We start from the raw sequence: 103,230 nt of genomic DNA on the forward strand, positions 1-103,230 counted from the left end.
TGACATAGACATGGTAAAGGGCCTCCTGCGGGATAGCCTTGGGCTATCCCGGTTGGTGATAATAAATATAGAGGGAGCGGCGGATTACTGTGCTTTGGCACCAGCCGATTCAGCCTGACGTTTTTTAGCGGCGTCAGCGGCTTCTTTTTCAGCTAACTGTTGCAGGCCGTTTTTGCTATAGGCAGTGCCGGTAGCAAAGGCGATATCACGTACTACCTGCCAGTCATCTTTATAGTTAATTGGGTAGAAGCGGTCAGCGCCGCCAAAGGTTTCTTGCATTTCTGGTGGGAAGCGATACGAAGCAAATGCGGCTTTAATTTTGGCTACCAGTTCAGGATCCAGATCGTAAGCATAACCAAAGGCAGATGTTGGGAAGCGTGCGCTGGTATAGATAGTGCGGAAGTCTTTGGCTTTTACGCGGCCAGCCTCAACCATACGTTCGTAAACGTCAGATGCAACAGGGGCTGCGTCATAGTCACCACTGAGTACTCCCATGACTGACTGGTCGTGCTTGCCGGAGTAAACCACTTTGTAGTCTTCATCCGGTGTGATACCAATTTTCGGGAACAGTGCCCGAGGCGCCAGATTGCCTGAGTTGGAGGAAACAGAGGTGTGAGCGACCACCTTACCTTTTAAATCGTCCATGGTTTTGTATGGGCTATCGGCTTTTACCAGCACAATCAGGTTGTAGCCCTGAAACTCTTTTTCTGTGCCTTTAACCGCGATAGGGACATAACCAGCTAAGTTGACAGCATAACCGGTTGGGCCGGTGGAGAACCCGGCAATATGCAGACGACCGGAGCGCATAGCTTCAACCTGAGCAGAGTTAGAGTGAACAGAGTAATAAATCACTTTCTTACCGGTTTTATCGGACAGATATTTCTGGAAGTCAGCGAAGGCATCTTTATATACCGCCGGATCTTCTACCGGCGTATAGCTGAATACTAAGGTTCCGGGATTTTTAAGCTCTTTCGGATCGGTGGGCGTATCTGCCACCATATCGCGGTTTTCATCGCAGTAGCGGTCGTCCAGATCGCCTCTGTAACTACAGTCGGCAGCCATGGCGGATGAGAACAGCAATCCGGCTGCCAGAATCATTTGTACGGTCAGCCAGTAGAATAAGATTCTGGTTGTAATTTTGGTCATTGTTACATCCTCATTCATGCGGGTTAGGGTAGTCGTTTTTTTTATTAAGACGTCCTGTCGCGATCGTCACATCATGCATTTTTGGGGAATTCATATTTAACTTTGCAATAACAATGCCAACATTAAATTAACAAAATTCTATGGGTATTCGGGGGTTCTCCGGAACAGAAACAGAATTAATGGACACTTTTGTCCTTTTTGAGCAAATCAGGAAGACAATATTGTCCCATCCAGATCCTGAAAATAGCGTTTATCCAATCCGTGTTTCTTCATTTTTCGATACAACGTTTTGCGGGTAAGATTGAGGCGCATTGCTACTTCACCCAATTCGCCTGCGCAGGTTTCCAGCGTAGAAATCAGAATGCTCTTTTCATAACTATCAAGATGATACTCAAGATCGTTCAGCTCAGACTCTGTGGCGATATTGAGGTTTTCTTCATTCAGATTAATACCATCACCGGAAATGCCTAATACATAGCGGTTAGCCACATTAATCAGTTCACGCACATTGCCAGGCCACAAATAGTTAAGTAGCTTGTTTTGCTGGCTGGGCTTAATCGAGGGAATTTCTCTCTGATATTGTCGGGCGGCCTGTTGGCAGAAGAACTCAAACAGTAGCAGGATGTCATTTTCTCGCTCTCTTAGCGGAGGAATATGTAAATTGGCTACATTTAATCGATAAAGCAGATCGCTACGAAACAACCCCTGACGACTGAGGTGGGTGAGATCCATCTTGCTGGCAGCCAGTACGTGGATATCCACCGGAATAAGCTGGTGACTACCTACCCGCTCAATAGTACGGATTTGTAAGACGCGTAATAATCGAATCTGGGCAGCCAGCGGCATGCTCTCGATTTCATCGAGAAACAGTGTTCCTCCGTTGGCCGCTTCTACTTTACCAATATGTCGTTTTTGAGCGCCGGTAAAAGAGCCGGCCTCATGACCAAATAGCTCGCTTTCCAGAAGATTCTCCGGCATAGCACCAGAGTTAATGGCAATAAATGGTTTATGAATCCGGGGGCCGCTGTGATGAATAGCTTCCGCCACCACATCTTTTCCGCTGCCGGTTTCACCATAAATCAGGGTATCGACCTGAGCCTGAGCCAGTATCAGTGTTTGTTGTCTCAAATGCTGAATGGCCGGGGAACGACCAATGATTTTCTGAGCCAGATATTCATTATCCGCAACCTTATGATGCATTTGCAAATAAGCCTGACGACGGTTTAACGCCAGATGTAACTGTTGAAATAACTGCTCGGTTTTGATGGGTTTCTCCAGAAAATCCTGAGCCCCTTGCTTCATCGCCTGGATAGCCAGAGGAATATCCGCATGTCCACTCATCAGAATCACCGGTAGCTGGCTGTCGAGTTGTTGAATAGCAGACAACAAGGCTAGCCCATCCATTTCTGGCATACGAATATCGCTGAGCACAATGCATTCCCGGTTGACTGCCAGATATTCCAGTGCCTGACGGGAGCGACCAAAAGTTCTGGGGAGAAATCCTGCAATAGTTAACATCTCCGCCAGACTCTCAGTCATACAGGGTTCGTCATCAATAATGATTACTTCAATATTCATACTTACTCCTGATTACAGGTGGTAACTGGCGCTATTGAGTGCAATAACTTGAGTGAAAAACAGGTATAACCCGTATAACTGTTGAGCAGTTTTAACTGACCACACAGATCCTGAACGATGTTATAGCTAATGGATAATCCCAGCCCAAGTCCATTGGTGGTCGATTTCAGCGAGAAGAAAGGGTCAAAAATACGCTCGGTATGTTCTGGCTCAATGCCACAACCGTTATCAATGACCAGCAATTCAACCCAATGATCCAGAGTACGCCAGGTCAGAACGATTTCCGGTTCGGAAACCGTATGTAATGCATCAACCGCATTTGACAGTAAGTTAATCAATACTTGTTCCAGCCGTATGGCCTCTGCGGCAACCCAGACGGTCTCGAGCTGCTGTCCGGATTGATTCTGGCACAGCGGTTGTATCTGTAATTTAATGCCTTTGCTATCAACCTGTAACAGCTCGGTTGCGGCATTAATGACGGTGTGCAGATGCACCGGTGACAAATCGTTATCTGCTCGACGGGCAAAGCTTTTCAGATTGCGGGTAATATTGTTCACTTTATCCAACAGTTCGCTCACCTGATCGATCTTTCGTCGAATTTGTGGCAGGTTATTCTGTTGTAAATAGTGTTCGAGGCTAAAGATATAATTACGCATGGCTGACAGCGGCTGATTGATCTCATGAGTGATAGATACGCTAAGTTGACCAAGCGCTGCCAGTTTGCCGGCCTGTACCAACTCCCGCTGAGTTTGCATTAACTGCTGTTCCGCTTGACGGCGCTCATCCATCTCTAATTGAAGCTGACGATGAGTTTGTTCTGCCAACAAGGCAGACTGTTGGAAAAATGCCAAATCCCGAGCCATGCCGCTGATTTCATCATTTCCGCTAATCACAATAGGGGTATTAAGACGCCCATTGGCGATGGCCTGCATATTGGACTGTAGGGTGCGAATGCGCGTCAGAATATTGCGGCGAACATACACCCATGAAAGGGTAATGACCATTATCAGGCTCAACAGGGATAACCCCAGAGTGAGGCGGCTTGCCTGAGCGACGGATTGTGTAGCCGCTGACAGTTCATTATCTATTACCTGATTAATCTGATGGCTGTAATAGGAGATTTGTCGTGCCAGTTGCTGAACATGACGCTGGTTATTGAGAACCAGAAACGATTGCTGGTAAGAGAGATCCAGCTCCTGATTTTTGTCATGAAACATTGAGCCCTTACGCGAAATTTTGGCTAACAGGCTGAGTAACTGCTGGTATTTATCCTGTAATAAGGTCTTATCTTTTGCTGCGGATTCGGCAATATGTTTACTTATCTCTTCAATGCGTAGAAACGTATAATCCAGCTCATTAAAACTTTGTGCCGCAGAAACTTTCTCTACATAACCCGCCAGAAACGCTAACTCAAGATACCAGAGTTGGCTGGTTACGTTTGAAGGGGTTAATGTCTGCCGCCACTCGTCAAAGGTTTCGTTCAATTTTTGACTGTGCTGATATGCGCTGGCCGCAAAAGCGGCCCGCTGAGTGGTGACTTGATATAACACCATTATGGTCTGTCGGATCTGGGTATTCAGTTCCAGAAAATAGCGTTGCTTATCGGGCAACTGCCTCATCCAATCTTCCATTTGATTGAGTGTATCGAGCAGGTCGTTTTTTACCTGCTCCCGTTCACTCTGGCGTTCCGCCATTGACAGTGCTGAAGCCTGACTAACAATTTGCCGACTCTGGTCATTAAGCTGAGTGGCGGCAAATAAAGCACCGATATGTTTCTGATGTAGATCCGACAGGCGAGATTCGAGTTCCGCATGACTACGAAAACTTAAACCGGTAGCAATCAGGGTCATGGTCGCTAACAGGGAGAAAGCAAACAATAGCCGGCCACCGATACCTATCCGCCAGTTCATAAAACCTCACAGGTATAGATATGCCAAATGTTATAATTTTTATATCGATGTTTCTTTATTGTAAAATTCGGATGTTCAATAGTGATAAATGAATCGTGTCACTAAGGGGAATTATTGAGATGAAAGTATAGTTTTGTGCTTAAACAGCATTTTGGCTCGGCGTTCTTACTTGAACGTCAACGTTCTTCTTTGGTATGCCAGAGATCCACAATGAAAATGTCATTATCTTTAACTTCATAATGAACCTCATAGTGGTCGAACAAAACCTTTCTCACTTCGCGAGGTTCATAACGCGTTTGTGGTACACCAATAGCAGGGCAGGTTATAAGATGTCTGCTTGCCGTCATCAGTCGCTCTAAAATATCATCAGCATGTTGTTACTATGTTGAAGAGCAAAATGATAAAGGCGTTCCGGATCGGCCTGTGCTTTAAGCGCCCAGTAAATTTCCATTTATCACTCTTGCTTTAGGCGATTGGCAAAATCCACCATGTCCGAATGACTAACCACACGACCCGCATCTACGTCAGCAAGGCCTGCCAGCACGCTTTGATGCCGCCGCTCTCTTTCTGCCAGCATCGAGAGCAATGCCTCTTTTATAATCCAGCTTTTTGAACGATCCAGTTCTATCGCCAGATTTTCAACGGCGAGAGCCAGTTCAATAGGAATTTGAGCGCTGATGGTCTGTTTAGTATGAGAACCCATAAGAATTACCTCGTTTAATAACATTTAATAACTCCTATTAATTTTGACATGGTAATACTCATAAAAACATCACACTCTGTTTTGCCGACACTATTTTTGGTCAGAAGTCAGCTTTGTCTTGCCCCTATAAGCAAACATACTTATTGGAACAGAGCGATATTATGTGATGAATAAAATAAGAGGAAAGTACAGGAATAAAAATCAGGAAGGCGGATCGAAATCTTTAGCTATGCGGCTAATCATTGGATGGTTTGAGTAGGCTTGAAAAGAGTAGTAAAAAGGCTGATCTGTCAGTTTTGACACCGCTCAATCTCAGATAATCGCTAATCAGAATCCGGGGACTTTTATCAGGTAAAACAACTAACTTTCTTAAAACTCCCTTTTACCGTAATGGTTACAATAACTGTGCTACCGAATGCCTTTTCACCAAGGTAGGGTGGAATAAATTGGTGACATCTGCCAGGGTTTTCCCTTGTGACAACGCCAGTGCCAATTCCGCTGCCTGTTTTGCCATAGAAACTACCGGATAACGAATGGTGGTTAGCCCGGGTCGCAGATAGCGGGCAATAAGTACATCATCAAAACCAATCAGCGATATTTGTTCAGGTACTTGAATATTGTTATCGCTGAGCACCGAGAGGGCGCCAGCGGCCATGGTATCGTTATAGCAGACGACGGCGGTGAGCTGTTGGTTTCTTTCCAGTAGCTCTATCAGCGCTTTCTCGCCGCCGCTTTCGTCCGGCGAGGCGTAGGCAATGCGCTTGGTATTAATCGTAATTTGGTGTTCAGTCAGGGCATCCAGATAGCCCTGAAGGCGATCTTCCGCATCGGAGATCTTATGGTCAGAGCAGATAATGCCAATATTACGGTGCCCCTGTTGAATCAGATATCGCGTAGCAAGGTGAGAGCCGTAGCGATCGTCCAGAGCAATGCATCGGGACTCGAGCCCGGGGAGAATACGATTAATAAGTACCATACCAGGAATATGGTTCATTAATCCCCGTAACTCTTCGTCATGCATAGCTTTGGCATGAACCACTAATGCGGCGCACTGATGGCGGATAAGCTGTTCAATAGCCTGACGCTCTTTATGCTCATCATGATAGCCATTACCAATCAACAAAAAGTTGCCGTTATCGCTGGCAATTTGTTCTGTGGCTTTTACCATGGTGCCGAAAAAGGGATCTGAAACGTCAGAAACGATCAGGCCAATAGTGCCAGTAGTTTGGCGAGCCAGCGCTCTGGCATTGGCATTGGGATGATACTGCAACTGCTCCATGGCGCTAAGTACCGATTCTCGGGTGGCGCCGCGGGCTTTTGGCGAGTTGTTAATGACGCGAGAGACGGTGGCAACAGAAACGCCGGCCAGTTTTGCTACGTCTTTAATTGTCGCCATAATGTGCCCTGCCATTCTGAGTAAAAGAAAACGTTTACATCGTGAAGTCTCACGGAAAACAGGGGTATTAGCAATATATAAAGTCACAAAATTGACGAAAATACAAAAATTACATGCTTCGTTACACTTTGTGCATCTATGTAGTCTTTTCAGGCTGGCTGTCTGCGGTACCATGGACTAGATTTGAGATCCCAGAGGTATTTATTGGTGAATATCTGGCGGTAACGCCAGAACCATTTACTGGATTACACCGACCTACGCGGATGCGTAGGTTTTTTTTTACTTCAGGAAATTATTGCTGGTTTTTTATTCGATTAAACCATTAATCGCGAACAGCAATAAAAATAGATTGTCTTAAGCTGGAAATGGAGGTATCAACGCATATCGCGTTGTCCGATAGGGAGATAGTAATGGTTTTACGGATTTTACGAGCATTATGCCGCTTATGTTTTCGCGTACGTGTTTATGGCGATACAGATTGCTTTAAACAGGAACGTATACTGATAACCCCAAACCATCTCTCCTTTATTGATGGCATTCTACTGGCGTTATTTCTACCGGTTAAACCGGTTTTTGCGGTGTATAGCCTGTACACCGAGCGCTGGTTTATCCGCATCTTAATGCCTTATGTGGATATTGTTCCCCTCGACCCTTCCAAACCCATGTCAATTAAAACCCTGGTGCGACAAATTGAGCACGGGCGTCCGATTGTTATTTTCCCGGAAGGGCGTATTACGGTTACCGGTTCCTTAATGAAGATTTATGATGGTGCGGCTTTTGTTGCGGCACGTTCTCAGGCAACGGTAATACCTATTTGGCTGGAAGGTCTTGAATTTAGCTTTCTGAGCCGTTTAAAAGGCGTATTTAAACTGCGTCTGTTTCCACAGGTTAATATCCACGTTCTGCCACCAACCCGGGTTCCGATGCCGGATGCACCGAAGGCGGCTCAGCGTCGTAAATTAGCAGGCGTTTGTCTGCATCAAATTATGATGGATGCCCGTATGGCAACCCGTCAGCGTATGACATTGTATGAAGCACTGCTGGAAGCCCATACCCGTTACGGTATAGGTAAGACCTGTATTGCTGATATCTCAATGAAAAATGATTCGTATCGCACCTTGCTGAAGAAGTCGCTGGGTTTGAGTCGTATCATCAGCAAACTGAGTGAACCGGGGGAGCATGTAGGATTACTGCTGCCGAATACCGTAGTGACCGCTGCAACCATTTTTGGCTGTTCGTTGAGTGGTCGGGTTCCGGCAATGCTGAATTATACCGCCGGTGTAAATGGTCTGGAAAGCGCGCTAAAAGCCGCACAAATAAAGACCATTGTGACCTCTCGCCAGTTTCTTGAAAAAGGAAAACTAACTTATCTGGCAGAGCAGGTTACCGGTGCTAAATGGTATTTCCTTGAAGACCTGAAAGATACCGTTACCGGGGAAGATAAATTCTGGGTGTTGAAACACTTGCTGTTCCCTCGAATGGCAATGGTGAAACAGAAACCTGACGACGCAGCAATTATTCTGTTTACCTCGGGTTCAGAAGGCAACCCGAAAGGGGTGGTTCATTCTCACGACAGCCTGTTGGCGAACGTGGAACAAATTCGTACCGTGGCTGATTTTACTGCGCAGGACAAGTTTATGTCTGCCTTGCCGCTGTTTCATGCCTTTGGCCTGACGGCAGGGTTGTTGACGCCATTAATGACCGGTAGTCGAATCTTCCTTTATCCCAGTCCGCTCCATTATCGGGTAGTGCCTGAGTTGGTATATGACCAAAACTGTAATGTGATGTTTGGCACTCCAACGTTCCTGAATAACTATGCTCGCTTTGCTCATCCTTATGATTTTGCCAGACTGCGCTATGTAGTGGCTGGTGCTGAGAAGCTGTCCACCGCCACTCGTGAGCTGTGGCAGGAAAAATTTGGTATCCGTATTCTTGAGGGGTATGGGGTGACCGAGTGCGCACCAGTACTGGCAATTAACGTGCCAATGGCAGCTAAATCCCATACCGTGGGTAAGTTACTGCCGGGTATCCATTCGCGGTTGATTACCGTACCGGGTATTGAAGAGGGCGGCCGTTTACAGGTGATGGGGCCGAATATCATGAAGGGCTATCTGCGGGTTGAGAATCCGGGAGTACTGGAGACGCCAACGGCGGAAAACGCTCAGGGCGAAATGGAAGCTGGCTGGTACGACACCGGCGATATCGTCTCTTTCGATAATGATGGTTTCTGTACTATTAAAGGCCGGGTGAAGCGCTTTGCTAAGGTGGCAGGGGAGATGGTTTCACTGGAAAGCGTTGAAGCGATCGCCAAAAAAGTGGCGCCGGATGCAGAGCATGCAGCAACGGTTCGCAGCGATGCATCAAAAGGGGAATCTATCGTTCTGTTTACCACCACTGCGGATTTAGCCCGTGATGCTCTGAACCGTGCAGCTCAGGAGCTGGGTTTACCTGCGCTGGCGGTACCGCGCGATATTCGCGTACTCAAATCTCTTCCTCTGCTGGGCAGCGGTAAGCCGGATTTTGTTTCTCTGCGTAAACTGGCTGAAGAGGCCGTGGAGTCATTATGACCACAATTGATGTGACGCCAAAACCATTGCTGAATCGCGCAATGGTGGCGGTCACCAGTGCACAGTTTTTATCTGCTTTTGGCGATAGTGCGCTGTTTTTTGCTACTTTGGGCGTTCTGATTCAAAAAGCTTATCCGCTCTGGAGTCACTCCACGTTGCAAATGCTGTTTATTGTGGCTTATGTAGTGCTGGCTCCGTTTGTCGGACAGATTGCCGATAGCTTTTCCAAAGGGCGAGTGATGATGGTGGCCAACGGTATCAAACTGTTGGGCGCGGCCATCATTATTGGCGGTTTAGATCCGTTTTTCGGCTATACCCTGGTAGGAATTGGTGCAACGGCTTATTCTCCGGCGAAGTATGGCATTCTTGGCGAAATTACCCATGGCGATCAGTTAGTGAAAGCCAATGGCTTGATTGAGTCTTCAACGCTGGCAGCAATTCTGGTGGGGTCTTTAGCCGGAGGCTGGTTGGTGGATATTAGCCCTTATCTGGCACTGGCGGTGTGTTGCGGAGTTTATGCCGGTGCTGTGGTGGCAAACTGTTTTATTCCTCGTTTGCAGGCTGCCCGTCCGGGGATGCGCTGGAATTTGAAGGAGATGGTGGTACGTTTTGCCGACTCTGCGAAGATATTGTGGAACGATCAGGGTACCCGTATGTCTCTGGTTGGCACCAGCCTGTTTTGGGGGGCGGGTATTACTTTGCGCTTTCTGCTGATTCTGTGGGTACCTATTGCTTTGCATATTGAAGGGCTGCTGACGCCAACGCTACTTAACGCCATGGTGGCGGTTGGTATCGTGATTGGTGCTGCTGCCGCAGCAAAGTGGATTACGCTGGATACGGTAAATCGCTGTATTCCTGCCGGGGTTCTGTTGGGCGTTGGGGTGGTTGTTTTTGTATTGCAGGGCAGTCTGCCACTCTCTTATGCCATTTTGATGGTGATTGGTATTTTCGGCGGGTTCTTTATTGTGCCGCTGAATACGTTGTTGCAGCACCGGGGAAAACAGACGGTTGGTGCAGGCAATGCCGTCGCGGTACAAAACTTCGGTGAAAACACCGCGATGTTGCTGATGCTGGGGCTCTATACTCTGGCGGTTAAAATGGATATGCCAGTAGTCGCTATTGGTTGCGTGTTTGGTGGACTGATGGTGGTGTCTATTGGCGGGTTGTGGTTGGTACAACTGCGACGTCAGAGAGGTTAATTCCTCTAAACTTCTGCCGCGTGATTTAAACCCGCGGCAGAAGATCGTCCATTCGATAAAAATCTTTTAATTTCAATATAGCAAACGTGTTAGCGCTCTACGGTATTAACCGTTACTGTCTGAGTACCTGCCTGATTAAATCCGTTATCATCAATGAGCTGGAACTGTAAGTTCACCGTACCGGATACATTGCGCATTGCGGGGTGCTTAAATTCATATTCAGCCCGTTCAAAGGGCGGCGTCATCATATCCAGCTTTTGTTCGCTGGCATACTGCTTGCCCGAGATGTCTAACTTGAGAGAAGCAAAAGAGGCAAAGTAGGGGGTTGAGTTGGTGCAGCGAACAACCAGCATATCTCCACGGCGAAACAGTGAAAATTGCATATTCTTCGCCCAGTCTTGTGGTTTTTCTTTCAGGCTTTTAGGCCGGTAGAAAATTTTCATTTGAGTATTCATTGTCATTTTTACTTTGGATGAAGCTGACGAACGCTCAGACTTTGTTGGGGGAACTTCGTACAGATTGAGCCAAAATACAGACTCGCGATCTTTTGGCAGCGGGCGCTGGTTATAAATAATGCGCAGTCCTTGCATGGTATTTGGCTGCATGCGAAATACAGCGGGCAAAGCAATATATGGTGCATCGGCTTTTTCCGGGGTTCCGTCTATTGCACCATTATCAATCCACGTTTGTACCATCACGGGATAAGGATTGGTGTTGGCCAGCATCAGGCTTTGTTCTGTGGTGCCTTCCTGATAAATAATGCGTGTTGATGCCGGCATAATACCAGCATTAGCCGGTGCCAACCCAGAGATGAATCCCAGACAGAGTAGTAGTGTCAGGCCATATCTCTTTATTCTATTTACCATAGTATTCATCATGTTATTGCACTTTAACCAGTACATAGGCCGTGGCGTCTACTTTTCCGGCGGTTGCGGTTTTTCCCGGTAGCTTCTCCAACGTGGCCTGAAGGGTAGTTGTATAGTTATTGTAACCGCTGGCGCTGCTGCCGCTTCCGCTGGCTCCGGCTAATACCGGATACCATCCGGCACTGTCACCGCTTGGGCAGCCGGAAGATGTACAGGCGCTCCAGCCGAGAAAATTCATTCTGACGCCGGTGCTGGCATTTTGCAGTCGAATTCCCACTCCGGTAGCTATTGAATTATCAGTACCATAACCGCTGGATAGCAGATAGCTGACGCCTCCACTGTTGTTGACCAAACCTAGTTGTTGAGCCGCGTTATAACCTTCCAGGGAGGTTTGTAATCCCATGGCGGTATTACCCGTGGCAACACCGGAAACCGCAGAGTTACTGCATTCAATGGTAATATTCAGATTGCTTTGCACCGTTTCGCCATTATTGAGCTGTGCCGCAGAGATGGTTGGAAAAATGACTAATGGAGTAACGTTACGAGCAACACAGGTTGCGGTGTAGCTAATGGTTGATTGTGGTGCGGTTCCCATTCCCATAGCGTTCCAGCGTCCGGTACCCCAGGTACCGTATTCATCAGCACTGTCTGTTCCCGGGGTTTGTGCCGCAATACCCGGCCCTGAAAATAGAATATAGCCATTAGGTTGAATGCAGGTATAGGTTGAGGGGCCGGTGGTTGATGCCATACCGCTGAGTGGATTGGAAGCCGAATAACCGCAATAGTTACTTTTTCCTCTTCCCGGCAGTGTACTGATTTTAATTAACTCGGCGCGTACCGGGCTAAGGTCTCTCACTCGAATATTGATTTTGTCACCAACAACCTCGTAGTTGGTCAATGGTGCCGATTACCAGGTGCGACTGAATACAATACCTGAGTTCAGATGCGTCAGCTTAATGGCTACATAGGGAATATAGGTGGCGTAATATCCCGGATAGCCATCGTTGATGCCCTGTTCATAATATCCACCAACTCTATCATCGCCATTGGTGGCAAAAACTTCATAGATATCGTCTTTATCAGTCAGGTCGCACTGATAGAGCACTTTATTCGGGTCGGGATATTTGGTTGCTGAGGTGAAATTAACCACTGAACTCCCCAAAGGCGTACCAACGGGTTGCAGATAGTTATCGGTAATATTCACTTTACCCAACCCCAGGCCAAGGCCACAGCTATCACATCCGGAATCGATATGGGGGGTGACTCTTTTACATTGGGCTTCGGACAGATTTGACCAGAATAGAGCCATTAGCGCGACAGCAAAAAGTGGGGTGCTGGTAAATAGAGAGTGATGATTTTTCATAGTGGTTATTACTCTACTCAATTCTGTTATTGGCATTGACCGGTTAATACTATTAGCGGTTTGTCCGTATCTTGCTCCGACAGGTCATATTCTAATCTGCACTGTTGGCTGGGTTGTGTTCCCCAACGAACGATAAGATATCCATCGGTATTCTCTGAGCGGAGGTAAGCCTGATTGCCCTGACCGACCATACCAATAACCTTATCCTGTTGGTCATACACATCGGCTCCCATGGGAATAGGTTCACTTCCTTCAGGCTGCTGTATTGTGATTAGCAGGGCATACCCTGATACCGTTTTAAAATTCACTTTTACGGTGGCACCGGCATAAGGCGCAACGCGTTTTTGTGCATCTTGTAATTCGCTATGGCTGTCCATTCCTTCCGGATCCAGAGCAATAGTATTGTAGCGATAAGGGGTTAATGCCGGGACTAAAGCATAGCCAAAAGTATCAATTTTGGCGCCTTGTCCGCCCATTACTCTGGCTCCCTTAGCGCCTTTGGCTTCGACCAGAGCAAAGGTATCTCCAACATAGGGACCAAGAGTAAGACCTCCGCTATGTAATGCCATTGCCCCCTGAACAGAGCCTGAAGCTTGCCAGTAATCACTGGCGGTTGAGGCAGAAGCTCCCAGTGTGGCAACGGAACTGCGGGTCTGCAAGTTACCATTCCATACTGTCTGATGTTGGCGACTGTCAGTAGAGACATTCACACCATAGCTAATGTCTCGTTTTTCGCCCATGGTGCCGGATAACGAGGTTTGGTAAGCGGTTCCTGAATTACCGGAACGATTCAGTGTACCGGTAAGTATTGGCGTATAAGCGCTTCGCCCCAGCGGAATGGAGACAGAGAATGCGGTGTTAGTTTCAGAGGCGCTATTGTTATCATTTTGGCTGTAACCCTCGCTGTTAGCGTAGGGGTTATTATAGTAGCCACCGTTATGCGTTCGGGCGACCGACAGATTAAATGAAACACCATTCTGGAACACCTTGGAGTACCCCAGCTGTAGTTGCTTATCCCTGGCTTTTCCTCCTCGATAGTTTTGAGTTGAAGCGGAAAGATAGATATTGCCAGCCCAATCGAGAGACTGATTGATCGATCCTTCAAGGCGGGATTTCTGCATATAGGTTGATGACTGCCAGTCATCCCCCGATTTTTCGGCCTGGCGAACGCCCAGCACATCGTTTAATTCACGATAGCCATTGGTGGAGTACTGATACCCACCGATAGATAGCGTGGTGTTGGTTGGGCTGTAGGTTTTACTGTAGGAAAGATGAAGCATCCAGCCGGATTGGTCATTGCTATTTGGCAACTGAGCACGGGAATAGGTGGCATCAAAGCCAAATGCTCCTAACTGGCTGGTATAAACGCCCCCAAGCATGGTGGCCTGATAGCCATCCGCTAAACGAAATGCGCTGTTGGCGGTTATTGCGTTACTGATACCGCGGCGATAGCTGGCTTCACCAAACAGATCGCTATCCCCAACGTAACGAGTTTTTCCCACCACCAGAGAGTAGCGTGAAATATTTGGCCGCAGTGACTCGGCGACCGCAGAAAAAGGTACCCGAAATGTACTGACGCTGCCGTCGGCTTCCGTCACAGTAACGTCCAGATCTCCGGCGTAGTTGGTGGCATTTAAATCGTTAATCTCAAAAGGGCCCGGGGCCACCGTTGACTGGTAGATAATATTTTCACCCTGACGAATCACCACATTGGCATTGGTTTTAGCAATACCGTGTACCGACGGAGCATAGCCACGCTGTGATTCCGGCAGCATACGATCGTCAGAAGCCAGTTCAAGTCCACGATAACCTAAACCAGAAAAATAACGTCCGCTGGTAAAACCTTCACCAAGCATCATTTCACTACCTAATGGCTCTATCGCACGTTGTACATAGCGACGTGTTGTGGTGAAGCGACTTTCCTGACCGGTCTGATTGTTATAAAAAGATTGTTGACGGTAGCGCCATAATCCTAAGTTGGCACCGGCATTGATGTTAGCGTAGGTAGAGTCCAGATCGCTGGAGGTACTATTCTTATAGGCTACGTGATACTGATTCAGGCTATAGTTAACAAAACCGATGGTTTCTCCGCTGGAGAGAGAGTCCGGGCTAATATAGCCCCGTGGACGATGGCTCATTAATTTTTTCGGAATGCTTAAATTCAGACGTAATTCGGTAAACTGAAAATGGCTGCTGGCACCGTCAATTTGTTGCTCGGGAATAACACAGTCATTCTCATTGGTTGCATTCTGAGTATTTTCATCAATGGAGGAATCACGAACTCCGGTTTTGATTAGTAATTCTCTGGATAAACAGGGTAAAACTTTATTATTGTCCGTGCTGACAAAATTAACATTATTACTGCCGACAAATACGTTGTTGAGATAAATGTCTACCTGATACTGCCCCGGAACAATGCTTTCCACTTTATTGAAACGAGAGATGTCCGGTATTGCCAGATTACTGCCTTTAAGCAGGGATTCGTCAAAGCTGTATTCGTCATCACTAATATCGACCTGTGGCGTATTGGCACAGGATACAGGGGTATATGCCAGCCCTGTTATCATTGATAACAACAGACTATGTTGTTTGACCCGGTGAGCGTATTTGGTTAAATAATCCATCGTCTCGTCTCTACACTTCCTGTGTAGTTGGGCAATCAGAATTGATACTTGCCTTTGATTTCAACACCGTAGTCATTTACTAATTTATACTGGAGAACGGATGAGTTATTCACGTTAATGACTGATTTTATCGGCCAGGATATCTCTGATTTAGGGGCCACCATGGTGACATCAGGGACATTGACGGATTTACCGCCAGTGGTGATAGTAGCCTGAGTAAAATTAGCGTGATAGGCGGTTGGATTATTCACCACCAGATGCATTTTCCCCTGAATCTTTTTCACTGAAAAACCCAGTTCATCGCTAATTTTATCCGACGATCCGGGTAATGAATCGGGACGATAAAAAACCTTGAGTCGATTAGAGACTAAAAGGAGTAATTTGTTTTTATCTTTATCCGCTGACTTAACTGACGGAATTTGCTGAAAGTTAAAATAGAATACCGATTCGCGATCCTGTGGCAATCCTGCGCCAGTAAACATTAATCTAACGGCCTGGCCTGAGTTGGGTTCCATACGAAACACCTGTGGTGTGGCTACAAAAGGGGCATCGGCTGTGGATGGAGTTGAACGTGGGTTATTAATATCCAGCCAAATTTGTACCAGATTAGGATGAGGATCCTGATTGGTAAACTGCAACGTTTTTTCTTTAGCAGAAGCAGGATAGATGATGCGGTTACCATTCATGATAACGCTTGCATGACTATATTGGCTGATGACCAAGGCGCACAGTAATAATGCCTTGCTGCGCTTTAATAATCTGTAGAGTAACGACATTGCTTTGCTTCCTGTAAAGAAATATCACGCGATTAATTCCGGGGGAATCCTGTGAAAGTTATTCTCGTTCTTACCCCGGAATAAATATTTGACGGTTATTTATGGATAAGTAATAGCGTATTGGGCACTGGTAATCACGGAACCGGCAGAGACCGAGGTGCTCTCAGCATAGTATTGTGCCGTCAGCTCTTGAGATGTAGAGGTTGCACCACTGGCCAATGTCATTGCTGAGGTTGTAGCAAACCCGGAAGTGAAGTCCAGAGGGGTGGAACCATTGGCGTCGAGCAGATTAATGGAAACATCGGTAGCGCTACCGGTATTACCTAAGTTACCGTTAGCGGTCACGTTGTTAGCCAGAAAAACGGTTTTAATCGTTGTTGCCGTGCCTTCCGATGTACAACCTGTCAGGTTTACCGTGAATTTAGTTGCGCCAGCAGTGCCGCCCTGAACAGCTAATGCGCTGGCTGGAACCGTAGGCAATAAGATCATAGGGTTACTTGAAATACCATTGATATCAACAGTGCAGGTTTGAGTACTGACTTCACCTAAAAATTTGACCGTATTATTGGCACTGGCTGATGTTGCATAGGCGAGTGAAAGAGTCGTTAAAGCGATAAGCGTTGCTTTTTTCATATTTTAAGTCCTTTTACTTAGGTAGCTAATAGTTTGTTGATTAAATATGAGATAACTCTATTTTTAATAAATTAGAAATAAAGCTAATCTGTTTTTGAAAAAAACAAATCCTTCCCTTTAGCTGAACAGGGCATTAATCGCACAGTATATTTCAATAAACTATTGAGTTATTGGGGTATATGATGGTTTCATGGGAAATAATACACTATGGGTATGATGCTTTCTATATTTAATTTAATTATTCAAAGCGTTGTCATTGTATATTATTGTTTTTTATGTGATTAAATTTAATTTTGATATGACAAGAGTTTGTTAATCACCAGAAAGTGTTATTATCTAAGTGTTGCTCTGTCTTGTATTGATAAGGTTATTTTTATTTTAAATAATATTTAAGCTGGGTCATATATAAGTTGTTGCTTATATCTTAAAGTGTTTTGATAATAGTTTTGCAGTGAATTCTTTTTTCAAATAAAACCCGCGAGGCAGTGTACTGATAGGTTGGCCAAATTCACCAATGGCTTCTGTTAAGGCCCGGCTATTTGCGGCTTTGGGGCGTATTTGTAATATCTCCCCATGGCGAGCAGTTATTGATTCCACTTTACCTAATACAATTAAATCCATCAATTCTTCCCAGTCACGCCTCAGCTGTTGCTCTTCATGGCTATCCGGACTCCATAATAAAGCGGTACCAATACGGCGCTGAGCCAGAGGCTTGGTGCGTTCACCTTCCACCGGAACCCATAAAACGCGGCGCAGTTTCTTACGCAGATAGCTATTCTCCCAGGTAATACCAATATTACCAATAAGAGGAGCTACACAAACAAATGTCGTTTCCAACGGCTTACCTTGCGCATTAACCGGAATGGTTTTTAATTCCACGCCCAAATGCGGGAAATCTTGTTCTGCTTTGCTGCCAGCGCAGGCACCAAGATAGTGCTCCAGTAACATACCAACCCAGCCTTTGTCCCGCTTCAAGTTTTCAGGAATGGGTAATCCGGCAGCTTCTGCCAGCTCTTTCATGGTGTAACCTGCCAGAGCGAGAGCACGCTGATACAGCTGCTGTTCGCTATCAGGAGTATTCGGTGGCAGTGGATTGTTGTACATCAAAGGCCTATTTCTGTTTATTCAATTTTCTGTTCAATAATCAAACAATAATTTTCAGCAGATTTGTCAATCGTTAAATATCTGAGGATAACTATTATAATGACATGATTTATAAAATTATTTTTATTATTTGCTGACTAAGTTTATCTATCATATCGGAATTTATATGTGATAAGCCACCGACAGTGAACAGGATCTTACACTATGTTATCCACAGCTTCCTTGGATAACTATAAAAACACGGGGGAAGGGGGCTATTTTTTACCTTGACGAAACGATTTTTTTGCGCATAAGTCAGTATGTTGCTCAAGTTTTTATCATGTGCTGTGGATAAAAACAACGAAGGACATTTTTTGTTCATGAATAAACTGTTGGAAAGTATAACCGAGAAATAAATGATTTTTCCAGCTGTGTAAAACTCATTATCATATTGAAAATTAATGCATTAAATTGATTTTATTTATGTCAAAGAAAGTAGGGTTAAGAAAGTTCTACCCACATTGTTATCTGGTTCTTCACATAGATATCCACAGTAAAAGTGAATAACCTAATGACTGGCAACACATTTCTGTTCATAACTTTGTATGTTGTGTCAAGTTATTCTCAGGTTGATTATCACACCACAGACATAAAGCAGAGGTTTACCGCTTGTGCGTAGTATGAAACAATCAGACCATCTTTAAGATTTATGCTTATTTGAGGTAGTCCAGTGATCGATGATGATGGCTACCGCCCGAATGTTGGTATCGTAATTTGTAATAAACAAGGACAAGTTTTGTGGGCCAGACGTTTTGGTCAACATTCCTGGCAGTTTCCTCAGGGGGGAATAAATCCCGGAGAAACGCCAGAACAGGCAATGTACCGAGAGCTTTTCGAGGAAGTTGGACTGAGTCGGAAAGATGTGCGCATCCTGAGTTATACACGAAACTGGTTACGATATAAGTTACCTAAACGTTTGGTGCGTTGGGATACCAAGCCCGTTTGTATTGGTCAGAAGCAAAAATGGTTTTTGTTACAGCTATTAAGCAGTGAAGCAGATATCAACATGCAACGCAGTGGCACACCAGAGTTTGATGGCTGGCGCTGGGTTAGTTACTGGTATCCGGTTCGTCAGGTAGTCTCTTTTAAGCGTGATGTTTATCGTCGTGTGATGAAGGAGTTCTCACCGGTAGTGATGTTATTGCAGGAAGCAAAACCTCAGCGAACACATCCTCCCCATCGCCGTAAAAAGGGATGAGGGCAGGTGAATAAATTCGTTAGCCTCACAATTTTGTGGGGCTAATTTATTTTTAGCCTGATGGGATAAGCGTTTGTCAGTTGATATATTAAAAAGTAAATGAACGTGAATAACTTGCCTGTTCTGATGAATGTTTTCCCGGCTATGGTATGATAGCCAGATTCGAACTTATTTTAAGTCGGACAGTGTCAACTTAACCCCAATCCAATATTGAACTCGTACTAAATGGTGAGTGATGAACTCTAATTTTCTGGAATTTCCTAAATTTGACCCGGTCATTTTTTCTTTAGAACCAACATTACCCCTCTCTTTGCGCTGGTACGGCATGATGTATCTGATAGGGTTTGTTTTTGCTTTGTGGCTGGCAAATCGCCGGGCTAAGCAACCGGGTAGTGGTTGGACTAAAGATGAAGTAGAAACCATGTTGTATACCGGTTTCCTGGGGGTTTTTGTTGGTGGCCGATTAGGGTATGTCCTGTTTTATGACTTCCCCAGCTTTTTAGCAAATCCACTGTATCTGTTTAAAGTATGGGAAGGCGGCATGTCATTCCACGGCGGTTTGCTGGGAGTGATTGCAGTAATGTTCTGGTTTGCTCACCGTACTAAGCGTACTTTCTTCCAGGTTTCCGATTTTATTGCTCCGCTGATTCCATTTGGTTTAGGCGTGGGGCGCTTAGGTAACTTTATTAATGGCGAACTTTGGGGACGGGTAACGGACTTCTCCTGGGCCATGCGCTTCCCGACGTCAAGAGCAGCAGATCAATTATTTGCCGCTCAGAACCCTCAGTGGCTACCTTTTATGCAAGATGGGATGTTGCCACGTCACATGTCTCAACTGTACGAGATGTGTCTGGAGGGGATCGTGCTGTTTGTGATTCTGAACCTGTTTATACAGAAAAAACGTCCAATCGGCAGTGTGTCAGGCCTGTTCCTGATTGGTTATGGTTCATTCCGTTTCATCATTGAATTTTTCCGCCAGCCGGATGCTCAACTGGGGCTGTTTAGTAACTTCTTCAGTATGGGGCAATTACTCTCTTTACCAATGATCATTATCGGTATTCTGATGATGGTTTGGGCGTACCGCCGCCCGCAGACTTCGAAACAACAAGCATAGGATAACCATGAAACAGTATCTGGAATTAATGCAAAAAGTCCTGAATGAGGGCACAAATAAATCTGACCGCACCGGTACCGGTACGCTGTCGATCTTTGGTCATCAGATGCGTTTCAATTTGCAGGATGGTTTTCCGCTGGTGACCACTAAACGTTGCCATATTCGCTCTATTATTCATGAACTTTTATGGTTCCTGAAGGGTGAAACCAATGTTGCTTATCTGCATGAAAACAATGTCACTATTTGGGACGAGTGGGCAGATGAGAACGGCGATCTGGGGCCGGTTTATGGTAAGCAATGGCGTGCCTGGGGCGCGGCAGATGGCCGTCAGATTGATCAAATCACCAAAGTGGTTGAGCAACTGAAACAGGATCCGGACTCACGTCGTATTATTGTTTCTGCCTGGAACGTTGGCGAATTAGATCAAATGGCACTGGCACCTTGTCATGCTTTCTTCCAGTTCTATGTGGCGGACGGCAAGCTATCCTGTCAGCTGTATCAGCGTTCTTGTGATGTATTCCTGGGGTTACCATTTAATATCGCCAGCTATGCATTATTGGTTCATATGATGGCGCAGCAGTGCGATTTAGAAGTGGGTGATTTCGTCTGGACCGGTGGGGATACCCATCTGTATATGAACCATATGGAACAAACCCATTTACAGCTTAGCCGTGAGCCGCGTGCGTTGCCAAAACTGGTGATTAAGCGTAAGCCAGCCTCTATTTTTGATTATCAGTTTGATGATTTTGAGATTGAAGGTTATGACCCGCATCCAGGGATTAAGGCGCCGGTGGCGATTTAAGTAATAAATTAGTTTATCAATAATCTATCCCCGACATGGCAACTCCTGTCGGGGATTTTTTTATCCAATTTATTGCGATATGGACCGAAAATTTATTTAGCCATCATGTTGTTGCATTCATTTATCTGACGATCTCTCCCATCTTTCCTCTCTCCTTCTGTTGTCTTGTTTAAAGCCGTTTTACTGTTGCGTTATGAAACGATATTTACCTGACGGACAACGCGGAATGACGCTAATTGAAATCTTATTGGTTATCACCATTACGGCCATTCTCTCATCAACGGGAATTTCCAGCTGGCAAAACTATCGGCAACGTGCCGTATTAGAGCAAAGCAGTGCCGGGCTTTTGGCCTTTTTGACCAGAGTTCAGGCGTCAGCTAACTGGCGTAACCAAACTTATCTGTTACAGGTGGGCAAACAGGGAACCAGAGGCTGTGTTGCAGCCAATCAAACAAAACGAGAGGGGGAGTGTGATAGCGACAGTGGATTACGTTTTGTTTTACCGGAATCATTGCTCGATTTAGAGGTTAGCCATTCGGATATTGGTTTTGGTTTTTACGGCATACGGAATACCGCAGGTACCGGACATATTGTGGTATCCAATCCGGCAGGAAGAGTACGCGTTATTCTCTCCGCCAAAGGGCGATTGCGCCGCTGTAGTGAAAGCATCAATGGTCAACAACCGTATTTGCCGGGGATAGCCGCGTGTTAGCAGAAAACTCACAGGGCGGTTTTTCACTGGCAGAGATGCTGATGGCAATGTTGATTGGCAGCATGATGATAGTAAGCGTTGCCGCCATGTACCCTGCATTACAACGGCAAAGCTTGACGTTGTACCGGCTGTATCGTTTAGAGCAGTCCATGGAACAGGTGCTAATGGCGATAGCAAAGGACTTACGTCGGGCAGGATTTTTATTTAAGAATGGAAATGCACGGGTATCGGATGCGATTGTTATCAGTCAGCACGCCCAGTCAGCAACTGGCAGTTGTCTTATCATTCGTTATGACCTTAATCATAATGGCGTGATTGATTCAGTTGATTCCGCAACGGCAGAGCATTTTGCTTATCGCTGGCTGAATAACAGTATTGAGCAACACCGCAGTGCTAAAGATTGCCATGGCAACGGATGGGAGAGGTTATTCGATCCCGCTGAAATTGTTATTACCCATTTCTCTGTTCAACCAGAGGGTAATTTACGACATGGCTCCGGGGAAAATGCCGCCTATTATCTGATAATGCTGGAAGGGCACTGGAAACGTTGGCCATCAGTGAAACAGCGCTTGAGGTTAAGAGTTGGGGAAGTGCGTTAAGATGCTGAGGAACAGAAATACCCCAATGTTTAATCAACAAGGCTATAGCACCATTGTTATGGTTATGCTGCTGATGCTATTCGGTAGCTTAATGTTGAAAGGGCAGAGCGAACAATTGCTGGTTCAGGTGAAGATTTATGCGGACGAGCGGCGTTATTTTCGGGCTTATCATCAGGCTCTCTCTTCACTTTCCTGGGCGTTATCACAACGTTGGGCTGGACTAAGTAGTGAGTGGCAATGTCGTAAAATTGAAAATCATCACCTCTCATCCTGTATTCGACAGCTTAATGATGATGGTGACATTCTTGTTCGGGGTGAGGGAACGATGGGGAATAATCAGCCGCCACTGGTACTGTTTCAGTTAGCTGGCAGATTTGACACGTTGCCTTTTTCTGAGGGAATAAGGCTACAGCCATTCCCATACAGGAGAATAGACTTTTGTCCACTTAAGGCGCCAGCAGAATGCTCCCCTTAAATATGCCTCGACAGGGTGGGTTCAGCCTGTTGGAAGTACTGATTTCCATGTTGCTATTTTCGATTACCATTATGGGGCTATTGCGTTATCAGCAGGTACTATTGGCTCAATTTAATCTCTATACCGATAACCAATATGCATGGCGACTGGCCGCTCAGGCATTAGAGATTTATCCTGAACTCATTGAACAAGAATCAAAACTTAAATCAGGGCAATGGCATTTGAATGTTGTGACAACGTCCATGGGAAATGGCTGCCAGAAAATGACGGCTCAAGTGATTATGTCTGGAAAGCAAAGTGTAGAACTGGAGAAGTGGCAGTGTAATGAGCCGGTTAATCCATAGTGGCCGATTTTGTTAACCGCTTTCATCATGGGGCTAATCATGAATGATGAAAGCGGCCAGGGATGTATTAATCGTCAGTAAACAGCCCTTTCACTCGATGAGGCTGAGAGCGCCAATACTGTTTGGGTACGCTAACCTGCGCACCCAGTGCTGCAGCGGCATGCCATGGCCAGTGTGGGTTATATAAAATGCCTCGGGCCAGCGCGACCATATCGGCTTCACCGGTGGCAATAATGGCTTCTGCCTGCTCTGGTTCAGTTATCAGACCTACGGCGATGGTTGGCATTCCTACCTCAGCTTTAATTTGACGGGCAAAGGGAACCTGATAGTTAGGGCTAAGTGGAATGTGCTGTTGGGCCGAGAGTCCACCGCTGGATACGTGAATATAGTCACAGCCCAGCGCTTTCAGTTGATGACAAAGCGTCAGTGACTGTTGCAGATCCCAACCATTCTCTACCCAGTCACTGGCAGAAATTCGTACGCCAACGGCTTTATTGGCCGGCAGTACTTTACGAATCGCGGAGAAAACTTCCAGCGTCAGGCGCATACGATTTTCCAGTGAACCGCCATATTCATCCTCACGGTGATTTGAAATAGGCGATAAGAACTCATGTAGCAAATAGCCGTGGGCGGCATGGATTTCGATGACATCAAACCCTAGTTTATCGGCTCGCTTAGCCGAGTGGGCGAATGAAGCAATGATAGAAGCAATACGCTCCTGAGTCAGCGCTTTTGGTTGAGCAGACTGCTTATCAAATGGAATAGCGGAAGGAGCCACCGGCTGCCAGCCACCATTTTCTGGTGTTACTGCCGGGCCCGGTTGCCAGGGCGCTGGCATTGATGCTTTTCGACCGGCGTGAGCCAGCTGGATACCCAATGGCATAGCAGAATACTTCTTCACCGCCTGTACGGTGGTGGCTAAAGCCTGCTCTGTTTCATCGTTCCATAGTCCGAGGTCGCCGGGAGAGATACGCCCCTCTGGTTCAACCGCAGTGGCTTCAACAATCAATAATCCGGAGCCAGAAAAGGCTAACTGACCAAGATGAATGGTATGCCATTCTGTTGCTTTACCATCTACCGCAGAATATTGGCACATTGGCGCAATGATAATACGGTTAGGTAATATCACCGGGCCCAGTTTTATTGGGGTAAATAATTGGCTCATGTCTGATTCCTCCGGATACGCGAAATAATCTATGCAACAAAATGATTTTTCGATAACGCTCGAAATTTGTTAATTATCATCGTGCAGTCAATGTTCGCTGATAGCATGATTGGTAAGTACGCTAACTAATATAGCAGCACCAATCAGATGAAGGGCAATGGTTCGTGCTATGGTTTAGGGGACGGTGGCTTATATCTGTAGTAACTTACTGATTGGTTGTATAAACAGGTCGTTATCTATTGTCCGCTTTACACCATCAGCAAGAAGATTGAGAATTGTGCCCTGTAAATGATGATATCAATAATATTAACCCGATTTTTTAACCAAAACGGGGCGTTACACAACTTCAGGAGCCCGGATGTTTACGGTTTACCACTCAAACCAACTTGATCTGCTAAAAACGCTGACAACCGCGTTGATTGCGGGTAAACCGTTATCGAATCCCTTTGAACAAGAGATTATTTTGGTTCAAAGCCACGGGATGGCGCAATGGCTACAAATTGAGCTGGCAACTGAGTTAGGTATTGCGGCGAATATTGAGTTTCCTCTACCGGCATCGTTTATCTGGCAGATGTTTCAACAGGTTTTACCTGGTATTCCGAAAGAAAGCGCATTCAGTAAAGATGCCATGACCTGGAAGCTGATGTGGCTATTGCCTTCAATGTTGGAACAGCCCGAGTTTATCGCATTATCGCAATATTTAAGTGACGATGATGACCTGCGTAAGTGCCATCAGTTAGCGGGACGTATTGCAGACTTGTTTGACCAGTATTTAGTTTATCGACCTGAATGGCTGCGCAGTTGGGAGCAGCATGAGCTGGTTGACGGTTTAAATGAAGCTCAGATCTGGCAGGCACCGCTCTGGCGTGCCTTAACGGAATATACTCATGCTTTACAGCAGCCGGGCTGGCATCGGGCAAATTTGTATCAACGCTTTATTGATACCCTTAATCACCCGGATTTTTCCGCAGATAAGCTTCCTTCCCGGGTATTTATCTGCGGAATTTCTGCGCTTCCCCCGGTGTATTTACAAGCATTACAGGCGTTGGGGCAACACATTGATATTCATCTGATGTTTACCAATCCCTGTCGTTACTATTGGGGTGATATTCAGGATTATGCTTTTCTGGCTAAACTTCAGGCTCGCCAGCGAAATAGAATAAATAACACACAGAATACCGCGCTATTTCGTCATCCTGACCGGGCAGGTTCGTTGTTTGATGAACAGGGCAATCAACAGCTAAGTAATCCGCTATTGGCTAGTTGGGGCAAACTTGGGCGCGATAACCTCTATTTGTTGGCACAACTGGATAAAATGCAGGAAGTTGATGCTTTTGTTGATATCGAACAGAAACGATTACTGCATCGCATTCAGCGAGATATTCTCCAACTGGAAGATCGCGCTCTGGTGATCAACAGCCCGAACTCTCCGCTGAATAGTCAGGATAAACAGTTACTCGATCCTAACGATCGTTCCGTAAGCGTTCACGTTTGTCATAGTGCCCAGCGAGAAGTGGAGGTTCTGTACGATCAACTGTTAGCCATGCTGGATGATGATCCCGCCCTGACGCTGAGGGATATCATTGTGATGGTGGCGGATATCGATAACTATACGCCATATGTTGAGGCCGTTTTCGGTAATGCTCCAACAGAGCGTTATTTGCCTTATGCCATTTCCGATCGCAGTGCCAGCCAGACACACCCAGTTCTCAGTGCATTTTTGATGCTGCTGGACTTACCTGAAAGTCGTTTTAGTGCAGAAGATATCCTGACTTTGCTGGAAGTACCTGCATTGGCTCAACGTTTTCAGATTGATGAAGATGGGTTACGTGTATTAAGGCAATGGGTTGAAGAGGCAGGTATTCGTTGGGGGCTGGATGATGACATGGTTAGCGATTTTGACTTACCGCCAACGGGGCAACATACCTGGCGCTTTGGTCTGACTCGTATGTTATTAGGTTATGCGATGGATAGTCAGAGTGGCGACTATCAGGGCATTCTGCCTTACGATGAGCCCAGTGGTCTTATTGCTGTTTTGGCCGGACAACTGGCTGAATTTCTGATGCAGCTCTCCATCTGGCGTAAGCGACTGATGGAATCTCACACTTTAGCGGAGTGGCTGCCTTACTGTCATGAGCTGACTGAGGCATTTTTTATTACCGATTTAGAGACGGAGCCGGTATTGGCTCTGATCGAACAACAGTGGCAAAAGCAAATTGGTTTTGGTCTGGAGGCTAACTATAGCCAGGAAATTCCATTAACCGTTTTAAAAGATGATTTGGCTTCACGACTGGATAATGAACGCATTAGCCAGCGGTTTTTAGCCGGTTCGATAAACTTTTGTACTCTGATGCCTATGCGCTCCATTCCTTTTAAAGTGGTATGCCTGCTGGGAATGAATGATGGTGTTTATCCTCGAACATTGCCTCCGCTGGGTTTTGACTTAATGGCAGAGCAACCGCGTAAAGGGGATCGTAGCCGGCGTGATGATGACCGCTATCTGTTCCTTGAGGCTTTATTATCAGCTCAGCAAAAACTGTATATCAGCTACATTGGTCAATCTATTCAGGATAACAGCCCTCGCTATCCTTCGGTTCTGGTAACGGAGTTACTGGAATATATCTCCCAAAGTCATGTACTGGCAGACGATGTGGGCAGCGATCTGGAGGAGAGCGCGGAGGCAGTATATCAACACTTGCAGTGTCACCACGCTCGAGTCCCCTTTAGTGAGCAAAATTTTATCGCGGGTAGTGAACAGCAGAGTTATGCCAGCGAATGGTTACCGGCCGCAGAACGACGAGGAGTGGCTCATGGTGAGTTTGGGCAGGCGCTGGATGAGCTGGTATTGGAACAGGTTGAACTGGACGAGCTACGTCGTTTTTACCGTAACCCGGTAAGGGCATTTTTTCAGCAACGATTGAATGTGAGCTTTACGTTAGATGAACCCGAACTTCCGGATGAAGAGCCATTTTTAGTAGAAAATCTGCAACGTTACCAACTTAATACTTTATTGCTTAACAGCCTTATTGAAGAAAAAGATCCCGAATTGCTGTTTGCTCGCTTTCGTTCAGCAGGTACTTTGCCGTTTGGCGCTTTCGGTGAACTATTCTGGCAGGGGCAGATGCAGGATATGACCGAACTGGCGGAACGGATAAAACAGCAAAAATTGCCTTTTGACAATATTGAGTTTGAAAAGCAAATCGAGGGTATCACCGTCAGCGGTTGGCTAAATCAGGTGCAACAAGATGGTTTGTTACGTTGGCGACCGGCTAAATTGACGGTGGCCGATGGTATATCGCTTTGGCTGGAACATTTGATTTATTGCATGAGCGGCGGTCAGGGTGAAAGTCGAATGTATGGCCGCGATGGAAGCGAGTGGCGTTTTGCCTCATTCAATGAGGAAGAGGCAGAAAAGCATCTCTCTGAGTGGCTGAAAGGATATCGACAGGGGTTGAGTTCGCCTCTGTTATTGTTACCGAAGAGTGCGTGGGCCTGGCTGGAAAGTTGCTATGATGTATCTGCTGGTCAAATCTGTTGGGATGAACCAACACAGCAAAAAGCCAGACAAAAGCTGATTCAGACGTGGCAAGGTGGCCCGCAGGTTAGCGGAGAGGGAGAAGACCCTTATTTGATGCGGTTGTTCAGAGTACTGGACGACAAACATTATCAACGAATTATTAGCGACAGTCAGCCCTATTTACTAACGTTAATGCGTTATCGGTTAGAAAAATCTGACTAAAAAAGTGAACCCTCAGCGACCGGACTGTCCAATTCATAGTTGGACGGTAGTGGACAGAGGAGCAAGTTTTGCCTGATGCGTGGGGCAGGTGCAACGATCCGCGATGTTGTCCATTGTCTGTATTGGTTGTTATTAGGTCATTCCAGAAGGAAATTTAATGCGTAAGTTACAGGCCTGGATCGCAGGCACCATACTGATGTTGTCTTGTTGGGCTCCTCTGGCGTTTGCGGCTCAGGGGTGGCAGCCATTGCCTGAGGAAATACAAAAGAGTGCGGGAGATGCTCGTGAGTATCAGGCGATTAAATTAAATAATGGCATGACGGTACTATTGGTATCTGACAGTCTGGCCAGCAAATCGCTGGCGGCTCTGGCTTTACCGGTCGGCTCTCTGGAAGATCCTGACAGTCAGTTGGGATTGGCTCACTATTTGGAACATATGGTTTTGATGGGTTCAAAGCGTTACCCGGAACCGGACAGTATCTCTGAATTTCTTAAGAAGCACGGTGGCAGCCATAATGCCAGCACCGCTTCTTACCGCACGGCGTTTTATCTCGAAGTAGAAAATGATGCACTGGCACCGGCTGTTGATCGCCTGGCTGATGCTATTGCTGAACCTTTATTGGATCCGGTATACGCCGATCGTGAGCGTAATGCGGTGAATGCAGAGTTAACGATGGCGCGTTCGCGTGATGGTATGCGCATGGGGCAAGTAGGTTCAGAAACATTAAACCCGGCTCATCCAACATCACGTTTTTCCGGTGGTAATCTGGAAACACTCAAAGATAAGCCGGGGAGCAAGTTGCAGGATGAACTGAAAGCTTTTTATCAGCGTTACTATTCAGCCAATCTGATGGTAGGGGTTTTATATGGTAACCAGTCTTTGGCGGATTTAGCTAAACTGGCAAACGATACCTATGGCCGAATCAGTAATCACAATGCGACAGTTCCGGCGATTACCGTACCGGCGGCTACTGAGAAAGAGAAAGGGCTTATCATTCATTATGTGCCCGCTCAGCCGCGTAAACAGCTGCGTATTGAATTTCGTATTGCTAACAATGTGGCGGAGTTTCGCAGCAAAACCGATACCTATATCAGTTATTTAATTGGTAATCGCAGTGAGAATACTCTGTCAGACTGGTTGCGTAAGCAAGGGCTGGCCGACAGCATCGGTGCAGGCGTTAACCCGGTAGTTGATCGTAACGGCGGTGTATTTAGTATTGGTATTTCATTAACGGATAAAGGGCAAGCTAATCGCGATAAGGTGATTGCAGCGGTGTTTGATTATCTGAAAATGATTCGCCAGGAAGGTATTCGCAAAGACTACTTTGATGAAATCGCCCATGTACTAAAACTGGATTTCCGCTATCCATCAATTACCCGAGATATGGATTATGTCGAGTGGTTATCCGATAGCATGTTGAATATTCCAATTCAAAATATTCTGGACTCTGACTATCTGGCGGATAAATACGATCCAAAAGCCATTGCTGCTCGTCTGGATGAAATGACGCCAGAGGCCGCACGGATATGGTTTATCAGCCCGGATGAGCCTAATAATAAGACCGCCTATTTCGTTGAGGCACCCTATCAGGTCGATCGGATAAAGCCTGAGCAAATCGAACGCTGGAAAGCGCAAGAGAAGCAAATTACCTTAAGTCTCCCGGCGTTGAACCCGTATATTCCGGATAATTTTAATCTGGTGGCGGAAAATAAAGCTAAAACGCCTCAGTTAGTCTTAAATGAGGCCAATAATCGAGCCTGGTATATTCCAAGTACATACTTTGTGGACGATCCTAAAGTCAATGTCACGCTGGCGTTACGTAATGCTAAAGCGCAGGACAGTGCTCGTAATCAGGTGATGTTTGCTTTAACAGACTATTTGTCAGAGCAAGCCTTATCTCAATTGAGCTATCAGGCTTCTGTTGGCGGGATCAGCTTCTCTTCTTCAGCTAATAACGGTTTACAGTTTTCAGCATCAGGTTTCAGTCAGCATTTGCCTCGCCTGATGAGTGCCTTACTGGAACAATACCGCAATTTTACTGTAACGCCGGAAGAGCTGGAACAGGCCAAGTCGTGGTATCGCGATCAGATGGAGGCAGCAGAAAAAGGCAAAGCTTATGAGCTGGCACTGCAACCGGTCAGAGCGATTTCTCAGGTTCCTTACACTGAACGTAATGAGCGCCGTAAGCTGATGTCCGCTATTACAGTTGACGATATTATTCAATACCGCAATCAACTGCTGACAAACAGTTCTCCGGAAATGTTTGTGCTGGGTGATATGACTCAGGAGCAGGTGAAAACCATGGCATTAAACATCAGTAAACAACTGGGGTGTCAGGGTTCCGGCTGGTGGCATGGTCAGAATGTGGTGGTTGAAAAAAACCAACAGGCTAATTTGATGAAAGCGGGCAGTAGTACCGATTCGGCGCTGGCGGCGGTATATATTCCTGATGGTTATGATGAAGTGCAAAGCATGGCTCGCAGCAGCCTGTTAACCCAGATCATTCAGCCGTGGTTTTATAATCAATTAAGAACGGAAGAGCAGTTGGGCTATGCGGTGTTTGCTTTTCCAATGACCGTTGGTCGCCAATGGGGAGTAGGGTTCTTGCTGCAAAGTAATAATCAAACGCCGGCTCATTTGGAAGAGCGTTATCTGAATTTCTATCAATTGGCAGATAAGAAACTTTCAGCTCTTAGTGATAAAGATTTTAATCAATATCGTCAGGCGTTAATTAATGAGCTGGAACAGCGCCCACAAACCATGGATGAAGAGACGGCTCTGTATCTTAATGATTTCAGTCGCGGTAATGACCGTTTTGATACGCGTAAAAAAGTATTGGAACAGGTGAAAAAACTGACTAAACAAGATATCCAAACCTTCTATCAGCAGGCCGTGATGGAGCGTAAAGGGCTGGCAGTATTGTCCCAAATCATGGGGCAGGGCGATCTGAAAACGCAATACGCAGAATTAAAAGGTTGGGATGTGTATAAAGACGCTTCATCGCTACAAAAAACGTTACCGGTGAAGGTTCAGTGATAATGACGGTTACACAGCCTTTAAGGTTAGATCCACTCACGCTCCCTCTGTTTGGGGAGCGTTTAATTGAAGCATCGGCAGGAACGGGGAAAACCTATACTCTGGCGGTGCTTTATCTGCGTTTATTATTGGGATTAGGGCAAGAGGCCGCTTACCCTCGTAAACTCTCGGTGGAAGAAATATTGGTTGTAACTTTTACCGAAGCTGCAACAGAAGAGCTGCGTAACCGTATTCGGGATAATATTCATCGTTTACGTATTGCCTGTATTCGTAACGACAGCAGCGATCCGCTGCTGTCGCAATTGCTGTCCGAGTTAGCGGATAAAGAAGAAGCTGGTGACCTGTTACTGGCGGCTGAACGCCAAATGGATGAGGCGGCAATTTATACCATTCACGGTTTTTGTCAGCGTATGCTGAGCCATAATGCCTTTGAATCAGGCGTTTTGTTTGAGCAATCGCTAATTGAAGATGAACTTCCTTTAAGACGTCAGGCTGTAGCTGATTTCTGGCGTCGTCACTGTTATCCTTTACCATTGCCAGTTGCGCAGGCGATAAGCGCTGAGTGGAGTGGCCCTGAGCGTTTACTTGCTGATGTGATGCCCTATTTGCATGGGGAGGCTCCCCAACTACGCCAGCCACCCTCTCAGGATGATATTCTGTTGCGGCACCAGCAGATTATTGAGCGTATTGAGGCTTTGAAACAGCAGTGGCGAGAGGCGTTTTCCGGGCTGGAGTCGTTAATCAGTCAATCAGGGGTGGATAAACGCAGTTACAGTACCAAACACTTGCCTAACTGGTTGCAAAAAGTAAATTTGTGGGCAGAGCAGGAGACTCAGGATTATACGCTACCCAAAGAGCTGAATAATTTCCGCCAATCGGTGCTGTATGAAAAAACCAAAAAAGGGGAAGCGCCGGTTGCTCCCTTATTTACTGCCGTTGATTTGCTCTATTCTGAGCCATTAACCCTGCGTGATTTGATTTTGTCAAAAGCCATAAGCGAAGTTCGTCGTTCGGTTCAGCAAGAGAAACGCCGACGCGCTGAAATGGGGTTTGATGACCTGCTGAGTCGGTTAGACTCTGCTTTACAACGCCCTGGAGCAGAGGCCTTAGCCCACGCCATCAGGCAGCGTTATCCGGTAGCCATGATTGATGAGTTTCAGGATACCGACCCACAGCAGTATCGTATATTCCATAAGTTGTATGGTGGTCGTGAAGATACCGGATTACTACTGATAGGGGATCCTAAACAGGCGATTTATGCTTTTCGTGGCGCGGATATATTTACCTATATGCAGGCCAGAAATGAAGTAAGTAACCACTACACCATGGAGACTAACTGGCGTTCTTCTGCATCGATGGTGAGTTCGGTTAATCACCTGTTTCAACAGTTGCCTGCACCTTTTATTTTCCAACAAATTCCTTTTATGCCGGTTAATGCGGCAGAAAAAAATCAACACTTACGTTTTGAATTGGATGGCGATAGCCAGCCTGCCGTTTCTCTGTGGCTACAGCCGGGAGAAAGTTGCGGTCTTAATGAGTATCAACAGTTTATGGCTCGTTGCTGTGCGGTACAAATTAGAGACTGGTTAACGGCGGGGCAACAACAGCGAGCATGGTTAGTGAGTGCTACGCAACGTCAACCGGTAGTAGCTGCCGATATTGCAATTTTAGTTCGCACCGGTAAAGAAGCATCACTGGTGAGGGATGCTTTAAGCGCTTTAGGCATACCTTCTGTCTATTTATCCAATCGAGAGAGTGTGTTTACCACACCAGAAGCGAAAGACGTTCTGTGGCTATTACAGGCGGTTTTAGCTCCGGAAAAAGAGAGAACGCTGCGCAGTGCTTTAGCCAGCAGTTTGTTGGGGTTGGATGCTCGTCAGATTGATGATATCAATCAGAATGAACGAGAGTGGGACAGGTTGGTAGACGAGTTCAGTAGCTATCGTCAGGTTTGGCTAAAACGTGGCGTTTTACCCATGTTGCGAGAGGTGATGTCACGGCGACAGCTGGCGGAGAATCTGCTGGTGACGCTGGGTGGTGAACGTCGCTTAACTGACATTATGCATATTGGTGAACTGTTACAGGAAGCCTCATTAAAGCTGGAGAGTGAACACTCATTGGTTCGTTGGTTAGCGCAGCAGATTACTCAACCAAACGATCGTTCAGACAGTCAACAGCTGAGGCTGGAAAGCGATCGTAACCTGGTGCGGGTGGTCACTATTCATAAATCCAAGGGATTAGAGTATCCATTGGTCTGGCTGCCTTTTATTTGTGGTTTTCGCCAGCAGAATCAGGCGCTTTATCACGATCGTGAGACGTTTTCAGCTATGCTGGACTTGCAACAAAGTGAGGATTCGCTAACGCTGGCAGACGAGGAGCGTCTGGCTGAGGATCTGCGTTTACTTTATGTCGCCATCACTCGTTCTGTCTATCATTGTAGTATTGGTGTAACGCCGCTTTATTCTGGAAACCGGCGGCAGGGAAATTCGGATTTGCACCGTAGTGCTATGGGGTATTTGTTGCAGCGGGGGCAACCCGGTAACGCTGCTTTTCTGGCTGATGCGTTGCAGATATTGGAACAACATGATGGTATTCAGCTCTATCCGGCAGCAGAGATGGATGCAGCGCTATGGCAGGATAAGACATTACAACCAGATCTCCTGACTGCCCGGACTTTTAGCGGTCATCGGCAAAACAGCTGGCGTGTTACCAGCTATTCAGGTTTGCAGCAGCAGGGTGCTTCTCATCATTATGATTTACTGCCGCGTTTCGATACTGATGCCGCAGGAGAAAAGGGTGAGAGCTTACAGCCGTTGTTATCTCCACATACTTTTCCGAAAGGCGCAGCGCCAGGAACCTTTCTGCATGACCTGCTGGAAAATGTTGATTTTACCCAACCAATAAACAGCGATGAGCTAAATGAAAAAGTGTTGTTACAGGGGTTAGAAAGCCTCTGGACACCAGTTTTACAGCAGTGGTTAGAGACGATCCTTTCTTCGCCGTTAGATGAGCAGGGGATCTGCTTAAAAGATATTTCAGCAACCAATCGTCAGGCTGAACTCCAGTTTTATCTCCCCATTGGCCCCCTGTTACAGGCAGATCGTTTAGACGCATTGGTTAAACATTATGATCCACTGTCTGCCCGTTGCCCTGAGTTAGTTTTCCGACAGGTTCAGGGGATGTTAAAAGGATTTATCGACCTGGTGTTTTGCTGGCAGGGGCGCTATTACTTGTTGGACTATAAATCTAACTGGTTGGGGGAAAGTGCTGAATTCTACACCCCACAGGCAATGGCTGATGCCATGTGCGATCATCGTTACGATCTCCAGTATCAACTTTATTCGCTGGCACTTCATCGTTACTTACGTCACCGTATTACTGATTATGATTATCAACGCCATTTTGGTGGAGTGTTCTATCTTTTTCTGCGTGGAATTGAGAAGGATAAGCTCGGGCAAGGCGTTTTTCACTGTCGGCCAGAGTGGGCGTTGGTGGACGGGTTAGACCGTTTATTTAGCGGTCAGGAGGAGCTTGTCTGATGTTTAGCCTGTTGCAAAAAGCAGTGGATGCATCCCTTTTAAGACCTCTGGATATTCAGTTGGCCCGTTTATTAGCCGGAGATAATCCTTGTCTGGCGCTGCTTATTGCTTGTTTGAGCGCTGAAACCGGAGCGGGTCATGTATGTCTGTTTTTACGCCATTTTAACCAGGCGACGCTGTTTGATGGTCGACATACTGAGCTGGCGGCTGACATTTGGCATCAGGCCGGAAATCCACAGTTTGCCGATTTACTTCTGGCGTTGGAGTCTGCGCCTGCGGTTACTCATGGTGATTTGCCTGCACCGTTGGTTTTGCAACATGAGCGGCTTTACCTGCAACGAATGTGGCGGGATGAAGGGGTCATTTCCAATTTCTTTTTATGCCAGAGTGAGATATCCGATAGCCTGACACCACAAGCCATTAATGTTTTGCGCCTCACATTAGATGAATATTTTCCACCTACGACTGATGATATTAACTGGCAAAAGGTCGCCGCAGCCGTTGCGGTAACCCGTCAGGTATCGATTATTTCAGGCGGGCCGGGAACCGGGAAAACCACTACTGTTGCGAGATTACTGGCGGTACTGCTACAGCTCTCTGGCGAGAAGCGTTTGCGTATTGCTCTGGCGGCACCCACCGGAAAAGCCGCGGCGAGATTAACCGAGTCGTTGGGGCAAGCCATTCAAGGGCTATCGTTGTCGGATAATTGGCGCCAGCAAATGCCAACGGAGGCTTCTACTCTCCATCGTTTATTGGGGGTTCAGTCTAATAGTCGTCGTTTACGCTATCACAAAGATAATCCACTGCATCTCGATGTGCTGATCGTAGATGAGGCTTCAATGGTTGACTTGCCCATGATGGCTCGTTTAATCGAAGCTTTGCCAGAACATGCCCGTCTGATTTTGTTAGGGGACAGAGACCAATTGGCTTCTGTTGAAGCCGGTGCAGTATTGGGTGATATCTGCCGCTTTGCGGAGCAAGGCTACAGCCGACAGCGTGCTGATGAATTATCAAACCTGACGGGGTTCAATATTTCTGCAATGGATTTACCACAGCCGGTCGCCGTCAGGGATAATTTATGTCTTTTGAAGAAGAGTTATCGTTTCCACCAACACTCCGGCATTGGCCAACTGGCGTTAGCGGTTAATCAGGGTGAGGGAAGAGCCGCCATTAGCTGCTTTAGTCAGGACTATAGCGATTTAGGATGGTTTTCGGTTAAAACGCCAGAGGATTATCTGTATCTATTGGAAGTCTGTGTTGATGGTTATCGGGACTATCTCAGTCAGATTAGATCTGGCCGGCCTCGGGATATTCTGGCGCGATTTAACCAGTTTCGTTTGCTGTGTGCATTACGCAGCGGCCCATTTGGGGTTGAAGGGCTGAATATTCGTATTGAACAGGCTTTGCATAGCAAACGGATGATTAACAAATCGAGTGATAGTAGCGGAGTATGGTATCCGGGGCGTCCGGTCATGATTAACCGAAATGACAGCTCGTTAGGTTTGTATAACGGTGATATTGGTATTGCATTAATGACGACAGAAGGTGAGATGAGAGTATATTTTCAGCTTCCGGATGGTTCATTAAAAGCGATACAGCCCAGTCGTTTACCTGATTGTGAAACCGCCTATGTCATGACGGTGCATAAGTCTCAGGGCTCAGAGTTTGACCATACGGTGCTGGTATTGCCGGATACCTTTACGCCTTTACTCAGTCGGGAGCTGGTGTATACCGCAATTACCCGTGCACGTCAGAAATTAACGCTGTTTGCCAATGAGAATATTCTGTTATCAGCGGTAGCTACTCCGACAGAGCGTCATAGTGGGTTAGCTGAACGTTTGCAGGGCGATGATTGCCCGTAGCATAAGAGAACAGTCATGGCCGGTATTGACCGGCCATGAGATGAACATTATTGAATTGCGGTATTAATCTCGTCAATTTGTAAGCTTAAACTCTCCAGTCCGCCGCCGGATAAATACCATAAATCAGGCTTGAGGTAGACAATTTTGCCTTTACGGAACGCGTTAGTTTGCTTAATTTTCTCATTTTCCATCAGGCTACGATCCATTTTCCCTTCACCAATGGCTTCATTACGATCGACAATAAAGATGATGTCAGGATTTTTTTCCAGTAAATAATCCGGAGTTCCTGCCTGACGCTCTTCACCCAAACTGACATCGGCTTTTTTAACCCCTAACACCTGATGAATAATGCTGGCATAGCCATTAGTTGCAGAGGCGGAAAGTTTTCCGTTGTAATGCACCAGTACGATAGCACTTTGGCCCGAGGCTTCAGCTTTCTTTCTGGATTCGGCAATTTTCTTATCCAGCACGGCTAAGCCATTTTCTGCCTGTTCAGTTTTGCCAAAGATCTGTCCGAGAGTGAGTACATTTTTCTTAAACGAGTCCAGATAGAGTTTGTTATTGAGGCTTAAATTCAGAGTTGGTGCAATCTCACTTAATGATTCGTAAGATTTTCCCTGGCGGCCGGTAATAATAATTAGTTCAGGATTTAAGTGCTTAATCGCTTCCAGATCGGGCTGTTTCATACTGCCGGCGTTGGTCATGTTTTCGTTAGTATATTTCGACAGATAGGCAGGAATATTTTTGGTTGGCAGAGCGCGGATCGCCGTTACACCTAATGCATCTAAGGTATCCAGCGTACCAAAATCAAATGCAACAACGTTATTTGGATTTTTATGCACTTCGGTCATTCCCTGCGGGTGGTTGACCTTAATGGTATTGGCTTCTGGTTCAGCGGTTGGCTGCGGCGGGGTTTGGGTTGCGACAGGTGTTATCGCATCACCGGTTGCTGATTTCTGGTCACAACCCACCAGTGTAGTTAGCAGCGTAGCAGCCAGCAAAGATAAGATTCTTTTCATTATATAACCTTTCTATTCGTCAGGATAATCAGAGGGATAGCTTTATGACTATGCAGAGTGTACCTGATATGAATGCGTGGCATCAATGTAAATGAGTATTATTATCAAATGAATGTTTAATTAGTTATGTAAAGAGTGTAGTTGAAAGAGGAGATGATTGATGTTTTATCCCTGGAATTAGCCAATTGTCGGGAACGGCGGACATGGGAGTCGTCCTGGCTAAAGTTAACGATAAACAGGAAAAGCCTGTTTGAGACTGATGACAAACTTAATCATATTGATGACAAAATCTGCCCGTTCAGTTTAGTCCCCTTAAGATAGCCAATCGTTGGGAGGGACGGGTGTTGGGGTCGTAGCAGCTAAAGCTGGCCCGCAGGGTGAAACACTGAAAGGTGTTTCATAACGGCCCCTAACCCGGACAGACCCAACACGCACCATAGCTGAGGACAAATGGTCTTCCGGTCGGGCATGAAGGTGATATAACTAATATTGTTTTCCGACCGTACTCGATGATCATTTAAGCTCATTTTTTACGGCCGGAATATCCATTGAAGCTAATATATGATAGTTATCAGTCAGTTATATGGTCTTACCTGAAAGCATTAAGCTGCCCGGCAAAACCAACATAACTTAAACCGGCGTGACCAAAATTTTAGACCGCCGCTGGTAATTATATAAAGCCTGCTTTTTCATCGGCAGAACATCAATGTCCGCAGGCATAAATCCACGTTCCTGGAACCAGTGAATGCTGTGGGTGGTGAGGACAAACAGCTTCTCCAACCCCATCAGACGTGCCTGCCCACTGATTTTCTCCAGTAGTATTTCACCGCGTAATGAACTGCGATAGTTGGGATGAACGGCAACGCAGGCCATTTCACCAATTTTTTCCTCCGGGAAAGGGTAAAGCGCTGCGCAGGCGATGGTCATATTATCCCGTTCGATAATGGTAAATTTATCAATTTCCATCTCTAGCTGCTCTCTTGAACGGCGAACCAGAATGCCCTGTTGTTCCAGAGGGCGAATCAGCTCCAGAATACCGCCAATATCGCGAATAGTTGCCCGGCGTACCTGCTCAGCACTTTCCATAACGATTTGCGTACCAATACCATCGCGGGAGAATAGCTCTTGTAACAGTGCTCCGCTTTCCTGATAGCTAATCAGGTGACAACGGCGAACGCCACTGCGGCAGGCTTTGATTGCACCGCGCAGGAACCGTACGGTTCCTGAATTGTAATCACCCTGGGCTTCATGCTGATCCAGATAAGTTTGTGCATCGTTAGGAAACAGTTCCGGCAGGATATTTCCTTTTTCGTCCTCCACCCCTTGTGAAGAGCAAAAACCAATCATTTTCTCCGCTTTCAGTTTGATAGCCAGTTGAGTTGCCACCTCTTCTGAGGTGAGATTAAAACTCTCTCCGGTAACGGAAACCGCAACTGGCCCCAGCAGAACGATAGCTCCGCTGCTTAACTGACGCTGAATAGCTTCTTCATCTATTCGGCGGATACGTCCGCTATGGCAGTAGTCGATGCCATCATCTACCCCTAAGGGCTGAGAGATAACAAAGTTGCCACTGACAACGTTGATATGTGCACCCTGCAATGGTGTATTATTCAGGCTCATAGAAAGGCGAGCAGTGATATCCAATTGAAGACGACCGGCAGCTTGTTTTACCAGCTCCAGTGATTCTGCATCGGTTACTCTGGTGTGTTTATGATAAACCGAAGGCTTATTGTGTACTGCCAGATTGGCGTCGATCTGCGGGCGGGCACCATACACCACCACCAGTTGAATACCCAGACTATGAAGTAAACCAATATCACTGATGATATTGCCAAAATTATCATGCTCAATGGCCTCACCACCTAACATAATGACAAAGGTCTTTCCCCGGTGGGCATTAATATAAGGAACCGAATGGCGGAAGCCTTCAACCAGTTCTGTGCTGCGCTCCTTCATGATCAACCTCAATGCATAATAATTCGTAATTTTTGTATTTTTATTCTATTTGAGGTGTTCTGGCAAGCAGAAAATTTAGTCAAAAGTGATTTAGTGAGGGATTATTCAATAGACGAAGTGAATAAAATTGATTAGGCTTCGACGCATTTAAGCATTATGTGCTTATTTTCACGTATTTTCATATCAAAGTTATGCTCACAAGCAGATAACACGCATGTAAAACGTGACAGCACAGCTTCACTTCGGTAGAGTTTTACGCCAGCTTTATTTTATCGGTATCGTCGTTTGTTTTATTTCGGAGAATCATGTCTAGCTCTAAGCCCAATTATTTACGCCGCCGTTTGTTGCAGGGAGCCGCTGCGACGTGGTTATTGAGTGTAAGTGGCGTTGGCATTGCTGCCTCTGCGGCCAGCATTGTTGCTGTGCGCGTATGGCCCTCTTCGACCTATACGCGAGTTACGCTGGAGTCGACGATTCCGTTAAAGTATAAACAGTTTGCTTTATCCAATCCCAATCGCTTGGTGATTGATATTGAAAATGTCCATTTAAACAGTGTGTTAAAAGCTGTTTCTGCTCAGGTACAAAATAACGATCCTTATCTGAAGCTGGCGCGAGTAGGGCAACACGATCCCAATACCGTTCGGTTGGTGCTGGAATTAAAGCAAAATATTAATCCTAATCTGTTCACGCTGAAGCCGATTGCCGAGTTTAAAAACCGTTTAGTGGTTGATTTATATCCGGCTAACGGCGGCTCTTCTGAATCTGACGATCCACTACTGGCGTTACTGAAAGAGTATAATCTCGGCGAACTGGAAAAAGATCAACCTGCCGCATCACCACAGACAGGGAAAGCCGGACGAGATCGTCCTCTGGTTATCATGCTTGACCCGGGACACGGTGGTGAGGATCCTGGCGCTATCGGCAAACGAGGCACCAAAGAGAAGAATATCGTGCTGCAAATTGCACGCCGTTTACGTACTCTGATCCAGAAAGAGCCGGGGATGAAGGTATATATGACCCGCAATGAAGACGTGTTTATTCCGTTGAAGGTGCGGGTAGCCAAAGCCAGAGCGCAAAAGGCAGACTTGTTTATCTCTATTCACGCTGATGCTTTTACTAACCGTTCCGCTAATGGTTCTTCGGTGTTTGCTTTGTCTACCAAGGGAGCAACCAGCAGCGCGGCTAAATATCTGGCACAAACGCAAAACGAGGCGGATCAGATTGGTGGTGTGAGTAAAAGTGGTGACCGCTACCTTGACCATACTATTTTTGATCTGGTGCAAACCGCCACCATCAATAGCAGCCTTAAATTTGGTAAAGAAGTGCTGACGCGTATGGGGCGGGTAAACAAGCTGCATAAGAATAAAATCGAACAGGCTGGGTTTGCGGTGCTTAAAGCGCCGGATATCCCTTCTATCCTGATTGAAACTGCGTTTATCTCTAATCTGGAAGAAGAGCGTAAGTTGAAAACGGCAAAATTCCAACAGCAGATCGCTGAATCAGTTTTTGCCGGAATTAAGGCTTATTTCGCGACCATAAAGTATTAATCAACAATGAGCAGGCGCGCACCGGTTTTAGTATAAGACTGGTGTGCTTCCGCATTATCACCAACCTGATAGCTTACCCCTGGCGTTAGCACGAACTTACGCCCATCATCGAGCGTGGTTTCCAGCTCGCCCTCCAGGCAGAACAGAATGTGCCCTTTGCTGCACCAGTGGTCAGCAAGATATTCAGCAGAATACTCAACCATACGGACGCGAATTTTGTTTTGTTCTTCACCGAAAAAACGAGTTTGCCACCAGGCTGTGCCAGTTTCTCCCTGATGTTCAGTTTTTTCTACGTTGCTCCAGTCTGTCAGACTAAAAGCGAATGGCGGCATTTTCATCAATAAGTTACCCGTATAAATAACGAAAATTGAAACAGATTGAGTTTAAGCGTAGCACAGGATAATGAGGGATAAGGCTGATGAAAAAATTACTACAGGAGGTATGGATAAGAATGTTAACGATTCGGATTGGTTGCGGGGGCCAGATTTGAACTGACGACCTTCGGGTTATGAGCCCGACGAGCTACCGGGCTGCTCCACCCCGCGTCCGAAAAAGACTTGATACTGCAATAGAACACATCTCTGGTTTAATACGTAGGTATAGTATCGGATTGGTTGCGGGGGCCAGATTTGAACTGACGACCTTCGGGTTATGAGCCCGACGAGCTACCGGGCTGCTCCACCCCGCGTCCGAATAAGACTAAATACTACAACAGAAGATGTTTCTGCCTTAATACCTTGGCATAGTATTAAGTTGGTTGCGGGGGCCAGATTTGAACTGACGACCTTCGGGTTATGAGCCCGACGAGCTACCAGACTGCTCCACCCCGCGTCCGTAGGAGGCGCATAATACTCTCTGTGGTTCAGGTTGCAAGCTATTTTTCTTTAAAATAACAAAAAAGTAGGTTTGAATTTTACGATTGATTAACTTTTCATCATTTCGCGATTGCCACTTTTTTTATAAGCACTTTCCTTTATACTGGCGGCCTTGGTATTGTTCGACAGCAACAGAGCAGCAGTTAATCAAAGGTAGGCGGCGATATAATGAAAGGACGTTGGGTAAAATTTATACTGGGTGGTGTCGTTATTGCGTTACTTGCAGGATGCGAGTCACGGCCAACCGATCGTGGGCAACAATATAAAGATGGTAAGTTGAGCCATACATTTGGTTTAGTGAATAATCCAAATGCCAAGAATAAGCCGGTTAACGGTAAAGATTTTGCTCAACAGGTTTATGAAATTAGTCAGGTTTCTCCGTCGCTGTATAACAAACACCGTGATACCTATCAGGCAATTTTCCAGTGGATGGTCTCAGGCGCTGAAGGCCCTCAATTATCCCAGTTCAAGCTCGGCGCTTATCAAATGGAAGGGGTGGATAACTACGGAAACGTTCAGTTTACCGGTTATTACACGCCAGTTATTCATGCTCGCCACACCCGTCAGGGTGAGTTTAAATATCCGCTGTATTCGATGCCAAAGAAAAGTAAAAACATGCGTCGCTTACCCGATCGCGCGGGTATTTACGCCGGTGCGCTGGATGGTTTAAATCTGGAATTAGCCTATAGCAATTCATTAGTGGATAATTTCATGATGGAAGTGCAGGGTAGTGCATACGTTGACTTTGGTGATGGCACTCCACTGGTATTCTTTGCCTATGCGGGTAAAAACGGACGAGCTTATAACAGTATTGGTAAAGTCTTGATTGACCGTAACGAAGTGCCACGTGAAGAGATGTCTATGCAGGCAATCAAACGTTGGACTGAGCAACACAGTGAGACAGAGGTCAGAGAGTTGCTGGAGCAAAATCCTTCGTTTGTATTCTTTAAACCACGGCATTCTGCACCGGTGAAAGGGGCAAGTGCGGTTCCATTGATTGCCAAGGCATCGGTGGCTTCGGATAAGACACTGATTCCACCAGGTACCACTATTTTGGCCGAGGTTCCTTTACTGGATAATAATGGCAAATTTACGGGTAAATACGAAATGCGTCTGATGATTGCACTGGATGTTGGTGGGGCTATTAAAGGCCATCACTTTGATATTTATCAGGGAATTGGTGATGAGGCCGGACATGCAGCAGGTTTTTATAATCACTACGGCCGGGTATGGGTGCTGAGCGCGCCTTCTGATTCACCGCTTTTATCTGCATCTAACTAAGCGGCTACTACGAAAATTCAGCAACAGGTTATTTTTATCTTGTTGCTAAATCCATTAAACTTATCGGCGGGGAGTAGGAATATATCTTACTCCCCGCAGCATATATATCGTTATTAAATCTGTTTTTGGTTTGCGGATCAGGTTATCAGGCAATCCAACGCTATACCCAATATGAGGTCTCCATGTCTGCTGTCTATTCTGATGCCTATTTACAGCGCTTTAGCGGCGTTGCCCGTTTGTATGGGCAGTCTGCGCTGACGCTTTTTTCACAGGCTCGTGTTTGTGTTATTGGCATTGGTGGTGTGGGTTCCTGGGCAGCGGAAGCACTGGCTCGTAGCGGTATTGGTCATATCACCTTGATTGATATGGATGACGTCTGTGTTACTAATACTAACCGCCAGATTCATGCGCTGCGCCAAACGGTAGGGCAGCCAAAAAGTGAAGTGATGGCCCGTCGGATTGCTGAAATCAATCCGGAATGTGAAGTGACCTGTATTGATGACTTTATTACCGCTGATAACGTGGCTGAATATCTGACTAAGCAGTTTGACTATGTTATTGATGCGATTGACAGCGTTCGTCCTAAAGCCGCATTACTGGCTTATTGTCGCCGCAATAAAATTCCGGTAGTGACTACCGGAGGTGCCGGGGGACAGATCGACCCGACACAAATTCAGGTGGTTGATTTGGCAAAAACCATTCAGGATCCGCTAGCCGCTAAACTTCGTGAACGGCTGAAAAGCGATTTTGGCGTGGTTAAAAATGGCAAAGGCAAACTGGGTATCGACTGTGTATTTTCAACCGAACAGTTAGTGTATCCACAGGCTGACGGTAGCGTTTGTGGGGTAAAAAGTACCGCAGAGGGGCCGAAAAGGATGGATTGTGCTTCAGGGTTTGGTGCGATAACGATGGTCACCGCTTCATTTGGTTTTGTTGCCGTATCTCATGCGTTGAAAAAAATGTTAGCCAGAGCAGCAAGAAATCAGTAGCAAAAAGCTATTAATCATAGCCTGTAGCGCTCGAAAATATCCACCACTACAGGCCATATAATTAAAGCGTTATTTAAATTTTATCGACATCAACGATGATTTTCCCGCTTCCAGATAAGTAGCTTCCTCTTCTTTTGTGGTATTAAACGTCACAAAAAGCACAGTGCCTTTATAAGGGGTAATTAGCATCAGATTATGGATATCCGTGTCTGTAGCATGAGAGATAAAATCAAGAATGTAGGCCTTTTTATTATCGACCATCACTTCTTTTGCCTGAGGCTGGTAGTTCTTCATACTTTCCAACATAAAGTCTTTTAAACCATCCAGCTTGCTGTCATCTAAAGGCATTTGAGTATGGTTAACAGCGATATTTACTGTGCCTGATTCGTTAGTGTAGACAATTTTAGGTCGATTTTCTGAAGGGTATTTACGTTTCAGCATATTGTCTGACATCAATGTAAATCCCTTGGGAACATCAATGGTGATGTGTTCTTTAATGGGCTCAACGGAAGTCATTTCAATGCTGGCATTTGCAGCAAAACTTAATGAAATTGATAGTAATAATGTCTGAATAATTTTCATTGTTCATCCTTGATATAACGTAGGTGTGAATGAATAAAACATCACGTTATTAAATATAGAGAAGCGCTATTTTCTCTATAGTATTAACCAGCGAATCCAGCCCCTGAGAGCGGGAAGCACTGAGTTGTTGGTGAATTCCTAACCGATCAAATAGCTGCATCAGGTCGAGTTTTACGATGTGCTGTGGCGTTTGACCTTCAATTTGAGCGAGCAGGATTGCCAGAATACCTTTTACAATTCTTCCTTCGCTGTCACCGTAAAAGTGCAGCGTACCATCTTCATTGCGCTGATGCCCCAACCATACCCGGTTTTCACAGCCCTTTAATTCCAGCTGTTGTTGTTTTAGCGCTTCTGGTAATGGCGGTAGCTGCTTTGACAATTGGATCAGTTGACGATAGCGATCTTCCCACTGCTTTTTATCACTAAACAGACTGAGTAGTTGCTCTGTACCAATATCGGTACCAAAAGGGTGAGGAGCCAGCATGATTACTCCAGTAATGAAAGCGCGTGGGTTAATGCATCATACAACCGATCTACATCTGACAGCTGATTGTAAGGGGCAAATGAGGCTCTCAGTGTACCGCTTACGCCCATGGCATCCAACAATGGCTGAGCACAATGCTGCCCGGAACGAATCGCTACTCCTTGCTCTGAAAGCAGAGTTGCCACATCACTGTGGTGAAAGCCCTCGATATTAAATGCCAGCAGGCTGCTGCCAGGGGCACGATAACTGATAAAACCGGGAATAGATGACAGCTGGTCGTAGGCAGCTTGAGCCAAGGCACAAGAATAGCGTTCCGCCTCAGCAATATCCTGAGTATTAAGCCATGACAATGCGGCACCAACGCCAATGACACCGGCGATGTTAGGTGTACCCGCTTCAAAACATTCAGGAACTGGCTGAGCTTCAAATCCATGAAATGATGCCTGAGTTAGCATCTTCCCGCCCCCTTGCCAGGGAGACATTTCAGCCAGTAGTTCTGCTTTGCCATACAGGGCACCAATTCCGGTTGGGCCATAGAGTTTATGGGCGGAAAAGGCATAGAAATCGACATCGAGTTGTTGAACATCTGGTGGCGCGTGCACCACACCTTGTGCACCATCAACCATGACGATAGTCCCATTTTGGTGAGCAAGGCTGATAGCCAGCTTAAGGTCAGGGCAACCGCCAGTGACATTTGACATATGACCGATAGCTAAAATTTTAGTTTTGCTATTTAGCAACGCCGGTAGCTGGTTCAGGTCGGGCATAAACCATTTATTGAGCGGTAATTTAATGACTTTAGCGCCGGTTTGTTTGGCAACCATTAGCCAGGGAATAAGGTTTGAGTGATGTTCTGACTCGGTGACAACGATCTCATCACCTGGTTGCAGGCGTGGTCTGGCATAGCTTTGAGCCACTAAGTTGATGGCCTCTGTGGTGCCTTTGGTCCAGACAATTTGTCGTTCACTGGCGGCATTGAGTAGTTGAGCTACCCGCTGACGGGCGTTATCAAACTGTTCGGTAGCGTGCTGTGCTGCCGTATGGGCACTACGATGTACCGTGGCGCCATTATGGGCATAGTACTCTTTGGTTGCGTTAATCACTGACAGGGGTTTAAGTGCCGTTGCTGCCGTGTCCAGATAACAGCCTGCCTCACTTAGTGCAGGAAACTGTTGGCGAAATAAACCAGGATTAAACGATTTCATAAGAGGCCATTCGCTGTGGGTATTAAATGTTGATAACATTTGTCTGCAATAATTCTGATTGTACTAGCAGCGAGTTGAAAGAACACCATTAATTGCCGCTAATTTTATTTGCAGTCAGACGCTTTTCAGAAGATAGTTAAAGAGATTTAAGATGATAGTATGGCTTTTATCAGGCGTAATATATCCGCCGTACTTCACAAGTTGCAGGCGCGTTGGTTGCGTACCTGCCCCCAGAATTATTTAGGGTACAACCTGTTTAATCGTAAGGAATAGTTTATGAAACGTTTTATTCTTGCCTCTGCTGCACTGGCTCTCACGTTAGGTTTAGCTGGCTGTTCCAGCCATTATGAGATGACTATGCAAGATGGCACCAAAATTATCACGGTGGGAGAGCCACAGGTTGATGAGAGCACCGGTATGGTGACTTATGAGACTCGCTTTGATGGCGAAAAGCAGATAAAACAGAGCGAAATGAAAGAGTATGTTAAGCAGCCGTACTAATTACGCAGCGGCCTGACCAAAAACAGAATAAAAAAAAGCACCGCCTTGGCGGTGCTACTGTAATCACTATGGACAGACAGGGTAAATGTTCAGAAAATAAAATCATCATTAACCCAAAGAAATCAGTGAATTAATGATTGCACCTGACAAATGTCAGGAAAATTAGCAAACACAACATCACAACCACAAAGCCAAAATGCGCCCTTCATTCAAAAAACACATTTTTCGTTCCGGCTTAGGAAGTGCCATCACTATAGGTATTTGCTGGTATATGTACAACGGACAATTTATAATGTAACGCATTAGAAAAACTAATGCGTGAATGGCTGAAATAGCTAAGCAATTCGCCAATTATCACCAGAGCCGGGAAGTATTATCAATCTTATGAAGAGATTACCTCCATTAAACGCATTAAGGGTATTTGATTCCGCTGCTCGCCACCTTAGCTTTACTAAAGCTTCTGAAGAGCTTTTTGTGACACAGGCCGCAGTTAGTCATCAAATTAAGTCGTTGGAAGATTTTCTCGGCCTTAAGCTTTTTCGTCGTCGTAATCGTTCTCTGTTACTGACCGAAGAGGGGCAAAGTTATTATCTGGATATAAAAGAGATATTCGCCTCTCTCAATGAAGCCACGCGTAAACTACAGGCGCGTAGTGCGAAAGGGGCATTAACGGTTAGCGTCCCCACCAGTTTTGCTATTCAGTGGCTGGTACCCCGCCTGTCAGGATTTCATCAGCTTCACCCGGAAATTGATGTACGAATTCAGGCTATTGACCGTGATGAATGGAAAATATCGGATGATGTGGATGTGGCGATTTTTTATGGTCGCGGCAACTGGTCAGGGTTAAGGGTTGAGCCGTTGTATGCCGAGTATTTGATTCCGGTATGTTCCCCTACGTTGATGATGGGCGCTCATCCGCTGACTTCACCAGAGGCGCTGGAGCATCATACATTGTTGCATGATGCCTCCCGCCGAGACTGGCAGGCATATATTCGGCAATTAGGTTTACAGCATATAAATGTGCAGCAGGGGCCAATATTTAGCCATACGGCAATGGTGGTTCAGGCTGCCGTTCACGGTCAGGGTGTGGCAGTGGTAAATAACGTTCTGGCATTAGCGGAAATTGAATCGGGCCGTTTGGTTTGTCCGTTTAATCATGCCTTAGCCAGTAAAAATGCGTTTTATTTAGTATGCCATGAAAGTCAGGCGGAATTAGGTAAGATTGCCTCGTTTCGCGAGTGGATTCTGGCACTTGCCAGTAGCGAACAGCAGAGCGTTTATCTGCGCTATGAAGAATAGATCTCATCAAAAATCAAAACAGTGATTATATAAAGTCGGATTTACCGGTAGAATTCCAGCAGGTTTGGCTATAACGCTTACATTTAAAGGTATAAATGATAATGAATAGTCGTTGGATTCTGGTACTTGCCGCCATAAGCGGCTTTATTTTTGTATCTCTTGGGGCGTTTGGTGCTCACGGTTTGAGTAAAATTCTGGACGTTAAGCAAATGGCGTGGCTGCGTACTGGTCTTGATTATCAGGGAATGCATACTCTGGCCTTACTGGCGTTAGGGGTTGCGGTTCAGTTACGAGACAACATTTGGTTTCGGCGTAGCGCGGCTTTTCTTGCCGTAGGTATTGTGTTGTTTAGCGGAAGCCTGTATTGGCTGGCGCTGACTTCTATTGGCATGTGGCCTTATATCACGCCACTTGGCGGTTTTTGTTTTTTAATTGGTTGGGCTCTGCTGCTGGTTGGTGCATTACGCCTGAGTAAAAAGGTTGAATAGTGAATAAAGTAGCGTTGTATTGTCGCCCGGGATTCGAGAAAGAATGTGCGGCAGAGATTGCAGAAAAAGCGGCTAAGCTGGAAGTCTATGGCTTTCCCCGGGTCAAAGATAACAGTGGCTATGTGCTGTTTGAATGTTATCAGCATGAAGATGCGGATCGTCTGGTAAAAGAGCTTCCTTTTAATTCGCTCATTTTCGCCCGCCAGATGTTGGTTGTTGGCGATTTGCTAAAAGATTTGCCGGTAGAGGATCGTGTTTCTCCTATCGTCGGAATGATACAGGGTGTAGTGGAAAACGCCGGTGAAGTGCGGGTTGAAGTACCCGATACGAATGACGGTAAAGAGCTGTTGAAGTTTTGTCGTAAGCTGACGGTTCCATTACGGCAGGTAATGCGTGAGCGTGGCATTTTACTGGCGAAAGAAAATTTACGTCGTCCGGTGATTCATGTGTTCTTTATTGCCAGCGGTTGCTGCTATGTCGGCTACTCATACAGCAATAATAATTCACCATTCTTTATGGGCATCCCACGTCTGAAGTTTCCGGCAGAGGCACCCAGTCGTTCAACCCTTAAACTGGAGGAAGCATTTCATGTGTTTATTCCTGCTGATGAATGGGATGAACGTTTAGCCAGCGGTATGAGAGCGGTCGATCTTGGTGCCTGTCCTGGCGGTTGGACCTATCAGTTAGTTCAGCGCAGCATGATGATAGATGCGGTAGATAATGGCCCCATGGCGCAGAGCATCATGGATACCGGTCAGGTAACCCATCATCGTGAAGATGGATTCCGCTATGAACCGAGCAACTCGACAAACTATTGGGTAGTGTGTGACATGGTGGAAAAGCCCTGGCGGGTAGCTAACCTGATGGCCGACTGGCTAATCAAGGGATGGTGTCGCGAAGCCATTTTCAACCTAAAGTTGCCGATGAAAAAACGCTACGAAGAAGTGTGTCAGAATTTGAAAGCCATTGAAGATAAGCTAAAAGAGAATGGTATTAACGCACAAATTAATGCGAAGCAGCTTTATCACGATCGTGAAGAGGTTACTGTGCACGTTCGTCGTATTTGGGCGTCGATACCCGGTCGTCGTGATGAGCGGGATTAATTGCTGATAAAAGGTAATTAACTTAATTTGGCCCTGTGGTGAAGATACTGCGGGGCTTTTTGTTTAATTGAGGCTATCTTCATTCATCTTATTTTCATTTAGCCGAAGTTGCTGAAGATTTCCCTCTAACTGAATATCTTGTTTTAACGTGGCGATTTCCCGACACAGATAAGCCAGCGCTTTATGCTCAATTAACTTGTTGCGCCACTTATCCGGCACGCTATCTATCTGTTGGTAAATTCCATCCAGCGTTACATATTGGTTAAGTAGTGTCGCCGCCGCTTTGGGACCAATTCCTGCAATGCCGGGGATCTTGCTGCTGCTGATACCGGCTAATCCCCAAAAATCCGTTAATTGGGCAGGTTTGACACCAAACTCCTGTTCAATAAAAGGAACATCCAGCCAGCGTTTTTGAAAATAGTCGCGGATGCGTAAGGTCGGGGCCAACAGTTGGCAGTAACCTTTATCCGTTGACACAATAGTTACTTGATAGCCTCTCTGGCTGATATGGTGCGCCAGCGTTGCGGCCAAATCGTCAGCTTCATCACCGCTGGATTGCCAACAGGTAACACCAGCCTGCTCAAAAGCCGCCTTTAGCTGTGGTAATTCATCTACCAGTGATTCCGGCATTGGTGAACGACCCGCTTTATAGTCGGGGTAGAGTGTATGTCGCCAACCACTATTACGTTGTTCATCATCAAAAACGGCAACCGCATGAGTAGGGTGGCTGTGCTGAATAAGCTGTTCCAGAGCACGTACACAAGTGGGAGCGCAAGGGGAACCTTGAACCGCATGAATACGGCGAATCAGGTTGAGAGCATCAACAATCAGCAGGTGTATAGGCATAGGTTTCGCTTATCCGTAAGCTGCCGGAGTGACCTCCGGCAGAGTTAATGGTTATTGCATGAAGTTGGTTAGGTACAGATCTCATAACAAGGGGTATAAACCGAACCCGGCAACTTCATACGATGCTGTGCAACAAAGCCTTGTAGCAGTTTGTCCATGTCTTTCATCATTTGTGGATCGCCATGAATCTTGTAGCGACCATATTGCTCAATCGCCTGAATACCCACATCTTTTACGTTCCCTGCGACTATGCCAGAAAAGGCTCTGCGTAGTGCTGCAGCTAATTGTTCCGGTGGCTGATTAGGGTAGAGGTTCAGGTTTGCCATATTTTCATGGCTCGGCTCAAATGGGTGCTGTAGATCAGGGGCAATCTTAATTGACCAGTTAAAGCTGTAGGCATCTCCGGTTGCCCGACGGCTTTCTTTTACCGCGGACATACCGTTTTTCATCACCCGAGCCACTTCTTCCGGATCGTCTATGATGATTTTATAGTGTTTACGCGCCTGCTCACCCAAGGTACTTAAAATGAACTGATCAAGCACTTCGAAATAATCGGCACTCTCTTTCGGGCCGGTAAGCACCAGAGGAAGTTTCTGATCCTTATTTTCCGGATTCATCAGAATACCCAACAGATAAAGCAGCTCTTCTGCGGTACCTACACCGCCAGGGAAAATCACAATACCGTGAGCAATGCGCACAAAGGCTTCCAGACGTTTTTCAATGTCCGGCATAATGAGCAGTTCATTGACTAATGGATTTGGTGGTTCAGCGGCAATAATCGATGGTTCGGTTAAACCAATAAACCGACTATCTTTGTAAGCCTGTTGAGCATGACCAACGGCTGCCCCTTTCATTGGTGCTTCCATAGCGCCAGGGCCGCATCCCGTACAGATATTGAGTTTACGTAGCCCTAACTGATTGCCTACTTTACGGGCATACAGATACTCGGTTTCATTGATTGAGTGTCCACCCCAGCAAACCACCATATTCGGCTCTTCACCAACGTGCAGGGCACGTGCGTTGCGCAGGATGAAAAATACCAGATTGGTTAAATGAACGGAATTATCAGGATCCATTCTCTGGTGTTGTAATGCCTGAGTGAGTTGACCGTGAACAAACAGAATGTCGCGTAAAACCGCAAACAGGTTAGCCTGGATTGAATGGATCAGGCGCCCATCGACGAAGGCTTCTTCCGGTGGATTAATCAGTTCCAGCTTAACGCCGCGCTCCCGACGCAGAACGTTAATATCAAATGATTTATAACGATCCAGTAACTCTTTACTGTTGTCTGTTTTGCTACCGGCATTCAGCACAGCCAGCGAACAATTGCGAAATAGATGATAGAGATTACTGCTGGCAGTTCTTTTTAATGTATCCACCTCAAGCTGTGACAGCAGGTCCATAGAACCTAATGGTGGGCTAATATGTGTAATCAAACCAACTCCCTAACGTTGAGGTTATTGAAAAGTTTGCTAAAAGAGTAACGGCAAGCTTTTCTGTTTGTTCAGATAATGGTACTTACCGTTTTTACCTAAGTCTCCTTACTTTACTGATGTTCTGGAAACCATTCACGGTAATCTTGTGCTTTTTACTGTCATTTACATAAATATTGCGAAGTATCACTTAATATTATGATTTATCGCACTATCTTTGCTGTTTTTGATACTTTATTCAAGCAACGCTGGCTATTGTCTGGCCAGACGCTTAGTTTGGGGTACGAATTGAGTATTTGTCCGATAAGGATTAATGTCCAGACCACCTCGTCGGGTATAGCGGGCATACACGCTGAGGCTTTCCGGATGACAATAGCGTTGAATATCATTGAAGATCCGCTCTACACATTGTTCATGAAATTCATTGTGGTGGCGGAAAGAGACAATATAGCGCAACAGTGCTTCGCGGTTAATTTGGGGGCCCCGATAACGAATCTCTACAGACCCCCAGTCAGGTTGATTGGTGATCAGACAGTTGGATTTTAGCAGGTGACTGACCAGAGTCTCTTCAACTACGGGTGCGTGTTTTTCTGTTGCCTGCTTCAGCAATGTGTCGTCAAAATCGTAATGGGTAATCTCTATTGGCTGATCGTCAATACATTCGCCGTCAAAGGTGCCAATAGTCTCTCCGGTCAACTGTTCCAGACGAATCAGTTTGACGCTGACATCGCCTTGAGCACACAGCGACAAATCTCGCGTGAGTACCTGCTGAACATCTTCCCAACTGCCAAACGGGGTTTGATTGAAGCTGTTGAGATAAAGTTTAAAGCTTTTTGATTCAACCAGATTAACACTGTTTGCATCAATATGAACTTCACCAACGGCCACCTGTGGTAGCCCCCGGCTGTTAAGCCAGGATAGTTCATACAGTGTCCAGATATCTGCACCGTGAAATGGCAGAGCTGTAGCGCTTAATCCCAGTGGGTCACGATTCAAACTACGTGGAACAGGCTGTAGCAGCGAGGCATCATAGTGGTCGATATAGGCGGTTTTTTTACCCAGCTTAAGCGCTGATAGCGCCTGATTATCTTGATAATGGGAAGTCATGCTATTACTCCACGGTTACCCCCGGAAGGGAATAACGCTATAATCATTGAAAATTTGCCATATAGTGTAACGCAATCTTTGAGATAAATATGACATATCCCGTAATCTCCGCCTTGACCCAGTTCACCACCTCTTTTATTGATTTGTGGCAGCAAAAGGCCGGTCATGAACCAGCCAGTGAAATGCTGTATGGCGTAGCTTCTCCCTGTATTGTCCGCACTCAGGATGAATCGGTGCTCTGGTTACCCCAGCCCTTTGGCTCTGAACCTTCTCTGGCTAATGTTGAGCGAGCGCTGAATATATCGCTGAGAGAAGAGGGCGCTCAGTTTTATACCTCACAGTATGCCGGGGATATGACCGCTCGTTTTGAGGGGCTGGAATTATCGCTGATTCAGGTTTGGAGCGATGAAGACTTCATTCGGTTGCAGGAGAATCTGATTGGGCATCTGGTGACGCAGCGCAGATTAAAGCTGGTTCCTACGTTATTTATTGCTACCACAGATTCTGAAATGGAAATGGTCTCTCTGTGTAATCTGTCCGGTGAGGTGGTGCTTGAACATTTTGGTACCACTAAACGAGAAACGCTGGCTGAATCATTAACGGTATTTCTGCAAAAACTTGAACCGCAAGTGAGTTTTTTGAACTAAATAGGATGAGAGTCTTACAATGGCTGCGCGCTACCTTGTGAGATATATCCTACAAGCCCTGTGAGACATATCGTCAATTTACAAAATAGCTTTTAAATAATATTTATAAATATCAATTAACTAAGTCAATTTTCGCTTGTTTGAATGCTGTCTTACAGGATGTAAGTCTCACAGGGTATATTGTGAGACAGAGGAAATTAAGCGATTCTATGTCCATCGAAAGGGAGCTCAGGAATAAGGACTGTATCAGGATGATACGGCTTTAGGATAAAGCAAGTGGATTCGCTTAGGAAGAGCTCAGGATATCATCAGGAAGATGAAGGATAGTTCAGGATAGAACTAACGGACAGTTTCAGGATGAAAATCAATTCTACCAGGAATGTAGAAAGTCAGGAAGACAATCAGGGATTGACGCTATCAGGATGGTAGCACAGGAAAGTTTAAGGAAAAAACTAGCGGACACCTCCAGGATGGAGAATGAGTACCTACCGGAGTGTAGGGGGTCAGGACGACTAGCAAGGAAGAGCATCAGGATGATGCAGGATGACGAGACAAGGAAGAAAGTAGGACGCTGCAAAGGATAGCAAGGTTAGGATAACCGACAGGACAATTTTTCAAGGATTGAGCAGGGAAGCAACGCGCATAGCCGGATAAGCTATATAACGCACCAGGCCCACTGTAGATTACAGTGGGCCTTTCTTGTTTTTGTCCTTCAATATTTGATTTTTTACCCACCATTCTCAAAGTGATATGATAAGCCTCTTTTTTCAGCCTTTCAGATCCGTCTGTCGTGTCAATTTCAAGAGAAAATAATGAGTTTAGATAATCAGGTTTGGCAATTGCTGGGGGAAATTGAGCAGTTGATGCAGGAGCAAGCATTATGGAGTTCTTGTGCACCTGAACTTAGCGTATTCGAAAGTAGTGAACCTTTCTGCATTGATACTATGTCGCCCGAGGCGTGGTTACAGTGGGTATTTATTCCTCGTATGCGGGCACTGGTAGAAGGGCATAATCCATTACCCGCTCGTATCGCCATTGCACCTTATTTTGAAGAAGCATTCAGTTCGCGCGCTGAAAATCATCAATCGTTGATTGATGCCCTTCACCGTATCGATCGACTACTCAATAAAGAAGTCCTCTAATGCTGGATATCTTGTATCAGGATGAACATCTGGTAGCGGTAAATAAACCTTCCGGATGGCTGGTTCATCGCAGTTGGCTTGATCGTCATGAAAAAGTGGTGGTAATGCAAACGGTGCGTGACCAGATTGGTCAGCATGTTTTTACTGTGCATCGCCTTGATAGACCTACGTCAGGTGTGCTGTTGATGGCACTTTCCAGCGACGTTGCTCGCCAAATGTCTCAGCAGTTTGAACATCATCAGATCGGTAAGGTTTATCATGCAGTGGTTAGAGGGCATGTTCATGAAGCCGATACCATTGACTACCCTCTGGTAGAACAGCTGGATAAGATTGCCGATAAGTTTGCTAAACAGGATAAAGAGGCTCAGCCTGCCGTCAGCCATTACCGGGGATTATCACAGGTTGAGGTGCCGATTGCCGTTGGGCCTTATGATACCGCTCGCTATAGTCTGGTTGAGCTGACCCCTCAAACGGGTCGTAAACATCAACTCCGTCGTCATATGAAACATATTTTCCATCCTATTATTGGCGATAGTGCCTATGGTGATTTGCGTCATAACCGTGCAGTAGCGGAACATTTTGGCTGTCAGGGTTTGATGTTACATGCCAGCCATTTAGCGCTTCAGCATCCAGTTACGCATCAACCATTACTTATTTCTGCTCCCTGGGATTCTCGCTGGCAGAACTTAATGACAGAATTTGGATGGACTTCGCAATGCCCTGAATATAATGGGGTTGAAATTAATTTGGCAATAACTCAGGATAGTTCTGTCAGATAACCCGTTAAAATTGAGAGAAAAAGCGATGGCAAAAATAGGAATTTTTGTTGGTACCGTATACGGTAATGCCCAGATGGTTGCTGAAGAAGCTCAAACCCTGTTACAAGAACAAGGGCATGATGTTGCCGTGTTTGATGAAGGGACTCTGGATGAGTGGCAGAACTATGAGCAGGAGCATGTTCTGGTCGTGACTTCAACTACCGGACAGGGCGATTTGCCTGGCTCTATTGAGCCGCTATTTTATGATATTAAAGATTCTTTAGGTCATCAACCGGGGTTACGTTATGGCGTAATTGCACTGGGAGATAGCAACTATGAGAACTTCTGCGGCGCGGGTAAAAAGTTTGATGCGTTGTTGCAGGAACAAGGCGCGACCCGGCTTGGGGATATATTGATTATTGATTCAAGCGAAGTTTCTGAACCGGAGGTGTTTGCTGCCGACTGGGTTAAACATTGGGGTAGTCTGGTTTAGACGTGGTTTCTTATTATAGCCATCGAGTTGTAAAGTAAAAATCCACCGGTTATTTAAGGTGGATTTTTACTTTCTGTATACCGCGTCAGGATTAAAGTTTATCTTGCCGGATGGCACTTACTTACCATTCTCTTTTTCCGTCAGCTTTTCCAGATCGGCCTCGATTTCAGCAATCTTATGGGTAACAACTTGTTCGAGATGGCGCAAATCGGAAAGAATCTTTTTCTTTATGTCGACCTCAATACGTTCTCCGTGACAAATCTTATCAAGTTCTTCAATGACGTGACGAAGGTTAGGGCTGATCTCATGAACTTCTTTATAGGACTTCTCAGCACCTGGATTAGCTAAAACAGTTTTGCGTTGACGTGGATATTTGAATTTGACGCTTTTAGCAAAAAACTCCCCTTTTTCCTTACGGAAATAGATTTTTAAAATATCGTTACTGGCTTCCTGACGCAGGCTATAGCGGTCGATCTGTTTAGGATTGGTAATACCGAGACTGGTGAGATTATCGTACATAAGAAAACCTTCCTGATTTATTTTTATGACGGTGTAATAATTATTATAGCAGGGGATATCAATCACTACCCTAATGTTTAAAAAGGAATAAACATGCGTATGAAGTTACGTAGGATCCAGGTTGATGGCTGTGATTTTTTCTGGCGAGTTTTATGGGATCCTGATGCGGCGAATGGCGACTATCTTTTTTTACGAGTTTGGGTTGCCGGGCGAAAAGCTTATCCCTGGTTAACGGTGCATTATCAGTTTCATAATCCATGGCTATTTTACGGTGATATCATCAATGCAGTTACGCCGGAGCAGCAAGACAGGGTGAGAGATTATTTTCAGCTGAAACCGCTAACGCCGGGGAAAGTGGCGGAGATTATCAGAAAAGCAACCTCTCTGTTAAATGAAGAGTACTCGGACAGGCGGCTGGATAAAAACTGGTATTTAAATATTAATCGTGAAGGCTCATTAAACTGGGGACTGGCGTAACATCATGAATATTTCACAGATAACATTACTGATTAAGCGTCTGAAACAGTGCGGTGTTAGCTTTGCTGAGGGCTTAAGTGATGATGAGCTTGTTAAGATTCAGCGAGAGTTTCAAGTCACTTTTCCTCCTGACCTGAAGCAATTGCTTCAAATGGCACTGCCTGTTTCAGATCGGTTTGTAAACTGGCGAGCAGGCTTGCATTCCCCTGCAGAAAAACAGCAGGTTGAACAGCGTATTAATTGGCCGCTGGAAGGGATGTTGTTTGATGTGGAGAATAATAGCTATTGGGAACAATCATGGGGAGAAAGGCCGGCGAGTGCAGAAGAGAGAAAAGTTATTGTTAGTCAATATTTCTACACATACCCTAAACTTATCCCAATCTACTCTCATCGCTATATTCCTGCGACACCTGATGAAACCGGTAATCCGGTATTTTCCGTCTATCAGATGGATATCATTTATTACGGTTACGATCTGGCGAGCTATTTTGCACATGAATTTAGTTTTTCACTGCCAGAGCATTTTGATGCGCCAGAAGAGCCAAAATATATTGAGTTTTGGGGTGATTTTTAGTTTGAGTTTGATGAAATGAAAACGCGGTATTACCCGCGTTTTGAATTTGATTTATATTAGTGGGAATAATTAATCAATCGTCCGTAACAGCTCGTTAATCCCCACTTTACCGCGAGTCTTGGCATCAACCTTTTTCACGATAACCGCACAGTACAGGCTGTATTTACCATCCTTAGACGGCAGGTTACCTGAAACCACAACTGAGCCAGCCGGAACGCGACCATAATGGATTTCACCAGTTTCGCGATCGTAAATACGAGTGCTTTGGCCGATATAAACACCCATAGAGATAACTGAACCCTCTTCAACGATTACGCCTTCCACTACTTCAGAACGGGCGCCGATAAAACAGTTATCTTCGATAATGGTTGGGTTAGCTTGCAGTGGTTCAAGTACACCACCGATACCCACACCGCCGGACAGGTGAACATTTTTGCCGATTTGAGCACAGGAGCCTACGGTTGCCCAAGTATCAACCATAGAGCCTTCATCCACATAAGCGCCAATGTTGACATAAGATGGCATCAGCACGGTGTTACGAGCGATAAAAGCCCCCTGACGAACGCTGGCTGGTGGAACTACGCGGAAACCTTCACGCTGGAAACGCGCTGCATCATAGTCAGCAAATTTCATTGGAACTTTATCGAAATAGCGGGTTTCTGCACCATCCATAACGATATTGTCACTAATACGGAACGAAAGCAGAACCGCTTTTTTCAGCCACTGATGTGTGACCCACTCACCGTTGATCTTTTCGGCAACGCGTAATTCACCGCTGTCTAATTTAGCAATAGTTTGCTTAACAGCTTCACGAAGAACGGTATCTGCATTCGCCGGAGTAATTTCAGCACGGCGCTCAAAGGCGGTTTCTATAACGGTTTTTAACTGCTGCATCTCTTTTCCTGATGTCGTGTATTTAAAGGAATATTATTGGGGGCCATATTTATCCGTTGGATTCAGGGTTTCTGTCAACCTTTGTTTCAAAAGTTCGCATATTTCAGAAGATAACGCTGTTCGTTCACTGTTTGTGAGAATGAACAAGTCTTCAACCCGTTCTCCAATAGTGGAGATTCGTGCACTGTGTAGCGATAACCCCAAATCAGCAAAAACTTCACCCACTCTGGCCAGTAGCCCCGGCTGGTCAAGGGCAACCAGTTCCATATAGGTTCTCCGTTCGCTATGGCCTCGTAAGAAGGTTACGTGAGTGGCAACATTAAAGTGGCGAAGTTTAGAAGATAGCATACGCGGGCGCGGGCGTTCATACACCGGCTGTGTTAACGCTTGCTCTAATCCTTCCCGAATAGTTTGATGGCGGTCTGGGGTCAGAGGCTTACCGTTAGGTTCCAGCACAATAAAGCTGTCCATTGCCATCTCATCGCGGTTAGTAAAAATTTGCGCATCGTGAACACTCAAATTTTTTCTGTCCAGTTCACCGACGGTCGCAGCAAACAGATAAGGCCGGTCATGACTATAAATAAAGATTTCTGTTCCACCCCGATTAGGAGTAGGACTAATAAGTACCAGTGGCTTATTGGATTTATGATTGACCAGATGGCGGGCATGCCAGGCTAACTGGCCCGGCGTATGGCGTAGAAAATAGTCGGCCCGGCATCGGCCCCATAAATTGTGCAGTGCGGCTTCGTCAATATTATCCCGTCGTAACAGAGCCAATGCCTGAGCGCGATGATGACGAACTCGCTCTCTTAAGTCCGGTCGATATTGCATACCACGGCGCAGTTGTTTCTCTGTGGCAAAATAGAGCTCACGTAACAAACTCTGTTTCCAGCTATTCCATAACGGTTCGTTGGTGGCACAGATATCAGCTACGGTAAGACAAATCAGATAGTGTAATCGGGTTTCCGTTTGTACTTCGGCAGCAAATTGCTGTATGACTTCCGGGTCTTGTATATCACGGCGCTGAGCGGTTACTGACATCAACAGATGCTGCCTGACCAGCCAACTGACTAAATCAACTTCGTTAGAGTTGAGGTCGTGCAATATAGCAAAATCTTTAGCGTCTTCTGCACCGAGAGTGGAGTGATCACCTCCACGGCCTTTTGCGATATCGTGAAATAACGCGGCCATGAACAATAATGACTGTTTTGGCAAACGGGGGAAAAGTTCTACACAGAGCGGGTGAGCCTGACGGGTTTCTTCATCGGCAAAACTTTCCAACTTTAGCAGCACTCGAATAGTATGTTCATCAACGGTATAGACGTGGAACAGGTCAAACTGCATTTGGCCGACAATCTTCCCCCACTGTGGCATATAGGCCGCCAGTACGCTGTGGCGATGCATTGGTACAATCGCCCGTTTGACGGCGCCAGGATGGCGCAAAATGGCCATAAACAACTGACGAGCGGCGGGGAGCTCACACAGCGGCTGTTTCAAATGGCGGCGAGCATAGCGCAGGTGGCGCAAAGTGGTTGAATAAATACCTTTAATGTCGGGATTGCTGACCAGACGGTAGAATAATCCCAGAATAGTTTCCGGCTGTTCAATAAACAAATTTGGATCGCGCAAATCAATTAACTGACCGCGTAGCTGAAAACGCTCATCCAGAATTTGTGGTTTATCGGTATGGTCAACGGCTAAAATTGCCTCATCAAACAGCTGTAATAGCATATGATTAAGCTCTGCAACCCGACGGGTAACGCGATAGTAATCCTTCATCATACGTTCAATTGGGCGGTTACCTTCGCCTTTATAGCCCAAGAGGGTAGCAACACTAAGTTGCCGATCGAACAGCAGTCTGTTGTCGTAGCGGGGCAGAATCAGATGCAGAGCAAAACGAATTCGCCATAAGAAAGCCTGACACTCTTCCAGCTCGGTGCATTCTGCGGGGGTTAAAAAACCAAAGCTCACCATCTCATCAAGAGAGGTCGCGCCAAAATGGCGGCGGGCTACCCATAACAAAGTATGAATATCTCTTAAGCCCCCCGGGCTGGCTTTAATATCAGGCTCAAGGTTATAGCTGGTACCGTGGTAACGCTGATGGCGTTCTTCCTGCTCCTGACACTTGGCGTGAAAGAAGGTATCTGATGGCCAGATTTCCTGCCCGAAAATATGTTTTTGCAGTGAGAGAAATAACGCTACATCACCACAAATTAATCGTGATTCAATCAGATTGGTGGCAACGGTCAGATCGGCAATACTCTCTTCCAGACACTGTTCCAGGGTTCGTACACTATGGCCTACCTCCAGCTTTAAATCCCACAGTAAGGTGATGATTTCTCCAACCCGCTGGGATTGCTCTTCGTCTAATGGTTGGTTGCTGAGAATTAAAATATCAATATCAGAAAGCGGATGTAGTTCGCTGCGGCCGTAGCCACCAACAGCAATTAACGCGAGTCCACTGCGATTAGCCAATCCTTTTGCCGTTGGCTTAATAAAACCGTGAAAGAGCCAGAGTCGTTGTAGCAGGTGGTCGATATAGTCTGAACGGGCTTTAAGTAGCTCATCAACAGCCACGTCTGCTGCAAAAGCTTCCTTCAGCCAGGACTGAAAACGTTCCAATTCTTGCTTCAAATTAGGTAATGTCAATTCACTGTTACTTAAACAGGAGGGATCGCAGGGCTTTTTCAGCAAAACGTGCTCAAACATAGTGACAATAACCTTCTGATAGCGGAGTTAATCACACAATAATCAATCGTTGCCGTAAAGGACAACACACTACTACTTAAGCTACCTGTAAACCTGAAAATTCGCCAGATGAAAGCATAGAAAACGCAACGAGAGAGTTATTAATAACATAACTAATCAAACATAGCCCTGCAGAGAACGATACAAGAGAAATTACACATTATTGATTCGCCCTTGTATGTTCAATGTATTAAAATCGCGACTGAATTTCATGTGTCACACAGCTATGTGAGTATCTTAAGTGACGTAATCTATTTATCTGTTATATAAAAGGATTTTTTATGCTGGGTTTTCGTCCTCTGGTAATTTCTTTATTTGTTGTTCTTTTTTCCCCTGTTGTTTTGGCTGATTCAGTAACGGTTAACGTACTGGACGCAACAATTAAAGATAAACGTATTTCCGGTGCAGAAGTTGTACTGCAAAAGAATGGCGAGCAGAGCATAGTGGGTAACACCGATGCTCAGGGAAATGTAACTCTGAATAGCCCTTTTTCCGTTGCCGCTGACAGCTTGCTGATTATCAAAAAAAGTGGATTTTCAGATTTAGTGGTTAAGTGTCCGTGCAACGGATTGACCTATGCCATGAGCCCGGTAATGAAAAATCTGGATGGGATGCGTATTGTTTTAAGTTGGGGGGAAAAACCTGAAGATTTGGACTCTCACTTAGTCTACTCAGGTAATCATATATTCTTTGAAAATAAGCAGGGTGATGATGCAGAGTTAGATGTTGATGATACTGATAGCTATGGTCCGGAAACCATTACCATTCAGAAAAAGCAGTTTGGTCAAAGTTATATTTACGCAGTACACGATTTTACTAACCGTACTGACACAAACAGCAGTGCATTGTCTGCCAGCAAAGCTAAAGTCTTTGTTTATGTCGGTCAGTCATTAGTGCGTACTTATGATGTACCTGTTAGTCATACTGGTAATCTGTGGACGGTCTTCCGTTTAAACCCTAATGGGGATTTTGAAGATATCAATACATTGACTTCCTTATCCTCAGGCGGATCTGACCGACCGTCTGTTGAGCCTGCCCTTACTCCACTTTTGAACGATAGTTCTACGGCTAACCCCATGAGTGCCCAGCCAATAAATAGTTCAGCGGCCCGTGCACTGAATACCAGCGGTGAAGCTGCTTATCACGCAAATAAACTGGATGATGCCGTGAGTTTTTATCAGCAAGCCATTGAGCAGGATGGAACCTACAGTCAGGCATACAGCAACTTAGGTCTGGCCTATCAAAAACAAAATCGCGTTGCCGAAGCTATTTGGGCTAACCGCAAGGCGATAGCGTTAGCGAATGGTAATAATGCTAATACGGTTAGAGCTTCATCCTATTTCAATATTGCCCGTATCTATGAGCAGTCAGGCGATAACGCAGAAGCTTTACGTCATTTCAAATTAGCTAAACAGCAAAAAGACAATCCGGCTTATGATAAAGCGATAAAACGTATGCAGGATAAACAGTAAGGTTTACATTCGCGTTAATCTCAAACACTGCAAGGTGTTTGAGATTGATGACAAACTTAATCAATCAGCAATGGTTAATATTCCGGCCGTAAAAACGATGTTACTCATATCACCTTGGTGTTTGGCCGGATTATACTCAAAGTTAATTTAAAACATACTCCAGGCCCAATAACAAAAATGGCTAACCAAAGTTAGCCATTTAACAAAAAAATATATTAAAACAGATGATTATGCTTCTGGCGTCAAAATGGCCTCAATCGTATCATCTTTCCGTAGGGTCAGAATCTCACAACCGGTGTCAGTAACGGCAATCATGTGCTCATATTGGGCAGACAGGCTGCGATCTTTGGTTTTTACCGTCCAGCCATCGTTCATGGTACGAATACGGAAATCACCGGCGTTAACCATCGGCTCAACGGTAAAGGTCATGCCTTTTTGCAATACTACACCACCGTCATCTGCATCATAATGCAGTACCTGAGGTTCTTCATGGAACCCTTCACCGATGCCATGACCACAATATTCTCTGACTACAGAGAAACCCTGCTTTTCAACATATTGCTGAATAGCTTTACCCAATGTGCGCAGGCGAATACCAGGCTTAATCATTTTTAAAGCCAGATATAAACTTTCCTGAGTAACACGACACAGGCGTTCACCCAGAATGGTTGGTTTACCAACAAAATACATTTTTGAGGTATCGCCATGGAAGCCATCTTTGATTACGGTAACGTCGATATTAACAATATCGCCATCTTTCAGCTTTTTGTCCTCGCTGGGAATACCGTGACATACCACTTCGTTTACGGAGATACAGACAGACTTAGGAAATCCATGATAACCAAGGCAGGCAGATACGGCGTGCTGGGTGTTGGTAATATAGTCATGACAAATACGATCCAGTTCGCCGGTAGTTACGCCAGGCTTAACGTACTGTTCGATCATTTCTAAGACTTCAGCAGCCAGACGACCAGCCACACGCATTTTTGCAATGTCTTCAGGGGTTTTGATAGAAATAGCCATAAAATTGTCCACTAATGATAGGAGTCAGCACATAACGAAGCTCAAGGGACGCAGGGTTAACTGACAACGATAATCAATTCACGATCTGAATATGGTATCAGTCCTGCAAAAGAGAACCAAATTTATCGTATTAATAACCCTTCAATAATAAGGGGTAATGTGTGTTGAAAAATAAAAAATGAAGATTGCTAACCAATACTTATTGACTAGGGTTCAATATCTGATAAATTAAGAAGGTTTGGGCGCTGTCTTTTATCTTTAGTGTGAGGTAAGAGGTTTTTAAAACCACTTAATAGTCAATTGGGCAAAGCAGGATGAGAGTACACATAGCTAAAAAGGTTGATATCAACCCCTAATCAGATACTGACAAGTATTAGATTAGGGGTTTTTTTTGATTCAAATTTCAACAGAGGAGCGAAAAATATAATGCGAGGCCAACATATTTTAGGGTTGGAACACATGTCGGTGGCGGATATCGAACGTGTGTTGAATACCGCGGATGAAATGAAAAAGGTAACTAAGCAAGACATCAAAAAATTATCTACTTTGCGCGGAAAAGCAATCGTTAACGTCTTCTTTGAAAATAGTACCAGAACACGCTCATCCTTTGAGTTGGCCGGCAAATATCTGGGTGCCGATGTCATTAATATTGCTGCCTCTACCTCCAGCGTTGCTAAAGGTGAAAGCCTGAGAGATACCCTGTTAACCGTTCAGGCAATGGGTGTTGATGCTATTGTCATGCGTCACAGTGCTGAAGGCGCCGCTCAATATGCAACGCGTTATGTTAAGGCCGTAGTGATTAACGCCGGTGATGGGGCTCATGAGCATCCAACTCAGGGTTTATTAGACCTGTTAACCATTCGCCAGCATCACGGCGCTATAGCGGGTAAGAAAGTCGCTATTGTGGGTGACATTCTGCATAGCCGGGTAGCTCGATCAAATATCTGGGGTTTGCTGAAAATGGGCGCGGAAGTTCATCTGGGCGGGCCAAAGACCTTAATTCCTAAAGAAATGTTGGATATGGGTGTCGCCATCCATCATCGTGTGGAAGATGCCATTGCGGATGCAGACGTAGTCAACGTATTACGTATTCAACTGGAGCGCCAGAAGAAGGGATTATTCCCAACGCCGCGTGAGTATGCCCGTATTTTCGGTATTAATGACGAACGTTTGAAACTGGCAAAAGAGAATGTATTAGTGATGCATCCAGGCCCAATGAACCGTGGTCTGGAAATATCACCGGATGTGGCTTATGGGCGTTTTTCAGCCATTGAAGAGCAGGTGAATAACGGTGTGGCAGTCAGAATGGCAGTTCTATCTTTAACTTTAGCTGATGGGGTACAAGCATAATGGCACAGTGGTTAATTAAAAATGGTCACCTGATCGATCCTGCTAATGGTTTAGATGATGTGCTGGATATTCGTATTGCCAACGGAAAAGTGGCAGCGGTTGGAAAATCACTGAGTGCAGAAGCGAACGATGAAGTTATTGATGCCAGCGGATTAGTTGTTAGCCCCGGCTTTATTGATATCCATTGCCACCTGCGTGAACCAGGGCAAGAAGCAAAAGAAGATCTGTTAACCGGTACGGCATCGGCCGCTGCTGGTGGTTTTACCACTATTCTGACCATGGCTAATACTCGTCCGGTTATCGATCAGGCGATTATTGTCGCCGGTATGAAACATAAAATTCAGACTGATGCGGTAGTGCGGGTAGAAATTACCGGCGCGGTGACTAAAGGTCTGGAAGGTAAAGAGCTGTCAGAAATTGGGGATATGGCGCAGGCCGGAGCCAGAGCGTTTTCTGATGACGGTTACTATGTTAATGATGGCCGCCTGATGCGCGCTGCACTGGAATATGCCAGCATGTTTAATCTGCCGGTGATTTCTCACTCAGAAGATTGTTGTCTGGTCGCCGATGGCGTTATGCATGAGGGGTGTGTCTCTGCCAAACTGGGCCTGAAAGGTCGTCCTGCTGAAGCTGAGAATATTGCAGTATCCCGTGAAATTATGCTGGCGGAAATGACCGGCGGACATGTGCATATTGCCCATGTGAGTAGTAAAGGAGCGGTAGATTTAATTCGTGAAGCTAAGGCTAAAGGCATTAAGGTTACCGCTGAAGTTACGCCACACCATCTGTGCCTGGTAGACAAAACAATCGAGTCTTTTGATTCTGCGTTCAAAGTTAACCCGCCTCTGCGTACCAATGAACATATTGTTGCATTAATTGAAGGTTTGAAAGACGGCACGCTGGACGCCATTGCCACAGACCACGCGCCACACGCTTATGAAGAGAAAGACTGTGAGTTTAATGAAGCACCTTGCGGATTTGCCGGATTTGAAACCGCATTTAGCGTGCTGCATAGCTGTCTGGTACAAACCGGGCAATGGAACTTGCAGGCGCTGATTCACAAAATGACAGCGGGCCCGGCTGCAGCATTTGACTGGAAAGATCGTGGCCATCTGAGCGTTGGCGGCCTGGCGGATCTGGTGCTTATCGACCCGAAAAAAGAGTGGATTGTTGACCCGCACGCCATGCTAACCCGCGGTAAATCCTGCCCCTTCACCGGCATGGAGATGGTTGGCCAGGTAGTTCGCACTATGGTGGATGGAAAATGGGTATATCAGGATGGGAAAATCATCCGTAATTAAGCTAGACTTAAGATAAATCGTTCCGCATCAGGCTAAGTCAAAAGTGTGTGATGCGGTGATTTTTTCGCTTTCCCTATAGTTTTTTCGCTATTACTCATAGTAAGTAGTGGCATTTATTGCCACTTTTATGGTATAAAGCGCGCCGGAAATCCGCACTATTAACATCACTCTGTTGTGTTCTTAGGCAATGAGATCTCCACTAACATTAATCAACGTTATAACACACACGTATCGACACATACGGCGGGGTGCTCCGGAATATTATTGTTCAGGGGTCGGCGTTATGGGATACGTGGAGGCATAACCCCAAACTTTACTCATAGAGGTAATAATGGCAACTGTATCAATGCGCGATATGCTCAAGGCTGGTGTACACTTTGGTCACCAGACTCGTTACTGGAACCCGAAAATGAAACCTTTCATCTTCGGCGCACGTAACAAAGTTCATATCATCAACCTTGAAAAAACTGTACCAATGTTTAACGAAGCTCTGGCTGAGTTAGGCAAGATCGCGTCTCACAAAGGCAAAATCCTGTTTGTTGGTACTAAACGCGCTGCATCCGAGCCAGTAAAAGAAGCTGCAAAGAGCTGCAACCAATTCTACGTTAACCACCGTTGGTTAGGTGGCATGCTGACTAACTGGAAAACCGTTCGTCAGTCAATCAAACGTTTGAAAGAATTAGAAGTCCAGGCACAAGATGGTACTTTCGATAAGCTGACCAAGAAAGAAGCGCTGATGCGTACTCGTGAAATGGAAAAGCTTGAGAACAGCCTGGGTGGTATCAAAGACATGGGCGGCCTGCCTGATGCAATTTTCGTTATCGATGCCGATCACGAACACATTGCTATCAAAGAAGCAAACAACCTGGGTATCCCTGTATTTGCTGTTGTTGATACTAACTCTGATCCGGACGGTGTTAACTTCGTTATCCCTGGTAACGATGATGCTATCCGTGCAGTACAACTGTACCTTGGCGCTGTTGCTGCAACCGTACGTGAAGGTCGTTCAGACCAGGGCGTTCAGGCTGTAGAAGAAAGCTTCATCGAAGCAGAGTAATAAGGCGTGCTCCATTAGAGAGCCCTTATTAACCAGGTATTAGATATGTTGGTTAGGGGGCCTTTGCAGGCTCCCTTTTTGCTTATTTATGCAACAGAACATCCGACAAAGAATAACCGAGGATAAAGAGAATGGCTGAAATTACTGCAGCTCTAGTAAAAGAACTTCGCGATCGTACCGGTGCTGGTATGATGGAATGTAAGAAAGCGCTGGTTGAAGCAAATGGCGATATCGAGCTGGCTATCGACAACATGCGTAAATCAGGTCAGGCAAAAGCGGCTAAGAAAGCTGGCCGTGTAGCTGCTGAAGGCGTTATTCTGACTAAAATCGCTGCTGATGCCAAAGTTGGCGTCATTATGGAAGTTAACTGTGAAACTGACTTCGTAGCTAAAGATGCCGGTTTCCTGGCTTTTGCTAACGCAGCTGTTGATGCAGCACTGGCTGAAAACATCGGCGATGTTGAAGTATTAAAAGCAAAATTTGAAGAGCAGCGTACTGCGCTGGTAGCGAAAATTGGTGAGAACATCAATATTCGTCGCGTTGAGGTAGTTAAAGGCGACAGACTGGGCGCTTACATGCACGGTGCTCGTATCGGTGTTCTGGTTTCTGCAACCGGTACTACTGATGATGAGCTGGTTAAGCATGTTGCTATGCACATTGCTGCAAGCAAGCCTGAGTTCGTTTCTCCAGACGACGTACCTGCTGAAGTGGTTACTCGTGAGCACGAAATCCAGATCGACATCGCTATGCAATCTGGCAAACCTCGCGAAATCGCTGAGAAAATGGTTGAAGGCCGTATGCGTAAGTTCACCGGTGAGATCTCTCTGACTGGTCAGGCTTTCGTTATGGACCCAAGCAAAACCGTTGGCGATCTGCTGAAAGAGAAGAAAGCTGGCGTTGTACAATTTATCCGCTTCGAAGTGGGTGAAGGTATTGAGAAAGTAGAAGTAGACTTTGCGGCAGAAGTTGCTGCGATGACTAAGTAAACTTAGCTTGATGCATAAAGGCGGATCGATCACCATATCGGTCCGTTTTTTTAGAATAAACAGACCATTATAAACAGCCAACCAGGAAACAAGACTATGGCTACTAACGCGAAACCCGTATATCAAAGAATCCTACTTAAATTAAGTGGCGAGGCCTTACAGGGCTCCGAAGGTTTTGGCATTGATGCCAGTGTGTTAGACCGCATGGCACAAGAAATTAAAGAGCTGGTCGAGTTAGGCATTCAGGTTGGTGTAGTTATTGGTGGCGGCAATCTATTTCGCGGTGCAGGCCTGGCAAAAGCCGGTATGAACCGTGTAGTGGGCGACCACATGGGAATGTTAGCTACCGTAATGAACGGACTGGCTATGCGTGATGCGCTACATCGTGCCTATGTGAACGCTCGTCTGATGTCAGCTATCCCTCTTAACGGCGTCTGTGATGATTACAGTTGGGCAGAAGCAATTAGCCTGCTGCGTCATGGTCGCGTAGTCATTTTCTCTGCGGGTACCGGTAATCCATTCTTTACTACCGATTCTGCTGCCTGTTTACGCGGCATTGAAATTGAAGCGGATGTAGTACTGAAAGCGACCAAAGTTGATGGCGTGTTCTCTGACGATCCGGTGAAAAACCCGGAAGCAACGTTGTATGAAACCCTGAGCTATCAGGATGTATTAGAGCGTGAACTGAAAGTGATGGATCTGGCGGCATTTACACTGGCTCGTGACCATAACTTACCGATTCGCGTATTTAATATGAATAAGCCTGGTGCCTTACGCCGTGTAGTGATGGGCGAAGCTGAAGGGACGTTAATTACCAAACCGACTGAATAATTCAGCGCGGCGGTGAAATAAAAGCTTATAGTATGCTTCTCTTCAGGCTGAAGATGAGTGTTGAAGCAAAGTAGCAAATTTCTTATTCGCGGGCTATGCATAAGGCGTGGCCCACCATATTACTAGCATTAAAAGGTTAGCAACGTGATTAACGATATTAGACAAGATGCTCAGGTACGCATGGAAAAGTGCCTGGAAATGTTTAAAACACATATCAGCAAAGTTCGTACTGGCCGTGCTCATCCAAGCATTCTTGATGGTGTTCAGGTTGATTACTATGGTTCAGCAACCCCTTTGCGTCAGTTAGCCAACGTAGTGGTTGAAGATTCCCGTACTTTAGCTATTACAGTATTTGACCGTAGCTTAGGCCCGGCGGTTGAAAAAGCGATTATGTCGGCTGATTTAGGCTTAAATCCATCTTCTGCGGGTACGGTTATCCGTGTTCCACTTCCTCCGTTAACGGAAGAACGTCGTAAAGATTTGACTAAAGTTGTGCGTAACGAAGCAGAACAAGGTCGTGTTTCTATCCGTAACGTTCGTCGTGATGCTAACGACAAAATTAAAGCGCTGCTGAAAGATAAAGAGATCAGCGAAGATGATGAGCGTAAAACACAGGATGAGATTCAAAAACTGACTGATATTTATATCAAGAAAGTGGATGAAGCATTAACTGAAAAAGAAGCAGAGTTAATGGCGTTCTGATTCTGTTTTGAATTATGGCCCGGTAGCTGTTACCAGCACCGGGCTTTTTTTTTTACAAAACGAGAGATAACGCGGTTCAGCCGACTAAGTTAATTAGTGATCTCTTCACTATGAAAAGAGTAATATGTGCAGCATTCAATTTCGACAGGCGAGTTTCTGTCGAAATACCAGCGTATTTGTCAGTGATAATGAATTAGCCTAATGAAAAAAATAACTATTCTTGGATCGACGGGTTCCATAGGCCACAGTACTTTGTCGGTAGTCCGGGAAAATCCACATTTATTCAGTGTGTTTGCATTAGTTGCCGGTAGCAATGTTGAAAAGATGGCGCAACAGTGTCGGGAATTTACCCCCCGTTTTGCTTCGATGGCTGATGAAACCTCAGCTCAGCAGTTACGTATCATTCTTAAATCTGAAGGGGTGAGAACGGAAGTGCTCAGTGGTATTCAGGCCGCTTGCGAATTAGCCGAAGATGCTGAAGTTGATCAAGTGATGGCGGCCATTGTGGGCGCTGTTGGTCTATTACCTACGCTGGCTGCAATAAGAGCGGGTAAACAGGTGTTATTGGCTAATAAAGAGTCGCTGGTCACCTGTGGTCGTCTGTTTATGGATGCCGTTGCCCAGTCAGGGGCACAACTCTTGCCAATTGACAGTGAGCATAATGCTATTTTTCAGAGCATGCCTGAAGCAGTTCAACAAGATCTTGGTTGTGCTTCATTAGAAGAGCAGGGGATTACCCGTATTGTACTAACCGGGTCAGGCGGGCCTTTCAGAACGACAGCGGTGGAACAATTGAAGCACATGACGCCGGATCAGGCCTGTGCTCATCCTAATTGGTCAATGGGGCGCAAGATTTCTGTCGATTCAGCAACTATGATGAATAAGGGGCTGGAATATATAGAAGCACGTTGGTTATTTAATGCTTCACCGGCGCAGATGGAAGTGTTGATTCATCCTCAGTCGGTGATCCATTCAATGGTGCGCTATCATGATGGCAGCGTCATTGCGCAATTGGGAACGCCGGATATGCGTACGCCAATTGCTCACGCCATGGCTTATCCAAATCGGGTGGCGTCTGGCGTCAATCATCTGGATTTTTGCAGCATAGGTGCACTGACGTTTGAACAGCCCGATTTTGAGCGCTATCCTTGTCTGAAGTTGGCGATTGAAGCCAGCCATGCAGGTCAGGCTGCAACAACAACGTTAAATGCAGCCAATGAGTGTAGCGTTGGTGCATTTTTACAGGGTAAAATTGCGTTTACTGATATTGCCGCTATTAATAATCAAGTGATGGCGTCGCTGGTTCATGCGGAACCTCACAGTATTGATGAGGTTTTAGCTATAGATTCATGGGCCAGAGTGCAGGCAGACAAAATTATTGCATCATGGAATCATTAACAATGGTTGATTTGTTCCAATTGGGGCGAAATGGTATAGTTTGTCTCATCATGCGGTTTAAGCTATCCGAACCATGGATTTGGGCGGTAGAAAAGCGCGTTAACGAGCTGTTTTTTTTGGCCGTGAAGAGTTCACGGCTTTTTTGCGCAAGAAAAACAACAGTCTCTTACGGTTGTTCTATTTTTAGCTGAGGAATTCTAATAAGTTATGTCGCCCGCTAAGCAGCAAGTGAATAACCCTAAAGCCTCTGTACCCCGTCATGTTGCTATTATTATGGATGGTAACGGGCGTTGGGCTAAGCAGTTAGGTAAAATGAGAATCTTTGGTCACCAGGAAGGTGCGAAAGCTGTACGCAGAGCAGTGAGTTTTGCCGTTAATAACGGTATTGAAGCACTAACGCTTTATGCATTCAGTAGCGAGAACTGGAATCGCCCGCCTCAAGAAGTGACTGCCTTAATGGAGCTTTTTATTCGAGCTCTGGATAAAGAGGTAAAGAGCTTACATAAACATAATGTCCGTTTAAAAATTATCGGTGATACCGAACGTTTTAGTGAGCGCTTACAAGGGCGTATTCAGCGTGCTGAAGCGGTAACGGAAGCTAATACCGGACTGACATTAAATATTGCAGCAAATTATGGTGGGCGCTGGGATATTATTCAGGCGGTTCAGCAAATTGCGCAACAGGTAAAAAGCGGTGATATTGAACCCGATGATATCAGCGAACAACTGGTGAGCCAGCACATTAATTTGTGTGATTTGGCTCCGGTAGATTTAGTGATCAGGACCGGTGGAGAGCATCGGATAAGTAACTTCTTGTTGTGGCAGATAGCTTATGCCGAACTCTATTTTACGGAAGTACTGTGGCCTGATTTTGATGAACTTGTTTTTGAAGGTGCGCTCAATGCATTTGCACAACGCGAACGCCGTTTTGGTGGGACTGAACCCGCGAGTATTAAAGAACTGTAGGAGGTTCTCGTGTTAAAGTCACGCATCATTACCGCGTTGATTCTTATTCCTCTTGTTATTGCGGCGCTGTTTATGCTGCCGCCTTTGCCTTTCGCCATTATGACTATTGCGATTTGTATGTTGGCTGCATGGGAGTGGGGACAGTTAGCGGGCATGGGAACTTCAGTGCAACGTATTACGCTGGCGGCTCTCTGCGGTATTGGTCTGTTTGCGCTATATTGGCCAACCTATATATCGCCATTGCCACTGTTGTTGCATCCGGTTGTGGAAGGATTTCTGTTAGCCTCTCTGGGGTGGTGGGTTCTGGCCTTACTGATGGTTCTGTTTTATCCGGCCTCTGCACAGTTCTGGAAACATTCCCGCCTGTTACGCCTGATTTTTGGTGTTCTGACCATAGTGCCATTTTTTTGGGGCATGCTGACGTTACGTCAGTATGGTTTTGAAGAAAATAGCTATACTGGAGCCTGGTGGTTACTGTACGTTATGTTCCTGGTATGGGGCGCTGACTCCGGAGCCTATGCATTTGGGCGTTTGTTCGGCAAACATAAACTGGCGCCTAAAGTTTCTCCGGGTAAAACGCTGGAAGGGTTAGTGGGTGGTTTAGTTTCTTCTGCGCTGTTGGCATGGCTGTTTAGCCTGTATGCGCCGCTGCACATCTCTCTAAATACATTATTGATCAGTTCAGTGCTGGCGGTATTAGCTTCTGTACTGGGAGATTTAACCGAGAGTATGTTTAAGCGTGAAGCGGGTATTAAAGACAGCGGTCATTTGATTCCTGGTCACGGCGGTGTTCTTGACCGGATTGATAGCCTGACTGCGGCAATCCCGGTTTTTGCCTGTTTGATTTTCCTGGTTTTTAAAGGTTAGACGGAATAGCAATCGCCTATGAATATTGTTGGAACCGTAGCTGCTTTTATTGTCGCGCTGGGCATATTGGTGACAGTACATGAGTTTGGCCATTTTTGGGTCGCTCGCCGCTGTGGAGTAAAAGTTATTCGTTTCTCTATCGGCTTTGGTAAAGCGATATGGCGACGTACTGACAAGCGGGGCACCGAATACGTTGTCGCGATGATTCCGCTCGGTGGTTATGTAAAGATGCTGGACGAGCGGGCAGAAGAGGTTGAACCTCAATACCGCAATCAGGCATTTAATAATAAGAGCGTATGTCAACGAGCGGCGATTATTGCTGCCGGGCCAATAGCTAACTTTTTGTTTGCTGTTTTTGCCTATTGGCTGGTGTTTATTATTGGTGTACCGAGTTTACGCCCGGTCATTGGTGAAATTGAGCCGCAATCTATTGCCGCACAAGCAAATATTTCTGCGGGAATGGAACTAAAAGCCGTTAATGGTATCGAAACGCCTGACTGGGATTCTGTTCGTCTGGCGCTGGTTGGCCAAATTGGCGAAAGCCAAATGGAACTTACCGTGGCACCATTCGGTACTTCCCTGGATCAGACTAAGACTGTGAATCTTACCGGTTGGAAGTTTGACCCGGAGAAACAGGATCCAATAAGAAGCTTAGGCTTTGTGCCTAAACTTCCTCAAATAGAACCGGTACTTGATGTGGTTCAACCTGGCTCAGCCTCTGAAAAGGCAGGTTTACAGTCAGGTGACAGACTGGTTAAGATCAACGGTAAAGATTTCGGACAGTGGGCTGAGTTTGTCAAACTGGTCAGCCAAAGCCCAAATGTCCCTATAGAGTTAGTAATAGAAAGAAATGGCGCGAGCCACTCTTTAGTTCTGACGCCAGAAGCGAAAACATCCGAGGATGGAGCCACTAAAGGTTTCGCCGGGATATCGCCGAAGGTGATACCACTGCCGGATGAGTATAAAATCACTCGTCAGTACAGTGTGTTTACTGCTATTTATCAGGCAAGTGATAAAACATGGCAATTGACTAAATTAACAGTCAAAATGCTGGGTAAATTGATAACGGGTGACGTGCAGCTAAAAAATCTGAGTGGTCCGATATCGATAGCCCAGGGTGCCGGAGTATCGGCAGGATATGGTTTGGTTTATTATCTAATGTTTTTAGCGCTAATCAGCGTTAATTTAGGCATAATCAATCTGTTCCCTCTGCCGGTGTTAGACGGAGGGCATCTTGTGTTTTTAGCGATAGAAAAGATAACAGGTAAACCGGTATCTGAAAGAGTTCAGGACTACAGTTATCGTGTTGGGGCAATCTTATTGGTACTGTTGATGGGACTTGCACTTTTCAATGACTTCTCACGCTTTTACGGCTAGAGAATTTGGTTAGGGTTAACAGATTATAACGATGGCGATGAAAAAGTTGCTTCTAGCGTCGCTGCTGTTTGGCAGCGCCACCGCATACGGTGCCGACGGGTTTGTCGTAAAAGACATTCGTTTCGAAGGATTACAGCGCGTTGCCACAGGGGCTGCATTGTTAAATATGCCTGTCCGTGTTGGTGACACTATCGACGATAATGACATCGGGAACACTATCCGAGCCTTATTCGCTTCCGGGAACTTCGAGGATGTGCGAGTACTGCGTGATGGCAGTACCTTGATTGTTCAGGTGAAAGAGCGTCCAACTATTGCAAGTATCACTTTCTCCGGTAATAAATCGGTGAAGGATGACATGCTTAAGCAGAACATGGAATCTTCCGGTGTTCGGGTTGGTGAAGCACTGGACAGAACCACTCTGAGTTCGATGGAGAAAGGGCTGGAGGATTTTTACTATAGCGTAGGTAAATACAGCGCTTCGGTAAAAGCCGTAGTTACTCCATTACCGCGTAATCGCGTAGACTTAAAATTAGTCTTTACTGAAGGTGCATCAGCGACCATTCAGCAAATCAATATTGTTGGCAACAACGCTTTCTCTACAGAAGAGCTGGTTAGCCGCTTCCAATTGCGCGATGAGGTTCCCTGGTGGAACTTTATTGGCGATCGCAATTATCAAAAACAAAAATTATCGGGTGACCTCGAAGCGTTACGTAGTTTCTATTTGGATCGCGGCTATGCCCGTTTCAATATTGACTCCACTAACGTTAGTCTGACGCCGGATAAGAAGAGTATTTACATCACTATCAATGTGACTGAAGGTAAGCAATACAAACTTTCAGGTGTTGAAGTGAAAGGCAATCTGGCCGGCCGTGGTGCAGAAGTTGAAGAACTGGCGAAAGTTAATCCAGGCGATCTGTATAACGGCAGTAAAGTGACTCAGGTTGAAGATAGCATTAAGAAGATGTTGGGCCGTTACGGCTATGCCTATCCTCGGGTAGCAACCCAGCCTGAAATTGATGACAACGCTCAAACCGTTAAATTGCATATCAGCGTGGATGCGGGTAACCGTTTCTATGTGCGTCGTATTCGCTTTGAAGGTAACGATGTCAGTAAAGATTCGGTACTGCGTCGCGAAATGCGTCAGATGGAAGGTGCATGGTTAGGCAACGATCAGGTTGAGCAAGGCAAAGAGCGTTTAAATCGTTTAGGTTATTTTGAAACGGTTGATGTGGAAACCGAGCGTGTTCCTGGTATGCCAGATCAGGTTGATGTGGTGTACAAAGTGAAAGAGCGTAACACCGGTACCTTCAACTTTGGTGTGGGTTACGGTACGGAAAGTGGCGTGAGCTTCCAGGTTGGTTTACAGCAAGACAACTGGATGGGAACGGGTAAGAGTGTTGGTATCAACGGTACTAAAAACGATTATCGCACCTATGTTGAGCTATCAGTGACCGAACCTTACTTTACCGTAGATGGTGTGAGCTTAGGCGGACGGATTTTCTACGATAAGTTTAATGCGGATGATGCCGATCTGTCTGACTATAGTAAAAGCAGCTATGGTCTTGGCACTACGCTAGGCTTCCCAATTAATGAGAATAATTCATTACGTTTCGGTCTGGATTATGTACATAACGATCTGACGGATATGCAACCGCAGATTGGTATGTGGCGTTATCTGGAATCGGTTGGTGAAACACCAAGCCTGAACAGCGATGCTGATTACAAAGCTAATGATTTCTTCTTTACAGCCGGTTGGAGCTATAACAGCCTGAACCGTGGTTACTTCCCAACGTCCGGTAGTCGTGCTGGCGTGAATGGTAAAGTGACTATTCCGGGTTCAGACAACGAGTACTATAAAATTACCTTTGACAGTGCTACTTACTATCCGATTGATAGTAATGATAAATGGGTTCTGTTGGGTCGTTTACGTGCTGGTTACGGCGATGGTCTGGGTGGTAAAGAAATGCCATTTTATGACAACTTCTATGCCGGTGGTTCAAGTACCGTTCGTGGCTTCCGTTCTAATAACATCGGTCCTAAAGCGGTTTATATTCGCGGCTGTTCGACGCCAGATACCAGTGCAAACTGTTATTTAGAGCGTGACAGTGATGCGGTTGGTGGTAACGCAATGGGCGTTGCCAGCGCAGAGTTTATTTTCCCAACGCCGTTTGTTGACGATAAATATGCTAACTCTCTGCGTACCTCAGTGTTCTTTGATGCCGGTACCGTTTGGGATACCAATTGGAAAAATACTGATGCAACAAGAGCTGCAGGTATTCCGGACTACAGTGAAGCGGGCAATATCCGTACTTCTGCAGGTGTGGCGTTACAGTGGATGTCTCCACTGGGCCCACTAGTGTTCTCCTATGCTAACCCACTGGAGAAGTATGAGGGAGATAGGTCAGAACAGTTCCAGTTCAACATTGGTACCACCTGGTAATCGTTCTGAGTTAGGTAGTAACAAACAGCGAGTTCAACTCGATAGCAATTATAGTAAGGAGTTCAAATTGAAAAAGTGGTTATGTGCTGCAGGTTTAGGTTTAGCTATGGTTGCTTCAGCGGGCGTTCAGGCGGCCGATAAAGTTGCTGTTGTTGATGTGATGAGCATTTTACAAAAGATGCCAGAGCGTGAAGCAGTAGCTAAAAAGCTGGAAAGCGAGTTCAAATCTCGTGCTACAGCTCTGCAATCTGAAGAGAAAGCTGCTCAGGATAAAGTGAAAAAACTGCAAACTAGCGGTGGTTCAATGAAAGCAGCCGATCGTACTAAGCTGGAAAATGATATTAAGGCATTCCAGCAAAAAGCTGCAGCCTTTACTCAGGACAGCCGTCGTCGTGAAGCAGAAGAAATGAACAAGTTAGTTGCTAAAGTTCAGGACGCAGTGAAAACTGTTGCTGAAAAAGATGGTTATTCAGTTGTTGTTAAAGCAGATGCTGCATTCTATGTAAACTCTGATAGCGACATCACTGAAAAAGTTTTAGCGCAGGTAAAATAAGTTATGCACTCCATTCGTTTAGCTGATTTAGCAGAACATTTGGGGGCAGAAATACACGGTGATGGCGATATCGTCATCACCGGTGTTGCATCAATGACATCTGCCAAAAAAGGACAGATTACTTTTCTGTCTAATAGCCGTTATCAGGAACAGCTTTTGACCTGTGAGGCCAGTGCAGTGGTGCTGAGCGAAGAGAACCTTCCTTTCTGTTCACATTTGACTGCGTTAGTTGTGAAAAATCCTTACCTCAGCTACGCACGTATGGCTCAGTTACTGGATACCACACCTTCTCCTGCCCGGGATATCGCACCCACCGCAGTAATTGCTGAAAGTGCAACGCTGGGGCAGAATGTTTCCATTGGTGCAAATGCCGTTATTGAAAGCGGAGTGGTGCTGGGCGATAACGTCGTGATTGGTGCCGGATGTTTTATCGGTAAAAACGCACGTATTGGTTCAGGTACTCGCCTGTGGGCAAATGTTACTATTTATCATGAAGTGGTGATTGGTTCAGGTGGTTTAGTCCAATCGGGTACTGTTATTGGTGCCGATGGTTTTGGCTATGCCAATGAACGTGGAAACTGGATTAAGATCCCTCAGTTAGGAACGGTCAGAATTGGTGATAATGTTGAAATTGGTGCCTGCACGACTATCGACCGTGGTGCACTGGATGATACGATTATCGGCAATGGTGTGATCATTGATAACCAATGTCAGATTGCGCATAACGTGATAATTGGCGACAATACCGCAGTTGCGGGTGGCGTGATTATGGCGGGTAGTTTGACGATTGGCAAATACTGCCAGATTGGTGGTGCCAGCGTTATTAATGGTCATATGGAAATCTGTGATAAGGCCGTTGTTACCGGGATGGGAATGGTGATGCGACCTATCACTGAACCGGGAATATATTCTTCCGGGATTCCACTTCAGAGTAATAAAGAGTGGCGTAAAACAGCAGCTCTGGTGTTAAATATTAACGACATGAGCAAACGCCTGAAAGCCGTTGAACGGAAAGTTGATGGAAAATAGCTGATATAAGTTTAAGAAAACAGTCGTTATCCCATTAATTTCTATAATATTATTCGCGGCCTGTTTTATAGTCTCAGGACTAAAAGCAGGCCGCATTGTTGATATAATCAGTTTAGTTTTGAAGACAGGATGAGCATTTTGACTACTGACAATCGTACTCTGGATATTGAAGAGATACTGAGTTTACTACCTCATCGTTATCCATTCTTGCTCGTGGACCGGGTATTAGATTTTGATAAAGGTAAATTTTTAAGAGCGATTAAAAACGTCTCTGTAAATGAGCCTTTCTTCCAGGGGCATTTCCCCGGTAAGCCGATTTTTCCGGGCGTACTGATTCTGGAAGCGATGGCCCAGGCAACAGGCATTTTAGCGTTTAAAAGCCTTGGTCGTTTAGAGCCCGGGGAACTTTACTATTTTGCTGCTGTTGATAATGCTCGCTTTAAGCGTCCTGTTTTACCCGGGGATCAATTGGTTCTTGAGGTCGAATTTATTAAAGAGCGTCGTGGTGTAGCCCGTTTCCGTGGTGTCGCTAAAGTTGATGGCGAAATCGCTTGTGAAGCTGACATGATGTGCGCTCGTCGTCGGGAGTCTTAATACTGTGATTGATAACACCGCCTTTATTCACCCAACTTCAATCGTTGAAGAGGGTGCGGTCATCGGAGCTAATGTTCATATTGGCCCGTTTTGCTGGGTTGGTTCTCAGGTCGAAATTGGATCGGGTACCGTGCTCAAATCTCATGTTGTGGTTAACGGCGTCACAAAAATTGGTGCAGATAACCAGATTTATCAATTTGCTTCCGTTGGTGAAGTGAATCAGGATCTGAAATATGCCGGTGAACCTACCCGCGTAGAGATTGGCGATCGTAACCGTATCCGTGAAAGCGTGACCATCCATCGGGGTACTGTTCAAGGCGGTGGTTTAACCAAAATCGGTAGTGATAACCTGTTAATGATCAACGCTCACGTTGCTCATGATTGCCGTATTGGTAACCGCTGTATTCTGGCGAATAATGCGACTCTGGCAGGGCACGTTGAGATTGATGACTTTGCTATTATTGGCGGTATGACGGCCATTCACCAGTTTTGTGTTATTGGTGCTCACGTTATGGTTGGTGGTTGTTCTGGCGTTGCTCAGGATGTCCCTCCTTACGTTATTGCTCAGGGCAACCATGCCACGCCGTTTGGCGTCAATATTGAAGGTTTGAAGCGCCGTGGTTTTGAGAAAGATGCGCTGCACGCCATTCGCAATACTTATAAGTTGCTTTATCGTAGTGGTAAAACACTGGATGAAGTGAAACCAGAAATTGAAGAGCTGGCAAAACAACAGCCTGCCGTTCAGCTGTTTGTTGATTTCTTTAGCCGCTCTACACGCGGCATTATCCGTTAAACCATGCAATCGCGTCCTCTTACCATTGGATTAGTCGCCGGGGAAACCTCCGGCGATATTCTTGGTGCCGGTCTGATTCGTGCCTTAAAAGATCAATATCCTGATGCACGCTTTGTTGGCGTTGCTGGCCCATTAATGCAAGCTGAAGGCTGTGAAGCCTGGTTTGAAATGGAAGAGCTGGCGGTAATGGGGGTGGTGGAAGTTCTGGAGCGTTTGCCTCGTTTGTTGAAAATCCGCAAAGAGTTGACTCAGCGTTTTAGCGAACTGAAGCCCGATGTCTTTGTGGGCATTGATGCACCTGATTTTAATATTACTCTTGAAGGCCGCTTAAAACAGCGTGGTATCAAAACTATTCACTACGTCAGTCCGTCTGTATGGGCCTGGCGTCAGAATAGGGTGTTCAAAATCGGTCGTTCAACGAATCTGGTATTAGCGTTCCTGCCGTTTGAAAAAGCGTTCTACGATCGTTATCAGGTTCCCTGTCGGTTTATTGGCCATACCATGGCGGATGCGATGCCATTGGTTCCCGATCGCCATGCAGCCAGAGAGCAGCTAGGTATTGCAGATAACGTTCATTGCCTGGCCTTACTGCCGGGTAGCCGTAATGCAGAAGTAGAAATGCTCAGCGCTGATTTTCTCAGAACAGCTATATTGCTGAGAGAGACTTACCCTGAACTGGAAGTGTTGGTGCCGTTGGTGAATGCCAAACGCCGTGAGCAGTTTGAACGAATTAAATCAGAAGTGGCTCCCGATCTGAAGGTGAGATTACTGGATGGTCAGGCGCGTAGCGCTATGATTGCCAGTGATGCAGCTTTACTGGCTTCCGGTACTGCTGCGCTGGAGTGCATGTTGGCCAAGTGCCCAATGGTAGTTGGTTATCGTATGAAACCATTTACTTTTTGGTTGGCTAAACGGCTTATTAAAACACCTTATGTATCGCTGCCGAATCTGTTGGCGGGTAGGGAATTGGTAACAGAATTGCTGCAAGATGATTGTACGCCTGAGAAGCTGGCTGCATCACTGATGCCGTTGCTGAATAATGATAATGACCATACCCGAGCTCTGAAGCAGACTTTTACTGAGTTGCATCAGAGTATTCGTTGTGATGCGGACAGTCAGGCGGCACAGGCTGTTTTAGCGCTGGCGGGTTATCTTCCAACTCAGACAAACGGTAAGGAGCAATAATCCTGATGGCAAAAAGTATTATCGTCGAACCTTTTGTTTATCCAGCGGCAAACCGAATTGCCGGTGTTGATGAAGTTGGACGAGGGCCGTTAGTCGGTGCAGTGGTTACGGCTGCTGTCATTCTCGATCCGGCTAATCCAATTGTTGGTTTAGCGGATTCAAAAAAACTGAGTGAAAAGAAACGCCTGTCGTTATATGACGAAATTAAAGATAAAGTGTTGAGCTGGAGTCTGGGGCGTGCTGAACCAGAAGAGATTGACCAACTGAATATTTTGCATGCCACAATGCTGGCGATGCAACGTGCCGTCGCAGGGCTGCATATTCAGCCTGATCTGGTACTAATTGATGGTAATCGGTGTCCTAAACTCCCCATGTCTTCACAGGCGGTGGTTAAGGGAGATAGTCGGGTTGCTGAAATCAGTGCTGCATCCATACTGGCTAAAGTGACTCGCGATCGTGAAATGACAGAATTGGATTTACGTTTTCCACAGTATGGATTTGCTCAACATAAAGGGTATCCTACTGCCCTGCATTTGGAGAAGTTAGCGGAACATGGTGCGACAGAAGAGTATCGTCGTAGCTTTGCTCCGGTCAGACGTGCTTTAGGGCTGGAATAAGTCTGCTATGATTTTTCTGATGTATTCTGACAATGTTTGTAATCTGATAGCTGGTATTTGATATGGCTGAACCTCGTTTTATTCACCTTCGTATTCACAGTGACTTCTCCATGATTGATGGATTAGCCAAAGTGGGCCCGTTGGTGAAAAAGGTAGCGGCTCTGGGTATGCCAGCGATGGCGATTACCGATTTTACTAACCTGTGTGGACTGGTGAAGTTTTATGGCTCCGCACACGGAGCAGGTATTAAACCGATAATCGGCGCTGATTTCCGGGTACAAAGTGAAACTTTAGGTGATGAGCTAACAGAGCTCACTATTCTGGCTGCCAACAATGAAGGCTATCAGAATCTGACTATGCTGATCTCCAAAGCCTACCAGCGCGGCTATGTTCAGGGTGGCCCGGTTATCGATCGCGATTGGTTGATAGAATACAAACAGGGTTTGATTCTACTTTCTGGCGCTCGCTTTGGTGATGTGGGGCAGTCGCTGTTGCGTGGTAACCAGCATTTGGTTGATGAGTGTTTACAGTTTTATCGCACCCATTTCCCCGACTGCTACTATCTGGAGTTGGTGAGAACCGGAAGAGATGAAGAAGAGGTTTATCTCCATGCTGCCGTCGAGCTGGCTACCCGGGAAGGTATTCCGGTGGTTGCCACTAACGATGTTAAATTTATCGATATCTCTGATTTCGATGCTCATGAAATCCGGGTAGCCATTCATGATGGTTTTACACTGGACGATCCTAAACGACCGAAAAAATACAGTGCTCAGCAATATCTGCGCAGTGAAGAGGAGATGTGTGAACTCTTCTCCGACCTACCTGAAGCGTTGATAAATAGCGTTGAGATTGCTAAACGCTGTAACGTGACCATCCGTTTAGGTGAGTATTTTCTCCCGCAGTTTCCAACCGGAGATATGACCACCGAGGATTTTCTGGTTGCCCGTTCTAAAGAGGGGCTGGAAAAACGCCTGGAGTTTTTATATCCCGATCCTGCTGTCAGAGCGGAGCGACGCCCTGAATACGACGAGCGTCTGGATATTGAGCTACAGGTCATTAACCAGATGGGGTTCCCTGGTTACTTCCTGATAGTGATGGAGTTTATTCAGTGGTCCAAAGATAACGATGTGCCCGTCGGGCCCGGTCGAGGTTCCGGCGCGGGGTCTTTGGTGGCCTATGCGCTGGGTATTACCGATCTGGATCCGCTGGAGTTTGACCTGCTGTTCGAACGCTTCCTTAACCCTGAACGGGTTTCGATGCCTGACTTCGACGTTGACTTCTGTATGGAGAAACGCGACCGGGTTATTGACCACGTTTCTGATATGTACGGTCGGGATGCAGTATCACAAATTATTACCTTTGGTACCATGGCGGCAAAAGCGGTTATTCGCGATGTAGGTCGGGTACTGGGGCATCCTTACGGTTTTGTCGATCGCATATCAAAACTGATTCCGATGGACCCGGGCATGACGCTGGAAAAAGCGTTTGCTGCAGAACCACAGTTGCCAGAACTGTATGAAGCGGATGAAGAGGTTAAGGCGCTAATCGATATGGCGCGCCAACTGGAAGGGGTAACCCGTAACGCCGGTAAACATGCGGGTGGTGTGGTTATCTCTCCAACTAAAATCACTGATTTCGCACCGCTCTACTGTGATGCAGAAGGGCAATTCCCGGTTACTCAGTTTGATAAAAATGATGTGGAATATGCGGGTCTGGTGAAGTTTGACTTCCTGGGGTTGCGTACTCTGACCATTATTGACTGGGCGTTGGGCATGATCAATGCGCGTCGGGCGAAAGCTGGTCAGGAACCTATCGATATCAGCGCCATTCCATTGGCCGACCAAAAAAGTTTCGACATGTTGCAACGGTCAGAAACGACTGCGGTATTCCAGCTTGAATCCCGCGGCATGAAAGATCTGATTAAGCGTCTGAAACCCGACTGTTTCGAAGATATGATCGCTCTGGTGGCGCTGTTCCGCCCAGGGCCACTACAATCGGGCATGGTAGATAACTTTATCGACCGTAAGCATGGGCGCGAAGCAATTTCCTATCCTGATATTCAGTGGCAACATGAATCTCTGAAACCGGTACTTGAACCGACCTATGGCATTATCCTGTATCAGGAACAGGTTATGCAGATTGCTCAAGTGCTGGCTGGTTATACTCTGGGCGGTGCGGATATGTTGCGCCGCGCAATGGGTAAGAAAAAACCGGAGGAGATGGCCAAGCAGCGCTCAGTATTTAAAGAAGGTGCAGAGAGGATGGGCATCGACGGCGAACTGTCGATGAAAATCTTTGACCTGGTGGAGAAGTTTGCCGGTTATGGTTTTAACAAATCTCACTCCGCGGCTTATGCATTAGTTTCCTATCAAACACTGTGGCTGAAAGCACACTATCCGGCGGAGTTTATGGCGGCAGTAATGACTGCCGATATGGATAACACCGAGAAAGTGGTGGGTCTGGTAGATGAATGCCTGCGTATGGGGCTAAAAGTGCTGCCGCCCGATATCAACAGTGGCCTCTACCATTTCCACGTTAATGATGACGGTGAAATTGTTTACGGTATTGGTGCAATTAAAGGCGTTGGCGAAGGTCCAATAGAAGCTATAATTGAAGCACGGAACCAGGGTGGCTACTTTAAAGAGTTGTTTGACCTGTGCGCCCGCTCTGACACTAAGCGCTTAAACAAGCGAGTGTTGGAAAAGCTGATAATGGCGGGGGCATTCGACCGGTTGGGGCCACATCGTGCGGCATTAATGCACTCTTTGACCGAAGCGATGAAGGCAGCAGACCAGCACGCCAAAGCAGAAGCGTTGGGGCAGGCCGATATGTTTGGGGTGTTAGCAGAAGAACCCGAGCATGTTGAGAAAGCCTATGCTAATGTGGCACCATGGCCAGAGCAGGTAATATTGGATGGTGAGCGTGAAACGCTGGGCCTCTATCTTACCGGGCACCCAATCACGCAATATCTGAAAGAATTGGAACGCTATACTGGCGGTATTCGTCTGAAAGATATGCACCCAACAGAGCGTGGTAAAACCATTGTTGCCGTTGGTTTAGTCGTAGCTGCCAGAGTGATGACCACTAAGCGTGGTAACAGAATTGGTATTTGTACGTTGGATGATCGTTCCGGTCGCCTTGAAGTCATGCTATTCTCTGAGGCACTTGAAAAGTACCAGCATTTGCTGGAAAAAGATCGAATCCTGATAGCGACCGGACAGGTCAGCTTTGATGATTTTAGCGGCGGGCTTAAAATGATGGTCCGCGAATTAATGGACATCAGTGAAGCGCGAGAAAAATATGCTCGCGGACTTGCCATCTCGTTGATGGACAGGCAAATTGATGACCAGCTTTTAAACCGTCTTCGTGAATCGTTGGAACCCCATCGATCGGGGACGATTCCAGTACATCTGTATTACCAGCGGGAAGATGCCCGGGCACGGCTTAAATTTGGTACAGCATGGCGGGTAACGCCAACCGAACGTTTGCTGATAGACCTGAGAACGCTTGTAGGTAATGCTCAGGTAGAATTGGAATTTGACTAAAATAGGAATGCTATGAGTCTGAATTTTCTGGATTTTGAACAGCCGATTGCTGAATTAGAAGCGAAAATCGATTCGCTGAAGGCAATCAGTCTTCAAGACGAAAAATTGGATATTAACCTTGATGAAGAGGTTAAGCGTCTGCATGAGAAAAGCCTTGAACTGACTAATAAAATTTTCTCTGAGCTTGGAGCGTGGCAGATTGCACAACTTGCCCGTCATCCACGCAGACCTTACACTCTGGATTATATTCAGCATATTTTTACTGACTTTGATGAGTTAGCTGGCGATCGTGCTTATGCTGACGACAAAGCTATCGTTGGTGGCATGGCGCGTCTGGATGGACGTCCGGTGATGATTATTGGTCATCAAAAAGGCCGTGAAACCAAAGAAAAGATTCGCCGTAACTTTGGCATGCCGGCACCGGAGGGCTATCGTAAAGCGTTACGCCTGATGGAAATGGCTGAGCGTTTTAATCTGCCAATTATCACCTTTATTGATACGCCGGGAGCTTATCCGGGTGTTGGTGCAGAAGAGCGTGGCCAGTCAGAAGCGATTGCCCGTAACCTGCGTGAAATGTCTCGCCTGAAAGTGCCAGTCATTTGTACCGTTATCGGTGAAGGTGGCTCCGGTGGTGCATTGGCTATCGGCGTTGGTGATAAAGTGAATATGCTGCAATACAGCACCTATTCTGTTATTTCACCGGAAGGTTGTGCCTCTATTCTGTGGAAAAGCGCGGATAAAGCACCACTGGCAGCAGAAGCCATGGGGATTATCGCCCCTCGCCTGAAAGAGTTGGGTTTAATTGACGCAGTAGTACCTGAGCCTCTGGGTGGTGCGCATCGTAATCCGGAAGCAATGGCAGCTTCGCTGAAAGCTAAATTACTGTCAGATTTATCCGAACTGGATGAGTTGGATACGGAGTCTTTACAGGATCGCCGTTATCAGCGTCTGATGGGCTACGGTTACTGCTGATAGTTGATTCTTGAATAAATAAAAACCCGCGGACTTTATCATTCGCGGGTTTTTTTATTGTCTGAATATTGTCGCTTAAACTGTAGAAGCTAGCTTTTATGGCCGATAAACATAGCGATATCGGTGGAAAAGGTACCATCAGCACCAATGGCGAAATAGTTTTTTACTTCCTGTGAGGCTTCTTGCTGAAAAGCCCTGATGGCATCAATATAGTGCTGTGGCGTACGCATGCGTTGTGTCCAACTGTTGAATTCTAACTGTAAGCGGTCAGTCGATATTTCACTGAGAGTCAGACCTGATTCATTAATAAATCGGCTCCATTCAGCAATGCTGTAGTCCCGGACGTGAGAGCGATCTCTCAGAGCTTCTACCGTTTGCAAGTAGATATCCAAAACCGGATTACCCGGAGAGACAACGTCCATAAACACCACTTTACCACCGGGCTTTAACACCCGATAAACTTCATTTAGCGCCATACTCACATTTTGCCAATGGTGCGCGGAGTAGCGGCTGAGAATAATATCAAAACGATTCGACTCAAAAGGCAATGATTCAGCGATACCACAGGCAGTTTGAATATTGGATATTTGACGCTCTGATGCGCCTTTAAGTACCGCATTAAGCATATCTGTACTCAGGTCATAGGCAGTGACGCTGCGAACCAGAGGTGCGACAGTGAAGCTAACGTGTCCGGCTCCACAACCGATATCCAGAACTTCAGCCTGTGATTGAGAATGCAGTATATGGGATAACTTCTGCAAATCAGCACCCTGAGCATGTACGGTGCTGGTTAAGTAGGCATTTGCCTGTTCACCAAACTGTCGCTCTACCAAATCGTGATGAGTTTGTTTTTCTGACATTTTGCTGTATATCCTGATAAATGGCCTGATTGATAAGTATGTTTGAGCCACCGGTAGATGTATAGCGGACAGAGCAGAAATAATGAGTGGAAGAAAAGGGGCAGGGAAAACGACCTCCCTGCCGCAATCATATCATTTGGCTAGCAGTCTTCCAGCACTACATAGGCGGCATGAACCGGGCCGTGAACACCAAACACTTTGATTAACTCAATGTCGGCCGTAGAACTTGGGCCACCAATCAGATTAATGCAGGATGGCATCCGTTCGCCCGCCTGTGCCATATGATGCAGGCGTTGAGCCATTTGAGCCACGCGTGGCAAAATAGTGCTTTTACGCAGTACAAAGATGGAGGTTTCCGGCAACAGGCTAACGGAGCGGCCACGTTCTGGCGCAGAGAACAGTACTACGCCACCCGATTCAGTCAGACCCGCTTCAGCATAGGCAATACCCACTTTGGCTTTCTCTGCCATGTGGATATTCTCTTCTCCTTTGTCTGGATCCCACTCCCATGCGTCAAACTGCTCTTTTAATGCTGTAGTGATACCTAAATCGGCTAAACGTTGATCGCCGCTGATAATGACTGGTGAACCACCGTATTCGTCGCACAGGGACATAAGATCGCCAATTAACCCCTCCGGACGACTCAAAACACACTTTACTTTCTGAGTGCTGGCAAATTCCATAAACTCCTGACAAAGCTCATCCTGAGTTTTATCTGTCAGACGGGTTTGAGGATAGTTGTTTACCGGCGGCTTACTTTCAGATGGCGTTTTACGCGCTTCACGTCCTAACTGACGCGCAATCTCATCCAGAAATGCAGTACGGTTTTGTTGATTAATTAACATGATTACTTATTCCTCTCAGCCTGATGACGCTTAAACCAACTGCGGAACCCTTCGCCGTCTGGCGCCGGTAAGTCACGGGCATCCATCCAGTCGTTGAGTACGTCAATTTTAAGCGGCACTTTACCGTCTTTAATCATCCAGTTAGCCATTTTAGCACCCATAGTCATACCCACTTTCCACAGAGCAGGATGGGCGTTAGCGTAATTAAACAGGCGGGTGAAACGACGCTCGCCTTTTGGTGTCAGGCCTGTTTCTGCCATAACCCGGCGGTGTTTAACGATCAGTTGAGCCAGCGGGATTTTTACCGGGCATACCTGATTGCAGGCATTACATAATGAACAGGCATAAGGGAGGTCGTGGAAATCTTCATAGCCACCCAACAGAGGGGAAATAACAGCGCCAATCGGGCCGGGATAGATAGAACCATAACCGTGACCACCAATCTGGCGATAGGCCGGGCAGGTATTCAGACAGGCTCCACAGCGAATACAGCGCAACACATCTTTAAATTCGGAACCGAGGATTTTCGAACGACCATTATCAACGATAACTAAATGGAACTCTTGCGGACCATCAACATGTCCTGCTTCGCGAGGGCCGGTTAGCCAGGTGTTATAGCTGGTTAAGCGAGTACCGACTGCGCTGCGGCACAGCAGCGTGATCAGTACATCAACTTCTTCAAAGGTTGGGGCGATACGTTCCATTCCCATCACGGCAATATGCGTTTTAGGCAGGGTAGTAGCCATTCGCAGGTTGCCTTCATTGGTGACCAGACAGATACTACCGGTTTCCGCTACCGCAAAGTTACAGCCGCTGATACCAATATCAGCTTCCAGAAAATCTTTACGAATACGTTCACGAATAAACAGCGTCATGGCTTCAGGGGTTTCAGGCCCGTCATATCCCAGCTTTTCATGCAGAACTTTCTGAATCTGATAGCGATCTTTATGGATTGCAGGTACTACAATATGGGATGGCGGATCGTTATCTACCTGAAGAATATATTCCCCAAGGTCAGTTTCAACTACCTCAATACCTTCAGCCTGTAATACATGGTTCAGACCAATTTCTTCGGTAACCATGGATTTTGACTTCACCACTTTTTTTGCCTGCTTTTGGCGGGCGATATCGCGAATATAGTCGGTAGCTTCTTCTTTAGTTTTAGCGAAATAAACATGGCCGCCGTTTTCCGTCACTTTTTCTGACAGCTGATACAGATAGGCATCAAGGTTTTCAAGTACATGGTTACGGATTTGCTCTGCGCGATCGCGCCACTCTTCCCAGTGGCCCAATTCGTTAACCATAATCTGGCGGTTGGCTCCAATACGTTCCTGGGCCATCGCTACCGCTTTACGCATGATGGTGTCTTCCATCTCTGCTTTGATGCGCGGTTTAAAATCTATATTGCTGGTTTTCATCGACATGAGATATCCCCTTAGCGGCTCATTAACACTTCAGCGATATGCATCACTTTTACCGGACGCTTTTCACGTGTCAGTCGTCCACTGATATTGATCAGGCAACTGGTGTCTGCACCAATCAGATAGTCAGGTTCCACATCCATAATGTGCTGAACTTTTTCTTTCACCATTTCACCGGAAATTTCAGACATCTTGACGGAGAAAGTACCACCGAAACCACAGCAGGTTTCCTGGTTAACGATTGGCAATAGTTCCAGACCTTCAACATTATTTAGCAGGGCAATAGGCTCATCTTTCACCCCAAGCTTACGAAACAGGCTGCACGATGGATGGTAAACCGCTTTTCCCGGTAAGCGAGCACCCACATTTACGACACCAAGTTGGTGGACGATAAAGCTGGTTAAATCTTGCATACGATCGGCAACCGCTTGCGCTCTGGCAGCCCATTCAGGTTCATCAGCCAGATGGGTTGGGTAGCTTTTAATAGCATAAGTACAGGAGCCGGCAGGGGAGACTATCGGGTAGTCATTACCTTCAAAGGCAGAAATCAAAGATTTCATCGCCGGTTTGGCATCATTGACATAGCCACTGTTGAGTGCCGGTTGGCCACAGCATCCCTGACGTTCAGGAAAAAGCACCTCACAACCCAGCTGTTCCAGCAGCAGTACGCTATCACGAGCCATATTGGCCTTCAGTGCGTCACCGATGCAGGTAACATAAAAATTTACTTTCATACAATAGTCACTCCGAAAACATAGAGATGCATATGGCTGACGGCCGCTTTCCAGCGATTATCATAATGGGTATTCCGTTAGCGCATCATTTTGGGGCTGATATACCGGCCGCCAGTATGGTGGCCGGTAACAATCGGGAACAAATTCTATCACTGCCTAAATGTGTTGTATGTGATTTGTATTATGAATAAAACAAATAGTACATAGCACCAATTTTCAGGCCAAGAATAATAATATAAATCGCACAGTACTTAAGAGTACCGGACATGATGGCACTGCTTTGCCCATCCATTCGGGTTGCCGAAACGGCGATGGCAATACTCTGAGGAGAGATCATTTTGCCGCCGGTTGCTCCGGAGGTGTTAGCGGCTGCCAGCAGAATAGGGTCAATACCTAACTGCGTTGCGGCGCTGGTCTGTAGTTTGCCAAACAGCACGTTGGAGTTGGTATCACTGCCGGTAACAAAGGTACCCAATGCACCAATCATCGGGGCAATAAAGATATAGCCGATGCCGGTAACGTTAACCAGCGTATTGGCAATATCATTAATCATACCGCTGGTGTCCATAACCGTTGCCATCGCAACAATAGCGGTGATGGCAATGATGGAATTTTTCAGCTGTACCACAGTACTCCAGAGGACAGATAGCATGGTTGACATTCTGGCTCCCTGAATCATTCCGCCAATGAAAGTAGCGATAATAATCAGTACACCAGGAGTGCTTAACCATTCAACTTTCAGTTTCAGAATCTGGCTGTCACTAAGCGCATAAGGAATAACGCTGGAAAGTTGCCCTACGCTATTTTTAATAGACGGGAATAGCGGGGAGCACAGCAGAATAAACAGAAACGTTAGTAAATAGATAGCACTGGCACGCAGCAGAGCAGCGCGGGAATAGTGCTGCTTTTCAGCTTCTGGCTGTTCGGTTTGCTCTTTTTGCGATGCTTTATGACGTTTTGCCAGGAAAATCGTCACCAGCATACTGACCAGGCTACCCGCAAAAGCCGGTAGTTCAGCGCCAAGATAAGTGGCGACGAAATATTGAGGGATAAGGGTACTTACGCCACACATCAGCGTAATAAAAAACACACCCTTGATGGCCTTAATACCATTACCGGTAATAGCAACAATGACAAAAGGGAGTAAGATATTGAACAGCGACAATTGTATAATAATCATGCTGCTAAGCTCTCGTACCGGTAATCCTGTCTGTTCTGCCAGGATAGAAACCGGGATACCAACAGCACCAAAAGCAGTCGGTACGGTATTCACTATCAATGATGCAATTGCTGCTTTTAACGGATTGAAGCCTAAAGCAATAAGGATACCGATAGGAATGGCGACGGCTGTTCCATAACCTGCAGCGGCCTCTAAAAAGCCACCAAAGCACCAGGAAATTAGCAAGATCTGAATACGTTTGTCGTCACTGATATTCGCCAGAACGTTTTTTATCACATCCATACTGCCGGTTTTCAGCATCAGGTTATAGCTGTAAATAGCGCCAAGAATAACAATGATAATTGGCCACAGCCCTTTGGATGCACCATAAAGTGTCGACATGGAAAGGCTCTGTATTGGCGTTTTCCAGAAGAAGCCGGCAAGAACTAAAGTAATAATTAAAGAAATAATAACCGCATAATGTATAGGGGTTTTTATCTTCAAAATCATTACAATTAACGCGACCAGAGGAATAACTCCTAATATAAAGGAGAGAGATTCAGACATGGCTATACCTTATATTGTGTCTATCGTTTTGATTTAGCCGCGGATTCTAGTAGTTATGGTTTTAGTATTCAGTGAGCTGAATCGTGTTAATAAGAAAAATAACACAAATTGATTATTGTATGATGATTTTCAATATACTGATTTAATTGATTATAACTTTAATATTTGGAATGTTCTTATGCTTAAAGTTGAAAAAATACACCATATAGCAGTCATTTGCGCAGATTATGAGCGTAGCAAACAGTTTTATTGTCATACATTAGGTTTTGAGCTGTTATCTGAACACTATCGTACAGAGCGTCAATCGTGGAAAGCCGACCTGGCCATTAATGGTGACTATCAAATAGAACTATTTTCGTTTCCACACCCGCCAGCCAGACCAACTCAACCGGAAGCCTGTGGTTTGAGACATTTGGCTTTTAGCGTGCGGGATTTGGATCTTGCCGTAACTCAACTGGCCACGGCAGGAGTGAAGTACGAGGCAATTCGTATCGATCCTTATACCGGAAAACGCTTTACCTTTTTCAACGATCCGGATGGATTGCCATTAGAACTTTATGAAGAGAGCGAGTAAGTTGCTCGTTATACGATGGTATTTTGATTAACATACGGTATCTCTTTTTACAGGTAGCCCTAAATGTCTGATGAAGCTCTGTGCGATAAGGTTATACAACAGGTTGATGCAACGCTGAAACATGATGAGCAGATTCTGGTTGCATTTAGCGGCGGCATTGACTCGACGGTATTACTGCATGCGCTGAAGACAATAAAAGAGAAACTAAGACCAGAATTAATGTTACGGGCAGTATATGTTCATCATGGCCTGAGCAGATATGCGCAGGAATGGGCAGAACATTGCCGATTGCAGTGTGAGCAATGGAATATCCCATTACATGTTGCTTATGTTAGCGTAGATCCTTCTCTGGCGGGTATTGAAGCAGCGGCCAGAGAAGCGCGTTATCAGGCTCTGAATGATTTGTTATCGAATAATGAAGTTCTGGTGACTGCGCAACACCGGGACGATCAGTGTGAAACCTTTTTGCTGGCACTAAAACGGGGCAGCGGCCCTGCGGGATTATCTGCCATGCCGGAGAGAATGGTATTTGGTGATTGTCAGCAGGTGAGGCCATTGCTTAATGTTTCCCGCCAGCAAATTGAGGATTACGCCAGAATTCAAAAGCTCCGCTGGGTTGACGACGACAGTAATCAGGATACCCGCTTTGATCGTAACTTTCTGCGATTGAAGGTTTTGCCAACGCTGGAACAACGCTGGCCTCAGTTTTCCCGTATGGTATCCCGCAGTGCCAGCTTATGTGCAGAGCAAGAACAATTACTGGATGAGCTTCTCGCACCTGCTCTTTCCCACTTAGTGGATTCCGGTGGCGCTATTGATATTGATGGTTTGTCATCTGTTTCTGATATCCAGCGTCGGGCACTGTTACGCCGTTGGCTAAGCCAACATAGGATGATGATGCCGTCACAGGAACAACTGGAAAAGTTGTGGTGGGAAGTCGCTCTTAGCCAACAAGATGCAGAGCCGATGTTGAAATTGGGTGAATGCCAAATTCGTCGCTATCGACAGCGCTTATACCTGTTGCCAGCGATGCAGCCAGTTGATGACATCCAACTGGAGTGGGATGGGCAATCAAAACTATTACTTCCTGATTCATTGGGTGTTCTGATGCCGGATGAGGCGGGTGAAACCGTTCGTCGTCCAAAAGCGGATGAGCGGGTTACCGTGCGTTTTTCAGCACCAGGAAACCTGAACATCCAGATAACAGGCCGAACCCATTCTCGCAGTCTGAAAAAACTCTGGCAGGAGCTTGGCGTACCCGTCTGGCTACGGCAAAGAACACCACTGCTGTTTTATGGCGATAACCTGATTGCAGCATTAGGCGTGTTTATTACGGTTGAGGGGCAGCGGCAGGGAGACGATGTTGGCTGGAATATCCTGTATCGGAAAAAATCATATTAACGCTCCGATACTAAATTCATCTACACTATTTCATTGATAAGCAATGTGGTTTACAGAGGTCAAAATAATGAAAAAAGCGTTATTGTTACTATCCTGCGCATTACTGTTTAGTTTCTCTGTGCAGGCGGCCGGTGATGCTGCTGCGGGTAAAGCTAAATCGACAAGATGTGCCAGCTGCCACGGTGTTGATGGTAAAATTTCAATTCCAACCTATCCTAACCTCGCCGGGCAGAATGAGGTCTATCTGGATAATTCAATGCATGCCTATAAAAAAGGGGAGAGAACCGGAGGTATGGCGGTGGTAATGGTTGGGTATGTACGTAGTCTTTCCGATCAGGATATTGCCGACTTGGCCGCTTATTACGCCAGTTTAGGTGAGAAGTAATCAGAGTTCAGGTAGAAATTAAACGGGCAGTAAGAGTACTGCCCGTTTTAAATGAATCAGTCCGCCAGACTGATTTCTATTTTACCAATTGTTGGATGGCTAAAATAAACAATGCAATCGAGCCTTAGCTCTCTTTGTTCACCACCGACTTCAACAATCAGATACTCAACCTTTTTGCGCAATAATAAATCACAGGCTTTCGCCTCCAATTTCTCACCATCTTCTAGCTTAATCTCGAGGACTAAATGGTGCTGACAGGCGAGCTCTAAATTATCATAGTCATCACAGTTTATGGGTTGGTACTCTTTTTTAGTCATCACCATAATCACTCACCAATAAATTAGCGGCAGCATAGGCCGCTTGTTCCCTAACGGCAGACGATAGCGTTTCATCAGCTGCTATATCGTCTAATGTTTTTAATACGCATCCTAACGCATCGGAAACGTATCCAAGATCGCCGCTGGCTATTTGCGCATATTTACGACGAACAAGTTCGCTGTATTTCTGCATAATCCCTCCTCCTTTGCAGCTAATCTTTGTGTTACAGGCGTTATCTGGCAACGCTAAATCAATTTCAGAGCTTGCTCATCATTAATTTCAGTGCTGACTATAGCATAGTTGTGATTCTTTATATCAGCTACTTGCAGGTGGTTTAGTGAATAAATTTGTCAAGATTTACTGACAAAAGAGATGATGCTGCTATTTGGTTAACATGGTGATGTTGTGGGGAAAACCGAAAAAGTTAACGGCTATTTAAAATAGTATATGCCTCTTTTCGATTGGATTAACGATGTGTTCCCTCAGTGAATTGGTTACACTAGCCGCCATTCAATTTATTTATACTGGCATTTCTTCATGGCATTAAAAGCAACAATCTACAAAGCGACCGTTAATATTGCAGACATGGATCGTCAGGTTTATTCCGATACGGTGTTAACGCTGGCACAGCATCCGTCGGAAACCGAGCAAAGAATGATGTTACGGCTGCTGGCCTGGATATGTCATGCGAACGAACGCTTATCTTTTACTAAAGGTCTGTGTGCCGATGATGAGCCAGAAATCTGGCTGCATAACGATCATAATGGCATTGTTCTGTGGGTTGAGCTGGGTCTGCCGGAAGAGAAACGATTGAGAAAAGCGTGCCATCAGTCAGAACAGGTTGTTCTTTATGCTTACAGTGAACGGGCGGCAAAAGTATGGTGGCAGCAAAACCAAAGCAAGCTGGATTCCCACAGCAATTTATTGGTGCGATTTCTGGATGATGCACAATTAAAGCAGCTGACTTCAATGTGTACTCGCAATATGCAATTACAGGCCACGATTCAGGATGGCGCTATCTGGCTGTCAGACAATCAAAATAATGTTGAACTGACTTTTGATACCTGGAAAACACTGGGTGAATAATAAATGGGTTTGGTGATTTCGGCAGGTGTAACCATTCCTGATGATGAGATTGTGTTAACGGCAATTCGTGCGCAGGGGGCAGGGGGGCAGCATGTGAATAAAACATCCACTGCAATTCATCTGAAGTTTGATATTCATGCTTCCAGCCTGCCTGAGTTTTATAAACAACGTTTACTGGCCTTGAATAGTCATCTAGTAACCAGTGACGGTGTGGTGATTATTAAGGCGCAAGAGTATCGCAGTCAGGAACAAAATCGTGAAGCGGCATTAGCCCGGTTAACCACATTGATTCAGGAAGCAACCCGATTTCAAAAAGTGCGTCGGGCAACGGCGCCGAGCAAAAATGCCAAACGTAAACGGCTGGAGAGTAAAGTTCGGCGGGGTGAAACCAAAAACCTGCGTGGAAAAGTGGATTACTGAAGATAAAAAATCCCGCCGTAGCGGGATTTTCATAACCAATCGTCAATTAAGCCGACTGTATTTGTGACAGCAGGAACGATACGATTTCATCGCTTTTAATCATTTGCTTATCACCTGCACGACGATGCTTATATTCAACTTCGTTATTGTCCAGATTACGATCGCCGATAACCACGGTATGTGGAACACCAATCAGTTCCATATCGGCAAACATCACGCCAGGGCGCTCTTTACGGTCATCCAGTAGTACATCAACGCCTTTAGCGCGCAGTGTTTCATATAACTGCTCTGCGACTTCCTGAACGCGGAAAGATTTATGCATGTTCATTGGTACGATAACCACAGAGAACGGTGCAATCGCATCTGGCCAGATGATACCGCGCTCGTCATGATTCTGCTCAATAGAGGCAGCTACCACACGGGTTACACCGATGCCATAACAACCCATTGTCATCGTCAGGTTACGACCATCTTCACCCTGAACCGTGGCTTTCATTGCTTCAGAATATTTAGTGCCAAGTTGGAAGATATGACCAACTTCGATACCGCGTTTGATCAGTAAAGTACCTTTGCCGTCCGGACTTGGGTCACCAATCACGACGTTACGAATATCGGCAACCGTAGAAGGTAATGGCAGATCCCGCTCCCAGTTAATGCCAAAGTAGTGTTTATGGTCGATATTAGCACCGGCGCCAAAATCACTCATAACAGCAACAGAACGGTCAACAATCATTGGCACTGGCATCTTGATTGGGCCTAGAGAACCTGGGCCTGCACCAATAGCCGCACGAATCTCTTCTTCTGAAGCAAAAGTCAGCGGGCTGGCAACCAGCGGTTGGTTCTGAGCTTTCACTTCGTTCAGTTCATGATCGCCACGAACTAAAAGTGCGATTAGCTTATGACCGCTCTCTTCCGCGGCATGAACCAGCAGCGTTTTGACTGTTTTTTCAATCGGTAAATTAAACTGTTCAACCAGCTCATTAATGGTTTTAGCATCTGGCGTATCGACCAGACGCAGTTCTTCTGCTGGTGCTGCGCGTCCTGTTGATGGTGCAAGGGCTTCAGCCAGTTCCATGTTGGCAGCGTAGTCTGAATCAGTGGAGAAAACCACATCATCCTCACCGCTACCAGCCAGTACCTGAAACTCATGAGAAGAACTACCGCCAATAGAGCCGGTATCAGCCAGCACCGGGCGGAAATCCAGTCCCATACGAGTAAAGCTTTTGCTATAGGCGTCGTACATTTTGTCATAGGTCAGCTGCAAGGATTCTTGCGTGGTATGGAACGAGTACGCATCTTTCATGATAAATTCACGCGAACGCATCACACCAAAGCGTGGGCGAACTTCATCACGGAATTTAGTTTGAATCTGGAAGAAATTCAGCGGTAATTGCTTATAAGAGCTGATCTCATTACGCACCAGATCGGTGATCACTTCTTCGTGGGTTGGCCCCAATACAAATGGACGCTCACCTCTGTCGACAAAGCGTAACAGTTCCGGACCATATTGCTCCCAGCGCCCACTCTCTTGCCATAAGTCGGCGGGTTGAACTACCGGCATGGAGATCTCAATAGCACCGGCGTTGTTCATCTCTTCGCGAATGATGGTTTCAACTTTTCTCAGAACGCGCAGGCCGGTAGGCAACCAGGTATAAAGACCAGAAGCCAGTTTACGGATCATCCCGGCGCGGAGCATTAGCTGGTGGCTAATGACTTCAGCGTCAGCAGGTGTCTCTTTCAGAGTAGAGAGCAAATATTGACTAGTACGCATGTTGTAGTGCTTCCATTTAATCTTCAGATAATGGCAGTTTTTCAGCGCTGTTTATCAGTGAAGCGGAATCTGATAAAGCAAACGCAGAATAAGCCTGATAAATAAAAAAGTGACTTAGTGTATCAGTGACTATCCTCTCTCAAAAGAGAGGAACGGGAATTTCTAGCGTTTATCGATAGCAATAACGGTCGCTTGTCCATTTTCCACACGCCAGCGCACGTTAAACTCCATTAAGTGTACGGCAAACTCCCTGACCTGCTGTTCATTTTTGCGATAGGCAGGACGGGGATCCTGAGCTAATACCTGGGTAATAAAACGACGTAAATGAAGCAAAGTACGACTCTCATTTTGCAGAGCCTGCTCCGCCTCAGCAGAAAAATGAACGGGCATATTGGCATCAGGAGCCAATTGGGCAAATCCGGCCTGAGCATCAGGAATACTTTCGGCAAAAGGCAAATAGGGTTTGATATCAACGACGGGGGTTCCGTCAACCAAATCCAGGCTGCCAAGTTGCAGGATAATATCGGCACCTTCCTGACGTATACCTTTTAGTTCAATCAGTGACATGCCAATAGGGTTAGGACGAAACGTAGAACGGGTAGCAAAAACGCCCATTCTGGAATTGCCGCCTAAACGGGGAGGTCGCACCGTTGGTCGCCATCCGCCGTCCTGAGTTTGATGAAATACAAACAACAACCAGATATGGCTAAACTGCTCTAACCCACGTACTGCTTCTGCCTGATTGTAAGGGGGCAGCAACAGTAATTCACCCCCCCCATCCTGCACTAAACCAGGCTGGCGGGGAACGGCAAATTTTTCTTTATAAGGCGAACGAATAACGCCTATCGGTTCGATATGTAGTCCAGTCATTTAAAAATTGATATGCAGCGCAGTGCCTTCACAAACCGCAACCTGATAGCAACCCGGAACCGAAGACATCATTTCGCAACGATGTAATAACACCGCATTGGCTTCTTTATAGGCTGCTCTTTTTTGCATACTCAGCATGGCTGACGTAATGCTTGGCGGACTATCCTGAGCGGTAAACTGACAGGAATCACCAGAAACTAATCCCATCTCTTTAAAAGAGGCGCCGGAAAGTTCAGCTTCAGTTTTATAAAGTTTTACTAGTTCTAATTCTGGCGCCGAAGGTCCGGACTGGGCACAGCCACCCAGAAAAAGTGCAAACAGGCAGAGCGTGAGAATTCGCATTAGGTATCCTTGATAAGGGTAGAGGCCTGAAATAAGAGGGCCAATCGCTAAAATTAACTGAAAGTATAAATAAAAACTGGGTTAAGGATAAGATGAAAACTGACGAATAAAAAGGGCAGATAAGAATATCTGCCCTTAAATATATTATTGAGAAATGAGGATAACTAATTAAAGGATTACCAACCTTTAATTGCGCCGCCTTTAAACTCTTTATCTGCAGCGTTGAATACTTCGTCAGACTGGAATGCCTGAACAAATTTCTTCACATTTTCAGAGTCTTTATTATCTTCACGGGAAACGATGATGTTCACGTAAGGAGAATCTTTATCTTCAACGAAAATACCGTCTTTGGTTGGGGTTAAACCAATTTGGCTGGAGTAAGCGGTATTGATAATCGCCAGAGTTATCTGATTGTCATCCAGAGAACGTGGCAACTGTGGCGCTTCCAGTTCGATGATTTTCAGATGTTTTGGATTCTCAACCACATCCAGTACGGTAGGCATCAGGCCAACACCATCTTTCAGCTTAATCAGACCCTGTTTTTGTAATAACAGCAAAGAACGACCAAGGTTGGTTGGATCGTTAGGTACTGCGATTTGTGCGCCATCCTGAATTTCATCGATAGATTTGATCTTCTTGGAGTAAGCTGCAATCGGATAAACAAACGTGGTGCCCACTACCGCTAACTTATAGCCGCGCTCTTTCATTTGCTGATCTAAATATGGTTTATGCTGGAAAGCGTTCAGGTCAATATCACCTTTGCTTAACGCTTCGTTGGGCAGCACATAGTCATTAAATGACACCAGTTCTACTTCCAGACCATATTTGTCTTTTGCCACTTGTTTAGCGACTTCAGCAACTTTTAATTCAGCACCAACAATAACACCAACTTTGATGTGATTAGGGTTCTTCTCTTCCTGCCCGCATCCCGCCAGCGCGAGAGATCCAATAAGAGCACCAACTGCGGCAAAGGTTTTAAACTTAAATAGCATATTATTTCTCTCTATTATCAATACGCTGCAAGCAGCACAATTTACTTTTTGTCATTACCGTTATTTATGACTAGCGGCTTTGACAAGACGGTCACCACAGAACTGGATGATATAAACCAATATAACTAACAGAATAAGAACAGTATTCATCACTGTTGCGTCATACCTGACATATCCATATTGATAGCCTAGTTGACCTAAACCACCTGCGCCAACGGCTCCGCCCATGGCTGAATATCCCAGTAGGGTAATAAGCGTAATGGTGGCGCTGTTAATTAACCCGGGTAATGCTTCAGGGAGCAAAACTTTACGAATAATTTGTAATGGTGTTGCACCCATTGCCCGGGCAGCTTCAACCAAGCCACTTGGTATTTCCAGCAGGGTATTTTCTACCATACGGGCAATAAACGGAGCAGCCCCGATACTCAGTGGAACCAGTGCGGCTTTTAAACCGATAAAGGTGCCAGCAACAATGGTGGTAAATGGAATAATCCATACGATCAGAATAATAAACGGAATGGAACGAAACACGTTGATTACTGCTGATAGTCCACGATGAAGCGTAGGATTCTCAAGAATTTGCCCCGGTCTGGTGATATAGAGTAGCACACCGGCCGGAAGGCCAATGACAAAGCCAAAAAAACCAGATGTAAAAGTCATGACGATGGTTTCCCAGGTGGCTTTACCCATCATCCACATCATTGCCTCAGACATAACCTAATACCTCAACTTTTACATGGTGATCTTGAAGGAACTGGATTGCAGCTGCCGTCTCTTCCGGCGTACCGTGAATCTCAGTCAGCATGACACCAAATTTAACGCCACCGGCATAATCCATCTGGGCACTGATAATATTGTTATTAATGTTATAGCTACGGGCAACTTCAGAGAGCAAAGGCGCATCCACTGATTGTCCGGTAAACTCCAGACGTAATAATGGATGGGTATTCTCCTTCTGTTCCGGGCTCAGGCGTTCAGAGTAATCATCCGGAATATCCAGATGCAGTGTTGACTGAATAAACTGTTGTGCCAGAGGTGTTTTCGGATGAGAGAACATCGCGCTAACGCTGTCCTGTTCAATCAATTTGCCATCGCTGATAACCGCAACCTGATCGCAAATGCGTTTTACCACATCCATTTCATGGGTAATTAACAGAATTGTTAATCCCAGACGGCGGTTGATATCTTTTAACAGTTCAAGAATTGAACGCGTGGTGGCCGGATCCAGCGCACTGGTCGCTTCGTCACACAGCAGTATTTTAGGGTTACTGGCGAGAGCTCTGGCAATCGCTACACGTTGCTTCTGTCCACCGGACAGGTTGGCAGGGTAAGTATCATGTTTATCGCTTAGCCCAACCAGATCTAACAGCTCCGCTACGCGCTTATTTCTTTCCGCTGACGGCATATTGTCCAGCTCTAATGGCAGAGCGACGTTACCGGACACGGTACGGGAAGAAAGTAAATTAAAGTGCTGAAATATCATGCCAATCTGACGACGTGCTTTGGTTAAACCGGCAGAGTCCAGGGCAGTTAAATCCTGATTATCAACTAATACCCGACCTGAAGTTGGTCGCTCAAGTAAATTCACACAGCGAATCAGCGTACTTTTACCGGCACCTGAAGCACCAATAACGCCATAGATTTGTCCGGCAGGAACATGGAGACTCACGTCAGAAAGCGCCGTGATAGTCAGGTTCTTTTGCTGGAATATTTTGGTAATATTCTGAAGTTTAATCATATTTTTCTTATGTTGAGACCATTCCGGTAGCTATTCTCCATGAAAGAATAATGACCGTTAATAAAACAGAACTCAGCAAAAGCTGAGTGATTGAATGGATGCTAAGGCGTCTAGACGTCTAAGTCAACCAATTTTGGATCTATCGAAAGGTTCTTTCTGTGAGTACAATCATGAGATACTAATGACATATCAATAGCCATCAGGAGTAATTACGTGGCGAATTCTATACCAGCAGTTTTTCTTGACCGGGATGGAACAATTAATATTGACCATGGGTACGTTCATGAAATAGATCAGTTTCAGTTTATTGATGGGGTAATTGAAGCCTGCGCCGAGCTGAAAAAAATGGGTTTTGCTTTAGTTTTGGTGACCAATCAGTCCGGCATAGCCAGAGGAAAATTCACAGAAGATCAGTTTATGACTCTGACGGAATGGATGGATTGGTCGCTGGCGGATCGCGATGTGGATCTGGATGGTATCTATTATTGTCCACATCATCCGGAAGGAACGGTTAGCGAGTTTGCCCAAACTTGCGATTGCCGCAAGCCACAGCCCGGTATGTTGTTATCAGCACAGAAAGAGTTAAATATCGATATGGCTGCTTCTTATATGGTAGGGGATAAACCCGAAGATATGCAGGCGGCAATAAATGCTGGTGTTGGGCATAAAGTTTTAGTCAGAACCGGCAAACCGATTACACCAGAGGGTGAAGCTTTGGCAGATATGGTGTTAGATAGCCTTAAGGCATTACCAAATGCTATTAAGGCGGGCCAATTTAGTCGATAATTAGTACAAATTTAAATGTAATAGTAAAAAAGTTTATTTAACGCTTGCTATTCACATTAATGACTCTATAATGCGCCTCCACTGACACGGCAACAGCCGCTTCAGTTCAGACGTTATCGTGCATAAATCTGTGATTTAACACTTGACTCTGACGCGGGATGGCGTAGTATACGCAGCCCGTGTTGCGGGAAGTTTTTCGCCGCAACATCGCTCTTTAACAATTTATCAGACAATCTGTGTGGGCACTCACAAGACGGTATCTCACGTCATTACACTTCGGTGTAACGACACAAAAAAATACCAAGTCTTAAAGAGTGACCAGGCAGTAATTCATTGAGAATTATTGAAAGTAATCTTTGAGCATCAAGCTTTTAATTGAAGAGTTTGATCATGGCTCAGATTGAACGCTGGCGGCAGGCCTAACACATGCAAGTCGGGCGGTAGCA

Annotated in this window: 90 protein-coding genes, 3 tRNA genes, 1 rRNA gene and 2 pseudogenes (1 of these 96 running past the window's edge); 53 read left to right on the forward strand and 43 right to left on the reverse strand. The window is 45.9% G+C overall.

What is annotated here, in order from left to right:
• From I2494_RS12790 to galR, 7 genes and pseudogenes are all read right to left on the reverse strand, one after another.
• A protein-coding gene (locus tag I2494_RS12790) for an ATP-binding cassette domain-containing protein (RefSeq protein WP_218467107.1) crosses the window boundary here: on the reverse strand, positions 1 to 12 show its start. The gene continues 414 nt to the left of window position 1, outside the view; 12 of the gene's 426 nt are visible here — the first part of the coding sequence; the start codon lies at positions 10 to 12; its stop codon lies beyond the left edge, outside the window.
• A gap of 72 nt (positions 13 to 84) precedes the next feature.
• Positions 85 to 1,146: a phosphate/phosphite/phosphonate ABC transporter substrate-binding protein gene (phnD, locus tag I2494_RS12795; protein WP_218467106.1), complete on the reverse strand. Its 1,062-nt coding sequence runs from the start codon at positions 1,144 to 1,146 to the stop codon at positions 85 to 87.
• A gap of 207 nt (positions 1,147 to 1,353) precedes the next feature.
• Positions 1,354 to 2,724, reverse strand: a complete 1,371-nt coding sequence (locus I2494_RS12800; protein WP_218467105.1) for a sigma-54-dependent transcriptional regulator — start codon at positions 2,722 to 2,724, stop codon at positions 1,354 to 1,356.
• 2 nt (positions 2,725 to 2,726) lie between these two features.
• Positions 2,727 to 4,634 carry an ATP-binding protein gene (locus I2494_RS12805; protein WP_218467104.1) on the reverse strand — a complete coding sequence of 636 codons (1,908 nt, stop codon included), beginning with the start codon at positions 4,632 to 4,634 and terminating at the stop codon, positions 2,727 to 2,729.
• A gap of 176 nt (positions 4,635 to 4,810) precedes the next feature.
• Positions 4,811 to 5,085: pseudogene (locus I2494_RS20625) on the reverse strand (type II toxin-antitoxin system RelE/ParE family toxin).
• A gap of 3 nt (positions 5,086 to 5,088) precedes the next feature.
• The gene (locus I2494_RS12815) at positions 5,089 to 5,337 is read right to left on the reverse strand and encodes a CopG family ribbon-helix-helix protein (protein ID WP_218467244.1); all 249 of its coding nucleotides are present in this window, start codon (positions 5,335 to 5,337) and stop codon (positions 5,089 to 5,091) included.
• Positions 5,338 to 5,731: 394 nt separating this feature from the next.
• Entirely contained in the window at positions 5,732 to 6,733 is a 1,002-nt protein-coding gene (galR, locus tag I2494_RS12820; protein WP_218467103.1) for an HTH-type transcriptional regulator GalR, read from the reverse strand.
• Between the two features lie 410 nt (positions 6,734 to 7,143).
• Between galR and aas the strand changes: the two genes are divergently transcribed.
• Positions 7,144 to 9,300, forward strand: a complete 2,157-nt coding sequence (gene aas / locus I2494_RS12825; protein WP_218467102.1) for a bifunctional acyl-ACP--phospholipid O-acyltransferase/long-chain-fatty-acid--ACP ligase — start codon at positions 7,144 to 7,146, stop codon at positions 9,298 to 9,300.
• Entirely contained in the window at positions 9,297 to 10,499 is a 1,203-nt protein-coding gene (gene lplT, locus I2494_RS12830; protein WP_218467101.1) for a lysophospholipid transporter LplT, read from the forward strand. Before aas ends, lplT begins: the two co-directional genes overlap by 4 nt.
• Before the next feature lie 89 nt (positions 10,500 to 10,588).
• Here the strand turns inward: lplT and I2494_RS12835 are convergent, their stop codons facing one another.
• The 6 genes and pseudogenes from I2494_RS12835 to mutH all read right to left on the reverse strand — a co-directional run bounded on the left by I2494_RS12835 (position 10,589) and on the right by mutH (position 17,865).
• Positions 10,589 to 11,365 carry a fimbrial biogenesis chaperone gene (locus I2494_RS12835; RefSeq protein ID WP_228350947.1) on the reverse strand — a complete coding sequence of 259 codons (777 nt, stop codon included), beginning with the start codon at positions 11,363 to 11,365 and terminating at the stop codon, positions 10,589 to 10,591.
• 13 nt (positions 11,366 to 11,378) lie between these two features.
• A pseudogene (locus I2494_RS12840) lies at positions 11,379 to 12,674 on the reverse strand (fimbrial protein).
• Between the two features lie 80 nt (positions 12,675 to 12,754).
• Positions 12,755 to 15,295, reverse strand: a complete 2,541-nt coding sequence (locus tag I2494_RS12845) for a fimbria/pilus outer membrane usher protein (protein ID WP_218467243.1) — start codon at positions 15,293 to 15,295, stop codon at positions 12,755 to 12,757.
• Positions 15,296 to 15,387: 92 nt separating this feature from the next.
• Positions 15,388 to 16,128, reverse strand: a complete 741-nt coding sequence (locus tag I2494_RS12850) for a fimbrial biogenesis chaperone (protein WP_218467099.1) — start codon at positions 16,126 to 16,128, stop codon at positions 15,388 to 15,390.
• A 99-nt stretch (positions 16,129 to 16,227) separates the two neighbouring features.
• A complete protein-coding gene (locus I2494_RS12855; RefSeq protein WP_218467098.1) occupies positions 16,228 to 16,761 on the reverse strand; it encodes a fimbrial protein in 534 nt (177 codons plus the stop codon).
• Positions 16,762 to 17,178: 417 nt separating this feature from the next.
• Positions 17,179 to 17,865 (reverse strand): DNA mismatch repair endonuclease MutH, encoded by a 687-nt coding sequence (gene mutH / locus I2494_RS12860; RefSeq protein ID WP_218467097.1) that lies wholly within the window; start codon positions 17,863 to 17,865, stop codon positions 17,179 to 17,181.
• A gap of 709 nt (positions 17,866 to 18,574) precedes the next feature.
• Here mutH and rppH point away from each other — a divergent pair.
• From rppH to I2494_RS12895, 7 genes are all read left to right on the forward strand, one after another.
• Complete coding sequence (gene rppH, locus I2494_RS12865; RefSeq protein ID WP_130590594.1) at positions 18,575 to 19,102, forward strand: RNA pyrophosphohydrolase; 528 nt, start codon at positions 18,575 to 18,577, stop codon at positions 19,100 to 19,102.
• Positions 19,103 to 19,337: 235 nt separating this feature from the next.
• Positions 19,338 to 20,216, forward strand: a complete 879-nt coding sequence (gene lgt / locus I2494_RS12870) for a prolipoprotein diacylglyceryl transferase (RefSeq protein WP_130590595.1) — start codon at positions 19,338 to 19,340, stop codon at positions 20,214 to 20,216.
• Between the two features lie 7 nt (positions 20,217 to 20,223).
• Entirely contained in the window at positions 20,224 to 21,018 is a 795-nt protein-coding gene (gene thyA / locus I2494_RS12875) for a thymidylate synthase (protein WP_218467096.1), read from the forward strand.
• Positions 21,019 to 21,211: 193 nt separating this feature from the next.
• Positions 21,212 to 21,730 carry a prepilin-type N-terminal cleavage/methylation domain-containing protein gene (locus tag I2494_RS12880; RefSeq protein ID WP_218467095.1) on the forward strand — a complete coding sequence of 173 codons (519 nt, stop codon included), beginning with the start codon at positions 21,212 to 21,214 and terminating at the stop codon, positions 21,728 to 21,730.
• On the forward strand, positions 21,724 to 22,329 hold the full coding sequence (locus tag I2494_RS12885) for a prepilin peptidase-dependent protein (RefSeq protein ID WP_218467094.1): 606 nt from the start codon (positions 21,724 to 21,726) through the stop codon (positions 22,327 to 22,329). Before I2494_RS12880 ends, I2494_RS12885 begins: the two co-directional genes overlap by 7 nt.
• A 1-nt stretch (position 22,330) precedes the next feature.
• Entirely contained in the window at positions 22,331 to 22,804 is a 474-nt protein-coding gene (locus tag I2494_RS12890; RefSeq protein WP_228350949.1) for a YgdB family protein, read from the forward strand.
• Positions 22,792 to 23,148 carry a prepilin-type N-terminal cleavage/methylation domain-containing protein gene (locus I2494_RS12895; RefSeq protein WP_218467092.1) on the forward strand — a complete coding sequence of 119 codons (357 nt, stop codon included), beginning with the start codon at positions 22,792 to 22,794 and terminating at the stop codon, positions 23,146 to 23,148. The genes I2494_RS12890 and I2494_RS12895 overlap by 13 nt, the downstream gene beginning before the upstream one ends.
• 67 nt (positions 23,149 to 23,215) lie before the next feature.
• Here I2494_RS12895 and I2494_RS12900 read toward each other — a convergent pair whose 3' ends face one another.
• Entirely contained in the window at positions 23,216 to 24,313 is a 1,098-nt protein-coding gene (locus I2494_RS12900) for an NADH:flavin oxidoreductase/NADH oxidase (RefSeq protein WP_218467091.1), read from the reverse strand.
• Between the two features lie 358 nt (positions 24,314 to 24,671).
• Between I2494_RS12900 and recC the strand changes: the two genes are divergently transcribed.
• The 4 genes from recC (at position 24,672) to recD (ending at position 36,490) form a co-directional block, all read left to right on the forward strand.
• Positions 24,672 to 28,052: an exodeoxyribonuclease V subunit gamma gene (gene recC / locus I2494_RS12905; RefSeq protein WP_218467090.1), complete on the forward strand. Its 3,381-nt coding sequence runs from the start codon at positions 24,672 to 24,674 to the stop codon at positions 28,050 to 28,052.
• A 157-nt stretch (positions 28,053 to 28,209) separates the two neighbouring features.
• Positions 28,210 to 31,089, forward strand: a complete 2,880-nt coding sequence (gene ptrA, locus I2494_RS12910) for a pitrilysin (RefSeq protein WP_218467089.1) — start codon at positions 28,210 to 28,212, stop codon at positions 31,087 to 31,089.
• A gap of 2 nt (positions 31,090 to 31,091) precedes the next feature.
• Positions 31,092 to 34,628: an exodeoxyribonuclease V subunit beta gene (gene recB, locus I2494_RS12915; RefSeq protein ID WP_218467088.1), complete on the forward strand. Its 3,537-nt coding sequence runs from the start codon at positions 31,092 to 31,094 to the stop codon at positions 34,626 to 34,628.
• Complete coding sequence (recD, locus tag I2494_RS12920; RefSeq protein WP_218467087.1) at positions 34,628 to 36,490, forward strand: exodeoxyribonuclease V subunit alpha; 1,863 nt, start codon at positions 34,628 to 34,630, stop codon at positions 36,488 to 36,490. The genes recB and recD overlap by 1 nt, the downstream gene beginning before the upstream one ends.
• 47 nt (positions 36,491 to 36,537) lie before the next feature.
• Here recD and I2494_RS12925 read toward each other — a convergent pair whose 3' ends face one another.
• Together I2494_RS12925 and argA are read right to left on the reverse strand one after the other, a co-directional pair.
• Complete coding sequence (locus I2494_RS12925; protein ID WP_218467086.1) at positions 36,538 to 37,509, reverse strand: siderophore ABC transporter substrate-binding protein; 972 nt, start codon at positions 37,507 to 37,509, stop codon at positions 36,538 to 36,540.
• Between the two features lie 630 nt (positions 37,510 to 38,139).
• Complete coding sequence (gene argA, locus I2494_RS12930) at positions 38,140 to 39,468, reverse strand: amino-acid N-acetyltransferase (RefSeq protein ID WP_168189700.1); 1,329 nt, start codon at positions 39,466 to 39,468, stop codon at positions 38,140 to 38,142.
• 302 nt (positions 39,469 to 39,770) lie between these two features.
• Here argA and amiC point away from each other — a divergent pair, with 302 nt between their 5' ends.
• Positions 39,771 to 41,012: an N-acetylmuramoyl-L-alanine amidase AmiC gene (amiC, locus tag I2494_RS12935; RefSeq protein WP_218467085.1), complete on the forward strand. Its 1,242-nt coding sequence runs from the start codon at positions 39,771 to 39,773 to the stop codon at positions 41,010 to 41,012.
• Here amiC and I2494_RS12940 read toward each other — a convergent pair.
• From I2494_RS12940 to I2494_RS12955, 4 genes are all read right to left on the reverse strand, one after another.
• Positions 41,009 to 41,350, reverse strand: a complete 342-nt coding sequence (locus tag I2494_RS12940) for a DHCW motif cupin fold protein (protein ID WP_218467084.1) — start codon at positions 41,348 to 41,350, stop codon at positions 41,009 to 41,011. The two genes, amiC and I2494_RS12940, sit on opposite strands and share 4 nt — an antisense overlap.
• A 130-nt stretch (positions 41,351 to 41,480) precedes the next feature.
• A tRNA-Met gene (locus I2494_RS12945) sits at positions 41,481 to 41,557 on the reverse strand.
• Positions 41,558 to 41,623: 66 nt separating this feature from the next.
• Positions 41,624 to 41,700: transfer RNA gene (locus I2494_RS12950), tRNA-Met, on the reverse strand.
• Positions 41,701 to 41,766: 66 nt separating this feature from the next.
• Positions 41,767 to 41,843: transfer RNA gene (locus tag I2494_RS12955), tRNA-Met, on the reverse strand.
• Between the two features lie 212 nt (positions 41,844 to 42,055).
• On the opposite strand from I2494_RS12955, the gene mltA reads away from it, so the two are divergent.
• Both mltA and tcdA read left to right on the forward strand, forming a co-directional pair.
• Entirely contained in the window at positions 42,056 to 43,168 is a 1,113-nt protein-coding gene (mltA, locus tag I2494_RS12960; RefSeq protein WP_218467083.1) for a murein transglycosylase A, read from the forward strand.
• Positions 43,169 to 43,350: 182 nt separating this feature from the next.
• Positions 43,351 to 44,157 (forward strand): tRNA cyclic N6-threonylcarbamoyladenosine(37) synthase TcdA, encoded by an 807-nt coding sequence (tcdA, locus tag I2494_RS12965; protein WP_218467082.1) that lies wholly within the window; start codon positions 43,351 to 43,353, stop codon positions 44,155 to 44,157.
• 69 nt (positions 44,158 to 44,226) lie between these two features.
• Here the strand turns inward: tcdA and I2494_RS12970 are convergent, their stop codons facing one another.
• The 3 genes from I2494_RS12970 to csdA are packed head-to-tail and all read right to left on the reverse strand — an operon-like array spanning position 44,227 to position 46,428.
• Positions 44,227 to 44,739 (reverse strand): hypothetical protein, encoded by a 513-nt coding sequence (locus I2494_RS12970; protein ID WP_228350950.1) that lies wholly within the window; start codon positions 44,737 to 44,739, stop codon positions 44,227 to 44,229.
• Positions 44,740 to 44,788: 49 nt separating this feature from the next.
• Positions 44,789 to 45,226 (reverse strand): cysteine desulfurase sulfur acceptor subunit CsdE, encoded by a 438-nt coding sequence (csdE, locus tag I2494_RS12975; protein ID WP_218467241.1) that lies wholly within the window; start codon positions 45,224 to 45,226, stop codon positions 44,789 to 44,791.
• On the reverse strand, positions 45,226 to 46,428 hold the full coding sequence (gene csdA, locus I2494_RS12980; RefSeq protein WP_218467081.1) for a cysteine desulfurase CsdA: 1,203 nt from the start codon (positions 46,426 to 46,428) through the stop codon (positions 45,226 to 45,228). Before csdA ends, csdE begins: the two co-directional genes overlap by 1 nt.
• A gap of 276 nt (positions 46,429 to 46,704) precedes the next feature.
• Between csdA and I2494_RS12985 the strand changes: the two genes are divergently transcribed.
• The 4 genes from I2494_RS12985 to rlmM all read left to right on the forward strand — a co-directional run bounded on the left by I2494_RS12985 (position 46,705) and on the right by rlmM (position 49,819).
• Positions 46,705 to 46,929: a YgdI/YgdR family lipoprotein gene (locus I2494_RS12985; RefSeq protein WP_218467080.1), complete on the forward strand. Its 225-nt coding sequence runs from the start codon at positions 46,705 to 46,707 to the stop codon at positions 46,927 to 46,929.
• Positions 46,930 to 47,313: 384 nt separating this feature from the next.
• Complete coding sequence (locus tag I2494_RS12990) at positions 47,314 to 48,228, forward strand: transcriptional regulator GcvA (RefSeq protein ID WP_218467079.1); 915 nt, start codon at positions 47,314 to 47,316, stop codon at positions 48,226 to 48,228.
• A 101-nt stretch (positions 48,229 to 48,329) separates the two neighbouring features.
• Complete coding sequence (locus I2494_RS12995; protein ID WP_218467078.1) at positions 48,330 to 48,716, forward strand: DUF423 domain-containing protein; 387 nt, start codon at positions 48,330 to 48,332, stop codon at positions 48,714 to 48,716.
• Complete coding sequence (gene rlmM, locus I2494_RS13000) at positions 48,716 to 49,819, forward strand: 23S rRNA (cytidine(2498)-2'-O)-methyltransferase RlmM (protein WP_407657912.1); 1,104 nt, start codon at positions 48,716 to 48,718, stop codon at positions 49,817 to 49,819. The genes I2494_RS12995 and rlmM overlap by 1 nt, the downstream gene beginning before the upstream one ends.
• A gap of 63 nt (positions 49,820 to 49,882) precedes the next feature.
• Here rlmM and xni read toward each other — a convergent pair whose 3' ends face one another.
• The 3 genes from xni to queF all read right to left on the reverse strand — a co-directional run bounded on the left by xni (position 49,883) and on the right by queF (position 53,205).
• Positions 49,883 to 50,665 carry a flap endonuclease Xni gene (xni, locus tag I2494_RS13005; RefSeq protein ID WP_218467077.1) on the reverse strand — a complete coding sequence of 261 codons (783 nt, stop codon included), beginning with the start codon at positions 50,663 to 50,665 and terminating at the stop codon, positions 49,883 to 49,885.
• A gap of 68 nt (positions 50,666 to 50,733) precedes the next feature.
• Complete coding sequence (gene ppnN, locus I2494_RS13010; protein WP_218467076.1) at positions 50,734 to 52,101, reverse strand: nucleotide 5'-monophosphate nucleosidase PpnN; 1,368 nt, start codon at positions 52,099 to 52,101, stop codon at positions 50,734 to 50,736.
• A 249-nt stretch (positions 52,102 to 52,350) separates the two neighbouring features.
• On the reverse strand, positions 52,351 to 53,205 hold the full coding sequence (gene queF, locus I2494_RS13015; RefSeq protein WP_218467075.1) for an NADPH-dependent 7-cyano-7-deazaguanine reductase QueF: 855 nt from the start codon (positions 53,203 to 53,205) through the stop codon (positions 52,351 to 52,353).
• An 89-nt stretch (positions 53,206 to 53,294) separates the two neighbouring features.
• Here queF and syd point away from each other — a divergent pair, with 89 nt between their 5' ends.
• From syd to I2494_RS13035, 4 genes are all read left to right on the forward strand, one after another.
• Positions 53,295 to 53,852, forward strand: a complete 558-nt coding sequence (gene syd, locus I2494_RS13020; RefSeq protein WP_218467074.1) for a SecY-interacting protein — start codon at positions 53,295 to 53,297, stop codon at positions 53,850 to 53,852.
• Between the two features lie 812 nt (positions 53,853 to 54,664).
• The gene (locus I2494_RS13025; RefSeq protein WP_218467073.1) at positions 54,665 to 54,994 is read left to right on the forward strand and encodes a YqcC family protein; all 330 of its coding nucleotides are present in this window, start codon (positions 54,665 to 54,667) and stop codon (positions 54,992 to 54,994) included.
• The gene (gene truC / locus I2494_RS13030) at positions 54,994 to 55,773 is read left to right on the forward strand and encodes a tRNA pseudouridine(65) synthase TruC (RefSeq protein ID WP_218467072.1); all 780 of its coding nucleotides are present in this window, start codon (positions 54,994 to 54,996) and stop codon (positions 55,771 to 55,773) included. The genes I2494_RS13025 and truC overlap by 1 nt, the downstream gene beginning before the upstream one ends.
• A 25-nt stretch (positions 55,774 to 55,798) precedes the next feature.
• A complete protein-coding gene (locus tag I2494_RS13035; protein ID WP_218467071.1) occupies positions 55,799 to 56,245 on the forward strand; it encodes a flavodoxin in 447 nt (148 codons plus the stop codon).
• A gap of 117 nt (positions 56,246 to 56,362) precedes the next feature.
• Here I2494_RS13035 and I2494_RS13040 read toward each other — a convergent pair whose 3' ends face one another.
• Complete coding sequence (locus I2494_RS13040) at positions 56,363 to 56,764, reverse strand: DUF3461 family protein (protein ID WP_218467070.1); 402 nt, start codon at positions 56,762 to 56,764, stop codon at positions 56,363 to 56,365.
• 93 nt (positions 56,765 to 56,857) lie between these two features.
• Here I2494_RS13040 and I2494_RS13045 point away from each other — a divergent pair, with 93 nt between their 5' ends.
• Both I2494_RS13045 and I2494_RS13050 read left to right on the forward strand, forming a co-directional pair.
• Positions 56,858 to 57,241, forward strand: coding sequence for a hypothetical protein (locus tag I2494_RS13045; protein ID WP_218467069.1), 384 nt, complete (start codon positions 56,858 to 56,860; stop codon positions 57,239 to 57,241).
• A 4-nt stretch (positions 57,242 to 57,245) separates the two neighbouring features.
• Positions 57,246 to 57,815 (forward strand): SMI1/KNR4 family protein, encoded by a 570-nt coding sequence (locus I2494_RS13050; protein ID WP_218467068.1) that lies wholly within the window; start codon positions 57,246 to 57,248, stop codon positions 57,813 to 57,815.
• A 69-nt stretch (positions 57,816 to 57,884) separates the two neighbouring features.
• On the opposite strand, the gene dapD is transcribed toward I2494_RS13050, so the two are convergent.
• Together dapD and glnD are read right to left on the reverse strand one after the other, a co-directional pair.
• The gene (gene dapD, locus I2494_RS13055; protein ID WP_218467067.1) at positions 57,885 to 58,709 is read right to left on the reverse strand and encodes a 2,3,4,5-tetrahydropyridine-2,6-dicarboxylate N-succinyltransferase; all 825 of its coding nucleotides are present in this window, start codon (positions 58,707 to 58,709) and stop codon (positions 57,885 to 57,887) included.
• Between the two features lie 33 nt (positions 58,710 to 58,742).
• The gene (gene glnD / locus I2494_RS13060) at positions 58,743 to 61,418 is read right to left on the reverse strand and encodes a bifunctional uridylyltransferase/uridylyl-removing protein GlnD (protein WP_218467066.1); all 2,676 of its coding nucleotides are present in this window, start codon (positions 61,416 to 61,418) and stop codon (positions 58,743 to 58,745) included.
• Between the two features lie 320 nt (positions 61,419 to 61,738).
• On the opposite strand from glnD, the gene I2494_RS13065 reads away from it, so the two are divergent.
• Positions 61,739 to 62,929: a tetratricopeptide repeat protein gene (locus I2494_RS13065; RefSeq protein WP_218467065.1), complete on the forward strand. Its 1,191-nt coding sequence runs from the start codon at positions 61,739 to 61,741 to the stop codon at positions 62,927 to 62,929.
• A 228-nt stretch (positions 62,930 to 63,157) separates the two neighbouring features.
• Here the strand turns inward: I2494_RS13065 and map are convergent, their stop codons facing one another.
• Positions 63,158 to 63,952, reverse strand: a complete 795-nt coding sequence (map, locus tag I2494_RS13070) for a type I methionyl aminopeptidase (RefSeq protein ID WP_218467064.1) — start codon at positions 63,950 to 63,952, stop codon at positions 63,158 to 63,160.
• Between the two features lie 426 nt (positions 63,953 to 64,378).
• On the opposite strand from map, the gene I2494_RS13075 reads away from it, so the two are divergent.
• From I2494_RS13075 to accA, 19 genes are all read left to right on the forward strand, one after another.
• Positions 64,379 to 65,302, forward strand: a complete 924-nt coding sequence (locus I2494_RS13075; protein WP_218467063.1) for an aspartate carbamoyltransferase catalytic subunit — start codon at positions 64,379 to 64,381, stop codon at positions 65,300 to 65,302.
• The gene (locus I2494_RS13080) at positions 65,302 to 66,603 is read left to right on the forward strand and encodes a dihydroorotase (protein ID WP_218467062.1); all 1,302 of its coding nucleotides are present in this window, start codon (positions 65,302 to 65,304) and stop codon (positions 66,601 to 66,603) included. The genes I2494_RS13075 and I2494_RS13080 overlap by 1 nt, the downstream gene beginning before the upstream one ends.
• A 331-nt stretch (positions 66,604 to 66,934) precedes the next feature.
• On the forward strand, positions 66,935 to 67,660 hold the full coding sequence (rpsB, locus tag I2494_RS13085) for a 30S ribosomal protein S2 (protein WP_130590634.1): 726 nt from the start codon (positions 66,935 to 66,937) through the stop codon (positions 67,658 to 67,660).
• Between the two features lie 131 nt (positions 67,661 to 67,791).
• Positions 67,792 to 68,646, forward strand: coding sequence for a translation elongation factor Ts (gene tsf, locus I2494_RS13090; RefSeq protein WP_218467061.1), 855 nt, complete (start codon positions 67,792 to 67,794; stop codon positions 68,644 to 68,646).
• Between the two features lie 96 nt (positions 68,647 to 68,742).
• Complete coding sequence (pyrH, locus tag I2494_RS13095) at positions 68,743 to 69,477, forward strand: UMP kinase (RefSeq protein ID WP_130590636.1); 735 nt, start codon at positions 68,743 to 68,745, stop codon at positions 69,475 to 69,477.
• Positions 69,478 to 69,621: 144 nt separating this feature from the next.
• Positions 69,622 to 70,179 carry a ribosome recycling factor gene (gene frr / locus I2494_RS13100; RefSeq protein WP_218467060.1) on the forward strand — a complete coding sequence of 186 codons (558 nt, stop codon included), beginning with the start codon at positions 69,622 to 69,624 and terminating at the stop codon, positions 70,177 to 70,179.
• 201 nt (positions 70,180 to 70,380) lie between these two features.
• Positions 70,381 to 71,577 (forward strand): 1-deoxy-D-xylulose-5-phosphate reductoisomerase, encoded by a 1,197-nt coding sequence (ispC, locus tag I2494_RS13105; RefSeq protein WP_218467059.1) that lies wholly within the window; start codon positions 70,381 to 70,383, stop codon positions 71,575 to 71,577.
• 207 nt (positions 71,578 to 71,784) lie between these two features.
• Entirely contained in the window at positions 71,785 to 72,543 is a 759-nt protein-coding gene (ispU, locus tag I2494_RS13110) for a (2E,6E)-farnesyl-diphosphate-specific ditrans,polycis-undecaprenyl-diphosphate synthase (protein ID WP_218467058.1), read from the forward strand.
• Between the two features lie 9 nt (positions 72,544 to 72,552).
• Entirely contained in the window at positions 72,553 to 73,410 is an 858-nt protein-coding gene (gene cdsA / locus I2494_RS13115) for a phosphatidate cytidylyltransferase (protein ID WP_218467057.1), read from the forward strand.
• Between the two features lie 18 nt (positions 73,411 to 73,428).
• Positions 73,429 to 74,787 carry a sigma E protease regulator RseP gene (gene rseP, locus I2494_RS13120; RefSeq protein ID WP_218467056.1) on the forward strand — a complete coding sequence of 453 codons (1,359 nt, stop codon included), beginning with the start codon at positions 73,429 to 73,431 and terminating at the stop codon, positions 74,785 to 74,787.
• Between the two features lie 31 nt (positions 74,788 to 74,818).
• The gene (gene bamA / locus I2494_RS13125; protein WP_218467055.1) at positions 74,819 to 77,227 is read left to right on the forward strand and encodes an outer membrane protein assembly factor BamA; all 2,409 of its coding nucleotides are present in this window, start codon (positions 74,819 to 74,821) and stop codon (positions 77,225 to 77,227) included.
• Positions 77,228 to 77,294: 67 nt separating this feature from the next.
• On the forward strand, positions 77,295 to 77,780 hold the full coding sequence (locus I2494_RS13130) for an OmpH family outer membrane protein (protein ID WP_168189603.1): 486 nt from the start codon (positions 77,295 to 77,297) through the stop codon (positions 77,778 to 77,780).
• A 3-nt stretch (positions 77,781 to 77,783) separates the two neighbouring features.
• A complete protein-coding gene (gene lpxD, locus I2494_RS13135) occupies positions 77,784 to 78,809 on the forward strand; it encodes a UDP-3-O-(3-hydroxymyristoyl)glucosamine N-acyltransferase (protein WP_218467054.1) in 1,026 nt (341 codons plus the stop codon).
• 129 nt (positions 78,810 to 78,938) lie between these two features.
• Entirely contained in the window at positions 78,939 to 79,403 is a 465-nt protein-coding gene (gene fabZ / locus I2494_RS13140; protein WP_179038269.1) for a 3-hydroxyacyl-ACP dehydratase FabZ, read from the forward strand.
• A gap of 4 nt (positions 79,404 to 79,407) precedes the next feature.
• Complete coding sequence (gene lpxA / locus I2494_RS13145) at positions 79,408 to 80,196, forward strand: acyl-ACP--UDP-N-acetylglucosamine O-acyltransferase (protein WP_218467053.1); 789 nt, start codon at positions 79,408 to 79,410, stop codon at positions 80,194 to 80,196.
• A 3-nt stretch (positions 80,197 to 80,199) separates the two neighbouring features.
• Entirely contained in the window at positions 80,200 to 81,381 is a 1,182-nt protein-coding gene (gene lpxB, locus I2494_RS13150) for a lipid-A-disaccharide synthase (RefSeq protein WP_218467052.1), read from the forward strand.
• 20 nt (positions 81,382 to 81,401) lie between these two features.
• Positions 81,402 to 81,998: a ribonuclease HII gene (gene rnhB, locus I2494_RS13155; RefSeq protein WP_218467239.1), complete on the forward strand. Its 597-nt coding sequence runs from the start codon at positions 81,402 to 81,404 to the stop codon at positions 81,996 to 81,998.
• Between the two features lie 62 nt (positions 81,999 to 82,060).
• Complete coding sequence (gene dnaE, locus I2494_RS13160) at positions 82,061 to 85,543, forward strand: DNA polymerase III subunit alpha (protein WP_218467051.1); 3,483 nt, start codon at positions 82,061 to 82,063, stop codon at positions 85,541 to 85,543.
• 12 nt (positions 85,544 to 85,555) lie between these two features.
• Positions 85,556 to 86,515, forward strand: coding sequence for an acetyl-CoA carboxylase carboxyl transferase subunit alpha (accA, locus tag I2494_RS13165; protein ID WP_130590648.1), 960 nt, complete (start codon positions 85,556 to 85,558; stop codon positions 86,513 to 86,515).
• 89 nt (positions 86,516 to 86,604) lie between these two features.
• On the opposite strand, the gene I2494_RS13170 is transcribed toward accA, so the two are convergent.
• The 5 genes from I2494_RS13170 to I2494_RS13190 all read right to left on the reverse strand — a co-directional run bounded on the left by I2494_RS13170 (position 86,605) and on the right by I2494_RS13190 (position 92,101).
• The gene (locus I2494_RS13170; protein WP_218467050.1) at positions 86,605 to 87,375 is read right to left on the reverse strand and encodes a class I SAM-dependent methyltransferase; all 771 of its coding nucleotides are present in this window, start codon (positions 87,373 to 87,375) and stop codon (positions 86,605 to 86,607) included.
• 140 nt (positions 87,376 to 87,515) lie between these two features.
• The gene (locus I2494_RS13175; protein ID WP_218467049.1) at positions 87,516 to 88,220 is read right to left on the reverse strand and encodes a LutC/YkgG family protein; all 705 of its coding nucleotides are present in this window, start codon (positions 88,218 to 88,220) and stop codon (positions 87,516 to 87,518) included.
• A gap of 2 nt (positions 88,221 to 88,222) precedes the next feature.
• Positions 88,223 to 89,644: a LutB/LldF family L-lactate oxidation iron-sulfur protein gene (locus I2494_RS13180; RefSeq protein WP_218467048.1), complete on the reverse strand. Its 1,422-nt coding sequence runs from the start codon at positions 89,642 to 89,644 to the stop codon at positions 88,223 to 88,225.
• Positions 89,645 to 89,655: 11 nt separating this feature from the next.
• On the reverse strand, positions 89,656 to 90,375 hold the full coding sequence (locus I2494_RS13185; RefSeq protein WP_218467047.1) for a (Fe-S)-binding protein: 720 nt from the start codon (positions 90,373 to 90,375) through the stop codon (positions 89,656 to 89,658).
• A 181-nt stretch (positions 90,376 to 90,556) separates the two neighbouring features.
• Positions 90,557 to 92,101, reverse strand: a complete 1,545-nt coding sequence (locus I2494_RS13190) for an L-lactate permease (protein WP_218467046.1) — start codon at positions 92,099 to 92,101, stop codon at positions 90,557 to 90,559.
• Between the two features lie 178 nt (positions 92,102 to 92,279).
• Between I2494_RS13190 and I2494_RS13195 the strand changes: the two genes are divergently transcribed.
• The 3 genes from I2494_RS13195 (at position 92,280) to I2494_RS13205 (ending at position 94,461) form a co-directional block, all read left to right on the forward strand.
• A complete protein-coding gene (locus I2494_RS13195; protein ID WP_218467045.1) occupies positions 92,280 to 92,675 on the forward strand; it encodes a VOC family protein in 396 nt (131 codons plus the stop codon).
• Between the two features lie 63 nt (positions 92,676 to 92,738).
• Positions 92,739 to 94,076, forward strand: coding sequence for a tRNA lysidine(34) synthetase TilS (gene tilS / locus I2494_RS13200; protein ID WP_218467044.1), 1,338 nt, complete (start codon positions 92,739 to 92,741; stop codon positions 94,074 to 94,076).
• A 67-nt stretch (positions 94,077 to 94,143) separates the two neighbouring features.
• Positions 94,144 to 94,461: a c-type cytochrome gene (locus I2494_RS13205; RefSeq protein ID WP_218467043.1), complete on the forward strand. Its 318-nt coding sequence runs from the start codon at positions 94,144 to 94,146 to the stop codon at positions 94,459 to 94,461.
• A gap of 56 nt (positions 94,462 to 94,517) precedes the next feature.
• Here I2494_RS13205 and rof read toward each other — a convergent pair whose 3' ends face one another.
• Both rof and I2494_RS13215 read right to left on the reverse strand, forming a co-directional pair.
• A complete protein-coding gene (rof, locus tag I2494_RS13210) occupies positions 94,518 to 94,778 on the reverse strand; it encodes a Rho-binding antiterminator (RefSeq protein WP_130593594.1) in 261 nt (86 codons plus the stop codon).
• A complete protein-coding gene (locus tag I2494_RS13215; protein WP_218467042.1) occupies positions 94,771 to 94,971 on the reverse strand; it encodes a YaeP family protein in 201 nt (66 codons plus the stop codon). Before I2494_RS13215 ends, rof begins: the two co-directional genes overlap by 8 nt.
• A gap of 345 nt (positions 94,972 to 95,316) precedes the next feature.
• Here I2494_RS13215 and I2494_RS13220 point away from each other — a divergent pair, with 345 nt between their 5' ends.
• Together I2494_RS13220 and arfB are read left to right on the forward strand one after the other, a co-directional pair.
• On the forward strand, positions 95,317 to 95,865 hold the full coding sequence (locus I2494_RS13220) for a YaeQ family protein (protein WP_218467041.1): 549 nt from the start codon (positions 95,317 to 95,319) through the stop codon (positions 95,863 to 95,865).
• A gap of 3 nt (positions 95,866 to 95,868) precedes the next feature.
• The gene (gene arfB, locus I2494_RS13225; protein WP_130590658.1) at positions 95,869 to 96,285 is read left to right on the forward strand and encodes an alternative ribosome rescue aminoacyl-tRNA hydrolase ArfB; all 417 of its coding nucleotides are present in this window, start codon (positions 95,869 to 95,871) and stop codon (positions 96,283 to 96,285) included.
• Positions 96,286 to 96,331: 46 nt separating this feature from the next.
• Here arfB and proS read toward each other — a convergent pair whose 3' ends face one another.
• The 6 genes from proS to metN form a co-directional block, all read right to left on the reverse strand.
• Positions 96,332 to 98,056 (reverse strand): proline--tRNA ligase, encoded by a 1,725-nt coding sequence (proS, locus tag I2494_RS13230; protein WP_218467040.1) that lies wholly within the window; start codon positions 98,054 to 98,056, stop codon positions 96,332 to 96,334.
• 162 nt (positions 98,057 to 98,218) lie between these two features.
• Entirely contained in the window at positions 98,219 to 98,926 is a 708-nt protein-coding gene (gene tsaA / locus I2494_RS13235; RefSeq protein ID WP_218467039.1) for a tRNA (N6-threonylcarbamoyladenosine(37)-N6)-methyltransferase TrmO, read from the reverse strand.
• Entirely contained in the window at positions 98,927 to 99,268 is a 342-nt protein-coding gene (gene rcsF / locus I2494_RS13240; RefSeq protein WP_218467038.1) for an Rcs stress response system protein RcsF, read from the reverse strand.
• Between the two features lie 176 nt (positions 99,269 to 99,444).
• A complete protein-coding gene (locus tag I2494_RS13245; RefSeq protein ID WP_218467037.1) occupies positions 99,445 to 100,260 on the reverse strand; it encodes a MetQ/NlpA family lipoprotein in 816 nt (271 codons plus the stop codon).
• Positions 100,261 to 100,320: 60 nt separating this feature from the next.
• On the reverse strand, positions 100,321 to 100,974 hold the full coding sequence (locus I2494_RS13250) for a methionine ABC transporter permease MetI (RefSeq protein WP_140920780.1): 654 nt from the start codon (positions 100,972 to 100,974) through the stop codon (positions 100,321 to 100,323).
• Positions 100,967 to 101,998, reverse strand: a complete 1,032-nt coding sequence (gene metN / locus I2494_RS13255; RefSeq protein ID WP_218467036.1) for a methionine ABC transporter ATP-binding protein MetN — start codon at positions 101,996 to 101,998, stop codon at positions 100,967 to 100,969. Before metN ends, I2494_RS13250 begins: the two co-directional genes overlap by 8 nt.
• Before the next feature lie 213 nt (positions 101,999 to 102,211).
• Between metN and gmhB the strand changes: the two genes are divergently transcribed.
• Complete coding sequence (gmhB, locus tag I2494_RS13260; RefSeq protein ID WP_218467035.1) at positions 102,212 to 102,784, forward strand: D-glycero-beta-D-manno-heptose 1,7-bisphosphate 7-phosphatase; 573 nt, start codon at positions 102,212 to 102,214, stop codon at positions 102,782 to 102,784.
• A 372-nt stretch (positions 102,785 to 103,156) separates the two neighbouring features.
• Positions 103,157 to 103,230 (forward strand): 16S ribosomal RNA (locus I2494_RS13265); the annotation flags it as partial.

Source organism: Limnobaculum allomyrinae (genome assembly GCF_016649425.1).
In the GTDB taxonomy this organism is placed as follows: Bacteria; Pseudomonadota; Gammaproteobacteria; order Enterobacterales; family Enterobacteriaceae; genus Limnobaculum; species Limnobaculum allomyrinae.

Coding starts and splice junctions, on each gene's coding strand:
- phnD (WP_218467106.1), bottom strand. CDS start 1,146: ATGACCAAAATTACAACCAGAATCTTATTCTACTGGCTGACCGTACAA.
- I2494_RS12800 (WP_218467105.1), bottom strand. CDS start 2,724: ATGAATATTGAAGTAATCATTATTGATGACGAACCCTGTATGACTGAG.
- I2494_RS12805 (WP_218467104.1), bottom strand. CDS start 4,634: ATGAACTGGCGGATAGGTATCGGTGGCCGGCTATTGTTTGCTTTCTCC.
- I2494_RS12815 (WP_218467244.1), bottom strand. CDS start 5,337: ATGGGTTCTCATACTAAACAGACCATCAGCGCTCAAATTCCTATTGAA.
- galR (WP_218467103.1), bottom strand. CDS start 6,733: ATGGCGACAATTAAAGACGTAGCAAAACTGGCCGGCGTTTCTGTTGCC.
- aas (WP_218467102.1), top strand. CDS start 7,144: ATGGTTTTACGGATTTTACGAGCATTATGCCGCTTATGTTTTCGCGTA.
- lplT (WP_218467101.1), top strand. CDS start 9,297: ATGACCACAATTGATGTGACGCCAAAACCATTGCTGAATCGCGCAATG.
- I2494_RS12835 (WP_228350947.1), bottom strand. CDS start 11,365: ATGGTAAATAGAATAAAGAGATATGGCCTGACACTACTACTCTGTCTG.
- I2494_RS12845 (WP_218467243.1), bottom strand. CDS start 15,295: ATGATAACAGGGCTGGCATATACCCCTGTATCCTGTGCCAATACGCCA.
- I2494_RS12850 (WP_218467099.1), bottom strand. CDS start 16,128: ATGTCGTTACTCTACAGATTATTAAAGCGCAGCAAGGCATTATTACTG.
- I2494_RS12855 (WP_218467098.1), bottom strand. CDS start 16,761: ATGAAAAAAGCAACGCTTATCGCTTTAACGACTCTTTCACTCGCCTAT.
- mutH (WP_218467097.1), bottom strand. CDS start 17,865: ATGTACAACAATCCACTGCCACCGAATACTCCTGATAGCGAACAGCAG.
- lgt (WP_130590595.1), top strand. CDS start 19,338: ATGAACTCTAATTTTCTGGAATTTCCTAAATTTGACCCGGTCATTTTT.
- thyA (WP_218467096.1), top strand. CDS start 20,224: ATGAAACAGTATCTGGAATTAATGCAAAAAGTCCTGAATGAGGGCACA.
- I2494_RS12880 (WP_218467095.1), top strand. CDS start 21,212: ATGAAACGATATTTACCTGACGGACAACGCGGAATGACGCTAATTGAA.
- I2494_RS12890 (WP_228350949.1), top strand. CDS start 22,331: ATGCTGAGGAACAGAAATACCCCAATGTTTAATCAACAAGGCTATAGC.
- I2494_RS12895 (WP_218467092.1), top strand. CDS start 22,792: ATGCTCCCCTTAAATATGCCTCGACAGGGTGGGTTCAGCCTGTTGGAA.
- I2494_RS12900 (WP_218467091.1), bottom strand. CDS start 24,313: ATGAGCCAATTATTTACCCCAATAAAACTGGGCCCGGTGATATTACCT.
- recC (WP_218467090.1), top strand. CDS start 24,672: ATGTTTACGGTTTACCACTCAAACCAACTTGATCTGCTAAAAACGCTG.
- ptrA (WP_218467089.1), top strand. CDS start 28,210: ATGCGTAAGTTACAGGCCTGGATCGCAGGCACCATACTGATGTTGTCT.
- recB (WP_218467088.1), top strand. CDS start 31,092: ATGACGGTTACACAGCCTTTAAGGTTAGATCCACTCACGCTCCCTCTG.
- recD (WP_218467087.1), top strand. CDS start 34,628: ATGTTTAGCCTGTTGCAAAAAGCAGTGGATGCATCCCTTTTAAGACCT.
- I2494_RS12925 (WP_218467086.1), bottom strand. CDS start 37,509: ATGAAAAGAATCTTATCTTTGCTGGCTGCTACGCTGCTAACTACACTG.
- amiC (WP_218467085.1), top strand. CDS start 39,771: ATGTCTAGCTCTAAGCCCAATTATTTACGCCGCCGTTTGTTGCAGGGA.
- I2494_RS12940 (WP_218467084.1), bottom strand. CDS start 41,350: ATGAAAATGCCGCCATTCGCTTTTAGTCTGACAGACTGGAGCAACGTA.
- mltA (WP_218467083.1), top strand. CDS start 42,056: ATGAAAGGACGTTGGGTAAAATTTATACTGGGTGGTGTCGTTATTGCG.
- tcdA (WP_218467082.1), top strand. CDS start 43,351: ATGTCTGCTGTCTATTCTGATGCCTATTTACAGCGCTTTAGCGGCGTT.
- I2494_RS12970 (WP_228350950.1), bottom strand. CDS start 44,739: ATGAAAATTATTCAGACATTATTACTATCAATTTCATTAAGTTTTGCT.
- csdA (WP_218467081.1), bottom strand. CDS start 46,428: ATGAAATCGTTTAATCCTGGTTTATTTCGCCAACAGTTTCCTGCACTA.
- I2494_RS12985 (WP_218467080.1), top strand. CDS start 46,705: ATGAAACGTTTTATTCTTGCCTCTGCTGCACTGGCTCTCACGTTAGGT.
- I2494_RS12990 (WP_218467079.1), top strand. CDS start 47,314: ATGAAGAGATTACCTCCATTAAACGCATTAAGGGTATTTGATTCCGCT.
- I2494_RS12995 (WP_218467078.1), top strand. CDS start 48,330: ATGAATAGTCGTTGGATTCTGGTACTTGCCGCCATAAGCGGCTTTATT.
- xni (WP_218467077.1), bottom strand. CDS start 50,665: ATGCCTATACACCTGCTGATTGTTGATGCTCTCAACCTGATTCGCCGT.
- queF (WP_218467075.1), bottom strand. CDS start 53,205: ATGACTTCCCATTATCAAGATAATCAGGCGCTATCAGCGCTTAAGCTG.
- syd (WP_218467074.1), top strand. CDS start 53,295: ATGACATATCCCGTAATCTCCGCCTTGACCCAGTTCACCACCTCTTTT.
- I2494_RS13025 (WP_218467073.1), top strand. CDS start 54,665: ATGAGTTTAGATAATCAGGTTTGGCAATTGCTGGGGGAAATTGAGCAG.
- truC (WP_218467072.1), top strand. CDS start 54,994: ATGCTGGATATCTTGTATCAGGATGAACATCTGGTAGCGGTAAATAAA.
- I2494_RS13035 (WP_218467071.1), top strand. CDS start 55,799: ATGGCAAAAATAGGAATTTTTGTTGGTACCGTATACGGTAATGCCCAG.
- I2494_RS13040 (WP_218467070.1), bottom strand. CDS start 56,764: ATGTACGATAATCTCACCAGTCTCGGTATTACCAATCCTAAACAGATC.
- I2494_RS13045 (WP_218467069.1), top strand. CDS start 56,858: ATGCGTATGAAGTTACGTAGGATCCAGGTTGATGGCTGTGATTTTTTC.
- I2494_RS13050 (WP_218467068.1), top strand. CDS start 57,246: ATGAATATTTCACAGATAACATTACTGATTAAGCGTCTGAAACAGTGC.
- dapD (WP_218467067.1), bottom strand. CDS start 58,709: ATGCAGCAGTTAAAAACCGTTATAGAAACCGCCTTTGAGCGCCGTGCT.
- glnD (WP_218467066.1), bottom strand. CDS start 61,418: ATGTTTGAGCACGTTTTGCTGAAAAAGCCCTGCGATCCCTCCTGTTTA.
- I2494_RS13065 (WP_218467065.1), top strand. CDS start 61,739: ATGCTGGGTTTTCGTCCTCTGGTAATTTCTTTATTTGTTGTTCTTTTT.
- map (WP_218467064.1), bottom strand. CDS start 63,952: ATGGCTATTTCTATCAAAACCCCTGAAGACATTGCAAAAATGCGTGTG.
- I2494_RS13075 (WP_218467063.1), top strand. CDS start 64,379: ATGCGAGGCCAACATATTTTAGGGTTGGAACACATGTCGGTGGCGGAT.
- I2494_RS13080 (WP_218467062.1), top strand. CDS start 65,302: ATGGCACAGTGGTTAATTAAAAATGGTCACCTGATCGATCCTGCTAAT.
- rpsB (WP_130590634.1), top strand. CDS start 66,935: ATGGCAACTGTATCAATGCGCGATATGCTCAAGGCTGGTGTACACTTT.
- tsf (WP_218467061.1), top strand. CDS start 67,792: ATGGCTGAAATTACTGCAGCTCTAGTAAAAGAACTTCGCGATCGTACC.
- pyrH (WP_130590636.1), top strand. CDS start 68,743: ATGGCTACTAACGCGAAACCCGTATATCAAAGAATCCTACTTAAATTA.
- ispC (WP_218467059.1), top strand. CDS start 70,381: ATGAAAAAAATAACTATTCTTGGATCGACGGGTTCCATAGGCCACAGT.
- ispU (WP_218467058.1), top strand. CDS start 71,785: ATGTCGCCCGCTAAGCAGCAAGTGAATAACCCTAAAGCCTCTGTACCC.
- rseP (WP_218467056.1), top strand. CDS start 73,429: ATGAATATTGTTGGAACCGTAGCTGCTTTTATTGTCGCGCTGGGCATA.
- bamA (WP_218467055.1), top strand. CDS start 74,819: ATGGCGATGAAAAAGTTGCTTCTAGCGTCGCTGCTGTTTGGCAGCGCC.
- lpxD (WP_218467054.1), top strand. CDS start 77,784: ATGCACTCCATTCGTTTAGCTGATTTAGCAGAACATTTGGGGGCAGAA.
- fabZ (WP_179038269.1), top strand. CDS start 78,939: ATGAGCATTTTGACTACTGACAATCGTACTCTGGATATTGAAGAGATA.
- lpxB (WP_218467052.1), top strand. CDS start 80,200: ATGCAATCGCGTCCTCTTACCATTGGATTAGTCGCCGGGGAAACCTCC.
- dnaE (WP_218467051.1), top strand. CDS start 82,061: ATGGCTGAACCTCGTTTTATTCACCTTCGTATTCACAGTGACTTCTCC.
- accA (WP_130590648.1), top strand. CDS start 85,556: ATGAGTCTGAATTTTCTGGATTTTGAACAGCCGATTGCTGAATTAGAA.
- I2494_RS13170 (WP_218467050.1), bottom strand. CDS start 87,375: ATGTCAGAAAAACAAACTCATCACGATTTGGTAGAGCGACAGTTTGGT.
- I2494_RS13175 (WP_218467049.1), bottom strand. CDS start 88,220: ATGTTAATTAATCAACAAAACCGTACTGCATTTCTGGATGAGATTGCG.
- I2494_RS13180 (WP_218467048.1), bottom strand. CDS start 89,644: ATGTCGATGAAAACCAGCAATATAGATTTTAAACCGCGCATCAAAGCA.
- I2494_RS13185 (WP_218467047.1), bottom strand. CDS start 90,375: ATGAAAGTAAATTTTTATGTTACCTGCATCGGTGACGCACTGAAGGCC.
- I2494_RS13190 (WP_218467046.1), bottom strand. CDS start 92,101: ATGTCTGAATCTCTCTCCTTTATATTAGGAGTTATTCCTCTGGTCGCG.
- I2494_RS13195 (WP_218467045.1), top strand. CDS start 92,280: ATGCTTAAAGTTGAAAAAATACACCATATAGCAGTCATTTGCGCAGAT.
- tilS (WP_218467044.1), top strand. CDS start 92,739: ATGTCTGATGAAGCTCTGTGCGATAAGGTTATACAACAGGTTGATGCA.
- I2494_RS13205 (WP_218467043.1), top strand. CDS start 94,144: ATGAAAAAAGCGTTATTGTTACTATCCTGCGCATTACTGTTTAGTTTC.
- rof (WP_130593594.1), bottom strand. CDS start 94,778: ATGACTAAAAAAGAGTACCAACCCATAAACTGTGATGACTATGATAAT.
- I2494_RS13215 (WP_218467042.1), bottom strand. CDS start 94,971: ATGCAGAAATACAGCGAACTTGTTCGTCGTAAATATGCGCAAATAGCC.
- I2494_RS13220 (WP_218467041.1), top strand. CDS start 95,317: ATGGCATTAAAAGCAACAATCTACAAAGCGACCGTTAATATTGCAGAC.
- arfB (WP_130590658.1), top strand. CDS start 95,869: ATGGGTTTGGTGATTTCGGCAGGTGTAACCATTCCTGATGATGAGATT.
- proS (WP_218467040.1), bottom strand. CDS start 98,056: ATGCGTACTAGTCAATATTTGCTCTCTACTCTGAAAGAGACACCTGCT.
- tsaA (WP_218467039.1), bottom strand. CDS start 98,926: ATGACTGGACTACATATCGAACCGATAGGCGTTATTCGTTCGCCTTAT.
- rcsF (WP_218467038.1), bottom strand. CDS start 99,268: ATGCGAATTCTCACGCTCTGCCTGTTTGCACTTTTTCTGGGTGGCTGT.
- I2494_RS13245 (WP_218467037.1), bottom strand. CDS start 100,260: ATGCTATTTAAGTTTAAAACCTTTGCCGCAGTTGGTGCTCTTATTGGA.
- I2494_RS13250 (WP_140920780.1), bottom strand. CDS start 100,974: ATGTCTGAGGCAATGATGTGGATGATGGGTAAAGCCACCTGGGAAACC.
- metN (WP_218467036.1), bottom strand. CDS start 101,998: ATGATTAAACTTCAGAATATTACCAAAATATTCCAGCAAAAGAACCTG.